Origin of the sequence: Streptomyces sp. AK010 (assembly GCF_014207295.1) — a bacterium.
Lineage (GTDB): Bacteria > Actinomycetota > Actinomycetes > Streptomycetales > Streptomycetaceae > Streptomyces > Streptomyces massasporeus.
On the sequence record NZ_JACHCX010000018.1, the window covers coordinates 1 to 112,080 of the forward strand.

Genomic DNA, 112,080 nt, shown 5'->3' on the forward strand with positions numbered 1-112,080 from the left:
AAGTACCAGCTCACGCGCCGCGACTGGGCCGCCGCCGAACGCGAGGGCCGCACCATCGCCCCGCTGCTCACCCGCCTCAACACCGTCCGGCGGGAACACCGGGCACTGCACCAGCTCAGAAACCTCCGCTTCCACCACACCGACAACGACGCGCTCATCGCGTACAGCAAGCGCAGCGGATCCGATGTCGTGCTGGTGGTGGCCAACCTCGACCCGCATCACGCCCAGGAGGGCACGGTCTCGCTCGACATGCCGCACCTCGGCCTGGACCGGCACGAGTCGGTGCCGGTGCGCGACGAGCTCACCGGCGAGACCTACCACTGGGGCAGGAACAACTACGTGCGCCTCGAGCCGGGGCGGGCTCCCGCGCACGTCTTTCACGTCCAGTCCCCGCCCGCCGCGCACGCGACCCCAGGGGCAGGAACGTCATGACCGTGAACGAGCCCGTGCCGGACACCTTCGAGGACACCCCCGCGAGGGACCGTGACCCGGAGTGGTTCAAGCGCGCCGTCTTCTACGAGGTGCTCGTCCGCTCCTTCCAGGACAGCAACGGCGACGGCGTCGGCGACCTCAAGGGCCTGACCGCGAAGCTGGACTACCTCCAGTGGCTCGGCGTGGACTGCCTGTGGCTGCCGCCGTTCTTCAAGTCCCCCCTGCGCGACGGCGGCTACGACGTCTCCGACTACACGGCCGTGCTGCCGGAGTTCGGCGACCTCGCGGACTTCGTGGAGTTCGTCGACGCCGCCCACCAGCGCGGCATGCGCGTGATCATCGACTTCGTCATGAACCACACCAGCGACCAGCACCCCTGGTTCCAGGAGTCGCGCAAGGACCCCGACGGGCCCTATGGCGACTACTACATGTGGGCCGACGACGACAAGGGCTACCCGGACGCGCGGATCATCTTCGTCGACACCGAGACCTCGAACTGGACCTTCGACCCGGTGCGCGGCCAGTACTTCTTCCACCGGTTCTTCTCCCACCAGCCGGACCTCAACTACGAGAACCCGCGCGTCCAGGAGGAGATCCTGGCCGCGCTGAAGTTCTGGCTGGACCTGGGCATCGACGGATTCCGGCTGGACGCGGTGCCCTATCTCTACGCGGCCGAGGACACCAACTGCGAGAACCTGCCCGCCTCGCACGCGTTCCTCAAGCGCGTCCGCCGCGAGATCGACGCCCTGTACCCGGACACCGTGCTGCTGGCCGAGGCCAACCAGTGGCCCGAGGACGTCGTCGACTACTTCGGCGACTACGCGAGCGGCGGCGACGAGTGCCACATGGCGTTCCACTTCCCGGTCATGCCACGCATCTTCATGGCGGTGCGCCGCGAGTCCCGCTACCCCGTCTCGGAAATCCTGGCCAAGACCCCGGCCATCCCCTCGGGCTGCCAGTGGGGGATGTTCCTGCGCAACCACGACGAGCTCACGCTCGAGATGGTCACGGACGAAGAGCGCGACTACATGTGGGCCGAGTACGCCAAGGACCCCCGCATGCGCGCCAACATCGGCATCCGCAGGCGACTGGCCCCGCTGCTGGACAACGACCGGCACACCATCGAGCTGTTCACGGCCCTGCTGCTGTCGCTGCCGGGTTCGCCGATCCTGTACTACGGCGACGAGATCGGCATGGGCGACAACATCTGGCTCGGCGACCGCGACGCCGTCCGGACCCCCATGCAGTGGACGCCGGACCGCAACGCCGGCTTCTCCACTTGTGACCCGGGCCGCCTCTACCTCCCGGCGATCATGGACCCGGTCTACGGCCACCAGGTCACCAACGTCGAGGCGTCGATGGCCTCGCCGTCCTCGCTGCTGCACTGGACCCGCCGCATGATCGAGATCCGCAAGCAGAACCCGGCCTTCGGACTCGGCTCGTACACCGAACTGCCCTCCTCCAACCCGGCGGTGCTGGCGTTCCTGCGCGAGGCCCCCGTTTCCGGGGACGGAGGGGACGACCTGGTGCTGTGCGTGAACAACTTCGCGCGGTTCGCGCAGCCCACCGAGCTGGACCTGCGCGAGTTCGCGGGGCGGCACCCGGTGGAGCTGTTCGGCGGGGTCCGCTTCCCCGCCATCGGCGAGCTGCCGTACCTGCTGACCCTCGGGGGCCACGGCTTCTACTGGTTCCGGCTCACTCGAGTCGCATCCCGCATCGGCCGGCGACTGTGAGCCTGCGCCGAGACAAGGAGGCGTGACCATGCCGAAGACCGCATCCCTGCGCCCGGACCTCGCGCGCCTGGCCGAGCCCATGGAGTCGCTCGGCGGGCTGCTGCGCGACTGGCTGCCCCGGCAGCGCTGGTTCGCGGGCAAGGACCGGCCGGTCACCGAGCTCGGCCTGCTGTCGATGACCGAGCTCTTCCCGGGCTGTCTGCATCTGCTGGTCCACGCCGGTCACGCCGGCCACACGGGCGTGCCCTCGCCCGGCGGGGCTCCTGCGGCCGGCGACTGCTATCAGCTGCTGCTAGGCGTGCGCGAGCACCCCTCGCCGCGGCTGGGACGGGCGCTGATCGGGCGGGTGCAGGACGGGCCCCTGGCCGGCCTGACCGTCTACGACGCGCTGCACGACCCCCGTTCGGCCCAGCTGCTGCTGGACCTGCTGCGGCATCCGGGCACCGCGGGCCCCCTGCGCTTCGACTGCGACCCGGACCAGCCGGTGCCCGCCGGACTGGTGCCGCGGCTGCTGGACGCCGAGCAGTCCAACTCCTCGCTGGTCTACGGCGACGAGTACATCCTGAAGGTCTTCCGGCGCATCCAGCCGGGCGTCAACCCGGACCTGGAGGTGCCGGGCGCGCTGGCCCGACAGGGCTGTCACCGGGTGCCCGCGCCCGTGGCCTGGTTCCAGACGAACCATCCGTTCAAGGCCACCCTCGGCGTGCTCCAGCCGTATCTGCGGGACGCCTCCGACGGCTGGACGCTGGGGCTGAACGCGCTGGCCGCCGGGGACGACTTCACGGCCCAGGCCCGGGCGCTGGGCGCGGCCACGGCGGAGGTGCACCTCGCGCTGGCGTCGGCGTTCCCCGTCGGCGGGCCCGGGGAGAACGGGCAGACGGCGGCGGCGATGATCGAGCGGCTGGACGCCGCCGCGCACTGCGTGCCCGCGCTGCAGCCGTTCGTGCCGGGTCTGCGGACCGCGTTCGCGGCCCTCACAAGCTGCGATCCCGGGCCGCCCGCCCAGCGCATCCACGGTGACCTGCACCTGGGTCAGGTGCTGCGGGCGGGGCGCGACTGGTTCGTCATCGACTTCGAGGGCGAGCCGTCCCGGCCGCTCTCCGAACGGCGCAGCGCCCACTCCCCCGTGCGGGACATCGCCGGGATGCTGCGTTCCTTCGACTACGCCGCCCGGCAGCGCCGCCCCTGGCGCCCGGAGTGGGCCCGCCGCTGCCGCGAGGCCTACTGCGCGGGCTACGCGGCCCGCGCCGGCTGGGACCCACGCAAGAAACACGGACTGCTCCGCGCCTATGAGACGGACCGGGCCGTGTACGAGGTGCTGTACGAGGCACGGCACCGCCCCGACTGGCTGCCTGTACCCATGGCGGCGATCGAGCGCCTCGCCGTGAGAGGAGACTGAGCCGTGGCCCTGCGCGACACCTCAATCCCGGAGCCGTCCGGCCCGGTCCCGAGCACGACCGCCCCCGCCCTGAGTCCCGAGGACCGCGGGCGCCTGCTGGCGGGTGCCCATCACGATCCGCACGCGCTGCTGGGTGCCCACCCGGCGCCCGGCGGGATCGTGTTCCGGGCGCTGCGCCCCTTCGCCCGCGCGGTGAGCGTGGTGATCGACGGCCGGCGCACTGCCCTCGTCTCGGAGGGCGACGGCCTCTTCTCGGGCGTGCTGCCGCTGGACGCGATCCCCGAGTACACACTGCACGTGGCGTACGAGGCCGGTGAGCAGGAGACGCCCGACCCGTACCGCTTCCTGCCCGCGCTCGGCGAGCTCGACCTGCACCTGATCCGCGAGGGCCGCCACGAGGAGCTGTGGACGGCGCTCGGCGCGCAGCCCATGACCCACGAGGGCGTGACCGGCACCCGGTTCACGGTGTGGGCGCCGAACGCGCAGGGCGTGCGGGTCGCCACCGACTTCACCCACTGGGACGGCACGCAGTTCCCGATGCGGTCCCTGGGCGCCTCGGGCGTGTGGGAGCTGTTCCTGCCGGGTGTCGGCGAGGGCACGGCGTACAAGTTCGAGATCCACTCCCGGTACGGGCACCGCTTCCTCAAGGCCGACCCGATGGCCCGGCGCTGCGAGGAGCCGCCCAACACCGCGTCGATCGTGACGGTATCGCACTACGAGTGGGGCGACACCGAGTGGATGAGGCACCGCGCCGACACGCCCGTGCACGAGGCGCCGTTCTCGGTGTACGAGGTGCACCTGGCGTCGTGGCGGCCGGGGCTGACCTACCGGCAGCTCGCCGAGGAACTCCCTGCGTACGTCAAGGACCTGGGCTTCACGCACGTGGAGCTGATGCCCGTCGCCGAGCACCCCTTCCACGGCTCCTGGGGTTACCAGGTCACGGGGTTCTACGCGCCGACGTCCCGGCTGGGCACGCCGGACGACTTCCGGTTCTTCGTCGACGCCTGCCACCGGGCCGGCATCGGCGTGATCATGGACTGGGTGCCGGCGCACTTCCCGAAGGACGACTGGGCACTGGCCCGGTTCGACGGTGAGCCGCTGTACGAGCCCGGTGACGACCGGCGTGCGGAGCACCCGGACTGGGGCACGTACGAGTTCGACTTCGGCCGCACCGAGGTGCGCAACTTCCTCGTCGCGAACGCCGTGTACTGGTGCGAGGAGTTCCACATCGACGGGCTGCGCGTGGACGCCGTCGCCTCGATGCTCTACCTGGACTACTCGCGCGAGGACGGCCGGTGGGAGCCCAACGCCTACGGCGGCCGTGAGGACCTGGCGGCGATGGGGTTCCTCCAGGAGATGAACGCGACCGTGTGCCGGCGGGCGCCGGGCGTGGTCACCATTGCGGAGGAGTCCACCGCCTGGGGCGGCGTGACCCGGCCGACCGACACCGGCGGGCTCGGGTTCGGGCTGAAGTGGAACATGGGCTGGATGCACGACTCGCTGGAGTACATCGCCCACGAGCCGGTGCACCGCAAGTACCACCACCACGAGATGACGTTCTCGATGGTGTACGCCTACAGCGAGAACTACGTGCTGCCGATCTCCCACGACGAGGTCGTGCACGGCAAGCAGGCGCTGGTGTCGAAGATGCCCGGCGACTGGTGGCAGCGGCGCGCCACCCACCGTGCCTACCTCGGCTTCATGTGGGGCCACCCCGGCAAGCAACTGCTGTTCATGGGGCAGGAGTTCGCGCAGGGGGCCGAGTGGTCGGTGGAGCAGGGCCCGGAGTGGTGGCTGCTCGACGACGGCTACCACTCGGCGGGTGACCACCGGGGCGTGCGCGACCTGGTCCGCGACCTGAACACCGCCTACCGGGGGACGCCGGCGCTGTGGCAGTGCGACACCCGCCCGGAGGGCTTCCGGTGGGTGGCGGTGGACTCGGCCGACGACAACGTCTTCGCGTTCCTGCGCTACGACGCCGAGGGCCGTCCGCTGCTGGCGGTGTCGAACTTCTCCCCCGTCGTGCGGCAGGACTACGGCCTGTGGGTGCCGGGTGACGTCGTCGCCTGGGAGGAACGTCTCAACACCGACGCCACGCGCTACGGCGGCAGCGGCGTCACCAACCCGGATCCGGTCAAGCCGGAGGACGGCCGTGTCCACATCACGCTGCCTCCGCTCGCCACGGTGTGGCTGACGCCGTTCGCCCTGTGAAGTCCTGTCGCCCCGGCAGGTGTCCCACCCCCCTGTGAGGGGCACTGGGGGTCGTACCACCGGGAGCACCCGGTGGTACGACGCGGCAGGGCACAGAAGGGCGGGCATCAGGTGCGCACCGTGGGTGTGGAGGAGGAACTACTCCTGGTCGATCCGGAGACCGGGGAACCGCGGGCGCTGTCCGCGGCGGTGCTCGCCCGGGCGGAGAAGGACGACGCGGGTCAGGACGTCTTCGAGAAGGAACTCCACGAGCAGATGCTGGAGTTCGCCACGCATCCGCAGTCGTCCATGGAGAGCCTGCGCGCGGAGATCGTCCGGTGCCGCAAGGAGGCCGCCCGGCACGCGGGGGAGATCGGCTGCACCGTGGCGGCGCTCGCCACCTCACCGCTGCCCGTCAGCCCGGCCATCGGCGTCAACCGGCGCTACCAATGGATGGAGGAGCAGTACGGCATCGCCACCCGGGAGCAGCTCGTCATGGGCTGCCATGTGCACGTGTCGGTGGAGTCCGACGAGGAGGGCGTCGCGGTCGTCGACCGGCTGCGGCCGTGGCTGCCGGTGTTGCGGGCGCTCAGCGCGAACTCGCCGTTCTGGCAGGGCAAGGACACGGGGTACAGCAGTTACCGCAGCAGGGTGTGGGGGCGCTGGCCGTCGGCCGGCCCGGCCGAGATCTTCGGCTCGGCGGAGCGGTACCACCGTCTGATCTCCGACATGGTGGCGACCGGCGTCATCCTCGACGACGGGATGATCTACTTCGACGCGCGGCTGTCCCAGCAGTACCCGACGGTGGAGATCCGGGTCTCGGACGTCTGCCTGCACGCCGACACGGCCGCGTTGATCGCCACCCTCGTCCGCGGGCTGGTCGAGACGGCGGCGCGGGAGTGGCGGGCCGGCCGGGAGCCGCTCGGGCACGGTGTCAGCCTGCTTCGGCTGGCCGACTGGCAGGCCGCCCGCTCCGGCGTTTCGGGCGCGCTGCTGCACCCCGAGACCATGCGGCGCACGTCCGCCGAGGCCGTGGTCGGTGCCCTGCTGGACCATGTCGAGGAGGCCCTCGCGGGCACCGGGGACCTGGAGCGGACCCGGGCCGCCTGCGAGGAACTGCTGAGGAGGGGCAACGGCGCTCAGGTGCAGCGCGCGCTGATGGAGCGCACGGGGAATCTGCGGGACGTCGTCACCGAGTGCGTCCGCCAGACGCAGGCGTGAGGCGTTCCGTTCTGCTCGGGCACGGGGTTCAGAGGATCAGGACGAAGACGTAGGCCAGGAAGAACGCCGCGATCAGCACCGCGATGACGATGATCACGGTCAGCGGCGCCCCGGCCCATCCCCTGGTCGGGTTGTGCGTCTCCCGGGGCAGCGTTTCCGGCATGCTGCCCTCCGCGGGCGGGGTCTCGCCCGGCGGTACTCCGCCGCCGGGTTCCCGACCGGTGGTGCGTTCGGGTTCCGGATCGGGCTGATGTGAGTCATGTCCCCCGGGTCCCCTCATCACGCCCAGATCATCGGCGGGTCCACTTCCGTATTTTCCGACCCCGAAGGGTCCTGACTCGACTACATTCGAGCACCGCCGATGACGGTACCCGTCGGCAATGTCACACCCCGTACACGTCAGGAGCAGTGCATGCGCGACCTCGCCCTCGCTCCCCCGGCCGTGGCGCCCCTGACCGGCGGGCTCGCCGACAGCGTCTTCGAGACGGCGGACCGCGAACCGACCCGGCCGATGCTCGCCCGCCGGGCCGATCCCGCCTCCACGACCTGGGAGGAGGTGACGGCGATCGAGCTGCGCGACCAGGTGGTGAACGTGGCCAAGGGACTGATCGCCTCCGGGATCGCGCCGGGCCACCGCGTGGCGATCATGGCGCGCACCCGGTTCGAGTGGACGGTCCTGTGCTACGCGCTGTGGGCCGTGGGCGCCGAGGTCGTCCCGGTCTACCCGACGTCCTCGCGCGACCAGGTGGAGTGGATCCTGCGGGACGCCGGCTGCGTGGCCGTGGTCGTCGAGGACGAGCAGGGCGTCATGACCGTCGGCTCGGTGTGCGCGTCGCTGCCGCTGCTGCGCCACGTCTGGCAGCTGGACGCGGGCGCCCTGGAGGAGCTGACGGACCGCGGGGAGTTCATCCCGATCGCCACGGTCGACTCGATGCGGCGCATCGTGCTGCCGGACTCCACGGCCGTCATCGCCTACACCTCCGGCACCTGCGGACACGCCATGGGCTGCGCCCTCAGCCACCGCAACCTGGCCGGCCCCTGCGACACGCTGCTGGCGGGCTGGGGGCACACGGCGGCGCCGCGCGGGGAGCAGGGCTCCGTGCTGGCGTTCCTGCCCTTCTCCCATGTGTACGGCCTGATGATCCAGGGGCTGTGCGTGCGTGGCGGGCTGCTGATGGGGCACCAGGGCGATCTGAGCGGTGAGGCGCTGTCGTCGGCGCTGCTCACCTTCCGGCCGACGTACCTCTACGCCGTCCCGTCGGTCCTCGAGAAGATCTACAAGAACTTCCTGCGCACGGCGCAGCAGGGGGGCCACGGCGGACTGTTCGAGCGGGCCGCGGAGACGGCCCGGGACTTCGCTGCGGCCCTGGAACGCCAGCGGCTGGACCGCGGCCGTGGGCCCGGCTTCGACCTGCGGCTCCAGCACGCCCTGTACGAGCGCACGGTGTACCGCAGGCTGCGGGCGGCGCTGGGCGGGCGGGTGCAGCGAGCGACGTCCGGCGGCTCCCCCCTCAGCCGTGATCTGTCCCTGTTCTACGAGGGCATCGGCATCTATGTGCACGACGGGTACGGCCTGACGGAGACCGCCGGCGGGGTGACCATGCAGCCGCTCGGCCGGGAGAAGTCGGGGACGGTCGGGCAGGCCCTGCCCGGCATGGAGATCCAGGTGGCCGAGGACGGGGAGATCCTGGTGCGCGGCCCGTCGGTGTTCCAGGGGTACGTGGGCGACCAGGCCGCCACCCGGGCCGCGCTGCGTGGCGGGTGGCTCGCCACCGGGGATCTCGGGCGGCTGGACGCGGAGGGCTATCTGACGATCACCGGCCGCAAGAAGGACATCATCATCACCAGCAGCGGCAAGAGCGTCGCCCCGCTGGCCCTGGAGCAGCGGCTGCGGATGCACCCGCTCGTCCACCAGGCCGTGGTCGTGGGGGACAACCGGCCCTGTGTCGGCGCCCTGATCACGTTGGATCCGGAGTTCCTGGCGCACTGGCGGGCCGGGCTGGCGCTGCAGGGCGAGATGCGGGAGGCCCGGGAGGAGAACGCGCTGCGGGAGGAGGTCGCGCGGGCCGTGGCCGCCGCCAACAGTGTCGTGTCGCCGTCGGAGTCGATCCGGGTGTTCCGGGTTCTGCCGGAGTCGTTCGACGTGACCAACGGGCTGCTCACGCCGTCGATGAAGCTGCGCCGGGACGAGATCGTGCGGCACTACGCCTCCGAGATCGACGCGATGTACCGGTCACGCAGGCGTCCGGGGCGGCCGAGCGCCCCGGACGAACCTTCGAACTGGGACGATTCCGACAATGTGTTCCGCTGAGCGTGCGGCCGGACGCGTAGGCCACGCCCACTCGGGAACACGCAACAGTGGCGACGCAAGAGAAAGGACGACAGCCCTGACGACAGCTCTCGCTGACGCCCGGGCCGGAAAGGCGATATGTCAACCGAGCCGCGTGGGGACGACGCCCTGACCTCCGAGGAGATCCCGAGCCGCACGAACAGTTTCGTGGGCGAGCCGCACGACGTGACAGGTGCGCGGCTGGCCGCGGAGGAGTTCTTGCGTGATCTGGCACGCTCCGCCCCGCCCTCTGCCCCCGAGTACTGGGACGACATCCTGCTGGTGGTGACGGAACTGGCCGCCAACGCGGTCCAGTACGCCCCGGGTCCGTTCGCGTTGCGGATGCGCCGGACCTTCGACGGGGTGCATGTGGTCCTGCACGACACCAGCACGACGGAGCCCGCCCCTCGCCCCTTCGATCCGCGCAGCGGCGGCGGGGGCATCGGCTGGCACCTGATCCACACGCTCTGCGACCAGGTGAGCGTGGTGGCCGACGACCGCGGCAAGGACGTGCACGTGTTCTTGCCCTGGTGAGACTTGCCGTGACGCGTCTTGCCTTGCTGGTCTTCTCACCCTGACGAGCCGGGAGCGTCACGGGCGCCGTGCGCCCGTGACCGGCTCAGACCGAGGCCGTCTCGCGCGGCGGCAGCCGGTCGTAGTAGTCCCCCACCGCCCGCAGGTACTCCTGGTCCCTCGTCTCGCTGTCGGTCTGGAAGCGGGGCGCCGCCTTGGCGTCTGCCCTGCTGCAGGCCAGTGTGACCTTCCTCCCCTGTGTGTCGATGCCGGTGACCACTCCGGCCGGCACCAGGACGCTGCGGCCGAACACCCAGACGCCGGTGTCGACGACCAGGTGCCGCATGTCGTGCGGGGCTGCCTCCCGGTCCACGTGCCCGATCGTGCCGTCGGTCGCGGCGACGGCGTACCCGGTCAGGTCCTGCCCCTCGGTGTGACCGCTGTCCGGCGCGTACGACCAGATTCTGTCGATGGCCACGCTGCCCCATCCTCCCTGGCGATGCGCTGATCGCGATTGCTGCGGCGGACGCCTCGCGTCCGACCCGTTCCACAGCAGCAATTACCCTGCTGCCGCAAGCGCATTCGGCGCGCACACCTGCGACCGCGGGCGACTTCCGGCGGGCCGGTCCCGACGATGCTTCCGGGGACGGGGCATGGAGGGTGGATTCCGGGGTAAGCGCGGGGGCGCGGTGACATCCGAAGCCCGTCCGTGAAGGGAGGCGCATGAGAATCGGCATTCGAGTCCGGAGAACGACCCGGATCCCCTCGCACCGCGGTCATCCCCAGAGGTGACCAGCCCAGGCCGTAGCACTTGTTGGAGGTATCCGTGCCCCTCGCCCAGAACCCGCTGTCCGTGGAAGTCGAACTGCCCCGGGAGGACGTGGCCCTGATCACGGTCGACGGCTACCTGGACGTCGACACCGCGACCGAGTTCCAGGCCCATCTGGCCAACCAACTCCACCACGGCCGACGGCATTTCCTCATCGACCTCTCGTCCGTGCCCTTCATGGACTCGTCCGGGATGAACATCATTCTCCGGGTGTACCAGGAGACCCGTAAGACCGAGGGCAGCATGCACGTCATCAGCCCGACGCCGGCCGTGCGGCGCATCCTCGATCTGACCGGCGTCAGCATCACGGTGCCGATATCGGAGAGCGTCGACGAGGCCTTGGCCCGTGTCGACGCGGGGCCTGACCTCCCGGAGGAGCCGAGCGTCTGACGGTCCGGGTCCCCTCGGGTACGGCGCCGGCGAAGACCGGTGGTCCGGTGCCCTCGCTCCGCCGTGCCCGGACGGCGGCTCACCCCTTCGCAGGCCGGAAACGGCGGGCGCCGACCGCCGTTTCCCCGGACCGGATCGGTTGCCCCGGAGCAGGTGTCGTGCGAGGTCGGCGCACGGTTAGAGTTGTCGCCCGGCAAGTGTCACATCGCCGTCTCGTTGCCAGAAGCGGGCTCGGTCGACGCAACGCGGATGAGGAGAGAACCAGGTGCCGGAGCACGAAGCGGACGGACAGCTCGCCACGCCCACCGACGAGGTCAGGGACTTCCTGCACCGCCGGCGTGAGCAGATCGCCCAGCGGTGGGCGGACGAGCCCCTGTTCCGCACCGTGTTCACCGTCTCGCGCGACGAGGCGGTGGAAGCGGGCAAGGCCGTCGTGGACGCGCTGGCCCAGGTGGCCGACTCGGGCCAGGTGGAGAACCCGGACGCCGCCGGTTTCAGCGCCGTGCGCGAGCAGCTGGGCCGGATGGGAGCGGCTCGCTCCCGTGCCGGGCTGAGCAACACCCAGGTCTCCAGCGAACTGGCCGCCCTGCGGCCGCCCGTGGAGAACCTGCTGGCCGCCGATCTCGAGCAGGCACCGCCCGAGCACCTGCGGGCCTGTTCGACCGCGCTGACGGTGCTGACGGGCACCCTGCGGCTGGTGGCCATGCAGACCGCGCTGAGCGAATGGCAGGCGCTCAGCGACCGGCAGCGGATGCAGCTGATGGAGGTGGCCACGCCCGTCATCCGGCTGTGGGACGGCATCGTGGCCGTGCCGCTCATCGGGACGCTCGACAGCGCCCGCAGCCAGATCGTGATGGAGACGCTGCTGAACGCCGTCGTCGACCAGCACGCGCGGTTCGCGATCCTCGACATCACCGGGGTGCCGACGGTCGACTCGCTGGTGGCGCAGCACCTGATGAAGACGGTCGCCGCGGCGCGCCTCATGGGCGCCGAGTGCATCGTCTCGGGCATCCGCCCCGCCATCGCGCAGACCATCGTGCATCTCGGCCTGGACCTGGACGTGATCACCCGTGCGAGCCTCGCCGACGCGCTGGGGTACGCGCTGCACCAGCTCGGCGCGGACATCGTGAACTCGGGTGCGGGTCTGCGGTGAACGACGCCCACCCCCGTCCCGTGGCCGGCCATGTGCCGGTCCTCCGGCTCGGCGACGTCCTGCTGGTCACGCTCCAGGGGGACCTGCACGACAGCACGGCGCAGCAGCTCCAGCAGGACCTCGCCGAGACGATCTCCCGCACCGGGGTGCGCGGGGTCCTCATCGACATCTCCGGTGTGGAGATCGTCGACTCCTTCCTCGGCCGGGTGCTGGCCGAGATCGCCGCGCAGGCCGGGCTGCTGGCCGCGCGCACCGTGGTGGCCGGCATGCGCCCGGCGGTCGCCATCACCCTGGTCGAGCTGGGTCTGACGCTCCCGGGGCTGAGCACCGCGCTCAGTGCCGAGGCCGGCATGGAGCTCCTCTCTCGGCAGGCCCCGGTGACCCGCCCCGGCAGCCCGCGTCAGGAGAGTCCGTGATGCACACCGCCGCGGGCGTCGAGGCCTGCCTGCCCATCCGGTCGGACATGGACCTGGTGTGGGTGCGCCAGCACGTACGGCAGGCCGCTGCCCGGCTCGGCTTCGGCCTGGTGGACCAGACCAAGCTCGTCACCGCGGCCAGCGAGCTGGCCCGCAACACCCTGGTGCACGGCGGTGGCGGACAGATGGAGGCGACGCAGGTCGGCAGGGCGGGCGCGCAGGGGCTGCGGCTGGCCTTCACCGACGAGGGGCCGGGCATCGCCGACCTCGGCCTGGCCCTGAGCGACGGCTACACCTCCGGCGGCGGTCTGGGGATGGGGCTGAGCGGTGCGCGGCGGCTGGTGCACGACTTCGACATCGACACCACGCCGGGCTCGGGCACCACGGTGCGGGTGACCTGCTGGGTGGGCCGGCCGCCGCGCCCGCGCGAGGAGGTCTGAATGCCGCGCGTGTGGGACGTGCCGGTGCGCGACTCGACCCGGGTGCGCGACGCGCGGGTCGCGGCGGAGCACGCCGCCGCGCTGGCCGGGCTGGACGAGCGGCGCACCGCGGCGGCCGCGCTGGTCGCGACCGAGCTCGCCACGAATCTGCTGAAGCACGCCGAGGGTGGCCGGGTGCTCATCGACGTCGTGACTCCGCCGGTGCCGTGGGAGGGCCGGGAGGGGTCCCGGGCGGTGCAGATCGCCGCGATCGACCACGGCCCGGGCATCGCGGACGTGCCCGCGGCGCTGCGCGACGGCTTCTCCACGAGCCGCTCGCTCGGCGCGGGCCTCGGCACGTGCCAGCGCCTCTCCGACGGCTTCGCCCTGCACAGTGCCCCCGGCCGCGGCACGGTCGCGGTGGCCCGCGTGAGCACGACGCCCCGGGGCGGTGAGACGTCGGTGCACCCCGAGGACGGGGTCGCCGCCGGCGGGCGGTGGACCGACGGCGAGCCGCCGTTCGGCACGGCGGCCTGCGGCGGCCTGACGGGCCACGCGGCGGTGTCCGGCAGAGTGCCGGGCTTCGCCGGACAGGCTCAGGGCACCACGGGCGGTCCCGCGCCGGCGGCGGGCCGTGCGCAGGCGGCAGCGCGGGGGCCGTACGAAGCGCCAGGTCGAGCCCACCGGGGTACGGGCGCGCCGGTCCCTCCGACAGCACCGGGCCTCGCCCTCCGGCACACCGGTACGCCGATCCCTCAGGCGTCGGCTCACGGGCTCGCGGACGCAGGCACTCCGCCCCCTCGAGCGACACCGGCTCACGGGCCGGCGGATGCGGGAACCCCGGGGACCGACCGGGCTTCCCGGACGGCACGGGCCCACGGTCTCGCGGACGCCGGTGCCGACCCGGCCCGCCGTACGGCACCGGTCGGCGGCTCCCCGGATCCCAAAAGCGCCCCGCAGACCCGTTCCTTGCCGGTCACAGGAGTACAGGCCGGTGGGGTCAACATCCCCTACGGCGGAGCCGAGTACTCGGGGGACGCCTGGGCGTGGGTCCGGGCCGGGGACCGGGTGACGTTGATGCTGGCGGACGGGCTGGGGCACGGGCCCGAGGCCGCACACGCCTCGTCGGCCGCGGTCGCGGCGCTGTACCGCTGGGCCCACCTCTCCCCCGCCGAGTCGCTGGGGCGCCTGCACGACGCGCTGAAGGGCACGCGGGGCGCGGCCGTCGCCATGGCCCAGCTCGACCTGGCGGCCGGGCGGCTGCGCTTCGCCGGAATCGGCAACGTGGGGGCGCGACTGCGCACCGGCGGTACCTGGCACCACCTGCTGTCGCGGCCCGGCATCGTCGGGGTGCACCGGCCCGCCACCCTCCGCGAGGAGGAGGCCGACTGGACGGACGACCCGCTGCTGATCCTGCACACCGACGGCCTGCCCAGCCGCTGGACGCCGCCGTCCGGGCCGGGGCTGCCCGCGGCCGACCCGGCCGTGACGGCCGCCGTGACGATACGTGACACCAGCAGTCCCGCCCGGCCGGTGCGGGACGACACCGCCGTGGCCGTGCTGGCCTCGACCCCGCCGGAACGCCCATGACGCGCACTTGGCAGATCACCACCGTCACCGACGCGGCCCGCGCCCGCATCTCGCTCGCGCGCCTGGCCGCCGCCTACGGTGTGCCCACCGTCGAGCGGACCCGGCTCGCCGCCGCCCTCAGCGCCCACCTGCGCCAGTGCCTCACCAAGGGCGGCACCTGGCGGCTCACCATGGACCTGGCGGGCTCCCCCGCCGAGGAGGGGCTGCTGCACGTCGAGGTGACCCCGTCGCCGGAGGCGTGCGCCGCCGGGGAGCCGCTCTGGGAGGTCACCGTCCCCTGCCCCGAGACGGCCGAGGCCGCCGAGGACGGCACCGTGGCCGCCGACCCCGCCGCCCTGTCGGAGGCGCTGCTCGGCGCCGACGAGGACACGGCCGTGGTGCTGGACAAGCTCACCGAGCAGGAGGATCTGGTCCTCTTCCACCGTGAGGAGCTGCACCAGACCAACCAGGGCGTCCTTGCCCTGCACGCCGAGCTGGACGCGGCCGGCCGGGCCCAGCGCGAGGCCTTCGCCGCCGAGCGCACCGCCCGCAACGAGGCGGAGAGCGCCCGGCGCCGGCTGATGTTCCTCGCGGACGCGAGCGCCGTGCTGACGGCGTCGCTCAACCACGAGGAGATCGTGCGCCGGCTGCCGGACCTGCTGGTGCCGGAGTACGCGAGCAGCGTCGACGTCTGGCTGTTCGACCACGAGGAGGACAGACACCGCTCGGTGCCGCATCCGGCCGCGGCCGTGGTCGCGGCCCGTACCGGGCGGCCCCAGTACGCCGCCGATCACCCCGGCAACCTGCCCGGCGTGGAGGACCAGCCGCCGTCGGCGCTGGAATCCGGGCGGCCGCTGCTGTGTGTGCCGCTGCCGACGCGGCGGGCGCCTCTGGGAGTCCTGACACTGTCGCCGCCCGGCGCGCGCTGGGACCCGGACGACGCGGTGATGCTGATCGAGCTCACCCGGCGGGCCAGCATCGCGATCGACAACGCCCGGCGCTTCGAGCACAACCGCGACATCGCCGAGACGCTGCAGCGCGCCCTGCTGACGGATCTGCCGACCACCCCGGGCCTCAGCCTGGCCGCGCGGTACCTTCCGGCCACGCACGGGCTGAACATCGGCGGCGACTGGTACGACGCGTTCCCTCAGCGGGACGGCGGTCTGATCACCGTCATCGGTGACGTGACCGGCCACGGTCTGCACGCGGCGGTCATGATGAGCCAGCTGCGCACCGCGCTGCGGGCGTACGCCGTCGACGGCGACAGCCCGGGCCGGCTGCTGACCCGGCTGCACCGGTTCCTGCACCATCTCCAGCCGGACCTGTACGCCACCGCCGTCATCGCGCGGTTCCACCCGGACGAGCCCACGCTGACCTGGGCCGCCGCGGGGCATCCGCCGCCGGTGCTGAGGCTGCCCGACGGCACCGTGCGCACCCTCGACGCCAAGCCCGGCGCGATGCTCGGCATCCCGCTCACCCAGGAGATCGCCGACCACACGGAGCGGCTGGAACCCGGTTCGACGCTCGCGCTGTACACGGACGGGCTGGTGGAGCGGCGTGCGCAGGGCATAGACCCGGGAATCGAGCGGCTGGCCACGGCGCTCGGAGCGTCCAGTTCCGCGGAACTGGACGCGGATCTGGAGGGGTCGGCGGACCGGCTTCTGCATCCGTTGCTGAGCGATTCCGAGCGGGACGACGACGTGTGTCTGTTGCTCTGTCATTTCCAAGGCGGCGCCCGCTCCTGACGGCGGGTCCGACCGGCCCGGTGTGCACGCGTTCTTCACTCCCGCCTGGTGCTTTTCGGCCACGGTGCGGGCATGGTGGTGATCGACGCGTTCGTCTGCCCGCCGCGTCCGAGTGGCGCACCGGCGGGACACACGGTGGGATCGAAAGGGTGCGAACCGGCGATCCAGGGGCAGTCGGAAGGCGTTCGAGGCAGACCGCCTGGAGCCGCAGAAAGGGATGAACACCGTGACACGACCCAGGATCCTGGTGGTTGGCGCAGGCTTCGCCGGCGTGGAGTGCGTCCGCCGTCTGGAACGGAAACTCTCCCCGGACGAGGCCGACGTCACGCTGGTGACGCCGTTCGCCTACCAGCTCTACCTGCCGCTGCTCCCCCAGGTCGCCTCCGGCGTGCTGACGCCGCAGTCCATCGCCGTCTCCCTGCGCCGCAGCAAGAAGTACCGCACGCGGATCATTCCGGGCGGCGCCATCGGCGTGGACCTGAAGTCCAAGGTCTGCGTCATCCGCACCATCACCGACGAGATCGTCAACGAGCCGTACGACTACATCGTGCTGGCGCCCGGCAGCATCACCCGGACCTTCGACATCCCGGGGCTGACGGACCACGCGTTCGGGATGAAGACGCTCGCCGAGGCGGCGTACATCCGTGACCACGTCATCTCGCAGCTGGACCTGGCCGACGCGAGCCAGGACCCCGTGGAGCGGGCTTCCCGGCTGCAGTTCGTGGTGGTCGGCGGCGGTTACGCGGGCACCGAGACCGCGGCGTGCCTGCAGCGGCTGACGCATGCCGCGGTCAAGCGCTACCCGCGGCTGGACCCGGGTCTCATCAAGTGGCACCTGATCGACATCGCGCCGAAGCTGATGCCGGAGCTGGGCGACAAGCTCGGCAGCAGCGCGCAGGAGATTCTGCGGCGGCGGGGCATCGAGATCTCGCTGGGCACCTCCATCGCCAAGGCGGGGCCCGAGGAGGTCACCTTCACCGACGGGCGCGTGATCCCGACCCGCACGCTCATCTGGACCGCCGGGGTCGTCGCCAGCCCGCTCATCGCCACGCTCGGCGCGGAGACCGTCAAGGGGCGGCTCGCGGTCGCCTCCGAGATGAACCTGCCGGGCGAGGACGGGGTGTTCGCGCTCGGCGACTCGGCCGCCGTGCCCGACCTGGCCAAGGGGGACGGCGCCATGTGCCCGCCCACCGCGCAGCACGCCCTGCGGCAGGGCAGGCACGTCTCCGACAACGTCATCGCGTCCCTGCGGGGCCAGGCGATGAAGCCGTACGTCCACAAGGACCTCGGGCTCGTCGTCGACCTCGGCGGCACCGACGCGGTGTCCAAGCCGCTGGGGATCGAACTGCGCGGCCTGCCCGCCCAGGCCGTGGCCCGCGGCTACCACTGGTCGGCACTGCGCACCAACGTGGCCAAGACGCGGGTGATGACGAACTGGCTGCTCAACGCGGTCGCCGGCGACGACTTCGTACGGACCGGGTTCCAGGCCCGCAAGGCCGCGCGGCTGAAGGACTTCGAGTACACCGACGCCTATCTGACGCCGGAGCAGGTGCGGGAGCGGGTCGACGGGCCCCGGCCGGACTAGGAGCGGGCCGGGCGGGAGCTTCCGCTCGTGGCATGTCATGCTGAGATACGGATCTTGGTGTGAGTCGGAAGAGAGTGCGGCGGCGTGAGGGCAGCGGGACGCGCGGTGCGGGCACGACTGCGGGACCGGATCGCGGCGTCCGACCCGGGTCTGCTGCGTCTGACGGCCGGGTTGCGAACGGTCGGCGCGATCGCACTGACGCTGGCCGTGCTCTCCCTGCTCGGCGCCGACGTGCACATTCTGGTGGCGGGGGCCATCGCGGCGATGGTCGCCACCTTCGCCATCCGGGAGAAGCAGCTCGGAGCCCAGGCCGTGACCCTGGCTCTGGGGCTTCCGGTGGCCCTGGCCTCGGTGTCCCTGAGCGCGGTGCTCAACACGCGGGTCGTGATCGGTGACGCCTTCTTCGTCGTCCTGATCTTCTGCGCGGTCTACGGCCGCCGCTTCGGCGACCGGGGCACCGCGCTGGGGCTGATCGGCTTCCAGGTCTACTTCCTGTCGCTGTTCGTCGGCGCCACCGTCGACACGCTGCCCGAGCTGTGCGGTGCCATGGCCGTGGCGTTCTGCTCCAGTGCCCTGATGCGCTTCGCGGTCGTGCCCGCGACGCCCACGGGTGTGCTGCTGCGGCTGCGCCTGGCCTTCCGCGCCCGGCTGGCCCAGCTGGTGTCCGCGCAGCTCGAACTCCTCGACGCCCCCGCGGAGGAGATGGACAAGGCGCTTAAGGCCCTGCGCGACGGCACCGCGCGGCTGCACGAGACGGCCATGATGATCCAGGGACAGCTGGAGGAGGGCACCCCGGACGAGTCGGCGGCACGGCTCGTGCAGCGCAGGATCGCCGACGCCGAGATCGCCGCCGAGCGGCTCGGCCTGTTGCTGCTGACCGCCCGCACCGCCGAACGGGCCGACACACTGACCCTGCACCTGCCGGGCGCGCCCGCACCGACGATCGCCGGTCCGGGCATGCCGGACGAGGCCGGAGCCACGCTCCGCCGCGATCTGCTGGCGCTGCACACCCTGGTGCTGCGGGCGGGAAGCGGCGACACGGGCACCGGGCTGGCCCATGTGCGCAACCGGCTCCTCGGCTACCGGGACGAGGAGAACCTGCCGCCCGCGTCGGCGGCCCTCCAGGACGTCTTCCGCGGTATCGGCGAGTCCGCCCGCTCCGTGCTCGGACTGCGGATCGCGCTGGACGGCCCCCAGGACGAGTCGGACGACTCCCCGGCGACGGCCCGTTCCCGCGAGGAACTGGACGCCGAGGACGCCGCGATCGACGGCGGCGGCGAGGAGGCCGAGCAGGAGGAGCAGACCGGACTGCGGCGGCCCACCACCCGTGCGGCCGTGCAGGTCGCCGTCGGCTCGTCGCTGGCCATCGTGGGCGGCGAGCTGCTGTCCACGCAGCGCTGGTACTGGGCAGTGCTGACGTGCTGGATCGTCTTCATCAACACGTCGTCGACGGGCGAGATCCTGGTCAAGGGGTATCGGCGGCTGCTGGGGACGGTGTTCGGCGCCGTGGCCGGCATCGTGCTGGCGGGCCTCGTCGGCAACCACACCTGGACGGCGTTCGCCCTGGTCCTGGTGCTGATCTTCGCGATGTTCTACTCGGCGCCGCTGTCGTACACCCTGATGTCGTTCTTCGTCACCGCGATGCTCGGGCTGCTGTACACACTGCTGCACACCTACAGCCTTCAGGTGCTCGTGCTGCGCATCGAGGAGACGGCACTCGGCGCGGCCTGCGGGGTGGTGGCGGCGGCGCTGGTGCTGCCGGTGCAGACGGATCGCCGTACGAACGAGCTGCTCGGCACCGTGCTGGAGCGGCTGGCCGAGGTCACCGAGGCCGCCGTCGGCCAGCTCAGCGGCGGTCCGGCGGACGAGCTGCTGGACAAGGCGCGCGACCTGGACCAGGCGCTGGCAGATCTGCGGGCCGCGACCCAGCCGCTGACCCACCCCGTCACGCCACTGCGGACCCGGCGCAACACGGCCCGGTACGTGGTGGCGCTGCTGGAGACGTGCGCGTACCACGCGCGGACGCTGGCGGCGACCGCCGAGCTGCTGCCCACACACCCCTCGATCGCGGCGGACCCGCGACTGCGCGGGGCCGCCGGACGCACGGTGCGCAACATCGAGACCATCGCGGCCCGGGTCGCCGACGAGCACGCGGGCGCGCAGGTCGAGACCGGGCCGAGCATCGCCTCCCTGCTGGGATCCGACGCCGGCACACCGCGCTACGGCCGTATCACCGACCGCGTGCTGCGGCATCTGGAGCGGCTGGACGAGGCCGTGGTGGGTCTCGCCCGGCCCCTGGGTGTGCCGGTGGCGGCGCCCAAGGGGTGAGCGCCGCCCGCGGGTGCGGGCCGCCGCCCGTCAGAAGTCCGTGGGCAGCCCGCTCACCTCGGCGATGCCTCGCAGCTCCTCGGTCTGCTTGTGCCGGTCCCGGATGTAGTCGGCTATCTCGCCGAGGCGGACCGGGTCGGACGCGGTGGTGGCGTCCGTGACGATCCTGACCGGGCCGGTGTCGTCGACGTCGAGTTCGACCACTTCGTTGTCCAGGCGGCCGGTGACGGCGGTGGCGATGACGAGGGCCACCTCGTCACGGACCTCCTGGGGCAGTTCGTCGTTGGCGCCGGAGCCGAGCGCGAAGTCGAGGCTGGACAGGCGTTCCTCGTCGATCGCCTCCAGAACGGGTTCCACCGCGCGCATCAGAAGGCGGTAGTCCTCCGTGTCCATCCGGATGCGCAGGAGGTCCAGGTACGCGTCCACGGGCCGGCCGTCGCCATGCGGAATCTCGGAATCGCTCATTGGCATCGTGTTCCCCACGAAACGCGGCTCAGACGCGTCGCCACCGAGCCATGGCGAACGAGAACACTCCGAAGAGCACCAGCCCGGCCGCCACGCAGATGAGCAGCCAGGGGCCGAGCGGGGTGTCGGCGAAGGTGCGCAGGGTGTCGTCCAGGCCCTTGGCCTTGTCGGGTTCGTAGTCGATGGCGGCGCGGACGGCGAAGACCCCGGCCACCGCGAACACCAGCCCGCGGGCGGCGCCGCCGGCCACGCCGGTGACGTCCACCAGCTGCCGCGTCCGCCGGCTCATCTGCCCCAGCCGGAGTTTGTCGTGGTACTTGCGCAGCACCGCGCGGACGGCGATCCAGCCGCCGGCCACGACGATCCCGATGCCTGCGGCGCCGACCAGCCACTGTCCGGCGGGTATCTCCAGGACCCTGGCCGTGGCGTCCCGGGACTGCTGGTCGCTGGATCCGCCGCTCTGGTGGCGGCTGAGGGCGAACGACAGCACCGAGTAGGCGACGAAGACGTAGAAGGCGAAGCGGACCCCCGCCATCAGCCGCTTGCGTGCGCTGCGGCCGTCCTTGCCGATCGAGCCGAAGAGCGCTTCGGACAGCCGCCACAGGGCCATGCCGACGAGCCCGATGCCCAGCGCCCACAGCAGCACCGCGCCGAAGGGCTTCTGTGCCAGTTCCTGCAGGGCTCCCCCGCGGTCGGCCTGCCGCCCGGTGCCGCCGAAGGCGATCTGCAGGGCCAGCGCTCCGACGAGCAGATAGATCACGCCCCGGGCGGCGAAACCCGCCCGCGCCGCCCCCTCGGTCACCGAACCCCGCGCCATCCGCGGGGCCCGGGACCGACCGCTCTGTGCCATCGCACTCGTGTTCATGTCGACCTCCCGGCAGTGCGGATGCCCCGGGTCGGCGTTCACACACCCTCCACATCCCTCGGACCAGGCGATTCCGCTTCCAGGCGGTGCGCCGGCGGCGCCGCGGCGCCGCCTCCGTAGCCGGTCAGGACCGCCGGAACCGCGATCCGCGGCCGGCGCTGCCGAGGGCGTGCAGATGTTCCAGCGCGTCCAGGACCACGGTGTCGTCGTGCCAGGCGAGCCAGCGGCCCGCCTGGCCGCCGATGGCGTCGAGGGCCTTCGTCTGGGTCGTCGTCAGTGCGTCGAGAGGCCGGTCCAGGTGGGCCGAGACCATGCCGACGCACAGCCCGGACGCGGTCGTCAGGGGGACACTGTGGCAGGCCCTGCTGCCCGCCGCGAGGATGGCCTGCCGGGCCGGTTCGGTGAACACCGGAGCACTCTCCACGTCGTGCACGGTGACCTGGGCGAGGTCCCGTGCCGCCTGCGCGCAGGAGGTGCCGTCCTCGCCGACGTGGGCGAAGAAGTCGACGAAGTCGTCGGTGAGGCCGGTGTGCTGCTCGATGCGCAGCCCTCCCCGGGCCGGGTCGGCGAGCTGCACATTGCCCATGTCGGTGCCGACCACCGCCAGGGTGGAACGCAGCACGGCCTTCAGGACGGCACCGCGGCTGGAGGACCCGGAGCGGTGCGCCCGGGTGAAGGTGAGGTCGGGTTCCGGCCCGCGGACGCGTTCCGGGAACCACGGCCTTTCCGGCCCGTCCGGGCGCGGCACGGTCACCAGCACACCGGCCGGCGTGCGCAGCTTGACGTTGTAGCGCTGTGACGCCCGCTGCATCAGCGCGAAGGCGCTCTCGCCGTCGGGCAGCGCGTAGCGCTCCTGCACGATGCCCTGCGCCTGCGAGATCAGCGGGCGGACGCGAGCCCGGGCCCACAGGTCACGCAGCTCGGCGCGCAGGTACTCCAGCTCGCCGTCGTCGGCCACTGGCCGGCGGGTTGTGGACGTGGAACTCCAGGACTCTCGACGGGGGTGACGTGAAACGGGCCCGGCCGGGGCTTGCGCCGCCGGCCGGGCTCTCGTTCCGATTCGCCTTCCCCGTCGTGTCAGCGGCACACGCTCATCAGGCGGGCTCCGGGGTGGGCATGCGCTGTCCGCTCGCCGGCGCGGCGGGCTCGGGGGCCGGCGCGGGTGCGGTGGCGAGCCACTGGCGGGCGGCTTCCAGGGCGTGCCGGACGTCGCGGGTGCCGGTCGACACGCACAGCGTGTATGCCAGGTCGCGTGCCCTGGGATCCAGCTCCCCCGGTCCGCGGGCGCCCTCGGCGCCCGTCAGGGCCTCGTACTCGTCGACGAGTCGGCGCAGCACGGCGGGGTGGGGCCTCAGCATGGTTGTTCGCTCCTCGTGGGGTCGGATGGTCAGGCCGTCGTGGAGGGGCCGCCGCTGCCCCGGTTACCCGTCCGCTCTCCCAGTACCTCGTCGCGCACCCGGGCGCAGCTGCGGCTGATGAGGCGGGAGACATGCATCTGGGAGATGCCGAGATGGTCGGCGATGCGGCTCTGGGTCATGTCCTCGAAGAAGCGCATGTAGAGGATGGTCCGTTCGCGTTCCGGCAGACGGCGCAGGCCTTCCTTGGCGGACTCGCGGTCCACGACGACGTCGTAGGAGGAGTCGGCCGCGCCGAGGGTGTCGGCCAGGCTGTAGCCGTCGTCGTCGGCCGAGAGTTCGGCGTCCAGCGACAGGGTGCTGAAGCTGTCCAGGGCCTCGAGCCCGGCGCTGACCTCTTCCTCGGTCAGGCCGGTGTGGGTGGCGAGGTCCGCCACGGAAGGCTCGGGGCTGCCCGGGTTCTGGGTGAGTTCGCGGCGTGCCACCCGCACCTTGTTGCGCAGTTCCTGCACACGGCGGGGGACTCGCAGGGCCCACATACGGTCTCGGAAGTGCCGCTTGACCTCACCGGTGATGGTGGGGACGGCGTAACTCTCGAAGGCACCCCGGCTCGGGTCGAACCGGTCGATGGCCTTGACCAGGCCCAGCGCGGCGACCTGACGAAGATCCTCGATCGACTCCCCGCGGTCGCGGAAGCGGCCGGCGATGCGGTGGGCCATGGGCAGCCACAGGGTGACCAGTTCGTCGCGGACGGCCTCCCGCTCGGGGCCCTCTTCCAGTTCCGCCATACGGGCGAAGAGGGCGGCTGTGTCGGGGGCGTCGTCGTGACGCCGCCGGGGCGTGGTGGTCGTCGCTTCGGGCGTGCCGGGACGATGGGTGGGCGTTTCGATGAGCATGCGGATTCGCTCCTGAACGGTGGTTTCAGGGACTGACCGCGGGATGGTTGCTGCCCGGATACGCCTGGAAGCGCCTCCGGGGCAGTTGTACCGCTCCCGCTGGCGCGCCTCCGGTCCGAAGCACGAAATTGCGTCTGCCCTGGGCCTGGGGGAACAAACTCCGTTTCGCAGTGCAATTTGTTGGGCACCGCTCGCGGGTGGTCAGGACAGGGGTACGACGGCAGTGATGCACTTGCCCCCGGCAGGCAGATCCGACACACGGACGTCGCGGGAGAGCCGGCAGACGATGGGCCAGCCGTGGCCGCCGTGCCGCAGCCGTCCGTGGGGGTCGGTGCGGGGCATGGTCACGGGCAGTGCGTCACTGCCGTCGCTCACCGAGAGGCGCACACCGGGGCCGTCGACGTCCACCTGGAAGTCGGTGACGCCGCCGCCGTGCAGGATCGCGTTGGTCGTCAGTTCCGATACGACGAGCAGCGCGTCCGACAGGGCGTCCGTGTCGCACGCGGTGTCGGTGGCCCGGCAGCGTTCGGCCACGGCCCGCTCCACGGCCCGGCGCGCCTCGGCGGGCTTGCTCGGCCGGGCCCGGTGGGCGCCGGGCGGACCGAGGACGGGTTCGATCATGTGCTCGTCGCACATCTGCAGCTCCCTGACAGCGCGAACGGATACCGGGTCCGTACCGCGTTCCGGGGCCGCCCGCACGGGTCTGCCCGGGTCCACGGACCCACTGCTTGCTCCACCTGCCACGGCGTTCGGGACGCTCACCGCGCGAGCGCCGCGGTCATACTCTTCGGCTCACCTCTCCCCGCATCTGCAAACCTCGGGTGCGGCCGGAAGATCCGAAAACACCTCGAACGGTCGTGGGCCGGTGCCATCTCCGGCCGTCGGGCGGGTACGCGGTGTGCATGACCGATGTGGTGGATTCGGACGAGCTGCTGCGGCGTATCCGGCGTGCGAGGGACTGCGCGGTGCAGGAGGAGCGGACCTGGCGGACCAGGAGCGAGGAGCTGGACGCGACCGACCCGCAGGGGGCCCGGGACGCGGCCGTGCGGCAGATGTCCTACGAGGCGGTGCTGCGGGTGCTGGACGAGATCGTGACTCCGGGCAAACACGTGCCGGAGGACTGACCGGGCGGAGGCCGGTGCCCCCCGCGGGCGGGGCCGGGTGGCGGGGGCACACGCCCGGAACCCGGCGCGCAGGACTGCCGACCACACGCGAGCACCCGTTCTGGAGCCCTGGACGAGTACCGGCGCAAGGGGCATCTGTGGTCGTCAGATCCCCCGAACACGAACAGACCCAGGGGCCGGTCCGGCGGTCTGAGAGATCCTCGCGGGACCTCGCGCGTGCCGCGCCGGACCTGCCCGGGGCGCGGGTGGAGGTGCCGTCCCCGGCGGAGCTGCGGATGGAGCAGGCGGTGCTGCCCCGCCTGCTTCGCTCCGGCCGAGTCCGCGCCGGTGGCCGAGGCGGCGGGGAGGATCGCGGCCGAGATGATCACGCCGTATCCATCGGGCATCCCCGCGGTCCTCCCGGGCGAGCGCCTGACGGAGCCGGTGCCGGCGTACCTGCGGACGGGGCTCGACGCGGGCATGAACCTGGCTGACCCGGAGGACCCTGAGCTCCCGGAGGACCCTGTGCTGGAGAGGATCCGGGTGCTCGCGGAGTGCCGCGGAAGTGAAACGGGTCACGCAACCGGGTTCTGGGGGCACACATGACCCCTAGATGGTTTACCGTTCACTCATACGTGGTGACGGAGTCGACCCCTCGTCCTCCGTGCATCGCCGCAGTACGGCCCTGGCTGGTCTCCCCCGTCCAGCCAGGGCTTTTTCATGCCCGGACGGTCCGTCGCAAGAAGTCTCGTACACCGAGGTGCCCAAGGCCCCACCAGCGGCTGAAATGGGATTGGGGACAGCACCGCAGTCGACCGCCCGGCGAGGAGCTCCGCATGACCAAAGCGATCAAACTCCTGACCGCCCTGCCTCCGCCGCAACGGCAGCGCCTGATGACGCTCGCGCGGGAGGTGTCCTTCCCCGAGGACGCCCGGATCTTCGAGGCGGACGGCCCGGCCGACCGCTTCTGGGTCATCCGCTCCGGCGCCGTCTCCCTGGACCAGCAGGTGAACTCCCTGCAGCGGGTGACCGTGGCCAGCCTCGGCGCGGGCGACCTGCTCGGCTGGTCGTGGCTGTTTCCGCCGTACACCTGGGACTTCGGCGCGGTGGCCTTCAGTCCGGTGCGGGCCTACGAGTTCGACGCGCAGGCCGTGCTGAAGCTGTGCGAGGAGGAGCCGGAGCTCGGGGTGATGCTGGTGCGCAACGTCGCCGAGGTGCTCGCGCACCGGCTGGAGATGACCCGGGGCAAGCTGATGGAGCAGTACACCCTGCACCGGCGGGGCGCGCTGTGAGACGTCAGACGCGGTAGCGCCGCAGCGCCGGTACGGCGGCGGCCAGCACCAGCATCACCGCGACGACCAGGAACCCACCGCCCGCGACGGCGGTGCGGGGGCCGAAGGCGGATCCCGCGGTGCCGTGCAGCACGTCGGCGAGACGGGGGCCGCCCGCCACGACGACGGTGAACACGCCCTGCATGCGCCCGCGCATCTCGTCGGTGGCGGCGGACAGCAGGATCACCCCGCGGAAGACCATGGAGACCATGTCGGCCACCCCGGCCAGGGCGAGGAACGCCACCGCGCCCCACAGGTTGCGGCTCAGCCCGAAGCCCGCGACGGCCGCACCCCAGACGACCACCGCCCCGATCACCGTCCAGCCGTGCCGCCGGGCCCGGGAGAAGGTGCCGGAGAACAGCCCGCCCAGCACGGCGCCGATGGGGATCGCCGCGAACAGCAGACCCAGCGCGATGCCTTCGCCGTACGGGGCGTAGGTCTGGGAGGCGAGCTGCGGGAACAGCGCGCGGGGCATGCCGAGGACCATGGCGATGATGTCGGCGAGGAACGACAGCAGCAGCACCGTGTGCCCGGAGATGTAGCGAAAACCGGCGGCGATCTCCTTCACGCCCGCGCGCCGCACCGCCGTGCCGGCCAGGGGCGGCAGCCGGTACACCGCCCACACCGTCACGCACAGGGCCAGGGCGTCGATCAGATACAGCTCGGGCAGCCCGATGACGGGGATGAGGGCGCCGGCGAGCAGAGGTCCCGCCACCTGCCCGGTCTGCATCACGGTCGAGCCGAGCGCGCCGGCGGCGGGCAGTTCGTCCTCGGGGACCAGTCGGGCTATGGAGGCGGTGCGGGCCGGCGCGTTCAGGCCCCAGAAGGCCTGCTGCACGGCGAGCAGCAGCATGAGCGCACCCACCGGCTCCAGGCCCACGAAAGCCTGGAGCCAGAACAGCAGCGAGGTGACGGCGATGCCGCTGTGGTGATCAGCAGCAGCTTGCGACGGTCCATGGTGTCGGCGATCGCCCCGCCCCACAGCGCGAACACGACCAGGGGCACGAGCCCCGCCAGGCTCGCGGCGCCGACCCACGCCGAGGAGCCGGTGATGTCGTAGATCTGCTTGGGGACGGCGACGGCGGTGAGCTGGCTGCCGACGGCGGTGACGGTCGTCGAGCCCCACAACCACCGGTAGGCGGGGCGGCGCAGGGGGCGGGTGTCCATGGCCCAGCGCCGCCGGCCGCGCCGCCGGGGCGCCTGCGGATCGGGGTCCCGCTCTTCGGTGGTGGTCTCGCTCGTGTCCACGCGCCGCTTCCTCGATGCTCGCTACATCTTCCAGGCGGGGATCACTATCGCACCGGCCGGTCCGGCCATCGCGGCCGAGGTGTCAGCTTCCGACGATGAGCACGGCGCCGAGCACGAGCATCGTGGCGGCGACCACCGGAGCCCCAGGCGGATCCGCTGCTGCGCGACGGCCGGCTCGTCGGCTTCGCCCCGGGCCGCGCGGTCGACGTGCCGCTGTACTGGCAGCAGTGGAAACTCGACTCGCCGGCGCTGGCGCAGGTGGCGGACACGGTGACGGCGACGGCGGCCGGGACACTGCGGGCCTGAGGCCTCAGCCGCGGATGCCCTCCAGCCGGGCCGCCGCGCTGTCCAGCAGCATCTCCAGCGCCGTCGGGTAGGCGCTGGTGAGCATCCGGGTGGCGAGCAGGGGGGCCGCCTCGGCGATGCGGGGATGGGTGGTGGCGGGCAGACGGGCGTACGTCGAGCGCCACATGTCCTCGTCGGCGTGCAGCGAGTCGCTGGGCAGGGCCAGCGAGGCGGCGTCCAGCGCGGCGAAGGCCAGGGTCTGGTCGATGAAGGCGTGGTAGATGCGCACGGTGTCGGGCAGGGGGAAACCGGCCCTGCGCAAAACGTCCAGGACGGCCTCGTCCGCGGCCAGCTCGTGGGCCCGGCCCGTGACGCGGTTGGTGGTGAGCAGGGCGGCCTGCGGATGGGCGAGGTACGCGGCGTGGATGCGCAGCCCGAAGGACCGCAGGTCCGCCCGCCACTCCCCCGTGGACCGCCAGCCCTGAAGGGCCTGGCCGATGAGCGCGTCGCCGATGGCGAGGGTCAGGTCGTCCATGCCGCGGAAGTACCGGTAGAGCGTGCTCGGGTCGGCGTCCAGGGCGAGACCCAGCCGGCGGGCGGTGAGTCCGGCACTGCCGTGTTCGCGCAGCATGCGCAGCGCGGTCTCGACGATCAGCTCCTCGGACAGCACGGTGCCGCTCTTGGTGGGCCGGCGCCGGCGGCGTTTCTCCTCGGGCACCACGGGCTTGGGCACGACGGCTCCCTCCTTATGCCAACGCCATTGACCTTATGACACGGGGCGGCGTTTCATCTCTGCAAGGACGCGTCACGTTCTTCGCACATAGGGAGTTTCTGTCATGCGTGTACTGCTCGTGGGCGCCGGTGGTGTGGGCGGGGCGATCACCCGGATCGCGGCCCGGCGGCCGTTCTTCGAGGCGATGGTGGTGGCGGACTACGACCCGGACCGGGCCGAGGCGGCGGTCGCGGCCCTGGACGGCGACGCGCGGTTCACCACGGAGCAGGTGGACGCGGGTGACGAAGCGGCCGTGGCCCGTCTGCTGCGATGGCATCGCTGCGACGTCCTGCTCAACGCCACCGACCCCCGCTTCGTGATGCCCCTGTTCCGCGCGGCCCGCGCCGCGGGCGCCACCTATCTCGACATGGCGATGTCGCTGTCCCGCCCCCACGCCGAGCGTCCCTACGAGGAGTGCGGGGTCAAGCTCGGCGACGAGCAGTTCACGCAGGCCGCCGACTGGGAGAAGGAGGGGCTGCTGGCCCTCGTCGGGATGGGTGTGGAGCCGGGCCTGTCGGACGTCTTCGCGCGGTACGCCGCCGACGAACTCTTCGACGAGATCGAGGAGATCGGCATCCGCGACGGCGCGAACCTGACCGTCGACGGCTACGACTTCGCGCCCTCGTTCAGCATCTGGACCACCATCGAGGAGTGCCTCAACCCACCGGTCGTCTACGAGACGGGCAAGGGCTGGTTCACCACCGAACCGTTCAGCGAGCCCGAGGTCTTCGACTTCCCCGAGGGCATCGGCCCGGTCGAGTGCGTGAACGTGGAGCACGAGGAGGTGCTGCTCGTCCCGCGCTGGGTCGACGCCCGCCGGGTGACCTTCAAGTACGGCCTGGGCCGGGAGTTCGTCGAGACGCTGAAGACGCTGCATCTGCTGGGCCTTGACCGCACCGACCCGGTGGCCGTGCCCGGGCCGGGCGGGCCGGTGAAGGTCTCACCGCGGGACGTGGTCGCCGCGTGCCTGCCCGACCCGGCCACCCTCGGCGAGCGGATGCACGGCAAGACGTGTGCGGGCACCTGGGTGAAGGGCGTGAAGGACGGCGAGCCGCGTGAGGTGTACCTGTACCACGTGGTCGACAACCAGTGGTCGATGGTGGAGTACGGCTCCCAGGCGGTGGTGTGGCAGACGGCGATCAACCCCGTCGTCGCGCTCGAACTCCTCGCCACGGGCGCCTGGTCCGGTGCGGGCGTGCTCGGCCCGGAGGCCTTCCCGGCCCGGCCGTTCCTGGACCTGCTGACGGACTACGGCTCCCCCTGGGGCATGCGGGAGCAGTGAACGACTGTCCGGGAACGCCCTGTTTCAGCGCGCATCGACAGGTCACCCGAAAAGGAGTAAGCAGACGAGAGAGCACGTTTCTACTGCGATGCAGGTGACTTCGATGGACAACTGGCGAGACCACGCTGCCTGTCGGCACGAGGACCCCGAGCTCTTCTTCCCGATCGGCACCTCCGGCCCGGCTCTTTTGCAGACCGAGCAGGCCAAGGCGGTGTGCCGACGGCGCTGCCCCGTGCAGGAGCAGTGTCTGCAATGGGCCCTGGACACCGGGCAGTCCATCGGCGTCTGGGGCGGGACGAGCGAGAACGAACGGCGTGCGCTGAAGCGCCGCACGGCCGCCCGCCGCCGCTCCGGCTGACATCACGCCCGCACCCCTGGGGATGGCCCGCTGCACCGCCGCGGTCCCCAGGGGTACGGGCGTCCGGCCGGGGTCAGGCTCGCGGCACGGATCCGTGCCGCCGCGGAGAGGAGCCCAGCATGAGCGTGCGTGTGCGCCGCGTCTACGATCCCGCCGAGCCGGAGGACGGGGTGCGGGTGCTGGTCGACCGGCTGTGGCCGCGCGGGCTGGCGAAGGAGGCAGCCCGGGTGGACGAGTGGCCGAAGGCGCTCACCCCGTCGACACAGCTGCGCCGCTGGTACCACGCGGGCGAGGGATCGTACGAGGAGTTCGCCGAGCGGTACGAGGCGGAGCTCGCAGCCGACGAGGCCGCCGAGGCGCTCGACAGCGTGCGTGATCTGGTCCGCAAGGGCGACGTGACCCTGCTGACCGCGTCGAAGACGCCGGAGCAGAGCCACGCCACCGTGCTGACCCGCCTCCTCGAAGGCTGAGGAGGCGGGCCCGCGTCCGTCAGGCGGTCTGCTTCGCCGCCGCCCGGCCCGCGGCCCGGCCCGAGAAGAGGCAGCCGCCGAGGAAGGTGCCCTCCAGGGCGTTGTAGCCGTGGACGCCGCCGCCGCCGAAGCCCGCGACCTCGCCGGCCGCGTACAGCCCCTCGACCGGCTTGCCGTCGGTCCCGAGGGCGCGGGAGTCCAGGTCGGTCTGGATGCCGCCGAGGGTCTTGCGGGTGAGGATGTGCAGCTTGACACCGATCAGCGGGCCGGCCGCCGGGTCGAGGATGCGGTGCGGGGTGGCGACCCGGCCGAGGCGGTCGCCGATGTAGCGACGGGCGTTGCGGATGCCCTGCACCTGGGCGTCCTTGGCGTAGGGGTTGGCGAGCTGCAGGTCGCGGGCCTCGATCTGGCGCTTGATCCCGGCCGCGTCGAGGAGCGGCTTGTCGGTGAGGTCGTTCATCTTCGCGACGAGCTGTTCGACGGTGGACGCGGTCACGAAGTCGGCGCCCTTGCGCAGGAACGCGTCGACCGGTCCGGGCGCGCCCTTGCCGAGGATGCGTTCCCTGAGGAATCCGGCGCGGTCCTTGGCGGTGATGTCGGGGTTCTGCTCGGAGCCCGACAGGGCGAACTCCTTCTCGATGATCTTCTGCGTGAGGATGAACCAGGAGTGGTCGTACTCGGCGATGTCCTCGGTGGTGCGCAGGTGCTTCAGGGTGCCGAGGGTGTCGTAGCCGGGCAGACAGGGCCCGGGCAGGCGGCGGCCGAGGGCGTCGAACCACATCGAGGACGGTCCGGGCAGGATGCGGATGCCGTGGCCGGGCCAGATCGGGTCCCAGTTCTGCAGGCCCTCGGTGTAGTGCCACATGCGGTCGCGGTTGACCAGCCGGACGCCCGCCTCGGCGCTGATGTCGAGCATCCGCCCGTCGACGTAGGCGGGCACGCCGGTGACCATCTCGCGCGGCGGGGTGCCGAGGCGCTCGGGCCAGTAGCGGCGGACGATGTCGTGGTCGGCGCCGATGCCGCCGCTGGTGACGATGACGGCCTGGGCGGTGAGTTCGAACTCGCCGATCGCGTCGCGGCTGGAGGCGACGCCCCGGGGTGAGGGGTCCTCGGCCAGGACTGTGCCGCGCACGCCCCGGGCGGTGCCGCCCTCGACGACGAGCGCGTCGACGCGGTGACGGTGGTGGAAGGTGAGCAGCCCGTCGCGGGCGGCCTGCTTGGCGTACCGGACGAACGGTTCGACGACTCCGGTGCCGGTGCCCCAGGCGACGTGGAAGCGGGGCACGCTGTTGCCGTGTCCGTGCGCGGTGAGGTCGCCCCGCTCGGCCCAGCCGACGGTGGGCAGGAACTTGATGTGGTGCCCGTCGAGCCAGGAGCGCTTCTCCCCCGCGGCGAACTCGACGTAGGCACGGGCCCAGCGCACGGCCCAGGAGTCCTCGTCCTCGAGCCGGTCGAAGCCCGCGCTGCCCCGCCAGTCGCTCCAGGCGAGGTCGAAGGAGTCCTTGATGCCCAGACGGCGCTGCTCGGGCGAGTCGACGAGGAACAGCCCGCCGAAGGACCAGAAGGCCTGGCCGCCGAGGTTGCTCGCGTTCTCCTGGTCGACGAGGGCGACCCGCCGGCCCCTGCTGGTCAGTTCGTGCGCCGCGACCAGGCCGGCGAGGCCCGCTCCGACGACGATGACATCGGCATCCATGGCGACCGTTCCCTTCTTCAGTTCTTCGAGTGATCGAGGGTGCCGCTGCCATCGGTCAGCAGGGCCGTGAGCAGTTGCTTCAGCCAGGCGCGGGCGTGCTCCAGGTCCCGGTCCAGCAGCAGTTGCGTGGTGACGCCGTCGTACGCGGCGACCACGGCGTGGGCGGCGCCGTCCGTGTCCCCCAGTACGGCGGGCAGTGCGGTGTGCCCGCGGGCCCGGCCCAGCCGCTCGGCGATCGCCCGCCGCAGCCGCGCGCGGTGTTCGAGCAGACTGTGCGCCACCTCCGGGTCGCGGGCGGCGTGCACGAGGAAGTCCGTCTTCACCAGGAGCCAGTCACGGTCGAGCAGCAGCACGTCGGTGACACGGTCCACGGCGGCGGGCACGTCGAGGTCGGGCCCGTCGAGGGCGAGGGCGCCGGAGACCTGCTCGGCTATCAGGTCGGCCCGCTCGCGGTAGAGGGCGAAGAAGAGCTCGTCAAGGCTGGAGAAGTTGGAGTAGAAGGCGCCCCTGCTGTAGCCCGCGGCCTCGCAGACCTCCTCGATCGAGACATGCCCGAAGCCCTTGGCCGCGAACACGGAGAACGCCGCGTCCAGGAGATTGGCGCGGGTGTGGACACGACGCCTGGTCACGCGCCCGGTGCTTCCCTCGACAGCCATGCCCGGCCCTCCTTTCGATACAGGACTGTATTGGATACACCGGTGTATCGAAAGAGTCCGCCCGCTCATGGAACACGTATTCGAATACGAGGTAGGGTGACCCCATGCACCACCTCCAGGGCTCCCTCTTCGACCAGGCCGATGAGCTCCGCCTCGGCTCTCTCGACGGGATCAGCCGTACCCACCTCGGCTTCGGCGCCTGGCTCGACACGCTGCCCGGGTGGCTCGGCGGCTCGGACGAACTGTTCGAACGGCTGGCCGCCGAGGTCCCGTGGCGGGCGGAACGGCGCAAGATGTACGACAGCGTCGTCGACGTCCCCCGCCTGCTCGCGTTCTACGGCGTGGACGACCCGCTGCCGGATCCGGTGCTGGCCGAGGCACGGGACGCGTTGAGCGCCCACTACGGCGAGGAGCTGGGCGAGCCGTTCACCACCGCCGGGCTGTGCTACTACCGCGACGGCCGGGACAGCGTCGCCTGGCACGGCGACCGGATCGGACGCGGGGCGCGCGAGGACACGATGGTCGCGATCCTGTCGGTCGGAGCCCCCCGCGACCTGCTGCTCCGCCCGCTGCGAGGCGGCCGGGACACCGTGCGCCGCCCACTGGGCCACGGCGACCTCGTCGTGATGGGCGGCTCCTGCCAGCGCACCTGGGAGCACGCGATCCCCAAGAGCGCCCGGGCGACGGAACCGCGCATCAGCATCCAGTTCCGGCCGCACGGCGTGCGCTGAGGGCGGACCGAACTCCCAGCCGCACGGGGTGCGCTGAGCACATGAACGCCCCTGCCGCACGGCTCCGTTGCGGCGGACCCGGCGATTCCGTCCGCCGCGGGATCTGCTTGTCTTCTCCCGTCGGGCCGGTACCGGGACCACACGAGGCGGGCGATCATGCGGGCGGACGTACAGCGAGTCGCGGACGGCACCTACCTGGTGCACGGTTCGAACACCAACTGGGTGATCCTCACGGAGGGGGACGACGTCACGCTCGTCGACACCGGTTACCCCGGTGACCGGGAGCAGCTCCTCGCCTCGCTCGCGCAGGTGGGCAGCTCCCCGAAAGCGGTCGCGGCCGTGCTGATCACGCACGCGCACAACGACCACCTCGGCAGCGCGGAGTACCTGCGCGCCGCGTACGGCACGCCCGTGTACCTGCACGAGGCCGAAGTGCCGCACGCGCGCCGGGAGTTCCTGCACCAGGTGTCCGTCGGGACGGTACTGAGGAACGGCTGGCGGCCCGGCGTGCTGCCGTGGGCGGTGCACGCGCTGCGTTCGGGCGGCACGGCCCACGTCCCGGTGACGGCTGCGCAGGCGTTCCCGACGGCGGGCGCGCTGGACCTGCCCGGACGGCCGGTGCCGGTGCACACCCCAGGTCACACCGACGGGCACTGCGCCTACCACCTGCCCGGAATCGGGGTACTGATCTCCGGTGACGCCCTGGTCAGCGGGCACCCCACCTCGCGGGTCGAGGGGCCACAGCTGCTGCCTGACATGTTCCACCACGAGCGGCCCCGCGCCCTGGCCTCCCTGGACGTCCTGGCGGAGCTGGAGGGCGAGGTGCTGCTCCCCGGGCACGGGCCGGTGCACCGCGGGCTTGTGCGCGACGCCGCACGGCGGGCCCGGGAACGCTCCCTTTAGAGTGAGACGACGATCGGCGGCGAGACAAGGACACCGGGCGCATGGCACTGCAGATCAACGCGACCAACCCCGAACACCCCGCGCTCTTGCTGGAACTGCCCTGGCACCTGCCCCTGGAGGACTGGCCCGAGGAGTGCCTCGTCCCGCTGCCCCGCGGCATCTCCCGGCACGTGGTGCGCTACTCCCGCGCCGGTGACGAGGTGATCGCCGTGAAGGAGCTGGCCCAGCGGCCCGCGCTGCGCGAGTACGAGCTGCTGCGCGATCTCGACCGGATCGGCATCCCCGCGGTGGACCCGCTGGCCGTGGTCACCGGCCGCACCGACGACAGCGGCGCCCCGCTGGAGAGCGTCCTGGTCACCCGGCACCTGGGCGGCTCGATGCCGTACCGCTCGATGTTCGAGACGACCATGCGGCCCGCCACCATGCACCGGCTGATGGACGCGCTCGCCGTGCTCCTGGTGCGCCTGCACCTGGCCGGGTTCGCCTGGGGCGACTGCTCGCTGTCCAACACCCTCTTCCGTCGCGACGCGGGCGCCTACGCCGCGTATCTCGTGGACGCCGAGACCGGTGACCTGCACCCGCAGCTCAGCACCGGGCAGCGGGAGTACGACCTCGATCTCGCCCGCGTGAACATCAGCGGGGAGCTGCTGGACCTGGAGGCGTCCGGGGCGCTGCACCCGTCCGTGGACCCGATCGAGTTCGGCATGGAGATCTGCGCCCGCTACCGCGGCCTGTGGGAGGAGCTGACCCGGGCCTCCGTCTACCCGGCCGGCAAGTACCACTACATGGAGCGCCGGATCCGCCGCCTGAACGACCTCGGTTTCGACGTCGCCGAGATGCAGATCGAGCACGCCTCGAACGGCGACACGGTCAGCTTCGTGCCCAAGGTCGTCGACGCGGGCCACCACCAGCGCCAGCTCCTGCGCCTGACCGGTCTCGACACCGAGGAGAACCAGGCCCGGCGGCTGCTGAACGACCTGGAGAGCTGGATGGCGACCCAGGACGACTACGCGCCCGGCGACCCCCTCGGAGCCCGCCCCGAAGTGCTGGCCCACCGCTGGGTGCGGGAGGTGTTCCGGCCGACCGTGCGGGCCGTGCCGGTCGCACTGCGCGGTGCGATGGACCCGGCGGAGATCTACCACCAGCTCCTCGAACACCGCTGGTACATGTCCGAGCACGCCCAGCACGACATCGGCATCGAGACCGCGGTCGAGGACTACATCGCGAACATCCTGCCCAAGGCGAGCAAGACGCTGCAGCCGACGGCGGAGTGAGGGGCCGGAGCCCTCACGCGTGGGGCACCACCGCCACCGGGCAGTCCGCGTGGTGCAGCATTCCGTGGGCCACCGAGCCGATGCGGGCCCCGACGGCCGTGCGGTGGGCCCGGCGGCCGACCACCATCAGCTGGGCCGTCCCGGCCACCGACAGCAGCACCTGGCTCGCGCTGCCCATCTCCACGTGCTCCTCGACCGGCACGCCGGGGAAGCGCTCCCGCCACGGCCGGACCGCGGCGGCCAGGCTCTTCCTCTCGTACGGCTCCAGTCCCCCGGCCTCGTCGAGGAGTTTCAGCGAGCCCGGGCTGTAGGCGAAGACGGGCGGCAGGTTCCAGGCGCGCACGACCCGCACGGTCGCCCCGCGCGCGGCAGCCGTCTCGAAGGCGAAGCGCAGCGCGTCGGCGCTGTCCTCCGGGTCGCCCTGCTGACCCACGACGACCTCCCGCCCTGCGGCCTCGGACGAGGCCTGGTCGCCGGCCCGGACGAGCACCACGGGCCGGCTGGTCGCGGCGATCACCTGCTGGCCGACCGAGCCGAGCAGGAACCCGACGATGCGGCCGTGCCCGCGCGAGCCGAGGACCAGCATCTCGGCGTCCGCCGCGGCGGCGACAAGGGTGTCGGCCACCGGCCCCTCGACGACATCGGTGGTCACCGCGAGGCCCGGATGCCGTTCGTTGACGGTCCCGACGGCCTCGGTCACCGCGCCGTGCACCCACTCGGCCTGACTGTCCGCGTCGCCGGCGATCCCCGCCTCGATCCCCTCCTGGGAGTGGACCCGCCAGGCGTGCACCACCCGGAGCGCCAGCCCCCGCCGCACCGCCTCCCTCGCCGCCCACGCCAGGGCGGCGAGGCTCTCCTGCGATCCGTCGACCCCTGCGGTGATCGGGCGTGTCATCCGGCTGTCTCCCCTCGTCGAAATCACTACGTGCTCATGATCAGTCTTCACTACACTGCCCGCATGTCACTGGAGTGGGAGCAGGTAATGGTGGACTCGGCCGACCCCGAGTCCCTGGGCCGCTGGTGGGCCGAGGCTCTGGGCTGGGTGGTGGTGAACGACGAACCCGACGAGTTCGAGATCCGGCCCGCCCCGGACCGGATGCCCGGACTGCTCTTCACTTCGGTGCCGGAGCGTAAGACGATCAAGAACCGTCTCCACCTCGATTTCCGCCCCGACGACCAGAAGGCCGAGGTGGCGCGGCTGCTGGCGCTCGGTGCGCGGCACGCCGACATCGGGCAGGGCGAGCAGCCGTGGGTGACGCTCGCCGACCCGGAGGGCAACGAGTTCTGCGTGCTGGGGGCCTTCCACAGCTGATCCCCGTATCCGGGCGCCGCATGGCGATCGAACATACGATGGGCGGAGGTCGGCGCGGTGCTCCGGGGCGCCGTGCCGTGAGTCGGCCGCCCGGTGTGGGGGACGTATGGCACAGGCCGCCGATACGGCGCGGACCGTCATCATGACCGTGGACGACGACCCGGGTGTCTCCCGGGCCGTGGCCCGGGATCTGAGGCGGCGGTACGGCGCGTCGTACCGGATCGTGCGGGCGGAGTCCGGCGCCTTGGCGCTGGACGCGCTGCGGGAGCTGAAGCTGCGCGGCGACCTCGTGGCGGTGATCCTCGCCGACTACCGGATGCCGCAGATGAACGGCATCGAGTTCCTCGAACAGGCCCTGGACGTCTATCCGGGCGCGCCGCGCGTGCTGCTGACCGCGTACGCGGACACCAACGCCGCGATCGACGCGATCAACGTCGTCGACCTCGACCACTACCTCCTCAAGCCGTGGGACCCGCCCGAGGAGAAGCTGTACCCGGTCCTCGACGATCTGCTCCAGGCCTGGCGGACCAGTGACTTCCGGCCCGTGCCCAGCACCAAGGTCGTGGGGCACCGGTGGTCGTCGCGCTCCTCGGACGTGCGGGAGTTCCTGGCCCGCAACCAGGTGCCGTACCGCTGGTACTCCGCCGACGAGCCGGAGGGGCGGCGGCTGCTGGCCGCGGCCGGCGAGGACGGGATGCGGCTGCCGGTGGTGATCACGCCGGACGGGACCCCGCTGGTCGAGCCGGAGGCCGTGGACCTCGCCGCCCGGGTCGGTCTGGCGACGACCCCGACGGCCGACTTCTACGACCTGGTCGTCATCGGCGGCGGACCGGCCGGACTCGGCGCGGCGGTCTACGGTGCCTCCGAGGGGCTGCGGACCGTGCTGGTGGAGCGGTCGGCGACCGGCGGGCAGGCGGGGCAGAGCTCGCGCATCGAGAACTACCTGGGCTTCCCCGACGGCGTGTCGGGGGCGCAGCTCACCGACCGGGCCCGGCGGCAGGCGTCGAAGTTCGGCGCCGAGATCCTCACCGCGCGCGAGGTGACGGCCCTGGAGGTCAACGGCGCCGCGCGGATCGTGCGGTTCTCCGACGGCTCGGCGGTCGCCGCGCACAGCGTGATCCTGGCGACCGGCGTGTCCTACCGGCAGCTGGCGGCGCCCGGCTGCGACGACCTGACCGGCTGCGGCCTGTACTACGGGTCCGCCCTGACGGAGGCCCCGTCCTGCCAGGACCAGGACGTGTTCATCGTCGGCGGCGCCAACTCCGCCGGGCAGGCGGCCATGTACCTGTCCCGGAGCGCCAAGTCGGTGACCCTGCTGGTGCGCGGCGAGTCGCTGTCGGCGTCGATGTCGCACTACCTGATCCAGCAGATCGAGGAGTCCCCCAACATCAAGGTCCGGTCCCGTACGGTCGTCGAGGCCGCGCACGGCGACGGCCACCTGGAGCGGCTGACCCTGCGGGACGTGGACAGCGGGCAGACCGAAGAGGCGTGAGCCGTGGGCGGGCAGGGATGGGGTGATCCGGCTCTTGTGGGTGCCGAGGTTCCGGTGTTTCCACAGGTCGCGGACCGCAGCCTTGCCGGTGAAGCCGAGGGAGGCCCAGTGGGCGGTGACGGCCGCGGGCCGGTCGGCGAGGTTGAACAGGGCGACGGTGTAACCGCCGTCGGGGTTCTTCGCGGCCCACACCTGCTGCGGGTCGGACGGGGTGACGGGGCGTGCGGGCGGGGTGGCGCCCTGGTTGACGGCGATGACCTCGCGGGGCGTCTGCGTCTACCAGCGTGTCATCGGTTCCGGGTTCGCGTATCTCACCGTCGGCGAGCACCTGGTGTCCGGACCGCGCACGGCCGCCGAGTTCGTCGCGTACTGCCTGCGTACGGACGGGCCCCGGCGCAGGCAGTACGACCCGGCGTTCACCCACGCCGGACTGGCCCATGTGCACGACGGCCCCTCCGGTGACGTCTACTGGACGGCACTGTGGGCCAGGCCCTTCACCCCGGACGGGCTGGCCGGCACGACGGCGGCCGTCATCGACCTCACCAACCGGGAGCGCACCCGGCACGGGCTCCCGCCCCTGTCCGCCGACCCGCCGCTCACCACGGCCGCCCAGGCGCACAGCGCGGACAGGGTGGCCCGCGGCTTCTACGCGCACACCGCACCGGACGGCAGCCGGCCCTGGGGCCGGGCCGCCGCGGGTTCCACCCGGCGTTCCATCGGCGAGAACCTCGCCTGCGGCCAGCGCTCCCCCGCCGACGTCGTGGAGGGCTGGATGAACAGCCCCGGCCACCGGGCCACCATCCTCAAACCCGGCTTCACCCACATCGGCGTCGGGTTCGCCGGCGGCGGGCGGGCCGGCATGTACTGGACGCAGCTCTTCGGCGGTTGACGGCCGGCCGCTTCACGACCGGGCCTCCTGCGCGATCCTGGCGGAGGGAATCGCTCCGGGCGAGGATGCCGGTATGAAGGGTGACCTGTTTTCCAATGAGCACATGGTGCAGCCGGCCGTGGCGCCGGGCATGGCGGTCGAGAACGCCAAGTGCATCCGGTACACGGTGAGCGGCGAGATGCTCGCCCGGCAGGGCGCGATGATCTCCTACCGCGGCAACCTCCAGTTCGAGCGCAAGGGTCAGGGCGTGGGCGGCATGCTCAAGCGCGCCGTCACCGGTGAGGGGCTGCCGCTGATGGCGGTGCGTGGGCAGGGTGAGGCCTGGTTCGCGCACGAGGCGCAGAACTGTTTCGTCGTCGATGTCGAGCCCGGCGACGAGTTCACGGTCAACGGCCGCAACGTCCTGTGTTTCGACGCCACGTTGTCGTATCGCATCGCGACCGTGAAGGGCGCGGGCATGACCGGCGGCGGTCTCTTCAACAGCGTCTTCACGGGGCACGGCAAGCTGGGATTGGTGTGCGAGGGCAATCCACTCGTCATCCCGGTCTCGCCGCACTACCCGGTGTACGCCGACACCGACGCGATCGTCGGCTGGACCGCGGGGCTGCAGACCTCCCTGCACCGTTCCCAGTCCATCGGGTCGATGCTGCGCGGCGGCTCCGGCGAGGCGGTGCAACTGCTGCTCCAGGGCGAGGGGTACGTCGTCGTCCGGCCGAGCGAGGCGACACCGCACAAAGCCGGCCAGCACTGAACACCCATCAGGTGATCTGCGCCTCACAGGCAACCCGGTCCGCCCCGCCGACGTCTTGATCGGCAACAGGTGCTGCCCCGGCCCTTGCGGCCGGGGCAGGTTTTCACCCCTCTATGCACACCATGTATACGCGCCATGTAGAGATGGGGTGCATACGGACCGAAAGGCATCGATGTACGGCAAGGCATTCGCCCCGGAGTACCAGGGCGCGCTCACCACTCTGTCCGTCAACTCCTCCCTGACCGACGTCCTGGCCGCCGGTACCGAGCAGTTGAGAGCGGCCGAGCGCGCCGGACAGCCCGGGGAGGCGGCGCGTTCCGGACTCGCGGTGGCCGAGGCGCACCGCCGGCTGGGCCGGGTCGAGGACGCGGACCGGGCCTGGAAGGCGAGCTACCGCGCGGCCCGGCAGGCCGGGGACGTCGGGGCGATGGCCTGGGCGCTGTGGAGCGGCGGCACCCTGGCCCGGCAGCGCGGTGCGCTCCGGCTGGCCCGCAGGCTGCTCCAGCTGGCCGCCGACCTCGGCGAACGCGGCGGGGACATCGTCGTGCGCGGCTACTCGCTGGCCGGCCTGGCCGAGACCGGCCGCATCCAGGGCGACTACGAGGCCGTCGGCCGGCTGCACGAACAGTTGCTCGCCGAGGCCCGGCGGCGCGGGGAGGCGCGGCACACGGTGTGGGCGCTGGAGGGCATCGCCCAGATGCACCGCAACACCGGGCGCTACGACACGGCGTACGCGCTGTTCGAGGAGGCCGCCGAGATCTCCGCCCGGGCCGACGACCGGCGCGGCCACGCCTGGGCGCTGCGCGGGCTGGCCGACGTGGTGTCGGTGCGCGACGGGGACCCCGAGCGGGCCCTGGAGCTGCTGAGCGAGGCGGAGACGGCGTGCCGCGCGATGCGGCTGTCCAGCGCGCTGGCCTACAACCACAAGATGCGCGGCAACGTCCTGTACCGGGCGGGGCGTTACGCCGAGGCACAGGAGCTGTACGAGCAGGCGCTCGCGGAGTTCCGTGAGATGAGCGAGCCGCGCGGAGAGGCCCTGTCGCGCCTGGGACTCGCCAAGTCCCTGGCCCGCCTGGGCCGCGACCGGGCCCTGACGGCGGCCGAACTGGCCGACCTCGCCGTCCTGCTGGAGCGCATCGGCCTCCAGCACGCCCGCCGGATGGTGGCCCGGGCCCACGAGGAACTCGGCATACCGGCCGCCGAGCAGGCGGCGACGGAGGCGGCACGGTGACGGCGCCGCCCACGACGATGGAGACGGCACGACGGGTCGCCACGACGGCATCGCCCCCGGCGGCCGACCGGGCACAGCGGCAGGACGCGGCGCACGAGGCTCCGGCCACGGCACGGCCCACGCGGCAGGACTCGGCCAACGAGGCTTCCGCTGCGGCACGGCCGACGCCGCAGGGCACGGCGCACGAGGCACTCCGTACGGCACGGCCGGGTGAGCCCCGCTCTCTCGCAGCCGGCGCTCTCACGGCCGGCGTCGACGACGTCCCCCAGGTCCTCGAGCGCTGCCGCGCCCTGGTCAGGCCCGCCCTGGAAGAGGCCGTCGGGCGGTTGCACCCCTGGGTCGGGGAGATGGCCGCCTACTCCTTCGGCTGGTGCGAGGTCGGCGGCGCGCCGGCCGTCGCCTCCGGCGGCAAGGGCGTGCGGCAGGCGCTCGCGGTGCTCGGGGCCGAGGCGGCCGGTGCGCCGGAGCGGGCCGGGGTGGCAGCGGCCGTCGCGGTGGAGCTGGTGCACACCTTCTCCCTGCTGCATGACGACATCATGGACGGCGACGGGGACCGGCGAGGTCGCCCGACCGTGTGGAAGGCCTACGGCACGGGGCCCGCGGTGCTCGCGGGCGACGCCCTGTTCGCCCTGGCCGTCGAGACGCTGGCCGCGGAGCCGGGTGGCGCGGGAGCCGTGCGGACCCTGTCCGTGGCGCTGGGCGACCTGGTGCGCGGGCAGGCGGACGACCTGCTGTTCGCCGACCGCCCGTGGACCGGACCGGAACGGGTGCGGCCCGACGAGTACCGGGCGATGGCGGAGCACAAGACGGGCGCGTTGCTGGGCTGCGCGGCCGCCCTGGGCGCCGTGCTCGGAGGTGCCGGCCCCGAGAGGGTCGCCGCGCTCGACCGGGCGGGCCGGCATCTCGGGGTCGCGTTCCAGATCGTCGACGACGTGCTGGGTATCTGGGGGGATCCCCGCGTGACCGGCAAGCCGGTCCACGGCGATCTGCGTGAGGGGAAGAAGACGTTCCCCGTGCTGCTGGCACTCGGTTCCCCGATGGGCGGCCGGATCGCAGGCCTCCTGGAGTCGGGTGACGCGCCGGAGACGGCGGCGACCCTGATCGAGGAGGCGGGCGGCCGCTCGGCGGCCCTGGCGGAGGCCCGGCGGCACCTCACCGCCGTCGAGACGGCCCTCGCCGACGTGCCGTCGACCGCCCGGGCCGCCGGCACACTGCGTTCGCTGCTGGGCTACCTGGTGCGGCGCGACGTCTGAGCGACCCCAGCGGGTGCCCGACGCCGACGCCGTCGCCCCCACACCGCGTTGACCCGGGCCCCCTGTGCACGTCAGGGTTCGACACGGCGCGTTTCACGACCCCGCGCCGGAAGGATGGCTGCCATGATCGGCATCTCGGAGATCGAAGCCGCGGCGGAGCAGATCGCCGGGCACGTCGTGCGTACCCCGACGGTGGACAGCCCGGGGCTGTCGGCGTTGCTCGGCGCTCCGGTCACCGCGAAGCTCGAACTGCTGCAGCGCACCGGTTCGTTCAAGTCGCGGGGGGCCACGGCGAAGCTGCTGTCGCTGAGCGAGGCGGAACGGGCCGCGGGCGTGGTGGCGGTCAGCGGCGGCAACCACGGGATCGCCCTCTCGGTCATGGCCGCGGCTCTCGATGTGAAGGCCACGGTGGTGATGCCGCGCTCGGCGCCCGGACGTGCCGTGGAGATCGCGGAGGCGGCCGGCGCGTCGGTGCGGCTGACCGATGACATGGACGGCGCGTTCGCGCTCATGACGCGGCTCCAGCAGGAGGGGCTGACCCTGGTCCATCCCTTCGACGACCCGGTGGTGATCGCCGGACAGGGCACGGTCGGGCTGGAGTTCGCCGCCGACGCCGGTGAGCTCACGGACGTCCTCGTGAGCATCGGGGGCGGCGGCCTGATCGCCGGCGTCGCCGCCGCGCTACGTGCCCGCCGGCCCGGGGTGCGGGTGTGGGGCGTGGAGACCGAGGGCGCGCAGGCCATGTCCGAGGCGCTGGCGGCGGGTGGTCCGCTGCCGGTCGCCCTGTCGTCGATCGTCTCCACCCTCAGCGCGCCGTCCGTGTCGCAGCTGACGTACGACCATGTCTCCGCCCTGGTCACCGAGGTTCTCGTGGTTCCGGACCGGGAGGCCGTGCAGGGTTCGCTGGATCTGGCCGACCACGCCAAGGTGTGGGCCGAACCGGCGGCCGGCTGCCTGCTGCCCGCCGCCCGGCAGGTGCTGGAGCGGATCGGCGACGGGGCCCGGCTCGGCCTGGTGGTGTGCGGGGGCAACGCGACGACGGGCGATCTGTTCGCCTGGTCGCGTCGCTTCGGTCTGCGCTGACGTTCCGGTGGCTCCCGGGGAATCCCTGGCGAAATTCATCGGAGGGCTCCGAGTTCGGACGTTGTACACGTCCGCATTTACCAACGGTTACCCCAAGGCCAGGCGGGAATTTGCGAATCCGCGGGCGGCGGCGGGCGAATTCTCCGCGCCCGCCGCGGCCCCGGCGACCGAGGTGAACCGCGCGAGGCGACGAAAGGCCGCTTTTGCTCGCACAGTTGCTCCCATCAGTTGCTCCCATCTCTTGAACAAAAGACAGGAATGAACACGGAGTTGCGATCCATTTGAACGCAGGGTGCCTCATCCCCCGTACCTCTGGAAAAGGTCAGAGCCAGGTTTCCAGCGAGGGATGGCCATGGGCAGGGCGCACGTCTCCACACACCAGTTGGTCGCCGGCCGGTACCGGCTGCTAGAGATCATCCAGCGCGAGACCAACCGCATCTGCTGGTATGCCGAGGACACCGGGGCCGGTGAGATCTCCCGCCCGTGCCTCGTGACCCAGGTCGGGCTTTTGGAGGACCCGGGCGGGGCCGAGCGCCGGGCCTCCGCCCGCCTGCTGCGCACCACCGAGAACATGGCACTGCTGTGCCCGGGCCGGATCGCCACGGTCGTCGACGCCGTCGAGGAGGCCGGTGCCCTGTGGACCGTGAACGAGTGGATCGACGGCACCCCGCTGGGCGAACTCCTCTCGGAACAAGGCACGTTCAACTACGTGCGGGCGGCGCGGATCGGCCTGGAGCTGCTCGACGTGCTGGACGCCGCGCACGCCGCGGGCATCACGCACGGCGAGCTCAGTCCCGGTCAGGTGTTCGTGCGCGAGGACCACTCGGTCGTCGTCACCGGCTTCGGCCTGGCCGGTGCGACCCTCGCGCCCCGGCTCACGGCACCCGCGTACGCCTCCCCGGAGCAGGCCCGCGACCAGCGCATCGGCCCCGCGGCCGACCTGTGGGCGCTGGGCTCGATCCTGTACACGATGGTCGAGGGGCGCCCGCCGTTCCGGGACCGGGGACGCCCGGAGAACACCCTGAAGGGCGTAGACCGGCTGCCGCTGCGCACGCCGGTGCGCGCCGGGCCGCTCACCCAGGTCGTGCAGGGGCTGCTCCGCAAGGACTCACGCGAGCGGCTGACCCGCCAGGTGGTGCGTGAGGCGCTGACCCGGGCACTGAGCGAGGATCCCGAGGCGACCCTGGCCGCGGCACCGGTCCCGCGGCTGCGCGGCGCCTACGCCGCGATGCGCCCGGGGAGCCCGGGGTGGAGCAGACGGACCATGGTGGCGGGAACGGCCCTGGCCGTCGTCACCGTCGCGGTCGCCGTGCTCGCCGCGACCCAGGGGCTGCCCGGCACGGACAGCGGCAGCGACGCGGCCGAATCACCGGTACGGCCGCCGGCCTCCGCCGCCACGCCGGGCGAGGGCACGGGCGGCGACAGCGCCGATCCGTCCGGGCCGCCCAGCCGGCCCGAGTCCCCCTCCCCCTCCCCCACGCCGTCGTCCCCGTCCCCGACTCCCACGCCCACACCGTCCGCCCCGGCCACGACCCTGCCACCCGGCTTCCAGCGCTATCGCGCGGCGGAGGGCTTCTCGGTCGCGCTGCCCGAGGGCTGGAAGCGGCTGGACACCGACCGCGACGGCGAGGCGTACCGGGTCGTCTTCGGCGCCCAGGGGGACGAGCGCACGCTGGCCGTCACCTTCAGCGATCAGGCCGGCCCGGACCCCGTGGCCGTGTGGCGGGACGACGTCGAACCCAACCTCGAACAGGCGGACGACTACGACCGGATCGGCGCCATCCGCGCGACGACGTACCAGGGCCGCAAAGCCGCCGACATGGAATGGACCGCCGACGTCGACGGCACCCGGGTGCATACCCTCGGCCGCGGCTTCCTGCTGGGTGAGGGCCGCAGCTTCTCGCTGCGCTGGACGACCCCGGACGCCGACTGGGAGGACGCCGCCAACCAGGAGGCGCTGCACACGTTCTTCAAGACCTTCCGGCCGGGCTCGGTCTGAGCAAGACCTTCGGGGCCGGACCGAGCAAGACCTCCCGGCAGAGGCCAGACCGAGCAAGGCCTTTAGGCCCGGCTCAGACTGAGCGGCGCGGGGCGCGCAGGGTGGTGAGCCGGCCGCCGTGCAGCGGCTGGGTGCGCCAGTGCGCGGTGAGCGTCCGGTCCGCGAGGGAGCAGGTCAGCGCCAGGCGGTGCGGGGTCTCCAGGAACACCACCTCCACCGCGAGCGTGCAGGCATCGGTCCAGCCGCCGCTCACCGCGGTCGGGACGGGTTCCTCGGCGACCGTCCAGCCCTCCCCCGCAACACACAGGGCGAGCCGGTCCGGGTGGTCCGGACGGTCCCCGTCTCCGGTGAGGATGAGCGTCCAGCCGTCCGCGTCCCGGGTGAGCCCGGCCGCCCGGACCGGCCCGGTCCCTGCGGAGGGCGTGAACACGGCGGCCGCCCAGTCCTGCTCCCGCTCCGGGGCCGCGGGACGGCCCGGGGCGGGCGGCAGCGCGAGCCGGGCGAGGCGCTCCCGCAGCTCCGTGTCGGCGGCCTCGCGGCCGGTCAGCGGCTCGGGGCCGAAAGCGGGCAAGAGGTGCTCCCACACCAGATTGAGGTACTCCTGCATCCGCTCGGTTGCCGAGGTCGCCGCGATCACCACGTCGTGCTCCGGCAGCACCAGACAGAACTGGCCGTAGGCGCCGTCCCCCCGGTAGCCGTGCCGGGACGTCCAGAACTGATAGCCGTAGCCCCGGTCCCAGTCCTGCCGGTCCACGTCCCCCATGGCCCCCGCGGTCGGTATGTGGGTCAGCGAGGCCCGGGCCGCCCATCCCTGAGGCAGCAGACGCCTGCCCTCCCACAGCCCGTCGCGCAGATACAGCCCGCCCAGCCGGGCGACGGCGTCGGTGGTGGCGTGCAGGCCGCTGAAGCCGAGCTCGCGGCCGGCGCGGTCACGGCGCCAGGCCACCTCTCCGATGCCCAGCGGATCCAGCAGCCGGGGCCGCAGGTAGTCGCTGAGCGACTGCCCGGTGACCCGCTGGACGATCGCGGCGAGCGTGTAGGTGGCGGGCTGGTTGTAGGCGAAGACCGTGCCCGGGTCCTCGTCGGGCGGCAGCCGCAGGAACCCCCGTACGGGCTCGGCGGGGTCCCGCCCGAAGGCCTCGTCGACGGTGTCCCGCCGGTGGCCGCTCGCCATGGACGCCACATGCCGGACGAGCATGGCCCGGCTACGCGGGTCGGTGATGGCGGCCTCGAACTCGGGGAAGTACGAGATCACCGGCGCGTCGAAGTCGAGCAGTCCCTCGGCCTCGGCCAGGGCCGCCGCGGTCCCGGTGAAGCTCTTGCTGAGCGAGTACAGCAGGTGGAGGCGGTCGGGGGTGTAGGGCGCCCACCAGCCGGAGGCCACCAGGTGCCCGTGCCGCATGATCATCAGGCTGTGCGGCTCGATCTCGGGGGCGGCTTCGAGGGCGTCGAGGAAGGCGTGGACGCCGGAGGCGTCGACACCCTGGGCGGCCGGACCGGAAGTCGGCAGGGGGAAAGCACTCATGGATGCATCCTGCACCCGTCGGCGACCTTGATCGAGCCGTTTCCGGGCCCGCTGTCAGGGGACTCGCTGGTCATGGTGCAAATCGGATACACGATGATGACCGAGCAGGCCGGCCCCCGAGAGCTCGTCGACCACGTGGTGCGGGCCGAGGAGGCGGGCTTCGACTTCTCGGTGACCTCCGACCACTACTTCCCGTGGCTGCGCTCGCAGGGTCATTCGCCGTACGCCTGGGCCGTGCTCGGCGCGGCCGCCCAGGCCACGTCACGCATCCCGCTGATGACGTACGTGACGTGCCCGACGTTCCGCTACCACCCGGCGGTGGTGGCGCAGAAGGCGGCGACGCTGCAGCTGCTGTCCGAGGGCCGGTTCCGGCTGGGGCTGGGTTCGGGCGAGAACCTCAACGAGCACGTGGTGGGCGGCGGCTGGCCGTCCGTCGATGTGCGGCACGAGATGTTCGAGGAGGCCGTGGAGATCATCCGCGCGCTCTTCGAGGGCGGCCACGTCAACCACCGCGGCACGCACTTCGACGTGGAGTCGGCCCGGTTGTGGGACCTGCCGGACGAGGCGCCGCCCATCGGCATCGCCGTCTCCGGGGAGCGGTCGTGCGAACTCGCGGGCCGGCTCGGCGACCTGGTGATCGCCACGGAGCCCAAGGCCGGGCTGCTGGAGGCCTTCGACCGCCACGGCGGCCGGGGCAAGCCCCGCATCGGCCAGCTGCCGGTCTGCTACGACCCCGACCGGGACGCGGCCGTCGAGCGGGCGCATTCCCAGTTCCGCTGGTTCGGCAGCGGCTGGAAGGTCAACTCGGAGCTGCCGCATCCCGACTCCTTCGACGCGGCCACCCAGTTCGTCACCCAGGACGACGTCGCCGACGCGATCCCGTGCGGTGACGACCCGGACGCGTTCGTCGAGGCCGTCCGCCCGTACGCCGAGGCCGGGTTCACCGAGATCGCCCTCGTCCAGATCGGCGGCGAGTCGCAGCCGGCGTACCTGGACTGGTCGGAGAAGACCCTGCTGCCCGCGCTGCGCGACGCGTTCGGCTGACGTCCACGGCCGGCGCCTCCACGGCCCGCTCGACCAGATGAGCCCTCCGTTCCGGGGGGCTCATCCTCGCGGCAGGCGGCACAGGCGGGGGCACCGTCGTACGACGCGTAGCCGCCGCACTCCGCACGGCGGCGTAGCGACATGTCCGCTCCCTGCCGCACCATGCCCGGCCTCCTCCCGCACCCGCGTCCGCCCGGGACAACGGTTTTCGGACGGGCCGCGCGGGCGGTGAACGGCGAGGTCAGCGGGTGCCGCTAGGCTTCCGTGCGCACCTCGCGCAGTCCGATCTGCCCCGCCTCAGGAGAGTCGTCCGTGACCGTTGCCATCACCCCGCCCGAGACCCCCGTCGCCCCGGCGCCCCTGTCCGACCTGGTCGCGCGGGACGCGCGGGAGTTCGGGGCGTACGCCCGGACCGGAGGGTGGGCCTTCGGGCTGAAGGTGGCGCGCAGTGTGCGGCCCGGCGGTCAGGGCGCGGACGAGACGCCGAAGGTGTCCGCGAAGGAGTTCGCCGAACTCGCCGGCTGCTCCCCGGAGCGGGTCATGCGCTACTACAAGGCGTGGGACCGGGCGGCGGACGACGGCATGGTTCCGCACTTCGAGGCGCTGACGCCGGGTCAGGAGGTGGACCTGCCGGACGCCGACGTGTGGCTGAGCTACTACGTCTCCCGCAACAGCGCCACGTCCGAGCGCGGCACCGCCATCTCCGAGGCCGCCGAGGCGGAGGGTATCCGGCCCACCAAGGCCCTTGAGGTGGCGGAGAACCCCACCGCGCTGCGCGCCGCGATCCTCGCCGACCCCTCCACCGCGCGTGCCGCCCGCCAGGCCCTGCTGGACCGGGTGCGCGAGGACCCGGACCTGCAGTCGGAGCTGGCCCGTGACGTGGTGCGCACCGACGAGCTGAAGAAGGCCGTCGCCGGGGAGAGCAGGGCGGCCGACCGGATCGGCTACGTGCGCCAGATCGCCGAGTCGGGGCAGATCAAGACGCCCGCCGGGCAGACCGTCGACGCCCCCGCCGACCTGCGCCAGGAGGCCGAGCGGCACCTGTCGCTCATCGACGAGCTCGACGAGGGCGAGGACGCCGGCGAGTGGGCCGCCGAGGCGTACGACACGATGAAGTCCCTCGTCGTCGAGGTCGTGGAGACGGACCCGGGGCTGCGGGTGCAGGAGCGGCGCACGAAGTTCTACAGCAGCCTCCAAAGGGCGACAAAGGTGTTCGAGGAGCTGACCTTCGACGACGCCGGGGAGTTCTACGAGGACGACATGGTGCAGCGTCTGGAGGATCTGCAGCGGGCCGTCGCGGTGTGCATCGAGTCGCTGCGCGGCGCTCGCGGGAATCCCCCGGTCGGCTGAGCATTCCGGCGAAATCGGGGGTACTAGAGGGCTCTACGTCGGTTCTTCCCGGAGGCCCCCTCGTGAACTCGTTCGTCCACAAGACCCTGGTGGTGCAGCTCCAGGCGGGCGACACGGACCGTTTCTCCGTGCTCGCCCACCTGAGCTACGACGCCGCGGACCCGTTCGCCGTCACCGTGGTCTTCAGCCATGACGGCCGCGTTCTCGCCCGGTGGCAGCTGGACCGGGAGATGCTCGGTGACGCGCTGCGGCGTCCGGTCGGGGTGGGCGACGTGCGGATACGCCCTCAGGCGCGGGGGATGTGGCAGGAGCTGCGCCTGGAGTTCCTCGGCGACGCCCGCGCCGACGGCGGCCGCCACCACGCCGTGGTGTTCGCCTGGGCGCCGGGGTTCGCGGCGTTCCTGCGCGAGACCTACGAGGTGGTGCGGCCGGGCTGCGAGGAGGTCCATGTCGACGACTTCCTGGCGGGCGTGCTGGCCGGGGGCTGAACCGCGGCCGGTCTGAGTAGGCGTACTCATGCCGAGGGCCCGCCCCCGACTGGACGATGGGCTGCCTCGAGAGGAGCCCGCCATGTCCGCTGTGTCCGACGTACGTCCGGGTCCCCGGCCGTTGCTGCCCGCCGCCCTCGCCTGGGGTGTGCTCGCGGTGCTGGCCCTGTCCGGGTGGAACCCGCACGACCGCATGACCTGGTTCCTGGAGGTCGTGTGGGTCGTCGTGGGTCTGCCGCTGCTGGTGCTGACCCGGCGGCGCTTCCCGCTCACCGGTCTGTTGTGCTGCCTGCTGGCCGCCCACGCCGTGGTGCTGATGGTGGGCGGCCACTACACCTACGCCGAGGTGCCGCTCGGCGACCGGGTCCGGGACGTCTTCGGTCTGGATCGCAATCCCTATGACCGGTTCGGCCATCTGATGCAGGGCTTCGTACCGGCCGTGCTGGTGCGCGAGCTGCTGGTGCGCACCTCGCCGCTGCGCGGCAGCCGCTGGCTCGCTCCGCTGACCGTGTGCGCGTGTCTGGCCTTCAGTGCCGTCTTCGAGATGCTCGAGTGGGCGGCCGCCGTGGCCGGAGGGCACGCCGCCGACGCCTTCCTGGCCACCCAGGGCGACGTGTGGGACACGCAGTGGGACATGTTCTGCGCGCTGATCGGGGCCACCGCCTCGTTGCTGCTGCTCAGCCGGGTGCACGACCGGCAGCTGGCGGCGATGCCGTCACTTCGAGGTATAGCGGTGCCGGGTCCACAGCGGCAGGACGACCCAGCACAGCAGGTACCAGCCGACCACACCGGCGACCAGGTAGGCCACGAAGCCGTCGTGCGTGGCCACGCGCAGGATGAGCAGCAGTGAGGCGGTGGTCGTGGCGAGCAGCAGCGCGAGGCCGAGCAGGGTGAACCGGGAGGCCAGCTGGACCGCCTGGGGTTTGACGCGCCGCCCGGCGACGAGGCGGTGCAGGGCCACCGGCCCGATGAGCGCCCCGGTCGCGCAGGCACCGAGGACGACCGTCACGAGATAGATCGTCTGGTCGGTGCCGGAGAGGTCGTCGTACTTCTCGGTGAACACCACCGTGAGGAGGAAGCCGAAGAGGATCTGGACACCCATCTGCGCCACGCGGACCTCCTGGATGAGCTCCTGCCACATCCGGTCCGCTCTCTCCTCCTCCGTCTCGTTGCGCCCCCGGCGCAAGGCCCCGCCCTCTGCCGCGTCCGCCACTGTTCCTCCCGGTGTCAGACCTGAGCCCTCCGGTTTCCCGGGTTCCCCGGAACGAGTCGTCGTCCCGCGGGCCCCCGGAAGCGGTTTGAGCGATCAGGGGACGGTTACACGGACGGCGCGAATGACGCAGAACCGAGGAGGTCGTGGACTCATGTCCGGAACGCAGCTCACCGTGACGCTCAGCGGCGGAGGCGCCGACGACGCGCGAGCGGTCGTCCGGGCCCTGGAAGGCACGTTCGGGTCGCCCGACGAGCGTCCCGCCGACGAGAACGCGACGGTCCACACGGCGACCTTCGACGGGGAGACGGACGCGGGTCCCGAAGGCGGCGACGGAGCGGGTTCCGGGCGGCTGTCCGCACCGGTGACCGTCACCGTGCAGGGCAGCCCGGAGGCCGTGCGGCGGGCGAGCGACACGCTCACCCGCGCCTTCACGGCACGCGACGACGGCGCCGCCTCCGGCGACCAGGAGCAGGAGAGGCAGCTGCTCCTGGAGCCGTGAGAGGCGGCTTCACCAGCGGGACTCGACCTGGTCCCTGATGCGCCGGTCGTACAGCTCGCGGATCGCCGTCAGCGTCTCGCCGGGCAGCTGCGGGAGGCGGGCGGCGTCGGCGTTGGCCCGGGCCTGTTCGGGTGAGCGCGCGCCGGGGATGACGGTCGTGACGCCGGGCTGCTCGACGATCCAGCGCAGGGCCAGCTGGGCCGGGGTGTACCCCTCGGGGGCGAGCGCCGCGAACTCGGCGGCCGCCTCGACGCCGGTGGCGTAGTCGACGCCGGAGAAGGTCTCGCCCTGGTCGAAGGCCTCGCCGTGCCGGTTGTAGGTGCGGTGGTCGTTCTCCGGGAAGACGGTGTCCCTGGTGTACTTGCCCGACAGCAGGCCGGAGGCCAGCGGCACCCGGGCGATGATGCCCACGCCCGCCTCGCGCGCGGCCGGGAGCACTTCGCGCAGGGGCTTCATGCGGAACGGGTTCAGGATGATCTGCACGCTGGCGACGTTGGGACGGGCGATGGCGGTCAGCGCCTCCTCGCAGGTCTCGACGCTGACGCCGTAGGCGGCGACGCGCTCCTCCTCGACGAGGGTGTCGAGCGCGTCGAACACCTCGTCCATGGAGTAGACGGGCGTCGGCGGGCAGTGCAGCTGCACCAGGTCGATGCGGTCGACGCCGAGGTTGCGCCGGGAGCGGTCGTTCCAGGCGCGGAAGTTGTCGAGCACGTAGTTCCCGGGGATCTGCTCGACCCGGCGGCCCATCTTCGTGGCGACCATGACGTGCAGGTCCGGGCGGCCGCTGAGGAACGCGGCGATGGTCTGCTCGCTGCGGCCGTCGCCGTAGACGTCGGCGGTGTCGAAGAAGGTCACTCCGGCTTCGGCCGCCGTCTCCAGTACCGCGAGGGCTTCCTTGTCGTCGACGTCTCCCCAGTCGGCCCCCAGCTGCCAGGTGCCCAGACCGATGACGGAGGCGTGCTGGTTCGACCTGTCGAATGTGCGCTCGTCCATGGGCGTCAGTCTGTCATCCGTCACGGTGTCGCGCGGAACGTGTCGATCCGGCTCGTCGAGACCGCTCGATTCACTCGCACGATTGAATCGATGCGACAGGAACGCGTCACGTGTCAACCAGACCCTGGCGTGACCCCACGTGACCACTGGTGCAACGAACAACTACCCGTCGGCCGCCTCCCCTTGGACCCGCAGAGGCGTACTTCAGGCGTACGCCGAGGTCGCGGGCCCGGGCGGCGAGGATCTCCAGCAGCCGGTGGCGGCCGATGCCGTGGCCCTGGTCGCCGCTGTTCCGGGTCGTCAGGTCCCGGACGTGGGCGAGGCCTTCGCTCCACCGGACCGAATCGGCGTCGAGGACGTCCGCCGACTCGGGGTCCTGCTCGTGGAGCCGGTCGAGCAGATGGCGCCAGTACGTCCCGCCCCAGCCGTAGGTGGAACCCTCCGGATCGCGTTCGTAGACGGTGACGTCGTGGGACGGGTCCTGCCGCTTGAGCAGGATCGAGAGATACAGACCGGCGGGCCCGCCGCCGACACAGGCGGCCTTCACGAACACCCCTGAGAATCACCGAGAGCTGTCGGTTGGGGACGCAGAGCAGCAGGAGCCGGGCACCTCCGACCGGACCGCCGGATCGCGCCAGTTTCACGGCGTGACGCGTACCACGGTCCTCGGACCGCACGGGCAGAAACATCCGCCACAGCACCCCTCGCGGGTGGAATTTCCCCTTCCGTACGGGCGCGCAGCCCCCTCAGGGCAAGATCATCTTCGTTCAACCTTGCACGACATAAGGGGAATTGCCCGGATCGCAGCCAACCGGCTCGCGGGGATTTCTCCCGGTAGCGGGCGGGCCGATAGGCATGCGGGGTCATCAACCCGATCCACCCAGGAGGTCCGCATGCCGGAACTCAGCCGTCGCAGCGCGCTCACCGCCGCCGTTCTCGCCACCGGCGCGGGGACGTTGTCAGCCGTCATCCCGGCCTCGGCCGCCGGCCACCACGACTCCCCCGGAAGCTTCGACGAGGTCTACAGGGGCCGCCGGATACAGGGCCGTCCGGCCACCGGGTCCGGTCACCACGGGCACCACGGCGGGGGTTACGCGGTGTTCGTCGACGGGGTCGAGCTGCACGTGATGCGCAACGCCGACGGCAGCTGGATCAGTGTCGTCAGCCACTACGACCCGGTGGCCACCCCGCGCGCCGCCGCCCGCGCCGCGGTGGACGAGCTGCAGGGCGCGCCACTGCTGCCCTTCCCCGCCAACTGACCCGCACCGCAAGGCATCTGGAGCACCCGCACATGGCTGTCCGCAAGAACCAGTCCACCCTGACCGCCGACGAGAAGCGGCGTTTCGTCGCCGCGCTGCTGGAACTGAAGCGCAGCGGCCGCTACGACGAGTTCGTCACGACGCACAACGCGTTCATCGTCTCCGACACCGACAACGGCGAGCGAACCGGGCACCGCTCACCGTCCTTCCTTCCCTGGCACCGAAGATTCCTCCTGGAGTTCGAGCGGGCACTGCAGTCGGTGGACGCGTCGGTGTCGCTGCCGTACTGGGACTGGACCGTCGACCGTACGCCGCGCGCCTCGCTGTGGGCGCCCGACTTCCTCGGCGGCACCGGGCGGGAGCGGGACGGCCGGGTGACGGACGGCGCGTTCTCCGCCTCCGGCGGAAACTGGCCGATCAACGTGCGGGTCGACAGCCGTACGTTCCTGCGGCGCTCCCTCGGTTCCGGGACGCGCGAGCTGCCGACGCGGGCCGACGTCGAGTCGGTGCTGTCGATGTCCACGTACGACATGGCGCCCTGGAACAGCGGCTCGGACGGCTTCCGCAACCACCTCGAAGGGTGGCGGGGCGTCAATCTGCACAACCGCGTCCATGTCTGGGTCGGCGGGCAGATGGCCACCGGGGTGTCCCCCAACGACCCGGTCTTCTGGCTGCACCACGCCTACATAGACAAGCTGTGGGCCGAGTGGCAGCGCAGGCACCCCGGCTCCGGCTATCTGCCGGCCGCGGGCACGCCGAACGTGATCGACCTCAACGAGACGATGCGGCCGTGGCACGACATGAGCCCGGCGGACCTGCTGGACCACACACGGCACTACACGTTCGACGTCTGATCAGACGGTCGCACCCGTGCGGCACTCCGGGTGGCCCCAGCCGCTGTCGTTCTTGGCGATGGGCTCGCCGGCCGCGTAGGAGCGGCCGCAGAGGCACCGGCCGGGGAACTTCGCCTTGATGGTGCGCGTGGAGCCCTTCCCGCCCGCGGTCTTGGCGCCGCGGGCGGCGCCGCCGCGCGGGCGGGATCGCGGGGCCTTGGCCGGGGTGTCCGGGGAGGGCGGCGGCTCGGGGGAGCCGAGGCCGCTGCCCGCGGCCTCCTGGACCGTGGCGGCCTGGCTGGCGGCCCGGTCTGCGAAGTCGTTGAGCCGGTCCCCGTCGACCTGGTGGGCGGGGACGTAGCGGAACTCGACCGAGCGGCCGTCGAGGAGTTCGTCGATGCGCACGACGAGGTCCTGGTTGGCGACCGGCTTGCCGGCGGAGGTCTTCCAGCCGTTGCGCTTCCAGCCGGGCAGCCAGGTGGTGACGGCCTTCATGGCGTACTGCGAGTCCATCCGGATCTCGAGCGGCACGTCCGGCGAGGTCGCCGCCAGCAGGCGCTCCAGCGCGGTGAGTTCGGCGACGTTGTTGGTGGCCTTGCCGAGCGGCCCCGCCTCCCACCGCTGCGGTGTCTCGGAAGCGTCGGCGACGACCCAGGCCCAGCCGGCGGGTCCGGGATTTCCCTTCGAAGCCCCGTCACACGCGGCCACTACACGTTCACGCATGTGCTCGATCATGCCATGACCGGGGGAACCGTCCGCCGGGAGGTTCCGGGTGCCCGGGCGGACGGCGTCCTCAGGCCACGTCGGTCAGCTTCGGCATATCGCCCTCGGTCGTCGTGGTGTCGATCACCGAGAAGTTCGCGCCCTGCGGGTCGCTGATCGCCGCGAACCGGCCGAAGGGAGTGGTCATGGGACCGAACCGCAGCACGCCGCCGAGCTTGGTGGCCCTCGCCACGGCCTCGTCGCAGTCCTCGACCCCGAAATAGACGTTGATGTACGGCCGCATCTCGGGCGGGAACTCCTCGCCCATCTTCATCCGGCCCAGCACGGAGCGCTCGCGCAGGTCGTAGAGCCGGAAGTCCATCTCGCCGTCCTGCATGTCCCGCTGCCGGTAGGAGAAGACGGCGGGGAAGAACGCGTCGGACTTGTCCGGCTCGCGGGTGAAGACCTCCGCCCAGGTGTAGGCGCCGGGCTCTCCCATCGCCTGGAAGCCCTCGTGGGTGCCCGCCTGCCAGACGCCGAAGACGACGCCACCGGGGTCGCGGGCCAGGCACATGGTGCCGAAGTCGGCGACCTGCATCGGCTCCATCAGCACCTCGCCGCCGTGGTCACGGATCCTGGCCGCGGTGGCGGCGGCATCCTGGGACGCGAAGTAGAGGCACCACTGCGACTGGCCCTCCTGGCCGGACATGGGCGGGACGACGGCGGCGACCGCCTTTCCGTTCGCGGAGGCCTCCGTGTAGTTGCCGAACTCCGCGGACGACTCGGCGAAGGTCCAGCCGAGGACCTCGCCGTAGAAGCTCTTGGCCCCTTCGAGGTCACCGAACATCGCGTCGGCCCAGCACGGGCTTCCTTCAGGTTGCACGGCCATGACTGCGGCCCTCTCCGAACGAGTGGATCTGAGTGAGGTCTGAGTGGGATCGTCCGCTTCCTCACGCTAGTCACCCGGGGGCCTTCTCGCGCGTCGAGCAGCCGTCACACGGCGGTCGTCTTCCCTCCGGCGCCCGGCTGTGCTTGCCTGAGTGCCCTTTGGGTGGCCGGGGCGGGAGTTGCCGTATGCGCAAGCCGTGGGTCGTGGGGGTACTGCTGGCCGGGATGCTCCTGGGCGGGTGCGGGGATCCCGCGTCCGCACCCGAGGAGCCGGCACCGGCCGCACCGCGCGCGTCGACGACCACCCACCAGCGCGCCCCCGCCTCCCCCGGCCCTGCACCGCGTAAGGCGCCCACGGTGCTGTACCTCGGGGACTCGCTGGCGATGGAGGGCCAGAAGGTCCTGGGCCAGGAGTTACGCCGGGACCTGAGGGCGAAGTACACCGCCGCCCCGTACTCCGGCACCACCCTGTGCGACTACCTGGAGGACACGGCCGACCGTTCCCTGGTGCCGGCCGCGGACAAGGCCGCCGCGCTGGTGCGCAGGCTGCGGCCCGACTTCGTGGTCCTGCAGTTCTGGGGGAACTCCTGGGGCTACACGCCGTGCATGGACGGCATCACCCACGACAAGTCCCCGGCCCGGTACTTCAGCCGCTACGCCGCCGACGCGCTGCGGCTCACCGAGCAGATCGCCGCGGCCGGGGGCGGCGTCCGCCCGAGGATCGTCTGGGTGTCGCAGGGCCCCGATCCGATCACTCCCGACCGGGTCCGGCGGGTCAACACGCTCTACGAGAAGCGGGCCGCCGCCTCGGGGGGCCTCGTGGCGGACGCCGGGAAGACGGTGAGCCCGGCCGGCGGCCGTTACACCTGGACGCAGTCCCTGCCGTGCACGGCGTACGAGCGTGCCCACCGCGGCCTGTGCACTCAGCCCGGCCGCGACCGCACCGCCCTGCACCGCGACGACGACTATCTGCACTTCTGTCTGGCGCCCACCACCAGCAGGCCGAAGCCCTGCCCGGTCCGCTCCCCCGGGATCCTGCGCCTCGCCCGGGAGGTCACCAAAACCATTCGACAGGCGGTGCGTTGACCGCTCGAATGGGCGCCATGTGTGAGGTGCGCATGCATGAGGACGAGGTGGCCCTCGACGTCCCGCTGGTCGGCCGGCTGATCGCGGAGCAGTTCCCGCAGTGGGCCGGACTGCCCCTGCGGCGCCTGGAGTCCTCCGGGACGGAGAACGCCATGTTCCGCCTCGGTGCGGACAAGGTCGTACGGCTCCCCCGCCACCCTCGCGCCGTGGAGGCCATCACCCACGAACTGCGCTGGCTGCCCAGGCTGGCCCCCGCGCTTCCCGCCGCCTCCCCCGAGCCCCTCGGGCGGGGCGAGCCCGACGGCCGCTTCCCCTGGCCCTGGTCGGTGTACGGCTGGCTGGACGGCCGCAACCCGGTGCCCGGCGCGCTCGAGGAACCCGTGCCGCTCGCCGAGGACCTGGCGGCGTACGTCACGGCCCTGCGCGGGATCGACGCGTCCGAGGGCCCGCCGGGTTACCGGGGAGTGCCGCTGGCGGCACGGGACCCGTTCCTGCGCGAGGCGCTGGCGCAGCTCGCGGGGCGGGTCGACACCGCCGCGGTGACGAAGGCGTGGGAGGCGGCCCTGCGCGCCCCGGAGCACACGGGGCCGCCGGTGTGGGCCCACGGCGATCTGATGGCCGGGAACCTCCTGGTCAGGGGCGGACGGCTCAGCGCCGTGATCGACTTCGGCACGGTGGGGGTCGGCGATCCCGCCGTCGATCTCATCGGGGCCTGGTGTCTCCTGCCCGCCGGGGCCCGCGGCGTCCTCCGCGAGACCGTGGGAGCCTCCGATGCCGAGTGGGCACGGGCCCGGGGCTGGGCCCTGTCGATCGCGGTCATCGCCCTGCCGTACTACTGGGACACGAACCCGCCGGTCGCGGAGAACTCCCGGCATGCGATCGGGGAGATTTCGGCCGAGACGGCATAGGGGGCGAAGACGGCTCCGCCCCCGTGGGAGGCACTTCCGCCCCTAGGAGGGCAAGCTCCGCCCCTGTGGATGACACGTCACTCGCCCGCGTACGCCTTCTCCAGGGCCGCGATGTCGAACTTGCTCATCGCCATGAACGCCTGGGTGACGCGGGCCGCCTTCGCGGGGTCCGGGTCGGTGATCATCGCGTCGAGCCGGTCCGGGACGACCTGCCAGGACACGCCGAACCGGTCCTTCAGCCAGCCGCAGGGGCCGGGCTCGCCGCCGTTCTCGGTGAGCTTCGTCCAGTAGTGGTCGATCTCCTCCTGGTTCTCGCAGAAGAGCATGAAGGAGGTGGCCTCGGTGAACGTGAACTGGGGGCCGCCGTTGAGCCCGAGGAAGCGGTGCCCGTTGGCCGTGAACTCGACGGTCATCACGGTGCCGGCGGCCTGGGGCGCTCCCTCGGGGTAGCGCGCGATCTTGCCGACGCTGGAGTTCTTGAAGACCGAGACGTAGAAATGGGCGGCCTCCTCGGCCTGGCCGTCGAACCAGAGACACGTGGTGAAACCGTCGGTGGTCATGAGTCCTCCCGGAGGCGTGGAACGCTGTCACCACTGTCGACCGGCCGGGGCCCCGGAACTCATCGGTCGGTCGGCCCGCAGATTCAGGTGGCCGCTACACCGTTCGGAACTAGGCTCGCGGCCATGACGTCCACGCCCGCCGACAGCGGCATCCGTCCCTTCCGCATCGACATACCGCAGAGCGACCTCGACGACCTGCACGACCGACTCGACCGGGCGCGGTGGCCCGACGAGCTGCCCGGCGTGGGCTGGACCTACGGCATTCCGTCGGGCTATCTGCGCGAGCTGGTGCGGTACTGGCGGCACGCGTACGACTGGCGGGCCGCCGAGGCGCGGCTGAACGGCTGGCCGCAGTTCACCACCGAGATCGACGGCGCGCGGGTGCACTTCGCGCACATCCGCTCCCCCGAGCCCGACGCCACCCCGCTGATCGTCACGCACGGGTGGCCGGGTTCGATCGTCGAGTTCACCGACATCGTGGGGCCGCTCACCGACCCGGCCGCCCACGGCGGTGATCCGGCCGACGCCTTCCACGTGGTGCTGCCGAGCATTCCCGGCTTCGGGTTCTCCGGTCACACCCGGGAGACCGGCTGGGAGGCGCGCCGGATCGCCGACGCCTGGGCCGAGCTGATGACACGCCTCGGCTACGAGAGGTTCGGCGCCCAGGGCGGTGACTGGGGTGCGGCCATCTCCCGCGAACTGGGCCGCGTCCACCCCGACCGGGTCGTCGGCGTCCACCTCAATCTGCTGCCCGGCGCACAGGCGGCCACCGAGCCGACCGCCGAGGAACTGGAGGCGCTGAGCCCCGCGGAGCGCGAGCGTGCGCTCACCTCGTGGCGACGGTGGCGGGAATGGTCCCGCGACGGCACGGGCTACTTCCACGTGCAGTCCACCCGGCCGCAGACCCTGTCCTACGCGCTCACGGACTCCCCGGTGGGGCAACTCGCCTGGATCGTCGAGAAGTTCCAGGAGTGGACGGACTCCGGGGAGGTGCCCGAGGAGGCTGTCGACCGGGACCTGATGCTCACGAACGTGATGCTGTACTGGCTGACGGGCACGGCGGGTTCGTGCGCGCGGCTCTACTACGAGCGCGCCCACGCCCGGGGCGAGAGGATCGCCGCACCGCAGGAGCCCTCCACCGCGCCGACCGCGGTGGCGTCCTTCTGCGGCGACCCCCAGATCCCGCTGCGCCACAAGGCCGAGCGGACGGAGAACATCGTCCGCTGGACGGAGTTCGACCGCGGCGGGCACTTCGCGGCGATGGAGCAGCCGGACCTGCTGGTGGGTGATGTGCGGGCGTTCTTCCGCCAGTTGCGCGAGAAGGGCTGAGCGTTCGGGCTCTGCCGGTAGCGGATCTGCCGAGGGCAGAGAAACCGTTCGCGGGCATCGCCCGAGGTCAAGAGTGGAGTCGACGGCACATCCCCGACACGTCCGCGGCACCTGTCGCCGCGACGAGGAGAACCGATGACTCCACTCACGACACTCGCCCCGCGGGCGGAGGAGGGCGACACCCCTCCGACCCGGTTCGACGACCATCTGGCCGCCCAACTGCTGGCGCAGCGCATCGTGCTGCTGGGCACCCAGGTCGACGAGGTCTCCGCCAACCGGGTCTGCTCCCAGTTGCTCATCCTGTCCGCGGAGGACGCCCACACCGACATCAGTCTGTACATCAACAGCCCGGGCGGTGCGGTGCACGCGGGTCTCGCCATCTACGACACGATGCGGCTGATCCCGAACGACGTCTCCACGCTGGCCATGGGCTTCGCGGCCAGCATGGGCCAGTTCCTGCTGAGCGTCGGCACACCGGGCAAGCGCTACGCCCTGCCGAACGCGCGGATCATGATGCACCAGCCGTCGGCGGGCATCGGCGGCACCACCGCCGACATCGAGATCCAGGCGGAGAACCTGGAGTTCACCAAGCGGACCATCGAGCGGATCACCGCCGATCACACCGGTCAGAGCCCGGAGACCATCTCCCGGGACGGTGACCGCGACCGCTGGTTCACGGCCGAGGAGGCCAGGGAGTACGGCATGGTGGACCGGGTCGTGGAGTCCCTCGCGGACGTCCGCCCGGCGGCCACCCGGCGCAGGATGGGGCTGCAGTGATGGGGACCTACACGATTCCGAACGTCGTCGAGCGCACCCCGCAGGGCGAGCGGTCCTACGACGTGTTCAGCCGGCTGCTGTCCGAGCGGATCATCTTCCTCGGCACCGAGATCGACGACGGCGTCGCCAACGTCGTCATCGCCCAACTCCTCCACCTGGAGTCCTCCTCCCCGGAGAGCGAGATCGCGATCTACATCAACTCACCGGGCGGCTCGTTCACCTCGCTCATGGCGATCTACGACACCATGACGTTCGTGCAGGCGCCGATCTCCACGTTCTGCGTCGGGCAGGCGGCCTCCACGGCGGCCGTGCTGCTGGCCGGCGGGGATCCCGGGCGGCGGTTCGTGCTGGAGCACTCGCGGGTGCTGCTCGGACAGCCGGCCGCGGGCGGGCAGCGCGGCATGGTGTCCGACCTGGCGCTCCAGGCCAAGGAGATGGTGCGGATCCGCTCCCAGGTGGAGGAGGTGCTGGCGCGGCACACCCACCACGACGTGACGGCGCTGCGGGCCGACATGGACCGCGACAAGGTGTTCACCGCCCAGGAGGCGGTGGGCTACGGGCTGGCCGATGAGGTGCTCAGCCGACGCCTCGTCACGGTCTGAGGCGCCGGCCGGCGAAACGGCTCAGGCGGCCAGGCACATGCCGTCGCGCGACGGGGTGGTGACCCCGCGGCGGCTGCCGGCCGTGTAGCGCGAGGTGACGCGGGTCAGTTCGCCCTGCGCCCTCGTGAGCAGGTCGCCGAGACCCAGTCCGAGGGCGTGGGCGGCGGCCGCGAGGACCTCCGAGGAGGCCTCCTTGCGGCCGCGCTCCACCTCCGAGAGGTAGGGCATGGAGATCCGTGCCTCGTCGGCGACGTCCTTCAGCGTGCGCTCCTGCTCGAGGCGTGCACGGCGCAGGACGTCACCCACGAGGTCCCGCCACAGCGGCTCCTTCGCGGCGGGGGCCGGCGGCGTCTGGCGCGGCCGTGCACCGGCGGGGCCCGCACCGTGTGGGCGCAGGGGGATGACTCGGGCTTCGTACGGCAGGTGGTTGCTCACTTCTCCAGCCTAGGAATCCCGGCCGCCGGGGGAAGGGTCCGGCGTTCCGCCCTGGGTGGAATCGCCCCGCGCACGAGAGGGAAGGGAACATTCCGCCCGATTTCACCCATGGCAGAATCGGAGGGCATGGTGCGCGTCAACCCGGGTACCCGCAACTCGGGAGTACCTATGCAGATGTCCGCCGTGACGTTCGTGGGAGAGGTAATGGAGACCGCCGTGATCCGGTCGAAGGCACAGGTCGTCGAGAAGAACACCGAGGCCGGCGCGGGTGACGGAGCACTGCCGGGCATCGTGGACCCGCGGTCCGTGGCCCCGCGGGACGCGAGGCAGCTGTCCCGCCAGTTCTTCCAGCGCCTGACGGAACTCGAAGAGGGAACGCACGAGTACCAGTACGCGCGCAACACCCTGATCGAGATGAACATGTCGCTCGTGCGTTTCGCGGCCGGCCGCTTCCGGGGCCGTGGCGACGACATGGAGGACATCGTCCAGACCGGCATGATCGGCCTGATCAAGGCCATCGACCGGTTCGAGCTCTCGCGCGAGGTCGAGTTCACCTCCTTCGCGCTGCCGTACATCGTCGGCGAGATCAAGCGGTTCTTCCGGGACACGACGTGGGCGGTGCACGTGCCGCGGCGGCTCCAGGAGCTGCGCGTGGAGCTGGCCAAGGCCCGCGAGGAGCTCGCCAGCCGTCTGGACCGCGAGCCGACGGTCGCCGAGCTGGCGACGCTGATGAACATCTCCGAGCGCGAGGTCGTGGAGGGGCAGATCGCGGCGAACGGGTACAACTCGTCGTCGCTGGACGCCGCGCTCACCGGCGACGGCCCGGAGGGCGGTGAGGCGGTTCTGGCCGACTTCATCGGCGTGGAGGAGGACGGGCTGCGGCTCGTCGAGGACTTCCACTCGCTGGCGCCGCTCATGGCGGAGCTGAGCGAGCGCGACCGGCAGATCATCCACATGCGGTTCGTCGAGGAGGCCACCCAGGCGGAGATCGGTGAGCAGCTCGGCTGCTCCCAGATGCACGTCTCCCGCCTGATCAAGCGGATCATCACGCGACTGCGCGAGGGCATGCTGGGCGAGCTGGGCTGCGCCTGACCCCTCGTCCGACCTGCGGGTGCCGTCCCCGATGCGGGAGCGGGGCGGCACCCGCGATCGTGTGTCACCCCTGCTTTCCGTCGGCCCGCGACCTTCCGTGGGCCCGCGCGGTGTCTCAACCCTGGGCTGCGTCCGAGAGCGGCAGCACGGCGCGCACTCGCTTGCCCACCGGCACCCGTTCCACGCTGACCTGCTCCGCGAGCGCGTGGACGATCTCCAGACCGTGCCGGCCGATGCGCTCGGGGTTGCGGGGGAAGATGCGGGGCAGTGCGGAGCTGCTGTCGTAGACCGACACCGTCACCGCGGCGTCGGTGCCGACGAGCTCCAGGATGTAGGGCCCGTTGCTGTGCCGGTCGGCGTTGGTGATCAGCTCGCTCACCACCAGCAGCACGGCGCCGTCGACACGCTCGTCGATCCGCGCGCACCACTCGGTCCTGAGCTGGTCGAGAAAGAGCGCGGCGAAGGACCGCGCCTCGGCGATGCAGCCCTGCTCGCCGGTGTAGTGTGCCGCCCGCCGCAGCGGTTCCACAGGCACGTCGAAACCAGTCGGTATCACTGCCCCGTCCAGGTGGTCGATCATTCTCTTCTCTCTGGGAAGGCCGGACTGGCCGGACGCTCTGCACCAGTGCTCGTACCCCGGGCCCGGCTTCACAGTCCTGACAGATTCTCCACCATTCGATGCCCCGGGCATTGTCCCCCCCTTCGCGGGGCACCCGGAAGGAATCAGGGCCGGCCGAGGGAGGCCGGGCCGGATCACCGGAGGTGCGCGGTGGCCTGGTGGACATGGCCGGTCGTGGTGATCGCGGCGCTCGTCGCCGTCGCGGCCGTGACGCTCGCCGTGCAGGCGGGCCGGCGGTCGGGGACCGTCATCGCGGTCCGTCGCCGTCCCGGCGGAAAGGGCCCGCGATGAACGAGCTGCTGGCCGCACGCAGTCTGACGACCCTGCCGGTGGTCACCCTGGGCGGCGACGCCGTCGCCCAGCTCAAGGACACCGTCTTCGACGCCGCCGCCGGGCGGATCACCGGATTCACGCTCAGCGGCCGGGGTCTGCTGTCGGGGCCCCCCGACGCGGTGCTGGTCCGCACGACCGCCGAACCGGCCGAAGTGCCGCCGCACCACGAGCTGCCGGGCCTGAGGATCCTCACCGAGACGGGCGACACGCTCGGCGCGGTCCAGGACGTCGCGTTCGAGCCGGGGACGGGCCGGGTCGAGGCGGTCGTCACCGCCCACGGCGACCTCCCGGCCGACCACCTGCTCGGGCTCGGCGACTATGCCCTGGTGGTCCGCGCCGCCTGAGTCGTGCCGCTCACGCCGGCCGGGGTCAGCGTGAGTCGTGCCGCTCGGGCCGGCCGGGTCAGGAGGCCGGCGCCTGTTCCGTCGTGCCGCCGCCGGTGTCGCTCCCGGTGTTGCCGGTGTTGCTGTCGGGCGGCGGCTGCTGGGTGTCGGACGACGGTGGCTCGTCCGTCGTCGGCCCCGAGGGGTCCGTGTCCGAGGTCGGCGGTTCGCTCGTGGGCGGTTGCGACGACGTCGCGTCGGTCGGTGCGGTGGGCGTGGTGACGCTGGCCGACGGGGACGGCTTGTCGGGCTTCTTCGTCTTGTGGTCCTTGGTGCCGGTGTCCCCCGCCTCGCGCTTGAACCACTCGCCGTCGGGTTCGCACATCACGAATTCGTCGACGGGCTGCGGAGCCGGCGTCACCATGACGACGTTCGACGACTTGTACCCCGGCCATCCTTTGCCGGTCGTCTTCGGCGCGCTCTGCTGGGCGACGGGCGGGGAGAGCGGGTTGCCGCACGCGCAGCGCACCCGGGGCACGCCGCGATCGTCGACCAGGACGGCCGTGCCGGCCTGGAGGACGGCCTGGTAGCTGGTGGGGGCGCCGTTCTTGTATCCGTGATTGGTGACGCGGGTGTCCATGCGCAGCTGCACGGGAGTGAGCGAGCGCAGATAGGCGGGGACCTCGGACGGCTGGATCCGGACGACCGAGGCGAACGCGCGCTCCTTGTCCGGGGCGTCCTCGAAGTACTTGATCTGCTTCTCCACGTCACAGCTGGCGACGTTGCGAGTGCCGCCGTACAGGCCGGGCGCGTCGCCGTTCACGCCCCGCACGGCGTTCTGCGGGGCCGACTCGGTGTCCCCCGAGGGCGTGACCGGGGAGGCGGAGCTGTCCTCCTGGGCCGTCGACTCGGTGAACTCGTCCGGTCCGGTGTCGGCCGCGGGCTGGAGGAAGACCTCGCCGCTGGACGTGCTGGTGCCGCCGTCGGACGCGCCGGTGCCGCCGTTGTCGGGCCGGGAGAGCACCACGGCCAGGACCACGGCGGCCACCACGGCGGTGGCGATGATCGCCACACGCGGCACGGACCCCCACCAGGGTCGGCGGGGCTCCGGCTCGTTGCCGCCGCCGCTCGGCGGCTCGGAGGGCGGGCCGCCGCCCGAGGGAGGCTGGGAAGGACCCGACAGCGGGCCCGAGGGAGGTCCTGTGGGGCGGCCGGACGACGGTGGATCGACACTCACGACTTCTTCTCCCGTGTGGGTTCTCTGCTGCCTTCACACAGCCGGGATGATTCATGCCGGTGTATTCCGCTTTTTCCACTACGGGTTCATTGTGTGCCCCGGTCCCGTACGCCCCGCAAGCCGACGCGGACGGTCCCCTCCGGCGGGCGTCCGGCCCGGGGGCTGCTTAGCGTGGCACCGTGAGTTCGCGCACCCCCTCCGGCCGGGCACGTGCCTCCGGCGAGCGGGCCGTCGCCCGGCACGGCTGGGCGCACGCCCTCGTCACGGTGCTCGGCGGGCTGCTCGCCATGGCGCTGGTGTCCGCCCTGGGTCTGTGGGCGGCCGGGGCCGCGGACCTTCCGGACGGTTCCTTCGCCCCCGTCGTCGCGGCCACCATGGTCACCGCCGTCGGCGGCACGGTGAAAATCGCCGGAGGCGCCGGCGACCTCGCCGAGACACGGGCGGGCCTGACGGTGATTCCCTTGTCCGTCACCCTCACCGGGGCGCTGGTGATCGCCTGGGGGTTCCTGCGTCCGCTGCGGCACCGCGCGGTGGCCGGTGCCACGGAGCTGGCCGGCTGGGCCGGGCGGGTGGCGGCCCTGTGGCTGCTCGCGCTGATCGGCCTGACGCTCGCCGCCCGCCACACCTTCGAGATCTCCCTCGGGGACAACACGCTCGGTGACCTCGGCGACCTGTTCGGTGCATCGCCGCAGATCGGCTTCACCACCGACGTCGCGCTGTCCGTGTTCGTCGGCGTGGTGTGGCTGGCCGGTGTGCTGGTGCTGGCGCTGCTGGTGTCGCGCGGGGCTCCGCTGCCCGCGAGGCTGCTGCGCTTCCAGGCGTCGGTGCGGCCGGCCGCGTACGCGATGGTCGCGCTGCTGCTGGCCTGCGTCGTCATCGGCGTGGTCGTCGCCCTGATCGTCGCGGCGACCAAGGGGCAGGCGCGGGAGACGTTCGCGGTGATCCTGCTGGGCATCCCCAACCTGGTGTGGCTGGCGCTGACGATCGGGCTCGGCGCCACCTGGAACGGGCGGGTCGAGGGGCCGTTCGGGCTGCCCATGCCGCACGTGCTCGATGAGGTGCTGCGCACCCCGGACGTCTCAGAAGTGAACCTGCGGACCCTCGCCGAGAACGACGGCCGGGCGTGGTTGCTGCTGGTCGTCGACGTCGTACTGCTGCTGGCCGCCGCGTTCGTGATGGCGGCCCGGTCTCCGGCCCGGGTGCGGGCCTGGCAGCACGCGGTGCACATGGCGGTCGCCCTCGGGCTCACGGTGTTCATGATCTGCCTCGTGGGGCGCATCTCCACGCACTTCGGCCTGTCCGTGCTGGGCATCGGTGATCTGGGCGGCGGTCTCGGGGGCGAGCTGTTCCTGAGGCCCAAGTTGTGGGGTGCCGTCGGTCTGGCCGTCCCCTGGGGGCTGGTGACCGGGTTCGCCGGGGCGCTGCTGGCGCGGCACGTGCGGCGGCGCGGTGAGGTGCGCCCCGACAGCGAGGGCTGACGCCCCGTTTCTGCGGCCCCCCCATCACATCCGCTGCACGAAGACCGGTTCGGCCCAGCGCGGCGGCGGCTTGGGCCGCTCCTCCCCCGCACCCGGCAGTTGCCGGTCGACCCGCGTGGACGTCCTCGTGCCCTCGGCCCCGCCGCCGGTCGTCGCGGCACGCAGGGCGGCGACGAAGGCGAGGCAGGACGGGTACCGGTCGTCGGGGCTCTTGGCGAGGGCCTGGGCGAAGACGGCGTCGACCCGCGGGTCGAGGTCGGGCCGTTCCCCGGTCAGCGGCGGCGGTTCGTCGTACTGGTGGGCCCAGAGCAGGGCCATGTCGTCGTCGCGGATGAAGGGCGGGTGCCCGGCCAGGGTCTCGAAGACGACGCAGGCGAAGCCGTACACGTCGCAGCGGGCGTCGACCGGCTTGCCGGAGATCTGCTCGGGGGCGACGTAGTCGAGCGTGCCGACGAACTGGCCGACCGTGGTGAAGCCGGTCAGGGACAGCGACTTCTTCGTCAGGCCGAAGTCGGTGAGGTAGACGTGCTCGGGGTGGTCGCTGTCGGTGCCGCGGGACACCAGGATGTTGCCGGGCTTGACGTCCCGGTGGACCAGTCCGTGGTCGTGGGCCGCGTCGAGCGCGGAGGCGAGCTGGGCGGCGACGCGCAGGGCGGTGGCGAGCGGCATCGGGCCCTCGCGGTCGAGGACGTGCCGCAGGTCGCTGCCGGCGACGTACCGCATCGCGATGTACAGCACGCCGTCCGTCTCGCCGGCCTCGAACACCGGCACGATGTGGGGGTGGTCGATCGCCGCGGCGGCCCGTGACTCGTGGGTGAAGCGGCGGCGGAAGGTGTCGTTGCGGGCGAGTTCCGGGGCGAGCAGCTTCAGGGCGACGGTGCGTTCCAGGCGCAGGTCCCGGGCCCGATAGACGACGGCCATGCCGCCGCGTCCGATCTCCTGCTCGATCCGGTACCCGGCGATCTGCTGCCCGACCAGCTCGGAGGGCCGCCCGGAGAACAGGCTCGTCTCGCGGTTCAACGGCCGTCACCCTCGGGCGGGACGACCCGGGTGGGCGGCGCCGCAGCCGGCCGATCCGCTTCCCCCTCGGCCTTGCCCTCCCGGTCCTCGGGGGACACGACGCGGGTGGGGTCGAGGGCGTCGGGTGACACGACCCGGGTCGGTTCGGGGGCGTCGGGTGACACGACCCGGGTCGGTTCGGGGGCGTCGGGTGACACGACCCGGGTCGGTTCGGGGGCATCGGGCGCCACCACACGAGTGGGCTCAGGAGCCTCGGGAGGCGACCCCCGGTCGGGTTCGGGGGCGTCCGGAGACACCACCCGGGTCGGTTCGGGGGCGTCAGCGGACACGACCCTCGTCGGTTCGGGGGCGTCGGGCGCCACGACTGGTGTGGGCTCAGGAGCATCGGGCGCCACCGCACGGGTGGGCTCAGGAGCGTCCGGAGACACCACCCGGGTCGGCTCAGGAGCGTCGGGTGACACACCCGCCGGCGGCTCGCGCGTTTCCGGAGACACCACCCGGGTCGGCTCAGGAGCGTCCGGAGACACCACCCGGGTCGGCTCAGGAGCGTCGCGTGACACACCCGCCGGCGGCTCGCGCGTTTCCGGAGACACCACCCTGGTCGGCTCAGGAGGCCCCGGAGCGACCACTCGGGTCGGCTCCGGGGCGCCAGGCACGATCACCTCCGGTCCGGGCGCCTCGGACGGGGCCACCCTCGTCGGCTCCGGCGCCTCGGGCGGGGCCACCCCCGACGGCCCGGAGGCCTCCGGTGGCACCACCCTCGTCGGTCCGGCCGGTGCGCTTTGGGCGGGTGGGGGCGTCTCGGCGGGGCCCTCAGGCGGCACCACTCGGGTGGGCGGATGCGCGGGCGTCTCGGCGGGGCGTGACTCCGGTTCGGCGGCCGGCGTCTCGTCCGTCGCGTACGTGGTCGTCCGGCTGCCGTCGGCGTACACCCAGTGCCCGTGGGCGGAGTCGTAGAGCCACACGGACTCACCGTCGATGACGACACCGATCCGCATGCCGTGGGTGCGGGTGCGGAAGGACTCCCGGTCGAGGCCGCCCGCGAGGTCCTCCACCGCGGAGCGGTAGCGCGCCAGGGCTTCCTGCGCCCGCCCCAGCAGCGGCCGCGGATCGGCGGCGCGGGTGAGGGGCCCGTCCGCGGCGGGCGGATCCAGCGGCACGGCGACCAGGCGACGGCCGTCGACCCAGGCCGACCAGCCGTTGAAGCACAGCACGTGCCCCCAGTCGCCCTGCCGCTCCAGGAGCTGCACCGGCAGCAGGGGGTCGAGGTCCACGGTGGGCCGGGCCGGGTCGGGGGCCTCCCAGGCGGGCATCCCGTGCTGCGGGACGACGTGCGTGGGCCGGAAGCCAGGGGTCGTCATAGGCGCTCCCTACTTCCGCATGACGGCCGGTTCGTGCCGGCGCAGCATGCGGGACACCAGGAACCCGAAGAGCACCGACAGCACGACCAGCATCCCCACGTCCAGCAGCCATGTGCCCGCCGAGTGCTCGAACAGCGGGTCCTTCGTCAGGTCGTCGGGCACGATCCGGCCCAGTCCGACGGTGCCGGCCATCGCGGCCAGCGCCCAGCGCGCCGGCACCAGCCAGCCCAGCTGCTCGAGTCCGGGGGTGTCGGCCAGCTTCAGCAACGCCCCGCAGAACACGACCTGGACGATGGCGATGAGCACGAGCAGCGGCATCGTCACCTCTTCCTTGCGCACCAGCGCGGAGACGAGCAGGCCGAGCATCATCGCCGTGAACGCGAGCAGGGCGACGGCGACCGTGATCTCCACCAGCGGCGGCATCAGCACGCCTTCGCCGCCCGGTGCGTTGAGATCCACGCCGAACAGGGCGACCAGGGTCAGCACCACCGCCTGGAGCACGGTGATGACGCCCAGGACGATGACCTTGGACATCAGATACGCGGATCTGGACAGGCCCACCGCCCGTTCTCGCTGGTAGATCACGCGTTCCTTGACGAGTTCACGGACGGCGTTGGCGGCGCCGGTGAGCACCGCGCCGACGCACAGGATGAGCAGCGCGTTCATCGCCGTGTCCTGCGTCAGCTTGCCGCCCGCCAGGGCGCGGGCCATCGCACCCATCACGAACGGCAGGGCGATCATGATGATCAGGAAGGTGCGGTCGGCGCTGAGCGCGGCCGCGTACCGGCGCACCAGCGTGCCGAGTTGGGCACCCCTGCTGCGTGGCCGGGGCGGGGCGGTGATGACGACGGGCTCGGACCGGGGCTGCCGGGGCTGCGCGGAGGCGTCGGTCACGTACCGGCCGTGGAAGGGCGAGGCGAGGTACTCCCCCGCCCAGTCCCGGTCCGTGTCCCGGTCGAAGGCCTCGAAGGCCTCCGGCCACTCCTCGAAGCCGAAGAACGCCAGGGCTTCCTCGGGGGGCCCGTAGTAGGCGATCTTCCCGCCGGGCGCGAGCACGAGGAGCCGGTCGCACACGTCGAGGCTGAGCACGCTGTGGGTGACGACGATGACGGTCCGGCCGTCGTCGGCGAGGCCGCGCAGCATGTGCATCACCGAGCGGTCCATGCCGGGGTCGAGGCCGGAGGTCGGCTCGTCGAGGAACAGCAGCGACGGTTTCGTCAGCAGCTCCAGGGCCACGCTGACCCGCTTGCGCTGGCCGCCGGACAGGCTGTGCACGTGCTGGTCCGCGCGCTGTTCCAGGCCCAGTTCGCGGATGACCTCGTCGACCCTGGCGCGCCGCTCGGCCTTGGCCGTGTCCTGCGGGAAGCGCAGTTCGGCGGCGTAGGAGAGGGCTTTGCGGACGGTCAGCTGCGCGTGCAGGATGTCGTCCTGCGGGACCAGTCCGATGCGCTGGCGCAGCTCGGCGTAGTCGCGGTAGAGGTCACGGCCGTCGTAGAGGACGGTGCCGTGGCCCGCGGGCCGCTGGCCGGTGAGGGCGTTGAGGAGCGTGGACTTGCCGGCGCCGCTCGGGCCGACGACGGCGAGCAGGCACTTCTCCCCCACCGGGAACGACACGTGGTCGAGGAGCGTCTTGCGGCCGCGGTCGACGGAGACGGTGAGGTCCTGTACGTCGAGGGAGACCTCACCGGTGTCGACGTACTCCTGGAGTTGGTCGCCGACGAGGCAGAACGCCGAGTGGCCGATGCCGACGATGTCGCCCTGGCCGACCGGGGCGCTGGTGACGGAGCTGCCGTTGAGGTAGGTGCCGTTGTGGCTGCCCAGGTCGACGATCTCGTAGGTTCCGTCGGCCAGGGCGCGCAGTTCGGCGTGCCGCCGGGAGACCTGGAGGTCGTCGATGACCAGGTCGTTGTCGGTGGCGCGGCCGATGCGGACGGTGCGGGAGGGCAGCGGCCGTACGGTCGTGGGCTGCCGGTAGGTGCCGGTGTGGGCCGGCATGGAGACGGCGGAGGGGCGTTCGGGGGCGCGGGCGCGGGGTGCGGGGCGGCCGGTGAGGGTCATGCGCGGCCCGTCGGCCGGGTTGCCGAAGCGGATGACGCTGCCGGGTCCGATGTCCCACTCGTGGATGCGCCGGCCGTCGGCGTAGGTGCCGTTGGTGCTGTCCTCGTCCTCGATGATCCAGTGACCGTCCTCGGGTTTCAGCACCGCGTGGTGCCAGGAGACCCGGTCGTCGTCGATGACGATCTCGCACGTCGGGTCGCGCCCCACGTGGTAGTCGCGGCCCGGAGTCATCACGGTGGTGCCCGTCTCTGTCTCCAGCACGAGCTCTGGTGCTACCGAGGGTTGCGCCATGGTCAGGATTCTACCGATGTGCCCTGTTGTGCGCCTGGGCGAGGGAGCGGGTCGAGCGGTCAGCGGGCCCGCGGGTCAGCCGACGGTGATGCCGACGAAGGGAGCGGCGCGCTGCATCCGCAGGGCGTCCACGGACTCGGCGAGCAGTTCGTATTCGGTGGTGTCGTCACTGGTGGCGATGCGTACCAGGCGTCCGGCCGCCAACTCCTCGGCGACCCGCTCCTGCTGGGCGGGATCGGCGCACCAGGCGCGCAGCAGCCCGGGCACGTCGGGCGCGGTGTGGGCGACCGGCACGAGCGCGCCCGGCGGTAAGTGCTCGGCGTCGGGCTGGGGATCGAGACGCTGGGCGATCCAGGAGGCACGGTCGCGTAACCACCAGAGGGCGAGGGCGAGGGTGGGCGCCCGGTAGGTTCCGAGGGGCACTCCGATACGGCGGCCGTCGCAGACTCCGTACGCCGTGACGTGGCACAGAAACTCGTCGTGCACGTGACCCTCCCCCGTTGCCCTGCCCGCCTGCCGGCCCGGCCTCGCTTCTGCTGCGGCTCGCGTGCTGTGCGTGAGGGCGCCGTCGCTCGATGTGAAAAGCGCTCTCGCAGGTCAGTATGTTCACTACTGAATCACTGTCACCACGACTTTCCGGCCACTCTCCTGGCATATTCACACCCCGAGTTGGCCGAAATCCGGCGAGGGGTCGCAACGGCCCATGACTTGGGACGCAATCGACGCTCCCGGCGGGTGCGGGCAAGGTGGTCACACCGGGTTCACCGCGAGGGGAGTCCAGGCCCTGACCAGCAGGTATGACTCCCTGGAGGCTGATCGCCCATGTCCGCAACCGCCCGCCGTCACGAGGACGCAGTCGCCCGCTACTTCGAGGCCTGGAACGCCGAGGACCCGGCGGCACGCGCCGAAGCGGTCGCCGCCGCCTGGACCGAGGACGGCGGATACACCGACCCTCTGGCCGACGCCCGCGGTCACGAGGGGATTGGGCGACACGGTGACCGTGCACATCGAGGAGCGGATCGGCTCGTGTGCCGATCCGCCCGTGGCCCGGGTGCGTCAGCCCGGGGGCGAACCCCCTGCGGGCGGACCCCGCTACTGCTTGACGATGGCGTCGATGCGGGCCAGCTCGTCCGCGTCGAAGTCCAGGTTCTGGATGGCGCCGACGCTGTCCTCGATCTGCCGCGCGCTGCTCGCGCCGACCAGCGCCGAGGTGACCCGGCCACCGCGCAGCACCCACGCCAGTGCCATCTGGGCGAGGGTCTGGCCGCGGGACTTCGCGATGCCGTTCAGGTCGCGCAGCCGGCCCACCAGGTCCTCGGTGAGCGCGTCGGAGTTCAGGAAGGGGCTGTCGCTCGCGGCCCGGGAGCCCTCGGGGATGCCGTCGAGGTAGCGGGCCGAGAGCACTCCCTGCTCCAGCGGGGAGAAGACGATGGAGCCGACCTGGAGCTCGTCGAGCGCGTCGAGCAGGCCCTCGTCCTCGGGACGGCGGTCCAGCATCGAGTAGCGCGGCTGGTGGATGAGGAGCGGGGTGCCCAGCTCGCCCAGGATGCGGGCCGCCTCGCGGGTCTGCTCCGCGGAGTAGTTCGAGACGCCGACGTAGAGCGCCTTGCCCTGCTGCACCGCCGAGTGCAGGGCCCCCATCGTCTCCTCGAGCGGGGTGTCCGGGTCGGGGCGGTGCGAGTAGAAGATGTCGACGTGGTCCAGGCCCATCCGCTTCAGGCTCTGGTCCAGCGAGGACAGCACGTACTTGCGGGAGCCCCACTCACCGTACGGGCCGGGCCACATCAGGTAGCCGGCCTTGGTGGAGATCACCAGCTCGTCGCGGTACGGCGCGAAGTCCGCCTTCAGGAACTCGCCGAGCGCGGACTCGGCGGCGCCGGGCGGCGGGCCGTAGTTGTTGGCCAGGTCGAAGTGGGTGACACCGAGGTCGAAGGCGCGGCGCAGGATGGCGCGCTGCGTCTCGACAGACCGGTCCGGGCCGAAGTTGTGCCACAGGCCGAGCGAGAGCGCGGGGAGCTTCAGGCCGCTGCGTCCGGTGCGCCGGTAGGGCATGTCCGCGTAGCGGTCGGGGTGTGCGGTGTACAACGCGACTCCAGAGGGGTTGGCACGGCCGGGATGAAACCGGTCTCCACTCTGGCGTGACCTGCGCCCATGCGTCCAACAGAAGAATCCGATGGAATTCAGCGGCTACGCTTCTCAGTCATGGAACTGCGCCACTTGCAGCACTTCGTCGCGGTCGCCGAGGACCAGCACTTCACCCGGGCGGCGGAACGCCTCCTGGTGTCCCAGTCGGGCCTGTCGGCGTCCATCCGGGCGCTGGAGCGGGAGCTGCAGACGCCGCTGTTCGTGCGCACGACCCGCCGGGTGACGCTCACCCCGGCCGGGCGGGCGCTGCTGGGCGAGGCGGAGCGGATCCTGGCGCAGGTCCGCTCGGCCCACGAGGCGGTGGCCGCGGTGCAAGGTGTGCTGCGGGGGATGCTCGCGCTCGGGTCCGAGCAGTGCATCGCCGGGGTGCACGTGGCGGGGCTGCTGGCGGCGTTCCGGCGGCGCCACCCGGACGTGGAGATCTGTCTGCGCCAGGCGGGCTCGGGGGCCCTGGCGGAGGAGGTCGCGGCCGGGCGCCTGGACCTGGCGTTCGCCGTGCGCACGGCCCAGGAGGACACCGACCAGCTGCGGGCGGTGCCGCTGACGAGCGAGCCGATGATCGTGCTGTGCCATCCGAGTCACCGGCTCGCGGCGGCCGGGGTGGCGGTGACGCCGGAGGATCTCGGCGGTGAGGTCTTCGTCGACTTCCATCCGGACTGGGGGCCGCGGCGCACCACCGACGCGGCGTTCGCGGCGGCGGGCGTCCGCCGGAGCGTCGCCCTGGAGGTCAACGACGTGCACAGCCTTCTCGACCTCGTGGACGAGGATCTCGGCATCGCCGTCGTGCCGCGTCACTTCCGGCACAAGCGTGCCTCGCTGACCGCCCTGCCGGTGAAGGGGGCCGGAGACGCCGTGTACGAGACGGTGGCGCTGCTGCCGCCCGCGCAGGCGACCAGTCCGGCGGCCCGGGCGCTGATGGGCCTGCTGGAAACAGGGGGTCCGGCACCACCCCAGGAGGGTGTCCACCCCTCCTGACCCGGTCCGCCGCGCACAGCGGACTCGTGACCGTTCCCGCAGGCAACGACGGTCAGGAGCAACCGCAGGCAACGACGGTCAGGAGCAGTGCAGATGACGGATCCCACACGGCGGAGCGTGCCGCGCGGCGCGGCCGCGGTCACGGCGGCCGGCGCGCTCGTCGGCACCGGCGCCGCAGCCGCTCCGGCCCTGGCGGCGCCCACCGGTGGCGGACGCGCCGATCCTTGTCGCCGGCAACGGCTCGGGCAGCCCCCACACGACGGGCCCCCCGGCTCGACCGCTGCACGATCGACCTGCGGCGCAGGCAGGTGCGGACCAGGAACCTCGACGACCGCCCCCAGGAGTTCCCGCGGGTCAACGAGGCGCTGGTGTCCCGCAGACACCGGTACGGCTACTCGACCGCGGCCTCGGAGATGTCGCGCGCCTGCCAGGCGGTCGACGGCACCCCGCCCCGACGGGGCCTTCGCCAACGCGCTCATCATCAAGCACGACCTGCTGCGCGGGACCTCGCAGGTGCACCGGGTGCCCGTGGGCGCGGCGGCGAGCGAGGCCGTGTCCGTGCCGTCCGACCCGTGCGACGGCCGGGCGGCGGCGGACGACGGGATATGCGATCGCGTACGTGCACAACCGTGACCGCGGGGCGTCGGACCTGGTGATCCTCGCGGCCCAGGACTTCACCGGGGAGCCGATGGCCCGGATCCACTTCCCGGGCCGGGTGCCGCCGGGCCTCCACGGGAGCTGGGTTCCCGACGCGTGATCCCCGGTGATGCGCGATGGTGGATCCATGCATGCGAAGGACATCCTCATCGACGGTTTCAGCCGCATCCGCGAAGAAGTCCACGCCACCGTGGAGGGTCTCGGGTCCGACGAGCTGAGCGCCCGCCCCTCTCCCGAGGCCAACTCGATCGTCTGGCTGGTCTGGCACCTCACCCGCGTCCAGGACGACCACATGGCCGACGCCTTCGGCCTGGAACAGGTGTGGCTGTCCCAGGACTGGGAGAAGCGCTTCGGGCTGGACCTGCCGCGCCGCGACACGGGCTACGGTCACAGCCCCGCCAAGGTCGCCCGGGTCCGGGTCGACTCGGGCGAGCTGCTGACCGGCTACTACGACGCGGTGCACGAGCAGAGCCTGGACGCCCTGCGGGGCCTCGCCGCCAAGGACCTGGAACGTGTCGTCGACGAGCGCTGGGACCCACCGGTCACCCTGGGCGTCCGGCTGGTCAGCGTCCTGTCCGACGATCTCCAGCACATCGGACAGGCCGCCTACCTGCGGGGGTTGCTTCAGAGCGCGGCGGCGTAACCGGGCAGCACCACGTCACGGATGAGGGCGTTGCGCTCGTCGAACGGGATGAACGCGCTCTTCAGGGCGTTGACGGTGACCGTGCGCAGGTCCTCGACGGTCCAGCCCGCCTGCTCGACCAGCAGGGACATCTCACGGGTCATCGTGGTGCCCGAGACCAGCCGGTTGTCGGTGTTGAGGGTGACGCGGAAGCCGAGGTCCTTGAGCGCGGTGATCGGGTGCTCGGCGATGGAGGTGGCGGCGCCCGTCTGGAGGTTGGACGTCGGGCACATCTCCAGCGCGATGCGCCGGTCGCGCACCCAGCCCGCGAGCCGGCCGAGCTTGCCGGACGCAAGGTCCGGGATGTCGTCGGTGATGCGCACGCCGTGCCCGATGCGCTGGGCGCCGCACACCTGGAGGGCCTGGTGGATGCTGGGCAGGCCGTGCGCCTCCCCGGCGTGGATGGTGAAGGGCACGTTCTCGCGGCGCAGGTGCTCGAAGGCCGCGAGGTGGTCGGCGGGCGGGAAGCCGTCCTCGGCACCGGCGATGTCGAAGCCGACGACACCGGCGTCACGGAACGCCACGGCCAGGTCGGCCGCCTCGCGCACCCGGTCGAACATCCTCATCCCGCACAGCAGGGTGCCGACCCGCACGGGCGTGCCCGCGGCGGCGGCCTTCGCCATGCCCGCCGCGAGGCCCTCCTGGACCGTCTCCACGACCTCGGCCATGGTCAGCTCGCCGTTGGTGTTCAGCTCGGGGGCGTAGCGCACCTCGCCGTACACGACACCGTCGGCGGCCAGGTCGAGCACGTACTCCTCGGCCGTGCGCAGCAGGCCCTCACGGGTCTGCATCACGGCGAGAGTGTGCTCGAAGGTGGCTATGTAGCGCACCAGGTCACCGGAGTTGGCGGCCTCGTAGTACCAGGCGGCGAGCTCGCCCGGGTCGGTGGTGGGCAGGGTGTGACCGACCGTCTCCGCCAGCTCCACCACGGTGGCGGGGCGCAGGCCGCCGTCGAGGTGGTCGTGCAGCACGGCCTTGGGGAGGAGGCGGATCAGGTCGGTGTCTACGCGCGTAGCAGTCATGGCGGGGCTTTCCTCGGGCGGGTCGTTCGAAGCGGTGGGGCGGGGTCAGCCGGCGGGCTGGAGCAGGTCCCAGCGGTTGCCGTACAGGTCCTGGAAGACGGCGACGGTGCCGTACGGCTCGTGCCGCGGGTCCTCCAGGAAGGTCACGCCCGCGGCGGTCATGCGGGCGTGGTCGCGGGCGAAGTCGTCGGTGTGCAGGAAGAAGCCGACGCGGCCGCCCGTCTGGTCCCCGACCCGGGCGGCCTGGGCCTCTCCCCTGGCACGGGCCAGCAGCAGACCGGTGCCGGTTCCCGGGGCGCCCGGTTCGACGACGACCCAGCGGGATCCGTCGGGCCGGGGCGCGTCCTCGGCGAGCCGGAACCCGAGGGCGTCGGTGTAGAAGCGGATCGCCTCGTCGTAGTCGTCGACGACGAGGGTGACCAGGGCGATACGTCTCATCGAGGCCTCTCGGAGCGGGCGGTTGACCGGAGAGGTTATACGTAAAACTCCGGGGATGCCAACTACTTGGCCGACGTCCGGGACCGCGACTGTAACTACTAGTATGTACACTCACGGTCATCGACCTCCGGAGGCCCCATGCCCTTCGTCCGCATCGACACGCTCCGGGCCGGTCCCGAGCGCCTCGCCGCCCTCGGCCGGGCCGTGCACGACGCCTTGACGGAGACCATCGGCATTCCGCCGACGACCGGCTCCAGGTGCTGACGGACCACGACGGCACGAGCGGCACCCTGCACCACGACGACTACCTCGGCGTGCACCGCGACGACGGCATCGCCTACGTCGCGATCACACTGCGGTCCGGCCGCACGCCCGCGCAGAAGCAGGCGCTCCACCAGAGGATCGCCGAGCTGGCCCACGCGTACGCGGGCACGGAGCCGCGGAACGTGTTCGTCGTCCTGACGGAGAACGAGTCGGCGGACTGGTCGCCCGGAGAGGGGGTGGCGCCGTACCTCGACCAGAGGTACTAGGTCGTGTCCGGCCCGTCGTTCGCGCGGCGGCAGGCGGGACTTTGCGGACACGGCCCAGCTGGGAGCATCCTGAAGATCTTGGAATTGCGTCCGGCTTGCACCGGTTCGTGGTGATTGATGTTTACTGGCAATCCGGGGCGACCCCGGCGGCCGGAGCAAGATCTTCATCGGTCTTCTAGTCTAGTGCCGCGGCAGGCAACGTTTGCCCGTCAAGGAGCGGCGTCCGGTGCGTGCTCTCGGCGTGCCGGGTGCATGCCCTCGTACTGGATGTACTTGGGTTTGTGCCCGGTGCGGCGAGAGTGCGTGCCGGGCGTCGCGACGGGGCGAACGTTGCCTGCCGCGGCACTAGGCCCCGGGCCTAGGGCTGCGGCCGGAGGCGCCCCGCCCCCTCCGGCCGCTAGCGTCCCCTCCATGGAGATCACTGAGCCGCCCCGCAGCCCCGAGCAGCGCAAGGCGGACCTGCTGGGCCGGCTGGAGCGGGAGATGGACATCCGGGTCGCGACGGCGGATGCCGAAGGGACGCCGTGTCTGGTCCCGCTGTGGTTCGTGTGGCACGACGAGGCGGTGTGGCTGTGCACCCGGCTGACCAATCCCACCGGCCGCAATCTGCGGGACGGCGGGCGGGCCCGGCTGGCCTTGGGCGACACCCGGGACGTCGTGCTCGTCGACGGTGAGGTGCGGACCCACCCGATGCGGGAGGTTCCGTCCGCGGCGGCCGAGGCGTTCCGTGTGAAGACCGGCTGGGATCCGCGCGAGGACCACGCGTCGTACGCGTTCTTCCAGGTGCGGCCGCGCGCGGTGCAGGCGTGGTGCGAAGTGCGGGAACTGCCCCGCAGGCATCTCATGCGGGAGGGTGTCTGGGCCGTGTAGACGCCGTCAGCAGGCCTTGTGGTGCGCCCTGCCGAGCCGGTCCAGCTCCTCGCCCGCGAGGCGGATCGCGCCCGCCGCCACGTTCTCCGTGAGATGGTCGGGGTTTCCGGTGCCGGGAATGGCCAGCACGTGAGGACCTTGGTGCAGGGTCCAGGTGATGCGGATCTGGGCGGGGCTCGCGCCACGGGCCCGGGCCACGGCGCGCACGTCCTCGTCGTGGGCCGTGGTGGCGCCCTGCTCGGCGGCCTCGCCCGCGACGGCGTAGAACGGCACGAAGGCGATGCCCTGCTCGCCGCAGACGCGGAGAAGTTCGTCGCTGCCGGGGTCGGGGCGGTCGAGGGCGTACCGGTTCTGGACGCAGACCACGGGGGCGATGGCCTGTGCCTCGGCGAGATGGCGGGGTGTGACGTTGGAGATGCCGAGGTGGCGGATCAGGCCCGCTTCGCGCAGCTCCGCGAGGGCGCCGAAGTGCTCGGCGATGGAGTCGTACTTCGGCATCCGGCGCAGGTTGACCACGTCCAGGTGGTCGCGGCCGAGCTGACGCAGGTTCTCCTCGACGTGGCCGCGCAGGTCCTCGGGGCGGGCCGAGGTGCCCCACTCCCCGTCGTAGGCACGGTACGGGCCCACCTTGGTGACGATGACCAGGTCGTCGGGGTAGGGCGCGAGGGCGCTGTTGATGAGTTCGTTGGCGGAGCGCAGTGACGAGAAGTAGAAGGCCGCCGTGTCGATGTGGTTGACACCGAGGTCGATCGCCTTGCGCAGGACGGCGATCGACCGGTCGCGGTCGCTCGGTGTGCCGTGGTGGAAGGCGGCGCTGCCCGTCAGCCGCATCGCGCCGAAGCCGAGGCGGTGGACGGGCAGCTCGCCACCGAGTTTCCAGGTGCCCGCGGCGTCCGCGGTGATCGTCTGTGAGCTCATCGGCGGAGTCTCACACACGGCGCGCGGGCCGGCGAAGCCGGTTTACGGATACGTGTACGCGTTGAGGGTGGTGACGGCGGAGGCCGGGTTGCCGCGGTCGTAGTGGTCCACGGCGAGGAAGTTGGGCTTCTTGCGGGCGGCCGGCTGGCAGAACCTCTGGGCGCGGTCGGCGAGTTTGGTGTTGTCCGTGCCTGCCGTGCCGGTGAGCGGGACGTCACGGAAGTGGTTCATGACGAACAGCGGGCGGAATCCCGGTTCGGTGCGGGTCAGCGGGATGTTGATGTCGGCCCCGTACCAGCGGCTGTAGCAGGACCAGTCGGAGGTGCCGAGGCCCGAGCCCATCGACCAGTGGTTCTCGACGGTCCACTCGGGCTGGTACATGACCCCGAAGCTGTCCCGGGTCAGGCCCGCGGCCTGGTCGGCGGAGCGGCTGTGGTCGGTGAAGATCAGCAGCCGGTCGCCGGCGGTGGCCAGATCCGACATCGTCGGCCAGCCGTTGTGCCGCACGCCGGTGAGATCGGGCCGGTAGAGCACGTCCGACAGGCCGTTGACACGGGCGAGTTCGGCGCGCAGGACGCCCGGATCGACGTAGTCCTCCAGGAAGACGGTGACGAACTGGTCGGGGTGGGCCTTCAGGAAGTCGACCATGCGCTGGAGGTCGACCCACAGGGCGACGGGCCTGCTGACGAGGGTGCAGCTGTTGTGGCAGAGGATCGCGCCGTCGGGGGTCTGGTGGATGTCCAGCATGAATCCCCGGACCCCGTCGGCGAGTTGGCGTTCGATGCCGCGGGTCTGGTTGGGCACGAGGTTGACGAAGGGCGGGGCGAAGCCGCCGTCGACGCCGTTGGCGTACGCGTTGTGCGTGGTGAGGAACGTGACCTGGTCCAGGGTGCGCCGGTCCTGCGGCGGCATGGGTCGGGTGGCGGGCGTGACCGGGGTGAGGTACCAGGCCGCGAGGTCGCCGGATCCGCCGAGGACGAGCCGGGCGGGGTAGGTGGCGCCGGGCGGCTTGGGCGCGACCGTGAGGTGGCGGGTGGTTCCCGGGACCTTGAGTGTGTAGCGGTCGGCTCCGATCGAGTCGATCTCCCACCCGGCGTCGGCACTCGCGCAGGCGACGGTCGCGGCCTGGTCGCCACCGCGGCCGAGGCAGCTGCCGGGCGCGACGGTGTTCTCCAGGAGGTAGGAGGACCCGCTCGGCTTCAACTGCCACTGCTGGCGGTCCTCGTTGCCGCGGGGTCTGTGCTGCTCGACCGCGCCACCGTTGTCGGCCGCGTTGAGCCCGGTCGTGGCGCTCTGGACGTAGTACGGGCCCGGAGCCGGAACGGCGGCGGCGGGCTGGGGGGCGACGACCGCGGCGGCCAGTGCCGCGGCCGTGGCGAGCAGGGCGTGGGGGGTGCGTAGGCGCATGAGGGATGCCCTTCGGTCAACCGTCAGGTTCATGACATCCCGCATGACACCACGCCGCACGGTCCCGCGTCAGCAGTACAGGTTGCCTCCGGGGGACGTCCCGAGGATCTGTGCGAACCGCTGGTAGTTGTTCACACGGCTCTGCACCTGCGCCGGGTTCTTGCCGTCGCACTCCAGGGAGCCGTTGATGCTGCGGATCGTCTGACCGAACCCGGCGCCGTTCACCATGGCGTTGTGCGGGGTCATGCTGCCGGGGCCGGTCTGGGTGTTCCAGTACCACAGGGCCGTCTTCCAGGCGACGGCCGAGTCGTTCTGCACCAGCCAGGGGTTGTTCAGCAGGTCGATGCCGAGCGCGTCGCCCGCGGCCTTGTAGTTGAAGTTCCAGCTCAGCTGGATCGGACCGCGCCCGTAGTAGGCGGACTGCCCGGCCGGACAGCCGTAGGGCTGCCCCCAGTCGCAGTAGTGCGGATAGTTGGCGGTGTTCTGCTCCACCACGTACACCAGGCCGCCGGTCTCGTGGCTGACGTTGGCCAGGAAGGCGGCGGCCTCCTGCTTCTTCACCGTGTCGCTGCCGGTGTTGGCGAAGCCGGGGTAGGCGCTCAGGGCCGCGGTGAGACCGCTGTAGCTGTAGAACGAATTCCGGTTCGGGAACATCTGGTTGAACTGCGCCTCGCTCACGACGAAGCGCGCGTTGGGCGTGCCCGGACCGCTGTCGCAGGCGTACGGCTCCCAGTACCAGGTGCTGATGACCGGGTCGTAGCCCGGGTTGGCGTGCTCGGCGATGTACGCCTTGCCGTCGGTGTAGCGGACGATGTCGCCGGCGGCGTACGACTTCCCGGCCGTCCAGTTCGGGTAGCTGGAGCAGGCGGCGGCCGAGGCGTTCAAGGCGGGCAGGAGCACCGGCGCGGTGCCGGCGAGGGCGAGGGTGGCCAGGACTGCGGAGATACGGCGTCTCGACACGGGTTCAACTCCTTCGCGGAGCACGGCCGCACCCCGACGAGGGCAGGGCGGAGCGGGCCCTCGACCGCACGCACCGGGGGTCCGGTCACGGCGTGGGGGCGGCCGTGGTGGGGGGCTGTGGAACCACACTCAACCGCGTTGGTCTGTACCAGTCAAGGGTGTAGACCAGTCAGGTATAGACCTGTTGGCGTCCGTGTTGGTTGACGGCCCGTCATTCCCCGATCGGCTCGGCGCGGTCGGCGACCCGTCCGTGCCCTCCGGCGTCTTGCAGCGCTCAGACGTGCGCCGGGTCCTCCAGCGTCGCCGCCAGCCGGTCCAGCAGGGACCGCAGCAGGTCGTCCTCACCTTCGCCGAGCGAGGGCCGGGCGGCGCGGACCGCCTGGTCGACGCGCTGCCAGTACTCATGGCCGCGCGGGGTGAGATGGGCGAGGATGCGGCGGCGGTCGAACGGATCGACCCTGCGGTGCACGAGGTTCTGGTCGACGAGCTGGTCGACCAGCTTGGTCAGCGTCGGAGGCGGCAGGAAGGCGGCCTCCGCGAGCCCGGTCATGTGGTGCCCCTCGCCGTCCGACAGCGAGGCCAGCACCCGCCACGCGTCCAGCGAGCAGCCCTCCCCCTCCAGCACGCCCTGCAACCGGCGCGCCGCGAGTCGTTCGGCCCGCGTCAGCAGCTGCACGAGGTCGTCTGGCCGACGCGGCGGGGTGGTGCTGGGCATCCCTGCTCTCCTAGGTGCCGAGGGGTGTCCATCGTAGGAGACGCACTGGAGTTCGTCCCCCGGAGCCGGAATCATGACGCCATGTTCCGGTGCGACCTTCCCGGGCCCGAGTGGTTCACGGCCGACGACTCCGTGTTCGGCGTGGCCCTCGTCTTTCCCCTGCAGGGGCCGGCCGGGATCTTCGGGCCCACGTGTGAGCTGTGTGCGCGGCTGGCCGCCGAAGAGGTCAACCGGGACGGCGGCGTGCTCGGCAGGCAGCTCCGGCTGGTGCCCGTCGACGGCTCGGGCGCGCCGCACGACATCGCCGACGAGGTCGAGGCGCTGGTGGATCTGGGTGCCGTGCAGGGCGTCACGGGCTGGCACATCTCGTCCGTGCGGCGGGCGCTCGCACCACGGATCGCGCACCGCGTCCCCTACGTGTACACCGCGCTGTACGAGGGCGGGGAGGACACGGCGGGGGTGTTCCTGACCAGCGAGACCCCGCGCAACCAGCTCCGGCCGGCGATGGATCTGCTGGCACACGAGCGCGGGGTGCGGCGCTGGTTCGTGGTGGGCAACGACTACGTGTGGCCGCGGCACACGGCCCGCTCGGCCCGCGGCTACGCCCGGGACCGCGGCGGGTGCGTCGCCGGTGAGGCGTATCTGCCGCTCGGCACCCACGACTTCGAGCCGGTGCTGCGCCGCGTCGAGCGCTCGGACGCCGACGCGGTGCTGATGCTGCTCGTCGGCAGCGACGCGGTGCGCTTCAACCGGGCGTTCGCGGCGTACGGCCTGCACGAGCGCTGTCTGCGGCTGAGCACGCTGATGGATGAGAACATGCTGGTGGCGAGCGGCCCGGAGGCCACCGAGGACCTCTACAGCACGGCCGGGTTCTTCGCCTCGCTGGCCAATCGCGACACCCTCGACTTCCATGGCCAGTACGCCGCCCGCTACGGCGTCCAGGCACCCGCGCTCGGCAGCCTCGGCGAGTCCTGCTACGAGGGTGTGCTGCTGCTGGCCGCACTGCTGAAGGGGGCCGGCACGCTGGACGTCTCGGCGATCGGCGCGGCCGCCGGGGCGGGGGCGGTGTCGTACGAGGGGCCGCGCGGGCTGCTGCACCTGCGCGACGCCCATGTGCGCCAGCGGATCTACCTGGCTCGGGCGGACGGGCTCGACTTCGACGTGCTCACGGAACTGGAAGCGCGCCCCTAGGTGCCGGGCCGGCCGACGACACGCCCCCGGATCAGCGCCCCGCCCGGCTCGGCCGCGAGAATTCCTCCCATGACCACCACACCCCATCCCCTCGTCACCGGCGCACAGCGGCTGGCGCACGATCTCCTCGTCCCGCAGGCCGAGCTCGTCGACCAGGAGTCAGTGCCCGCGAGCCATGTCGAGGCGGTGAAGCGGGCAGGGCTGCTGGGGGTGGTCGCGCCGCGGGAGTACGGCGGGGCGGACGCGCCCGTCGCCGTGGCGCGGGAGACCGCGGAGATCCTGGCCGGGGCGTGCTGCTCCACATGGTTCGTGCAGACACAGCACCACACACCGGTGAAGCTGCTCACCACCTACGACTCCCCCGTCCGGGAGAAGCTGCTGCGCCCGTTGGCGACGGGCGAGCTGATGGCCGGCATCGCGTTCGCCCACGTCCGTGCCTTCCCCCGGGTGCCCGTGCGGGCCGTCGCCGAGAGGGGCGGCTGGCGGTTCGAGGGCCGGGTGCCCTGGTACACCGGCTGGGGGTTGAACGACGTGATGCTGCTGGCCGGGGTGACGGACTCGGCCGAGGTGGTGTTCGTGTTCGCCGAGGCCCGCGCGCAGCCGGGGCTGACGCCGTCGGCGCCGATGCGGCTCGCGGCCCTCACCGCCGCGCGTACGGTGTCCCTGGAACTGGACGGCCTGTGGGTTCCGGACGAGTCCGTGGTGCTGCGCACCTCGCAGGAGGAATTCGCCCTGGTCGACCTCCCCCGGGCCGCCAACGCCAGTCCAGCCGTGTTCGGGGTGGCGGACGCGGCGCTGGACCTGGTGGCGCAGGCCCCGGAGGGCCGGGAGACGGCCCGGTCGCTGCGGGCCCGGCTCGACGAGGTACGGCAGGAGGCCTACGCCCTGGCCGACCGGCCCGCCCCGCAGGACTCCGTGCCGGAACGGCTGGCCGTGAAGACACGGGCGTACGAGCTCCTGCGCGCGGCCACGACCGCGGCGATCGTGGCCGGGGGCGGCCGCTCCATGGCCCTGGACAACCGGGCGCAACGGCTGGCGCGCGAGGGGATGTTCCTGCTGGTGCAGGGCCAGACGGCCGAGGCACGCCGGACGCACCTCGGCTCGCTGGCGTCGGACCAGCCGAGGCGGGGCGCGGCCCGCGCCCGTTCCGTCCGGGACGGGACCTTCCCGCAGAACTCGGCTTCGAGGACGTCGACATAGAGCGAGGAGTCCGGAAGCCAGTCGCCGTTGATGTTGAAGGTGAGCTGGTGTTCGCCGTCCCGGGTGCCGACCATCGCGGACAGGGAGCCGTTGGTGCGGCCGCTCTTGCCGACGACCGTCACACCGCACGGCAACCGCGCGAACTCGACTCCGAGTCCGTGTCCGATGCCGTGCCCGGCCGGGACCTCGTCGAACATCTCCTTCGTCTGCCGCGGGGGCAGCAGGTCGCCCTTGACCAGGGCCCGTTGGAGGCGGTTGAGGTCGCCGCCGCCGGTGGAGATGACGTCACCGGCCGCGCCCAGCCAGGTCATGTTCTGTTCGGTGGCGTCGTGGATCTCGGTGTCGGGTGATCTCCTGCGCGTGGGAGCGTCCCGTCACCTGGGGTGTCAGCCCGCCACGGCCGGCAGCGGGATGCGGCCGAGCGCCGCGGAGAACTGGTCGACCACCTGGCTCAGCGCCTCGGTGGCGGCCGGCGCGACGGTCAGGCAACCGTCGTCCTGCACGGTGACGTCCTTGTCGAGGGTGAACCAGCCCTGGACGATGTGGGCCGCGCCCATGGAGTTGAGCACCGGGCGCAGGGCGTAGTCGATGGCCAGCACATGGGCGACGCTGCCGCCGGTGGCGAGCGGCAGGACGGTCTTGCCGGTCAGGGCGTACTGCGGGAGCAGGTCCAGCAGGGCCTTCAGGACACCGGAGTGGGACGCCTTGTAGACGGGTGTGCCGACGACGACGCCGTCGGCCCGCGCGAACAGTTCGGTGGCCTCGACGATCGCGGGATGGCGGAAGTCGGCGCCGAGCAGGGCCTCGGCGGGGATGGTGCGAACGTCGAGCGGGATCACGTCATGTCCCTGGGCCGCCAGCCGCTTGTCCAGGTGGCGCAGCAGTCGGCTGGTGCGGGAGGAGGCGGACGGGCTGCCGGAGACGGACAGGACGGTGGCCATGGGCGCTCTTTTCCGGGATGAGGCGCGTCTGCGCGGGCATCGCCGAATTCGGGGGCACGCAGGTGAAAGGGCATGCCGAAGCGCCGAATTCAGGCGTGAGGGGAATTCACCGCACAGCGCATCCCGTCGGCACGGCAATGGCCGACGGACGGCGGAAACGGCGGTGTGAGGAAGCGGCGAGCCGAAGGACTCAGGCTGCGGCGCGACAGGAAGCGCTGGAGACGCGTGCGAGGTCGACGTGGCGTCGCCGCGTGAGGTCCAGTCGCATGGTCATGCCATGGATCGTGACAGTGGATGTCGAGGGCCGTCAAGGAATCCGCGGCTCATCTCGTATCCCGGACCGGCCATTTCACGAAAGGCGGCCCGGAATGGCTTGCGTGCGCCCCCGGTTCGGCCGGCTCGGTTCGGCACGGCCCGAGGGCTGGCACGGTCCGAGGGCGGGCACGGTCCGAGGGCGCGGATCTCTGTGCGGTGCGGGCGGGCGCCGCCTCAGTCGCCGTCCGCCGGAACGACCACGAGGAAGGCGTCCGACTCCAGGTCCATCACGACGGTGGCGGGTTCACCCTCGGCTCGGCGGCGTGCCGCGTACTCCTCCGCGGGCCACGATCCGCGCGGAGACCCCGCCGGGAACCGCTCCAACACCTTCGCACTGATGGCCGCAGTCACGTCCGCTGCCCTCCCCTGTCCCGCGCCGCCCGCCGGGGCGACGCCGATCGGTCGCTGTCGTACACCTGCGGATGCCCCCGATCTGCCCGGACATGTACTGCCGGGTAGATCCCGGTAACCTCCGCAGACCTCTACACATAAAGGGAAGATAAGCGCAGAATGATGCTTACGCGGCGTTTACCGCATACCCCACCAGACGCGGTCGCCCTGCACCATGAAGGAGACGAATCATGGCCAACGTCTCGCCCACCAGAGGGGATATCACCAGCCACCCGGATGCCTCCGAGATGCGGGACCGGTACGCCCGCGTGCTCGGCGGCCGCGATGTGGCGCTCGTGGACGGACCGGTGTTCCTGCTCGGTCTGTACTGCGCCGCCTCCCCGTGGATCGTCCACTACACGACCAGCCAGCCGGCCCTCGTGACCCACAACCTGATCATGGGCATCGCGATCGGCCTGCTGGCGCTCGGGTTCACTCGCGCTCCGGAGCGTATGTACGGCCTGAGCTGGGCCATGTGCGCGCTCGGGGTGTGGATGATCATCTCACCGTGGGTCGTCGGCGAAAACCCGGACGCCGGTGTCGTGTGGAACAACATCATCATCGGTGCACTGGCCGTGGTCCTCGGGCTGGTGTGCGCCGGAACGGCGGCGAAGGCCTCGCCCAGGCCGTAGCGCCCGCCGGATGGGAGCCGAAGGCCGGTCCGCGTCCCGGACCGGCCCGTTCAGGTCGGGCACGCCGATCGGCCCCTGACACGTCCGCCGCGCCTGCTCGCCCACACACGACGCGACCGCGGGCCCCGTGACGGGCCGCCGGCCGCGCGGGGCTCACATGCGGCTCGCCGACCGCATCGCGGCGAGCCCCTCGCCGCTCGACGCGTGAAGCGGTCGCCAGCCGAGTTCGCTCTCCGCCATGGCGGTGGACACGCGGAGCCGGGACGCCATCACGGTGTGCGCGTACGACATGGGCGTCATCAGCCACAGCGGCACGGTCATCGGCTTGGGCAGCCCGAAGGTCCGGGCCACGGCCTCGACGTGGGAGCGGAACCCCATCGGGGTGTCGTCCGCGATGTTGTAGGCCTGCCCCGGCCGGCCGCGCTCCACGGCGGCGACCACCGCGCGGGCGGCGTCGGTGAGCTCCACCCACGGCAGCACGCGGTCCCGGTCGCCGGGCACGGGGAGTTGCCGCTTGCGCAGCAGGGGCAACAAGGCGTCGGTGCCGCCGGGGCCGTAGAAGCAGCCGAAGCGGAGCGCGATGCCCTCCAGCCCCTCCGCGCCGAACGCGAGCCGCTCCTTGGTCCGCATCCCCGCGAGGTGCCGTTCCAGCCGTGGTGTGCGGCCGGGCGGCCCGAAGGGGGCGTCCTCGGTGAGCGGGCGGTCGCCGTGGTCGCCGTAGCCGTATCCGAAGACCATCGACTCCACGACGAAGCGGCGGGCACCGCAGGCGCGGGCGGCCTCCACCAGGTGGGCGGTGCCCTCGATGCGCAGCGCGTCGGTGGCGTACATGTCGCTGTCGCGCATGGGTGGCTTGCGCAGGGCGGTCGCGGCGTGGATCACGGTGTCGAAGCGGTGACCGTCGACCGCGCGCAGCAGCGCATCGCGGTCCATGAGGTCGGCTCGGATCCCGTTCCCCCCGCTCCGGCCGAGGCCGGTGACCTTGTGGCCCGCGTCGGTCAGGGCATGGACGATGTGCCTGCCGAGGACGCCGCTCGCGCCGGCGAGGAGGATGCTCTGGCTCTCGTGGTTCGTCGTCATGACGATGCGACGGATCGGGTGGGCGCGGATGTGACATCACCACCGCACAGAGGTGAGCTCCGCGTCCTCAGCTCGGCCGGGCCGCGTACTCGTACGGCGTCGTGGTCGTCAGCGTCAGGAAGCCGAGCCGTTCCAGGACCGGCCGGCTCTGGCTGGAGGCGTCGACCTGGAGGTAGCGGTAGCCGCGGGTCGCCGCGGCGTGAGCTCGGTGGGCCACCAGGGTGCGGTAGATGCCGCGACCGCGCCAGCCGGGGACGGTGCCGCCTCCCCACAGACCGGCGAAGGGCGTGCCCGGCACGAGCTCCATGCGCGCCGCGCTCACCGGCTCGTCGCCGGCCATCGCCACGACGGCGACCACGCTGTCCGGGTCGGAGAGCCGGGCGAGGAGCTGGTGGCGCAGCCAGGAGCTGTCGGCGCCGAACGCCTTCTCGTGCACGTCGGCCACGAGATCGACGCCCGCCGGGTCGGTGACCTGCACGACGCGCACGCCCTCGGGCGGTGCGGCGTCTCCTGCCAGACCGGCGGCCTCGCCGATCATCAGCGTCTCCTCGGGCCCGGGGCTGAACCCGGCCGCGCGCAGCCGCCGCCCGAGGTCCACCGGCCGGTCGTGCCCGTACAGCTTCCACTCGAAGTCGAGGCCGCGCCCGGTGTAGTGGCCGATCTGCCCGGCGATCGCCGCGTCCGCTCCGGCCTCGTCCAGGGCGGACCACAGCACGCCGTTCCAACCCGGCGCCGGGGTGACCTGGCGGACGACGCCGCCGGTCCGCTCGACACGGGCGTCGGGACCGTCCGGCCGCGCTCCCTCGCGCAGGTCGCGGTCGAACAGGGCGAGCAGCTCGGCATGATCCATGGGCAGACCTCAGCAGCCGCCCGCCCGTACGGCAAGGGGTTTTCCGGCCCGGCGGCCCTCCCCCGGCCCGCAGCCCCGTTCCTTTGCCCGGGTGTCTCGGCACCATAGGCTCCTGGTGATCATGTCGTCACGGGAAAGGCCGGCCCCCTGGTCGTGAAGGACACGGAACTGCCGCATCTGCGCCGCTGCGTGGAACTCGCCGCCGAGGCCCTGGAGTCCGGGGACGAGCCGTTCGGGTCGGTCCTGGTGGGCGGGGACGGCACCGTCCTCGCAGAGAACCACAACCGCGTGACCTCGGGCGACCGCACCCGGCACCCCGAGTTCGAGCTGGCGCGCTGATCCGCGGCGCACCTCACGCCCGGGGAGCGGGCGGCCGCCACGGTCCACACCTGCGGCGAGCACTGCCCGATGTGTGCGGCCGCGCACGCCTGGGTCGGCCTCGGCCGCCTCGTCTACGTCGCCTCGTCCGAGCAACTCGGCTCGTGGCTGTCCGAGTTGGGGGTCCCCGCCCCGCCGGCGCGGACACTCCCCGTACATGAGGTCGCACCCGGGGTGATCGTGGACGGTCCGGTGCCCGAACTGACCGAGCAGATCAGCAGGTTGTACGTCAGGTTCCACCGCGGTCGCGGCTGAGACGCCTGTCGGGAGGGGTGGTTCCGCGCTGACGGGCACACGCCCGAGATGCAGGGCCGCTCGGACGAACCTACGATCGATTCCAATCGGACCAGGTGTAAGACCAGGCGTACGCCCCGGTCCCCCCCGACGGGGGGAGGCACATGCCCTCGCTGCCGGCACATCGGCTCATGGCCGTCTACATCACCCTGGTCGCGGTCGTCACCGCCGTGTACATGACCGTCCCGGTGATGGTTCCCGTGATGTGGGCCGTGATGGGGCTGGCCGGAGTCGCCGCGATCCTGATCGGCACCCGCCTGTACCGGCCCGCCCACCAGTGGCCGTGGTGGGTCCTGGCGGCGGGCTTGCTCGTCTTCATCGCGGGCGACACGTACTACTTCGTGCTGGAGCAGTACCTCGGAGCCTCCAACCCGTTCCCCTCCCCGGCCGACGCCTGCTACCTGGCCATGTACCCGCTCATCGCGATCGGCCTGTCAGGGCTGGTGCGCCACCGGTGGGCCGACCGCGACCTGCCGAGCCTGCTCGACGCGCTGATCGTCACCGCCGGCCTCGCGCTGCCCGTGTGGGTCTACCTGGTGCAACCGCTGACCGTGGTGCAGGGCATGACCTGGCAGCAGAGGGCCATCAGCATCGCCTACCCCCTCGGCGACATCCTCGTACTGGCCCTGCTGGTCCGGCTGCTCACCCCCAGCCCGCTCGACGGGTCCAATCGCGCCGTACGCCTGCTGGTCGCCGGCACGGTCACCCTGCTGGTCACCGACATCGCCTACGGGATCCTGCAGTTGTACGACGTGTGGGAGACCGGCAGCTTCCTGGATCTCGGCTGGGTCGCCTTCTACACCGCCTGGGGCCTGGCGGCGCTGCATCCGTCCATGGTCGAGCTGACGGCCTCCGTGCCCCAGCGGGAGTCCCTGCTACCGCCGCCGCGCCGGCTGGTCATGCTCACCGTGGCCACCCTCATCGCGCCGGGGATCCTGCTCTGGGAGGGGCTGAGCGGTCACACCCGGGACGCCGCCGTGATCGCGGTCTTCTCGGGCGTGCTGTTCCTCCTGGTGATCCTGCGGCTGGCGGGGATGGTCGTGGCACACCGCCACGCGGTCACGCGCGAACTGGCCCTGCGGGAAGCGGCCGCGTCGCTGGTCTCCGCCTTCCGGCAGGAGGAGGTCCACCAGTCCTGCCGCCAGGCGGTCGACCGGCTGATGGGCCCGGACATCCCGCACCAAACCATGCTGCTGCCGACGGAGCAGGCGGCCGATCTGGGCGCCAGCGGCACCCGGCTGGTGAGCCGGGCCGCCCTCGACCCCGCAATCGCCGCCGGGCTGGACGGCCTGCCCTCGGTCCTGGCGTGTCCTATGACCCAGCCGGACCGGCCGGCCGGCGACGTGCCGGGCATCCTGCTGGTCGCCGCCCCCGAACGGCAGCTCAACGAGACCTGGGGCTCCCTGGAGATCCTGGCCTCCCACGCGGGCCTGGCCATGGAACGCGTCGCACTGCGCCAGGAGGTGGTCCGGCAGGAGAACGAGGCGTACTTCCGCACACTCGTCCGCAACGCCGCCGACGTCATCCTGATCCTGGAGGACGACGACACCGTCCGGTACGCCAGCCCGTCCGCGCGGACGGTGTTCGGCACCGACGAGCTCCTCGGCGTGTCGCTGCCGGACCTGGTGGATCCGAGTGACCGGCAGCGGGCCGCTCGGCAGCTGACGGCCGTACGGGAGCTAGGCGCGCGGGGCGGGCACGATCACTGGTGGGTCCGGCGCCAGGAGGGGCGCGTCGAGGTGGAGGTCCGGTTCAGCGACTTCCGGGACGAGCGGACCGTGTCCGGGCTGGTGGTGACGCTGCGGGACGTGACCGAGCAGCGGCGGCTGGAGCAGGAGCTGACACAGCGGGCCTTCCACGACTCCCTGACCGGGCTGCCCAACCGGACGCTGTTGCTGGAGCGGATCGAGCGCGCCCTGCTGCGCGGCCGCCGCGAGTCGACCCTGACCTGTCTGCTCTTCATCGACCTCGACGACTTCAAGCTGGTCAACGACACCATGGGGCACCGGGCGGGCGATCATCTGCTGGTCGCCGTCGCCAACCGGCTGTCCCGGGCGCTGCGGCGTACCGACACCGCCTCCCGGCTCGGCGGCGACGAGTTCGCCGTACTGATGGAGGACGCCAAGCAGCCCCTGGACGCCGAACTGCTGGCGGCGCAGGTCATCCAGACGCTGGGACGGCCGTTCGATCTGGCCGACGAGTCGGTGACGGTGTCGGCCAGCGTGGGCGTGGCCACGGCACGTGACAGCACGGACGCGGAGCAGCTGCTGGGCCATGCCGATCTGGCGCTGTACGCGGCGAAGGCGGCGGGCAAGAGGCAGTGGCGCCGCTTCAAGCCCCTGCTGCGCAGCCGCATGGTCGAACGGCACGATCTGCAGACCCAGCTCGCCCAGGCGGTCGCCGACAAGGCGTTCGGGCTGCGCTACCAGCCGGTCGTGGACATCACCGGGGGCGAGGTCGTCGGGTTCGAGGCGCTGGTGCGCTGGCCGGACGAGCGCCGGCCTGCCGTCGCCCCGCACCAGTTCATCAGCCTCGCCGAGGAGACCGGGCACATCGCCGCGCTGGGCTCGTGGGTGATGGAGAACGCGGTCAACGACATCGTGGGACTGCAACGGCTGCCGGGCCCCGCCCGGCCGCCGTACGTCAGTGTGAACGTCTCCGCCCGTCAGTTCCGCGACGCCGGGTTCATCGAGCAGGTCGGTGAGGCACTGAGCACACCGGGCCTCGAACCGGGATCGCTGCAACTGGAGCTGACGGAGACGGTGCTGCTGCAGCGCGACGACCGGCTCCAGACGGTGCTGACCACGCTGAAGGAACTCGGGGTGCACATCGCGGTCGACGACTTCGGCACCGGCTTCTCCTCGCTGCGCTACCTGCAGGACTTCCCCATCGACGTGCTGAAGATCGACAAGTCGTTCATCGACAACATCGCGCGTGACGCCCAGCAGGTCGCCCTGGTCGAGGGCATCGTGCGGATCGCGGACACGCTGGGCCTGCAGGTCATCGCGGAGGGGATCGAGGACACCGCGCAGCGGGATCTGCTGGTCGGGATGGGGTGCCGGTTCGGGCAGGGGTACCTCTTCGCCCAGCCGATGACGGTGGAGCAGAGTGCGCAGGTGCTGCGGGAGCCGACCGTCCGTCCGTTCGCGCCGGCCCGCACCCCGCGGCCCCGGATCGAGGCCGCCCGGGGACGCCGGGAGGCGCGCTGGGCGGACCTGGAGCATCTGCGGCGCACCAGCCCGATGAGCGACGCCGTCCTGGACGAGGTCCGCGGCCGGCACATCCGCAGCGGCGACCACTGGCTGATCGACTTCGCGTCGTGCAACTACCTGGGCTTCGACTGGGACCCGGAGATCATGGATGCGGTCGATCCGGCTGTGCGCCAGTGGGGCACGCACCCCAGCTGGTCGCGGCTGCTGGGCAGCCCGCGCCTGTACCCCGACATCGAGGAGCGGCTCGCCGCACTGCTGGGCGCGCCGGACACGCTGCTGCTGCCGACACTGACGCTGGTCCACTCCTCGGTGATCCCGGCCATCGTCGAGGACGGCCATGTCTTCGTGGAGGCGACCGCGCACCGCACGGTGTACGACGGCTGTGTGGTCGCCCGGGCCCAGGGCGCGACCCTGCACCGCTTCCACGCCGAACGGCTCGACGAGCTGCGCACACAGCTGGCCGGCGTGCCGCCGGGGACACCGCGGCTGGTGTGCCTGGACGGCGTCAACAGCATGAGCGGCAACATCCCCGACCTGCCCTCCCTGGCGGCGGTGTGCCGCTCCGAGGGCGCGACGCTGTACGTGGACGACGCGCACGGCTTCGGGGTGATCGGGGAGCGCCACCCGGCCGAGACGTGCCCGTACGGCATGCGCGGCAACTGCGTGGTGCGGCACACCGGAGAGTCGTACGACGGGATCGTGCTGGTCGGCGGCTTCTCCAAGGCGTACTCGTCCTTGCTGGCGTTCCTCGCGCTGCCGTCGGAGCTGAAGAACCGGCTGAAGACCGCGGCGGCGCCCTACCTCTACTCGGGGCCGTCACCGACGGCGTCCCTGGCGACCGCGCTCGCCGGCCTGGACGTCAACGAGCGCCGGGGTGACGTGATCCGGGCCGACCTGTACCGCAAGACGGTCCGGGTGCTCGACCACCTGGAGGGCATGGGGGTGAGCACCCTCAACTCGGACCGGCTGCCGATCGTGGAGGTGCCGCTGGCGAACCCGGCCGACCTGGACGCGGTCGCCGCGTTCCTGTGGCAGGAGGGCGTCTACGTGACGCTGGCCTCCTACCCCCTGGTCCCGCGTGACCGGGTGGGGTTCCGCGTCCAGCTCACCACCCTCAACTCCGACGAGGACATCGACCACCTGAACGGGACCCTCGACCGGTTGTCCGAGCGTTTCCCGCTGCGGCTGATGGGCTAGCCGGCCATGACGACGCACAACGACGACGTGGACTGGGACCGCTGGCCGGTCGCCGACTACCTCGCGGAGAACTACCGCGAGGTGCACCCCTCGGACGCGGCGGTCATCGCGCACCACTCCGCGTTCTACCGGGGCTTGCCACCCGGCGGGATCGCCCGCTCGGTGGAGTTCGGCGCGGGCCCCAACCTGTACCCGCTGATGCTCGCGTCCGCCGCGTGCCGCAGGATCGACGCCGTGGAGGCCGGAGCGGGCAACGTCTCCTACCTCGAGGACCAGATCTGTCACCGGCTGGACGCGAGCTGGCTGCCCTTCCACGAGCTGTGCCGGCGGCTCAACCCCGGAGTGCCCGCGACGCTGGCCGGTGCGCTGGCCCCGGTGCACATCGTGCACGCCGACGTCCGGGCGCTGCCGCCGGGCACGTACGAACTGGCCTCCATGCACTTCGTCGCCGAGAGCGTGACGGAGGACTTCGCCGAGTTCGCCGACCTCTGCCGCACCTTCGTCCGCACCGCCCGGCCGGGCGGCTACCTGGTCGCCGCGTTCATGGAGAACATGCCGACGTACCGCATCGGACCCGTCTCCCGCTGGCCGGGCTGTCCGGTGAGCCCGGCGACCGTCACGGAGGTCTTCACGCCCCTGACCCGGGACCTGGACGTCACCCACATCGACATGGACCCGACGCTGCCGGACTACGGGGACTCGGGGATGGTGCTGCTCACAGGGGTGGCGGAGGCGGTGTAGTCCGTGCGGGTCAGCCGTCCGACCCCGGACGGAACCTCCGGCGCAGCACCACTCCCCCGGCCACCAGCGCCGCGCTCGCCGCGATGACCTGGAGGGTGTGGTCCGTGCCCGTGTGCGCCAAGGCACCCCTGGCGTGCGGGACGGTGCGCGGGGCGGGTTCGGGGGCCGGGTTCGGCCGGGGCGGCGGGGTCGGCTTCGGGACCGGCTTCGGGACCGGCTTCGGCGGGTGCTGGGGGCGCACGGGGCGCTGGCCGCCGGGCGTGTTCGAGGAGGCGTTGCCGGTGGACGCGTTGCCGATGCCGACCACGTTCACCGAGTTGCCCGTGACGTTGGCCGGGAGGTCGACCGGCAGCTGCACGCCGTTGCCGGAGATCACGCCCGGTGAATCCGTTCCGCCGCTCTCGGCGACCGCGCCGCCGGACCGGCCCGGCCGTCCGCCCCGTCCGTCGTCCTGGTTCGCACAGCGGTTGCCGGCGGCGGGGTTCAGAAGCCCCACCACGTTCACGGTGTTGCCGCACACGTTCAGCGGAGCGTGCACCGGCAGCTGGACGGTGTTGCCGGAGACCGCCCCGGGCGAACCGGCCGTCGCGCCGTCCGCACCGGAATGGGCGTACGCGGGGACGGTCACGGCCATCGCGCCCGAGGCGGCGGCGACGGCGATCACTCCGTTTCGGGTAACCCGTCTCATGGGACCCCTGCCTTCCAGACATCGTCGCGGGCACTCACCCGCACCGGATAGAACGCGGGGGATCCGGTGCGAGTTATGGCTTATCCGTCTTTCACCCCATCGAGCGGCCCGGTTGTCGAACTAGCGGTAAAGCCCTTCGTATGCGGGCCCCAGGACCCCGCCCGCCCGGAGGCGCGGCTTCCGGGGCCCGCTTATGGTGAGCGAGGGCGCCGATCCCGGTCCGCTGCGGGGCGCCCCGCGTCCCTGGAGGCACCGATGCTGGCCAAGCTGTCCACGCGCCCCTCGATACGGCGCTGCGCGGTCACCGGCACGGCCGGGCTGGCCCTGCTGGGCACGGCACTGCCGGCCGCCGACGACCCGCCGCCCGGCCTCACCCGCTTCTACGAGCAGAAGGTCACCTGGTCGAGATGCTCGGGCATGGACATGCCCAAGGACCTCCAGTGCGGGAAGGTCACCGTCCCGCTCGACTACGCCAAGCCGGGCAAGGGGACCCTCGACATCGCCGTCGCCCGCTACCGGGCCACCGGCAAGTCCCGGGGCTCGCTCCTGCTGAACTTCGGCGGCCCCGGCGGCCAGGGGGTGGCCCAACTCGCCATGGGCGGCAAGGACTTCATGGGCCTGACGAACGGCTACGACGTCGTCTCCTTCGACCCCCGCGGCGTCGGCCGCTCCTCGCCCGTCAGCTGCGGAAACGCCTCGGAGGGCGCCCTGGACGCGACGGACGGCAACGCCGACGTGACCGACCCCCAGGCCGTGCTCGAAGAGCTGCGGGCGGCGGCCACCGAGTGCACCGAGCACTCGGGCCCGGTCCTGCCCCACATCGGCACGGTCAACGCCGCCCGCGACCTGGATGTCATGCGGGACGCGCTCGGCGACGACAAGCTCAACTACCTCGGCTTCTCCTACGGGAGCCGGCTCGGCGCGGTGTACGCGGCCCAGTACCCCGAGAACGTCGGCAGGATGGTGCTGGACGGCGTCGACACGCTGACCGAGCCGCTGGCCGACCAGGGCGTGGTGAGCGCCCGGGGGCAGCAAACCGCCCTGGAGAGCTTCCTGACCTGGTGCACCGAGGACATCGCCTGCCCCTTCGGGCGGAATCCGCGGGAAGCCCGGGAACACGTCGTCGAGGTGGTGGAGTCGCTCGACAGGGACCCGCTGCCGACCGACTTCGGCGAGGCGTTCACCGGCCAGGACTTCGCGGGCGCCCTCGGGCAGGGCCTCTACAGCAGGGAGCTGTGGCCCTCGCTGCAGCGGGCCATCGGCCAGCTGCTCGAGGACGGTGACACGCGCGGCCTGGAGACGTTCCTGTCCGGGGGCTTCACCCTCCCGTCGCGGCGCGGCCCGCACGCCGGACTCACCGACCCGGCCGACGTACCCCTCGACAACCTGCCCGCGGCGCTGATGGCGGTCAACTGTGCGGACGATCCCGACCGCCCCGCCGCCGCGCAGGTCACCGAGGACCTCGGCCGGCTGCGCGCCCGCTACGAGCAGGCGTCACCGGTCTTCGGCCGCTACCGGCTCACCCAGGTGCTGATGTGCTACGGCCGCCCCAAGGGCACCGACTACATCCGCCACGACGTCAAGGACGTCGACTCGCCGAGGATGCTGCTCGTCGGCACCCGGGGCGACCCGGCCACGCCGTACCGCTGGACGGTGGAGACCGCCAAGCGGCTCGGCTCGTCGGCCGTGGTGCTCGACAACCGGGGCGAGGGCCACACCGGCTACGGCTCGTCCAAGTGCGTGCACAGCAAGGTCGACGCGTTCCTGTTGTACGGAACGCTTCCGCCGGACGGCAGTTCCTGCGGCTCCGACCGCGACGACGAGTGAGATCGATTGCCCCAAATGCCCTCATGGCGAATTCGCTCTATCGTTCTGTCATGGAGAGCGTTCTGAGTCCCGCGACCCTTGCCGAGCTGCGGCGCCCGCGCCCCTACCCCGCGGTCTCCGTGCTGACGCCGACACACCGGCGCGATCCCCACAACGCCCAGGACCAGGTCCGGCTGCGCCACGTGGTGGCCGAGGCCAAGAGGCAGCTGGAGGCCGATCCGGCCGTCACCCGCGAGCGACGCGCCGAGGTCGCCGGACACCTCGACCGGGCCCTGTCCGAGGTCGACCTGGCCCACACCGAGGACGGCCTGGCGATCTTCGCCGCCCCCGGCGAGCACCAGGTGTGGTCACTGGCCAGGCCCGTACCCGAACGCGTGGTGCTCTCGGACACCTTCCTCACCCGCAACCTGGTGTCCGCACAGACGGCCGGGCGCCCCATCTGGGTCCTGTCCCTCGCCGCGGACCGCGCCACCCTGTGGAACGGCGGCGTCGACCGGGTCACCGAGGCCCGCATCGGCGGCTTCCCGCTGACCCGGCGCGTGGAGAACTTCGACCCCGAGCGGCAACAGCGGATCGGCGACACCCCGAGCGCGTTCCGTGAGGAACGCACCCGCCAGTTCCTCCGCGAGGCAGACACCGCGATGAACGCCGTACTGCGCGACCACCCCAGAAAGCTGTACGTCACCGGTGAACCGGCCGCCCTGTCCCTGCTGGACGAGGTCGGCGGCACCGCCCGCAGCGCCGTGCACATCCCGCACGGCGGACTCGCGCACGGGACCCCCGAGGTCGTGTGGCAGGCCGTGCGCCCGGTCGTCGAGGCGGAGGCCCGCAGAAGCACGGACGCCGTGACCCACGCCCTCGAAACGGCCCGCGGGCGACGGGAGTTCGCCGCCGGTGTCGACGAGCTGTGGCAGAGCGCCCGGGACGGCCGCGTCCGGCTGCTGGCCGTCGAGGAGAACTACCGCGTGACGGTCCGCGACGCCGGGGACCATCTGATCCTCGCCGAGAGCGGCGACCTCGACTCCCGCGAGGACATCGTGGACGAGATCGTCGAGCAGTGCCTGGAGACCGGCGCCGACGTCCGCTTCGTACCGGACGGCACCCTCGGGGAGGCGGCCGGCATGGCCGGGGTGCTGCGGTACTGACCGGAGCTCCGGCCGGTACCCCCGGCCGGCACACGACGGCCCTGGAGCCGCCTGCGCAACGGGGCTCGAACGCAGGGACGTCGAACACCCGGATCGGCCCGGCGCCATCGCCCCGACGAATCGTCAAATGCCCTGTGTAATCTACGACTTGGATCTCCGGGTGGCGCGCTCCGCGGCTACCTCGGAGTAACTCCGCGAGACTGTGGCATATGCCAGAAGCACCACCGTATCGTGTGTCGCCGAATCCCTTACAGGGCGTCGCGGGCTGTGCAACAGTCGTAGCGGTCCCTCCCTCCGCCTTGGTCGTACCGTCCCCGCATCGGAGTGCGTCATGCCGTCCCACCTCTCCGCGGACCGTCCAGCCGCCCAGCCGCCAGGACGGGGCTCGGTCGACGCGCTCATATCGCAGACTCGGCGGCTCAAGGGCGACGTGGACGCGGTGCGCCGCGACGCCGCGGGAGAAGAATCGGACCACCCGCGCGAACGCTGGCAGCGCGCCCTGTACGACCTCGCGCTGCACCAGCTCAGCGACCTCGACGAGCACCTGGCCCAGCTGCGGGACGGCCCCCTGCCCACGGCGGCCCCGGAACCTCCCGCCCCCTCACAGGGCTCCCTGCTCAGCCGGGTCGGCAGCGCCGAGTGGAACCTGCTGACGGACGAGGCCAGTTGGTCCGGGGAGCTCTACCAGATCCTGGGCCGCGACCCGGCCGCTCCCCCGCTCACCCTCGACGAACTGCCGTCGCTGGTGGTGGACGAGGACCGGCCGACGTTGACGGCCATGGTCACCGACTGCCTCGTAGACGCCCGCCCCATCGACGGCGAGTTCCGCATCGCCCGTCGGGGCGGCGACGTACGGACCGTGCACATGATGGGCGAACCGGTGCTCGACACCGACGGCAGCACCGCCTCGATGTGGGCCGTGCTGCGCGACGTCAGCGAACTGCGCCGCAGCCAGCGGGTGGTGAGCGAGACCCGTGACTCGCTGCACCACCGGCAGGAGGCCGCGCGCAGCGAGCACCGGCTCGCGGTCGAGCTGCAGGAGGCCGTGCTGCCCCCGTGGCGCGGCTCCCTGCGACTCCCGCACCGAGGCCCCAGGACCCTCGACCTCGCGTCCCGGCACCTGCCGGCCTCCGCACACACGATGATCGGCGGCGACTGGTACGACGCGCTCGAACTGGCCGACGGCGAAACGCTCCTCAGCGTCGGTGATCTCACCGGCCAGGGGGTCGGCGTCACGTCGAACATGACCATGCTGCTCGGTGCCGTACGCGGCATGGCCATGGCCGGTGCCCAGCCGGGGCCCTTGATGGCCTGGCTGAACCAGTTACTCGACGCCACCGTGCAACCCGCCCTGGGCAGCGCCGTCTGCTGCCGCTACCGGCCCGCCACCCGCGCCCTGGTGTGGGCGCAGGCCGGACACCCCGCCCCGCTGCTGTTCCGCGACGGGACGGGGCGCTCGCTGAACGCCCCGGACGGCGTCCTGCTCGGCGCCACCTCGGGCGCCGTCTACGGGCAGGCCGAAGAGACACTCCAGGTGGGCGACCTGCTGCTCCTGCACACCGACGGGCTGGTACCCGGGCACACCGGGTCGGCGGCCGCGAACCTCCTCCTCGGCCTGGCGCCACGCCTGGCCGGGAACCGCACCGCGGAGGACTGCGTACGGACCGTGGTCGAGGAGTTCGGCGCGAGCGAGCGCGAGGACAACGCCTGTGTGCTCGCCGCCAGGGTCATGTCTTAGGAATCTCAGGCCTGTGCGCGGCTGCCGCCCCTGCCCTTCGTCTTCGGCAGGGCGAGCTTGATCTCCTCCCTCAGCTCCTGGATCTTCGGGTAGCCGGAGTACTCCGCGGTGAGCCGGTACATCTGGCGGAGCCGGTCCCAGGTGCGGTGGGAGGAGTTGGATCCCATCGACACCAGAGCCAGTCGCGCGTACCGGTCCGCCTGTTCGGGGTCGTCGGCGATGAAGCAGGCCGACGCCATCGACAGGTAGTCGAAGATCTTCGACCGCTGCCGGCCGTCGACCCGCAGGGCGAGCGCCTTTTCCGCGTAGTGCTGGGCATGGGCGGCCGCGCCCGGCTCGAACTCGGCGAGCGTGCGGTACGCCAGGGCCTGCATGCCGTAGAGGTCCTCCTCCTTGAAGGTCTGCATCCAGTCCGGCGGCGGCACGTCGGCCTTGTCGGAGACGAACAGGTCCTCCGCCCGCCCGAGCGTGCGGCGCATCGCCTGGCCCTTGCCCATGGATGCCTGGGCCCAGGCCTCGATGGTGTAGAGCATCGCCCGGGTACGGGGCAGCACCTCGTCACCGGAGCCGGAGGTGGCCAGCTTCATCAGGTCCAGGGCGTCGTCCGGCCGGCCCAGGTGCACCATCTGACGGGCCGCGCGGGACAGTGCCTCGCCCGCGCGGGGCCGGTCCCCGCCCTCTCTGGCCGCGTGCGCTGCGATGACGAAGTACTTCTGGGCCGTGGGCTCCAGGCCGACGTCGTGCGACATCCAGCCCGCGAGGACGGCGAGGTTGGCGGCGACGCCCCACAGGCGGCGCTGGAGATGGGGTGGGTGACGGTAGGCGAGCATGCCGCCCACCTCGTTGAGCTGGCCCACCACGGCCTTGCGCTGGAGCCCGCCGCCGCGGGCCGCGTCCCAGGCACGGAACACCTCGACCGAGCGCTCCAGTTCCTCGATCTCCTGCGACCCGATGGGGGCGGCCTCGTAACGGTCGAACCCAGCGGGGTCGGCGTGCAGGGGGTGGTCGAGGTCGGGGGCGTCGGCAGCCAGGGAAGGGTCGGAGTGCAGCCAGTCGTACATGGCGTTGCTGAGTGCGGATCCCGCGGCGAGCGCGGCGCCCGCGCCCACCAAGCCGCGTCGGTTGAGCATGAGGTCCATTCCCGTGAATTCGGTGAGGACCGCAGCAGTCCGCTCGGGCGCCCACGGCACACCGTCGGGAGCATCGGCGCTCCCGCCGCCCTGCCGTTTCCCCGCACGCCCGTGCCGGACCAGACCGAGGTCCTCGATGGTCACGACACGGCCGAGACGCTCGGTGAACAGAGCCGCCAGCACCCGCGGCACCGGATCGCGCGGGATCTCTCCCGTGTCGATCCACCGCCGCACCCGGGAGGTGTCGGTCGACAGCTGGGGATGGCCCATGGCCGCCGCCTGCCGGTTGACCAGCCTCGCGAGTTCGCCCTTGGACCAGCCGGCCAGGCCGAACAGGTCCGCGAGCCGGGTGTTGGGTTGTCCGCTCACGTCAAGCCCCCAGGTTCTCGGCTGAGTTGACAGTAGCCCGGGGAGACTTGCCGGGCGACTATTCGCCAGGGTTCGCCAGGGTGCGCCAGATGGTGTGCCACGGGACAGACGGTGTCAGGTAGGAAAGCGCCACCCCGACCCGGTCGCCGGGGACACTCCCCAGGGTTTCCCCCGGGCGCCCGGGCCGGGTGGTGCGCTGTCGTCGCAGGCACACGAAGGGATCTGTTTCGCCCATGTACGCAGCATCGTCCTCCGTGTCCGCACCGCCCCGGTCGCTGCACCCTCGTCCCACGGACAGCGGCCCCTACCTCGCCCCCGCGCGGCCGGCGGCCCCCGTGCTCGGTGCGGGCAGGGCTCGGCGCGGCGCGGTCCTCGGCACCCAACCGCTCAGCGGAAGACTCGACTTGTCCGGCCCCCAGGGCGCGCAGCTGCGCACGGCGATCGCGTCCGTGCACCGCATCTGCCCGGAGTTCGCCCCGGTGCAGGTCCTGCGCCGCAACGGACGGTCCGTGCTCCTGGTCGGCACGACCGGTCGCAGCACGGCTGTCGCCAAGTGTTTACTGGACCGCTCCCCCGCCTGGTCCGAGCGGATCCGCCACGAGATAGCGGCATACCGCTCGTTCGTCCGGCACCGCCCACCCGTGCGGGCTCCGAGACTGATCGCGGCGGACCCGGACAACTGCACCCTGGTGATCGAGCGGATGCCCGGCCGCGTGGCGGCGCTCCAGCGGCACCCGGCCGAGGCGCCGCCCCGGGCGGACATCAGAGCGGCGCTCGGCGCGATCTGCCGGCTCAACGCCTGGCGGCCGCCGGCGGGCACGTTCGACGCCCCGCTCGACTACGCGGCCCGCATCTCCCGGTACCACGAGCTGGGCCTGCTCACCGACCGGGACCTGGGCGACCTGCAGAAACTGCTGCACGGCATCGCACAGGCGGCCGGGCGGCAGGGCATGGGCCAGTTCTGCCACGGCGACGCGCTGTTGTCGAACATGCTCCTGTCACCGGCCGGTCCAGTGCTGGTGGATTGGGAGCATGCGGGCTGGTACCTGCCGGGTTACGACCTGGCGACGCTGTGGTCGGTGCTCGGGGACGCACCGGTCGCCCGTCGTCAGATCAGCCAGATCGCGCAGTCGGCGGGGCCGGCGTCCAGGGATGCCTTCCTGGTGAACCTGATGCTGGTGCTGACCCGTGAGATCCGTACCTACGAGACGGCCGTGCAGCGTTCGATGCACGACGCGACCCCGGCGGCACCGGGCACGGTCCACCCGGGTGCTGCGCCGACCGGCGAGGAGCAGAGGCTGCTGCTGCGGCGGCTGCACGACGACTGCCAGTTGGCCCGGCGCGCCGTGCGCGCGGCGGTCGGCACTCGCTGACGGGGACGGAAGGGCCGCTGGACACCTGACCTGGTGTCCAGCGGCCCTTCCGTGTGTGATCGGTTCCGGCTCAGCCCTGCTGGAAGAGTTCCGCCGGGAGCGGTTTGAGGAGGGCGTAGAGGTCGTCCGTGATGGGACGGTCCCAGGCGGCGATGGTCACCAGGACGTTGTCGCTGCGGTCGAACTGGACGCAGGAGATCCGGCTCTCGGAGAGCTTGACGCGGCGCACGATCAGAAGGTTGTCCCCTTGCATCACCGGTACGTCCTCGGTGCTGACGACGGTGACCTCCTCGTCGTTCTCCAGCGCCAGCAGCAGCTGGGCCACCTCGAAGGGGACCTGGCCCTCTTCGACCTCGCGGGCCGGGGAGCCCTCCGGCAGATTGCCGATGATCATCGCAGGGCCTCGGCCGCCGAACAGGTCGTAGCGCAGGAAGACGCCCTGGCAGGTGCCGTCGGGCGCGGGCAGCAGTCCCGCACCGAGGTTGCCGGGCCAGTCGCCCGGGTCCATGGCCAGTACGTCGAAGTCGGGCCCGGCGGGAGTGGCGCTGCGGCGGCGGAGGAACGACATGTCGCCCATGGTACGTGGCCCGGCCTGCGAAGCGCGGGGCGGGCGGCGGACCGGGCGGGCCGGGTTGCCGTCTGGTGCCGGGGTGGTGTCGGCCACCCGGACGGTACCGGCCGGGACTGCGCCGTCGCCTTGTGCCGCTGGTGGTGGCGGGCCACCCGGGCGCGGTTGCCGCAGGAGGGCTTGCACCACTCCTGGCGCGGGTGCTCCTTGAGGAAGTACCGCACGCAGCGCGGCGCGTGGCAGGCCCGCAGCCGGTCACGGTCGGGACCGGCCAGGAACGCGATCACGGCGTGGGCGAGGGCCGCGGTCAGGTCGTCGGCGGTGCGGACGGGTTTGTGGTGGACGAGCGGGGTGGCACCGTCGGGCCAGTCCAGGACCGGCACGATCGGGGTGCGGGCCGCCGCCCCGTTCAGGTGCCGCACCGCTTCCTCAAAGGGCATGAGCCGGGCCGCGTCCGCGGAGCTCGGTTCGCCGGGACGGACGGCCCGGGCGAAGAGCGCGCGGACGGCGGCCCGCAGCGCGCGGACGGCGGCGAGATGCGCGGCGTCGGCGGTGGATCCGTCACCGGCGCCGTCGGCCGACCGCGGTGCGGTGCCGGCGGCGGTGTCCTGGCGGTGATCGTCGGCCCGGTCGGTCGCGGTGCCCGGCAGGAGGTCGGCGTGTGCCCTGACCCACTCGGTCAGGCCTGCCGGGTCGGTCAGGTCGTCGGTGACGCCACCGTTGCCGTCGTGGCGGATGGTGAGGGCCAGGTCCAGGGCGAGCCGGACGTCCCTGCTGATCGGTTCCCGCATGCGGCTGATGATAGGCCCGACCGTATCCATCACGGCCGGGTCAGTCCTCCGCGGGCGACGGCGGGATCACGGCGACGGGGCCGGCGGCGTGCAGCAGTACGGCGTGGGTGACCGAGCCCATCATGCGGACGGGTGAGAGCAGACGCCGCCGGTGCCGGCCCACCACGACGAGATCGGCGTCCCGGGAGGCCGCGACGAGATGACCGGCCGCGTCACCCGCCGCCGGGACCAGCTCGACCGGGACGTCCGGGTGCCGCTCGCGGTACGGGGCGAGGAAGCCGTCGGCGAGGACGCGGGTCTCGTCCTCGATGACGTCCTGGTCGACGATCACCGGAGGCATCTCCCCGGGCATCATCCAGGGCTGCGCGGGCCACGGGTAGGCGGCGACCGCCTGGAGCCGGGCGCCACGCCGGGTGGCCTCGGCGAAGGCGAACTCGAGCGTGGCCTCGTCGGGGCCGTCCACCTTCAGGCCGACGACCACGCGTGAGCCGGGGCCGCCCGGTGCCTCGCCGTGGACCTCGCGTCCGGGCCGGGGCACCACGACGACCGGGCACTCGGCGTCGCGGGCGGCGGCCATGCTGTTCGAGCCGAGCACCAGGCTGGCGAAGCCGCCACGGCCCCGGGAGCCGAGCACCAGCAACTGGGCGCCGGAGCCCAGCTCGGGCAGGACCGCACCGGCCGCGCCCACCAGGCCCACGTACTCGGTGTCCGGCTGGTCGGGGCGGCCCTCCAGATGGGCGCGGACCTGGTCGAGCACGGAGTCGTCCTGCGGGTCCGCGGACCCGGCGGCGAGCACCTCGGGCTGTACCCAGTGGGCGTACTGGCGTACGTGCGCCACGCGCAGGGGTGCCGTGCGCCGGCGAGCGGCGTCGACGGCCCACTCCAGGGCGCGCAGGCTGTCGTCCGAACCGTCGACCGCCGCGACGACAGGCAGGGTGCTCATGGGGGTCCTCACCTCCGGGATTCGACCGTCCCCTCCCGGGGGCCAGCCTGACTCAGGCGGTGGCTCCGGGAAGATGCCTCAGGTCGCGTGTCCGGAGATGCGGGCGGAACACCCCCGGATCGGCCGTCGGATCCCGGCCGTCCGGAACGGGTCGTCGCCGCCCTCAGGTGAGGTCGAACTCTCCTTCCCGCGCTCCCGACACGAACGCGCCCCACTCGGCGGGCGTGAAGATCAGCGAAGGGCTCTGGGGGCGGGCACTGTTCCGCATGGCGATGAAGCCTTCCACGAAGGCGATCTGGACATCCCCCCGCCCTCGGCTGCTGGACTGCCACTGTGCGTTGGTGAGGTCCAGCTCCGGCTTGTCCCAGCCCGTGAGCGGGCGCTGCTGGGTGGTGGTCTCGGCCACGTCCGTGCTCCTCCCGGTTCGTCGTCCGCGGCCAGCCTAGCGATCGTGTCCCACAGCCAACAGGGCACGTGAGGCGGACCTTTCAGGAGTCCGGGGGCCGGTCGCCCACCAGCCACATGGAGAAGAACTGCGATCCGCCGCCGTAGGCGTGTCCGAGGACCCTGCGAGCCCCGTCCACCTGGTGTTCTCCGGCCTGCCCGCGCACCTGGAGGGCGGCTTCCGCGAAGCGGATCATGCCGGAGGCGCCGATGGGGTTGGTGGACAGCACGCCGCCCGACATGTTCACGGGCAGGTCCCCGTCCAGTTCGGTCACGCCGGCCTCGGTGAGTTTCCAGCCCTCGCCCTCGTCGGCGAAGCCGAGGTTCTCCAGCCACATGGGCTCGTACCAGGAGAACGGCACGTAGATCTCGGCGCCGTCGATCTCGCGGCGGGGGTCGGTGATCCCGGCCTGCCGGTAGACGTCGGCGGCGCAGTCCTGCCCGGCCCGCGGGGAGACGAAGTCCTTGCCGGCGAAGAGGGTCGGTTCGCTGCGCATCGCGCCGCCGAGCATCCAGGCGGGCGGGCGCGGAGCCCGGGCGGCTCCGGCGCGGTCGGTGAGGATCATGGCGCAGGCGCCGTCGGAGGAGGGGCAGGTCTCCGAGTAGCGGATCGGGTCCCACAGCATGGGCGAGGCCATGACCCTGTCGAGGGTGATGTCGTGTTCGTGCAGGTGGGCGTAGGGGTTCTTGAGAGCGTTGCGGCGGTCCTTGTAGGCGACGAGGGCGCCGATCGTCCCGGGCGCTCCGCTGCGGCGCAGGTAGGCACGGATGTGCGGTGCGAAGAATCCGCCGGCCCCGGCGAGCAGCGGCTGCTGGAAGGGGATCGGCAGGGACAGGCCCCACATGGCGTTGGACTCGGACTGCTTTTCGAAGGCGAGGGTGAGAACCGTGGTGTGGACGCGGGCCGCGACGAGGTTCGCCGCGACGAGTGCGGTGGAGCCGCCGACCGAGCCGGCGGTGTGCACGCGGAGCATGGGTTTGCCGACGGCGCCGAGGGCGTCGGCGAGGTAGAGCTCCGGCATCATGACGCCCTCGAAGAAGTCGGGGGCCTTGCCGATCACGACGGCGTCGATGTCGGCCCAGGTCAGCTCGGCGTCCCGGAGCGCCCGCCGGGCCGCTTCCCGGACCAGTCCGGCGAGGGAGACGTCCCGGCGTGCGGCGACGTGCCTGGTCTGGCCGATGCCGACGACGGCCACGGGCTCCTTGCTCATCGGGGTTCCCCTTCGAGTACGGCGACCAGGTTCTGCTGGAGGCAGGGGCCGGAGGTGGCGTGGGCGAGGGCGCGGTCGGACGCGCCGCGGTGGATGCGGGCGGCGGCCTCGCCGATGCGGATCAGGCCGGTGGCCATGATCGGGTTGGCGGCGAGGGCCCCGCCGGACGGGTTCACGTCCACGTCCTCGCCCAGCCGGAGGGCCTTGCGCAGGACGATCTCCTGCGCGGTGAAGGGTGCGTGCAGTTCGGCGGTGTCGACGGGCCGTTCGAAGGCTCCGGCCCGTTCGGCGGCCAGGCGGGTGGACGGCGAGTCGGTCAGGTCGCGCACGCCGAGGCCGTGGGCCTCGATGCGGTGGTCGATGCCGCGGATCCAGGCGGGGCGTGCGCACAGTTCACGGGCCCGGTCCCCCGCCGCGAGGATGACGGCGGCGGCGCCGTCTCCGATGGGCGGGCAGTCGCCGGTGCGCAGGGGCTGTACGAGGTGGTCGCCCTGCGGCACGGGGCCGCGCAGTTGTGCGTGGGGGTTGGTGGTCGCCGCCGCGCGGTTGCGGGAGGCGACGGCGGCGAGGGCGGGTTCGTCGGTGTCGCCGGCGTCGATGAGGGCCTGTGCCTGGAGGGCGGCGAGTGCCACGGAGTCGGGCCAGAGGGGCGCCACGTAGTAGGGGTCGAGCTGGCGGGTCAGGACGTCGCGGACGGAGCCGGGCGAGGACTTGCCGTACGCGTAGACCAGAGCGGTGTCGGCGTCGCCGGTGAGGAGTTTCGTCCAGGCCTCGTACAGGGCCCAGGCGCCGTCCATCTCGACGTGCGACTCGGAGATCGGGGGCCAGGCGCCGACGCCGTCGAGGGCGAGGGTGAAGGAGAAGGCGCGGCCGGCGAGGTAGTCGCTGGAGCCGGAGCAGGTGAAGTCGATGTCGGCGGTCTTCAGGCCGGTCCGGTCGAGGACCTCGTGCAGCACCGGCATCAGCATCTCCACCTCGGAGAGTTCGTCGCTGGTGCGCCGGTGGACGGTCTGGGCGAAGGCGACGACGGCGATCTCGCGGTCCCGCGGTGCGCTTGTCACAGCAGCTCCTTGTAGGTGTCGTAGTCCGCGTCGGGTTCGCCGGTGGGCCGGTAGTGGTCGGGGTAGCGGGCGCCGTCGGTCCATACGGGCTCGACGCGCAGGCCCATGCGGACCTCGTCGTAGGGGATGCCGCCGATCCGGCCGTGCAGCGCCAGGCCGGCGCCGTCGAGGGCGATGTGGGCGTAGACGTAGGGCACCTCGATGTCGAGGTTCTTCGCCTTGATGTTGACGATGCAGAACGTGGTCACGGTGCCGCGCGGGCCGACCTCGACCTGTTCGCATGTCGCCACCCCGCAGGTGGGGCAGGCGCCCCTCGGCGGGACGTACACCTTGCGGCAGGAGGGGCAGCGCTCGCCCATGGTGCGCCGGCCGGAGAGGGCGTTGATGTAGGCGGTCTGGGCACGGCCGGGCGAGTAGGTGTAGTCGAGGCGGGCGGGGGCGACGATGCCGGTGACGGGGTCCTCGAACTCTCCGGTGTGGCCTGCCGGTTCGGCCCGGCGGCCGTCGTAGGGCTCGAAGCAGGCGATGTCGGTGATGGCGCCGGTGCGTTCGCCGGCCCAGCGGACGCGGACCGGCATGCCGGTGTGCACGGCGGCGGGGCCGGGGGCGTCGAGGGCGTGCAGGAGGGCGGTGTCGGCGCCGTCGAGGCGGACCAGGACCCAGGCGAAGGGGGTGGTGAGGGGCTGGCCGCGGCGGGGGGCGGGGTTCCACGCCCAGGTGGTGACCGTGCCGGTCGGGGCGACTTCGACCAGGTCGTGGAGTTCCTCGGCGGTGACGGGGTCGTACTCGACGGGCGGGACGAGGGTGCGGCCGTCGCCGGTGCGGACGCCGAGGACGACACGTTCGCGCAGGCCGGTCAGGAACGCGCTCTGAACGGGCCCGAGGGAGCGGGTGAAGGGAAATTCCACGACAAGCGGCGCCTTGAGAACTGCGGACATCGAGGGCCTGCCTCCTTCGTGATCGGCGTGCACGGGACGCCCCTCAGGGGCGCGGGGAACTGCGCGCTCGGCCACCGACGACCCGCAGCCCGGAACCGGGCACCTCCGGCGCAGCGCCACGCACGCTTGCGGACCGGCGGTCGCGCGACGCCTACGCGCGCTTGTAGACGGGAGGTCGCTTCTCCGCGAAGGCGCGGGCTCCCTCCTTGGCGTCGGCGGTGTCGAAGACCGGTTGGCCGCGGATGAGTTCGGCGGCGAGGCCGTCCTGTTCGGTCATCTCGGCGGTCTCGTGGACCGAGGCCTTGACGGCTTCCACGGCCAGTGGACCGCAGGCGTTGATCCGCTCGGCGATCTCCAGCGCTTTGTCCAGTGCGGTGCCGTCGGGGACGACGTGGCCGACCAGGCCGATGGCGGCGGCCTCGCGGGCGCTGTAGGGGCGGCCGGTGAGGAGCATCTCCAGGGCGTGGGTGCGCGGGATCTGCCGTTGCAGGCGGACGGTGGAGCCGCCGATGGGGAACAGGCCGCGCTTCACCTCGAAGAGGCCGAAGATCGCGGACTCCGCCGCGACGCGGATGTCGGTGCCCTGGAGCATCTCGGTGCCGCCCGCGACGCAGTACCCCTCGACGGCGGCGATCACCGGCTTGCGCGGGCGGTGATGGCGCAGCATCGCCTTCCAGTGCAGGTCGGGGTCGGCCTTGAGCCGGTCGCGGTACTCCTCTCCGGCCATGCCGTTCCCGGCGAGGGCCTTGAGGTCCATGCCGGAGCAGAACGAGCCGCCCGCGCCGGTGAAGACGACCGAGCGGACGGAGTCGTCCGCGTCGGCCTCCAGCCATCCGTCGTAGAGGCCGACGAGCATCGGCAGTGAGAGCGCGTTCCTGGCTTCCGGCCGGTTGAGCGTGAGCACCAGTGTGGCGCCTTCGCGCTGCACGGTGAGGTGTTCCGTCCCACCCATGGTGAACTCCCCTCTCATGGAACGAGAACAGGTTGCAGTAGGGCGGATGGCACTTCAAGGGTTTTCTGACAGACAGTCAGATTCTTTCGCGCGGGCCCTTCACAGTTGGAGCGCCCTTTGCTCTGATGACCGGCGAACCGTCCGATACCAGGCACGCCCGGGTCAGGAGGAGCGGTGGAGTACAACCTTGCCGACCTGTTCGAGTCGGTCGTCGACGTCGTGCCCGGCCGTGAGGCGCTGGTGTACGCCGACCACCCGGGCACGGGCGCGGAGCGCCGCCTGACGTACGCGGAGCTCGACGCGGCGGCCGACCGCGTCGGCCACCATCTGCTCGACAGCGGGATACGGCCCGGCGAGCACCTCGGACTCCACCTCTACAACGGTGTGGAGTATCTGCAGACGGTGCTGGGCTGCCTGAAGGCACGGATCGTCCCCGTCAACGTCAACTACCGCTACGTCGAAGAGGAGTTGGTGTACCTCTACCGGGACGCGGACCTGGCGGCGCTGGTCTTCGACGCGGAGTTCACCGACCGGGTGGCGGCGGCGCGTCCCCGGGCGGAGACGCTGCGGCATCTGATCCGGGTGGGTGATCCGGCGCCGGGGACGGCGGAGGTCGCCTGTGTGGAGTTCGCACAGGTGGAGGCCCTGGGGGCACCCGGGCGGGGTTTCCCGGCCCGCTCGGCCGACGACCAGTTCATCATCTACACCGGGGGCACGACCGGCATGCCCAAGGGGGTGATGTGGCGGCAGGAGGACCTGTTCTTCGCGGGCCTCGGCGGCGGTGCCCCGACCGGCGAACCGGTGAAGAAGGCGGAGGAGCTGGCGGAGCGGGTCGCGGCCGGCGGTGCGGGGATCACTTTCTTCCCGACCGCTCCGCTGATGCACGGCACCTCCACCCTCACCGCGTTCAT

101 protein-coding genes and 17 pseudogenes (1 of these 118 only partly in view) are annotated in these 112,080 nt (G+C 72.1%); 67 read left to right on the forward strand and 51 right to left on the reverse strand.

Translation table 11 applies throughout. The features are described 5' to 3' along the window. The 5 genes and pseudogenes from HDC93_RS28700 to HDC93_RS28720 form a co-directional block, all read left to right on the forward strand. Window positions 1-432: pseudogene (locus HDC93_RS28700) on the forward strand (alpha-1,4-glucan--maltose-1-phosphate maltosyltransferase); the annotation flags it as partial. Continuing rightward, window positions 429-2,165, forward strand: coding sequence for a maltose alpha-D-glucosyltransferase (treS, locus tag HDC93_RS28705; protein WP_185013762.1), 1,737 nt, complete (start codon window positions 429-431; stop codon window positions 2,163-2,165). The pseudogene HDC93_RS28700 and the gene treS, both read left to right, overlap by 4 nt. A gap of 28 nt (window positions 2,166-2,193) precedes the next feature. Further along, window positions 2,194-3,564 (forward strand): maltokinase N-terminal cap-like domain-containing protein, encoded by a 1,371-nt coding sequence (locus HDC93_RS28710; RefSeq protein WP_185013763.1) that lies wholly within the window; start codon window positions 2,194-2,196, stop codon window positions 3,562-3,564. Between the two features lie 3 nt (window positions 3,565-3,567). Beyond that, window positions 3,568-5,775 carry a 1,4-alpha-glucan branching enzyme gene (gene glgB / locus HDC93_RS28715; protein WP_185013764.1) on the forward strand — a complete coding sequence of 736 codons (2,208 nt, stop codon included), beginning with the start codon at window positions 3,568-3,570 and terminating at the stop codon, window positions 5,773-5,775. 111 nt (window positions 5,776-5,886) lie between these two features. Further along, window positions 5,887-6,975: a glutamate--cysteine ligase gene (locus HDC93_RS28720; protein WP_185013765.1), complete on the forward strand. Its 1,089-nt coding sequence runs from the start codon at window positions 5,887-5,889 to the stop codon at window positions 6,973-6,975. A gap of 28 nt (window positions 6,976-7,003) precedes the next feature. Here the strand turns inward: HDC93_RS28720 and HDC93_RS28725 are convergent, their stop codons facing one another. Further along, window positions 7,004-7,255, reverse strand: coding sequence for a DUF6480 family protein (locus HDC93_RS28725; RefSeq protein ID WP_185013888.1), 252 nt, complete (start codon window positions 7,253-7,255; stop codon window positions 7,004-7,006). Between the two features lie 132 nt (window positions 7,256-7,387). On the opposite strand from HDC93_RS28725, the gene HDC93_RS28730 reads away from it, so the two are divergent. Together HDC93_RS28730 and HDC93_RS28735 are read left to right on the forward strand one after the other, a co-directional pair. Further along, entirely contained in the window at window positions 7,388-9,286 is a 1,899-nt protein-coding gene (locus HDC93_RS28730; RefSeq protein ID WP_185013766.1) for a long-chain fatty acid--CoA ligase, read from the forward strand. A gap of 117 nt (window positions 9,287-9,403) precedes the next feature. Continuing rightward, window positions 9,404-9,838: an ATP-binding protein gene (locus tag HDC93_RS28735; protein WP_030844024.1), complete on the forward strand. Its 435-nt coding sequence runs from the start codon at window positions 9,404-9,406 to the stop codon at window positions 9,836-9,838. A gap of 85 nt (window positions 9,839-9,923) precedes the next feature. Here HDC93_RS28735 and HDC93_RS28740 read toward each other — a convergent pair whose 3' ends face one another. Then, window positions 9,924-10,295, reverse strand: a complete 372-nt coding sequence (locus tag HDC93_RS28740) for a PRC-barrel domain containing protein (RefSeq protein WP_185013767.1) — start codon at window positions 10,293-10,295, stop codon at window positions 9,924-9,926. 348 nt (window positions 10,296-10,643) lie between these two features. Here HDC93_RS28740 and HDC93_RS28745 point away from each other — a divergent pair, with 348 nt between their 5' ends. The 9 genes and pseudogenes from HDC93_RS28745 to HDC93_RS28785 all read left to right on the forward strand — a co-directional run bounded on the left by HDC93_RS28745 (window position 10,644) and on the right by HDC93_RS28785 (window position 20,251). Then, window positions 10,644-11,036, forward strand: coding sequence for an STAS domain-containing protein (locus HDC93_RS28745; RefSeq protein WP_185013768.1), 393 nt, complete (start codon window positions 10,644-10,646; stop codon window positions 11,034-11,036). 265 nt (window positions 11,037-11,301) lie between these two features. Further along, the gene (locus HDC93_RS28750; RefSeq protein WP_185013769.1) at window positions 11,302-12,189 is read left to right on the forward strand and encodes an STAS domain-containing protein; all 888 of its coding nucleotides are present in this window, start codon (window positions 11,302-11,304) and stop codon (window positions 12,187-12,189) included. After that, the gene (locus HDC93_RS28755) at window positions 12,186-12,605 is read left to right on the forward strand and encodes an STAS domain-containing protein (protein WP_185013770.1); all 420 of its coding nucleotides are present in this window, start codon (window positions 12,186-12,188) and stop codon (window positions 12,603-12,605) included. The genes HDC93_RS28750 and HDC93_RS28755 overlap by 4 nt, the downstream gene beginning before the upstream one ends. Continuing rightward, entirely contained in the window at window positions 12,605-13,045 is a 441-nt protein-coding gene (locus tag HDC93_RS28760; RefSeq protein ID WP_185013771.1) for an anti-sigma regulatory factor, read from the forward strand. Before HDC93_RS28755 ends, HDC93_RS28760 begins: the two co-directional genes overlap by 1 nt. Beyond that, window positions 13,046-13,429 (forward strand): annotated as a pseudogene (locus HDC93_RS28765) (ATP-binding protein); the annotation flags it as partial. A 585-nt stretch (window positions 13,430-14,014) separates the two neighbouring features. Next, window positions 14,015-14,614, forward strand: a pseudogene (locus HDC93_RS38805) (SpoIIE family protein phosphatase); the annotation flags it as partial. Further along, entirely contained in the window at window positions 14,611-16,338 is a 1,728-nt protein-coding gene (locus HDC93_RS28775; protein ID WP_185013772.1) for a PP2C family protein-serine/threonine phosphatase, read from the forward strand. The pseudogene HDC93_RS38805 and the gene HDC93_RS28775, both read left to right, overlap by 4 nt. 217 nt (window positions 16,339-16,555) lie before the next feature. Beyond that, window positions 16,556-17,923: an NAD(P)/FAD-dependent oxidoreductase gene (locus HDC93_RS28780; RefSeq protein WP_185013773.1), complete on the forward strand. Its 1,368-nt coding sequence runs from the start codon at window positions 16,556-16,558 to the stop codon at window positions 17,921-17,923. An 84-nt stretch (window positions 17,924-18,007) separates the two neighbouring features. Further along, window positions 18,008-20,251, forward strand: a complete 2,244-nt coding sequence (locus HDC93_RS28785) for an FUSC family protein (RefSeq protein ID WP_185013774.1) — start codon at window positions 18,008-18,010, stop codon at window positions 20,249-20,251. A gap of 30 nt (window positions 20,252-20,281) precedes the next feature. Here the strand turns inward: HDC93_RS28785 and HDC93_RS28790 are convergent, their stop codons facing one another. The 6 genes from HDC93_RS28790 to HDC93_RS28815 form a co-directional block, all read right to left on the reverse strand. Further along, window positions 20,282-20,716: a hypothetical protein gene (locus HDC93_RS28790; RefSeq protein ID WP_185013775.1), complete on the reverse strand. Its 435-nt coding sequence runs from the start codon at window positions 20,714-20,716 to the stop codon at window positions 20,282-20,284. Between the two features lie 28 nt (window positions 20,717-20,744). Beyond that, window positions 20,745-21,581 carry a DUF1206 domain-containing protein gene (locus HDC93_RS28795; protein ID WP_185013776.1) on the reverse strand — a complete coding sequence of 279 codons (837 nt, stop codon included), beginning with the start codon at window positions 21,579-21,581 and terminating at the stop codon, window positions 20,745-20,747. Window positions 21,582-21,705: 124 nt separating this feature from the next. Next, window positions 21,706-22,539, reverse strand: coding sequence for an ANTAR domain-containing protein (locus HDC93_RS28800; protein ID WP_185013777.1), 834 nt, complete (start codon window positions 22,537-22,539; stop codon window positions 21,706-21,708). Between the two features lie 136 nt (window positions 22,540-22,675). Then, window positions 22,676-22,939, reverse strand: a complete 264-nt coding sequence (locus HDC93_RS28805; RefSeq protein ID WP_185013778.1) for a DUF5133 domain-containing protein — start codon at window positions 22,937-22,939, stop codon at window positions 22,676-22,678. A gap of 29 nt (window positions 22,940-22,968) precedes the next feature. After that, window positions 22,969-23,832, reverse strand: coding sequence for a SigB/SigF/SigG family RNA polymerase sigma factor (locus HDC93_RS28810; protein WP_185013779.1), 864 nt, complete (start codon window positions 23,830-23,832; stop codon window positions 22,969-22,971). 201 nt (window positions 23,833-24,033) lie between these two features. Further along, window positions 24,034-24,468 carry an ATP-binding protein gene (locus tag HDC93_RS28815; protein WP_185013780.1) on the reverse strand — a complete coding sequence of 145 codons (435 nt, stop codon included), beginning with the start codon at window positions 24,466-24,468 and terminating at the stop codon, window positions 24,034-24,036. Window positions 24,469-24,734: 266 nt separating this feature from the next. On the opposite strand from HDC93_RS28815, the gene HDC93_RS28820 reads away from it, so the two are divergent. The 3 genes and pseudogenes from HDC93_RS28820 (at window position 24,735) to HDC93_RS28830 (ending at window position 26,227) form a co-directional block, all read left to right on the forward strand. Beyond that, a complete protein-coding gene (locus HDC93_RS28820; protein ID WP_142166087.1) occupies window positions 24,735-24,956 on the forward strand; it encodes a hypothetical protein in 222 nt (73 codons plus the stop codon). A gap of 203 nt (window positions 24,957-25,159) precedes the next feature. Then, window positions 25,160-25,541 (forward strand): annotated as a pseudogene (locus HDC93_RS28825) (hypothetical protein); the annotation flags it as partial. 230 nt (window positions 25,542-25,771) lie between these two features. After that, window positions 25,772-26,227 carry a cyclic nucleotide-binding domain-containing protein gene (locus HDC93_RS28830; protein ID WP_185013781.1) on the forward strand — a complete coding sequence of 152 codons (456 nt, stop codon included), beginning with the start codon at window positions 25,772-25,774 and terminating at the stop codon, window positions 26,225-26,227. A gap of 4 nt (window positions 26,228-26,231) precedes the next feature. Here the strand turns inward: HDC93_RS28830 and HDC93_RS28835 are convergent. Then, a pseudogene (locus tag HDC93_RS28835) lies at window positions 26,232-27,514 on the reverse strand (MFS transporter). 129 nt (window positions 27,515-27,643) lie between these two features. On the opposite strand from HDC93_RS28835, the pseudogene HDC93_RS28840 reads away from it, so the two are divergent. Continuing rightward, window positions 27,644-27,820, forward strand: a pseudogene (locus HDC93_RS28840) (ArgP/LysG family DNA-binding transcriptional regulator); the annotation flags it as partial. A 4-nt stretch (window positions 27,821-27,824) separates the two neighbouring features. Here HDC93_RS28840 and HDC93_RS28845 read toward each other — a convergent pair. Next, window positions 27,825-28,532: a TetR/AcrR family transcriptional regulator C-terminal domain-containing protein gene (locus HDC93_RS28845; protein WP_185013782.1), complete on the reverse strand. Its 708-nt coding sequence runs from the start codon at window positions 28,530-28,532 to the stop codon at window positions 27,825-27,827. Between the two features lie 103 nt (window positions 28,533-28,635). On the opposite strand from HDC93_RS28845, the gene HDC93_RS28850 reads away from it, so the two are divergent. From HDC93_RS28850 to HDC93_RS28860, 3 genes are all read left to right on the forward strand, one after another. After that, the gene (locus HDC93_RS28850) at window positions 28,636-29,853 is read left to right on the forward strand and encodes a saccharopine dehydrogenase family protein (RefSeq protein ID WP_185013783.1); all 1,218 of its coding nucleotides are present in this window, start codon (window positions 28,636-28,638) and stop codon (window positions 29,851-29,853) included. A 103-nt stretch (window positions 29,854-29,956) separates the two neighbouring features. Further along, entirely contained in the window at window positions 29,957-30,211 is a 255-nt protein-coding gene (locus tag HDC93_RS28855) for a WhiB family transcriptional regulator (RefSeq protein ID WP_030844076.1), read from the forward strand. A 119-nt stretch (window positions 30,212-30,330) separates the two neighbouring features. After that, window positions 30,331-30,681 carry a DUF488 domain-containing protein gene (locus HDC93_RS28860; protein WP_185013784.1) on the forward strand — a complete coding sequence of 117 codons (351 nt, stop codon included), beginning with the start codon at window positions 30,331-30,333 and terminating at the stop codon, window positions 30,679-30,681. Window positions 30,682-30,700: 19 nt separating this feature from the next. On the opposite strand, the gene HDC93_RS28865 is transcribed toward HDC93_RS28860, so the two are convergent. Both HDC93_RS28865 and HDC93_RS28870 read right to left on the reverse strand, forming a co-directional pair. Further along, window positions 30,701-32,374 carry an FAD-binding dehydrogenase gene (locus HDC93_RS28865; protein WP_185013785.1) on the reverse strand — a complete coding sequence of 558 codons (1,674 nt, stop codon included), beginning with the start codon at window positions 32,372-32,374 and terminating at the stop codon, window positions 30,701-30,703. A gap of 17 nt (window positions 32,375-32,391) precedes the next feature. Continuing rightward, window positions 32,392-33,030, reverse strand: a complete 639-nt coding sequence (locus HDC93_RS28870; protein WP_185013786.1) for a TetR/AcrR family transcriptional regulator — start codon at window positions 33,028-33,030, stop codon at window positions 32,392-32,394. A 104-nt stretch (window positions 33,031-33,134) separates the two neighbouring features. On the opposite strand from HDC93_RS28870, the gene HDC93_RS28875 reads away from it, so the two are divergent. The 3 genes from HDC93_RS28875 to HDC93_RS28885 all read left to right on the forward strand — a co-directional run bounded on the left by HDC93_RS28875 (window position 33,135) and on the right by HDC93_RS28885 (window position 35,938). Next, complete coding sequence (locus tag HDC93_RS28875) at window positions 33,135-33,761, forward strand: alpha-ketoglutarate-dependent dioxygenase AlkB (RefSeq protein ID WP_185013787.1); 627 nt, start codon at window positions 33,135-33,137, stop codon at window positions 33,759-33,761. Window positions 33,762-33,917: 156 nt separating this feature from the next. Next, window positions 33,918-34,664, forward strand: coding sequence for an MBL fold metallo-hydrolase (locus HDC93_RS28880; protein WP_185013788.1), 747 nt, complete (start codon window positions 33,918-33,920; stop codon window positions 34,662-34,664). A 41-nt stretch (window positions 34,665-34,705) separates the two neighbouring features. Next, entirely contained in the window at window positions 34,706-35,938 is a 1,233-nt protein-coding gene (locus HDC93_RS28885; protein ID WP_185013789.1) for a DUF4032 domain-containing protein, read from the forward strand. 13 nt (window positions 35,939-35,951) lie between these two features. Here the strand turns inward: HDC93_RS28885 and HDC93_RS28890 are convergent, their stop codons facing one another. Further along, the gene (locus HDC93_RS28890) at window positions 35,952-36,833 is read right to left on the reverse strand and encodes a universal stress protein (protein ID WP_185013790.1); all 882 of its coding nucleotides are present in this window, start codon (window positions 36,831-36,833) and stop codon (window positions 35,952-35,954) included. 63 nt (window positions 36,834-36,896) lie between these two features. Here HDC93_RS28890 and HDC93_RS28895 point away from each other — a divergent pair, with 63 nt between their 5' ends. Beyond that, on the forward strand, window positions 36,897-37,250 hold the full coding sequence (locus tag HDC93_RS28895; protein WP_185013791.1) for a VOC family protein: 354 nt from the start codon (window positions 36,897-36,899) through the stop codon (window positions 37,248-37,250). A gap of 106 nt (window positions 37,251-37,356) precedes the next feature. Beyond that, window positions 37,357-38,736, forward strand: a pseudogene (locus HDC93_RS28900) (FAD-dependent oxidoreductase); the annotation flags it as partial. Here the strand turns inward: HDC93_RS28900 and HDC93_RS28905 are convergent. Further along, window positions 38,731-39,012, reverse strand: a pseudogene (locus HDC93_RS28905) (carbohydrate-binding protein); the annotation flags it as partial. The pseudogenes HDC93_RS28900 and HDC93_RS28905 overlap by 6 nt on opposite strands. Here HDC93_RS28905 and HDC93_RS28910 point away from each other — a divergent pair. The 6 genes and pseudogenes from HDC93_RS28910 to HDC93_RS28935 all read left to right on the forward strand — a co-directional run. Beyond that, window positions 39,008-39,631, forward strand: a pseudogene (locus tag HDC93_RS28910) (CAP domain-containing protein); the annotation flags it as partial. The pseudogenes HDC93_RS28905 and HDC93_RS28910 overlap by 5 nt on opposite strands. A gap of 73 nt (window positions 39,632-39,704) precedes the next feature. After that, window positions 39,705-40,382 (forward strand): AIM24 family protein, encoded by a 678-nt coding sequence (locus HDC93_RS28915; protein WP_185013792.1) that lies wholly within the window; start codon window positions 39,705-39,707, stop codon window positions 40,380-40,382. Between the two features lie 172 nt (window positions 40,383-40,554). After that, on the forward strand, window positions 40,555-41,613 hold the full coding sequence (locus HDC93_RS28920) for a tetratricopeptide repeat protein (protein ID WP_185013793.1): 1,059 nt from the start codon (window positions 40,555-40,557) through the stop codon (window positions 41,611-41,613). Further along, on the forward strand, window positions 41,610-42,866 hold the full coding sequence (locus tag HDC93_RS28925; protein WP_311774641.1) for a polyprenyl synthetase family protein: 1,257 nt from the start codon (window positions 41,610-41,612) through the stop codon (window positions 42,864-42,866). Before HDC93_RS28920 ends, HDC93_RS28925 begins: the two co-directional genes overlap by 4 nt. A gap of 123 nt (window positions 42,867-42,989) precedes the next feature. Then, complete coding sequence (locus HDC93_RS28930) at window positions 42,990-43,949, forward strand: threonine/serine dehydratase (RefSeq protein WP_185013794.1); 960 nt, start codon at window positions 42,990-42,992, stop codon at window positions 43,947-43,949. 352 nt (window positions 43,950-44,301) lie between these two features. Beyond that, complete coding sequence (locus tag HDC93_RS28935) at window positions 44,302-45,948, forward strand: serine/threonine-protein kinase (RefSeq protein WP_185013795.1); 1,647 nt, start codon at window positions 44,302-44,304, stop codon at window positions 45,946-45,948. Window positions 45,949-46,021: 73 nt separating this feature from the next. Here HDC93_RS28935 and HDC93_RS28940 read toward each other — a convergent pair whose 3' ends face one another. Continuing rightward, entirely contained in the window at window positions 46,022-47,473 is a 1,452-nt protein-coding gene (locus HDC93_RS28940) for a serine hydrolase (RefSeq protein WP_185013796.1), read from the reverse strand. Window positions 47,474-47,545: 72 nt separating this feature from the next. Here HDC93_RS28940 and HDC93_RS28945 point away from each other — a divergent pair, with 72 nt between their 5' ends. The 4 genes and pseudogenes from HDC93_RS28945 to HDC93_RS28960 all read left to right on the forward strand — a co-directional run. After that, window positions 47,546-48,517, forward strand: coding sequence for an LLM class F420-dependent oxidoreductase (locus HDC93_RS28945; protein WP_185013797.1), 972 nt, complete (start codon window positions 47,546-47,548; stop codon window positions 48,515-48,517). Window positions 48,518-48,829: 312 nt separating this feature from the next. Then, entirely contained in the window at window positions 48,830-49,867 is a 1,038-nt protein-coding gene (locus tag HDC93_RS28950) for a hypothetical protein (protein ID WP_185013798.1), read from the forward strand. Between the two features lie 62 nt (window positions 49,868-49,929). Further along, window positions 49,930-50,355 (forward strand): SsgA family sporulation/cell division regulator, encoded by a 426-nt coding sequence (locus HDC93_RS28955; RefSeq protein ID WP_185013799.1) that lies wholly within the window; start codon window positions 49,930-49,932, stop codon window positions 50,353-50,355. A gap of 82 nt (window positions 50,356-50,437) precedes the next feature. Next, window positions 50,438-51,150: pseudogene (locus HDC93_RS28960) on the forward strand (DUF2238 domain-containing protein); the annotation flags it as partial. On the opposite strand, the gene HDC93_RS37885 reads toward HDC93_RS28960, so the two are convergent. After that, window positions 51,071-51,568 carry a DUF6328 family protein gene (locus HDC93_RS37885; RefSeq protein ID WP_311774642.1) on the reverse strand — a complete coding sequence of 166 codons (498 nt, stop codon included), beginning with the start codon at window positions 51,566-51,568 and terminating at the stop codon, window positions 51,071-51,073. The pseudogene HDC93_RS28960 and the gene HDC93_RS37885 sit on opposite strands and share 80 nt — an antisense overlap. A gap of 151 nt (window positions 51,569-51,719) precedes the next feature. Between HDC93_RS37885 and HDC93_RS28965 the strand changes: the two genes are divergently transcribed. Beyond that, the gene (locus tag HDC93_RS28965; protein ID WP_185013801.1) at window positions 51,720-52,067 is read left to right on the forward strand and encodes a hypothetical protein; all 348 of its coding nucleotides are present in this window, start codon (window positions 51,720-51,722) and stop codon (window positions 52,065-52,067) included. Between the two features lie 9 nt (window positions 52,068-52,076). Here the strand turns inward: HDC93_RS28965 and HDC93_RS28970 are convergent, their stop codons facing one another. Then, window positions 52,077-53,060, reverse strand: a complete 984-nt coding sequence (locus HDC93_RS28970; protein WP_185013802.1) for an aldo/keto reductase — start codon at window positions 53,058-53,060, stop codon at window positions 52,077-52,079. A 199-nt stretch (window positions 53,061-53,259) separates the two neighbouring features. Next, window positions 53,260-53,613: pseudogene (locus tag HDC93_RS28975) on the reverse strand (NAD(P)-binding protein); the annotation flags it as partial. 340 nt (window positions 53,614-53,953) lie between these two features. Here HDC93_RS28975 and HDC93_RS28980 point away from each other — a divergent pair. Beyond that, the gene (locus tag HDC93_RS28980) at window positions 53,954-54,319 is read left to right on the forward strand and encodes an apotyrosinase chaperone MelC1 (protein ID WP_185013803.1); all 366 of its coding nucleotides are present in this window, start codon (window positions 53,954-53,956) and stop codon (window positions 54,317-54,319) included. A 32-nt stretch (window positions 54,320-54,351) separates the two neighbouring features. Next, complete coding sequence (locus tag HDC93_RS28985) at window positions 54,352-55,173, forward strand: tyrosinase MelC2 (RefSeq protein WP_185013804.1); 822 nt, start codon at window positions 54,352-54,354, stop codon at window positions 55,171-55,173. Here the strand turns inward: HDC93_RS28985 and HDC93_RS28990 are convergent, their stop codons facing one another. Together HDC93_RS28990 and HDC93_RS28995 are read right to left on the reverse strand one after the other, a co-directional pair. Further along, entirely contained in the window at window positions 55,174-55,887 is a 714-nt protein-coding gene (locus HDC93_RS28990) for a ribonuclease H (RefSeq protein ID WP_185013805.1), read from the reverse strand. A gap of 58 nt (window positions 55,888-55,945) precedes the next feature. Next, window positions 55,946-56,743: a VOC family protein gene (locus tag HDC93_RS28995; RefSeq protein ID WP_185013806.1), complete on the reverse strand. Its 798-nt coding sequence runs from the start codon at window positions 56,741-56,743 to the stop codon at window positions 55,946-55,948. Window positions 56,744-56,928: 185 nt separating this feature from the next. Between HDC93_RS28995 and HDC93_RS29000 the strand changes: the two genes are divergently transcribed. Together HDC93_RS29000 and HDC93_RS29005 are read left to right on the forward strand one after the other, a co-directional pair. Next, entirely contained in the window at window positions 56,929-57,828 is a 900-nt protein-coding gene (locus HDC93_RS29000) for an SGNH/GDSL hydrolase family protein (RefSeq protein WP_185013807.1), read from the forward strand. 32 nt (window positions 57,829-57,860) lie between these two features. After that, a complete protein-coding gene (locus tag HDC93_RS29005; RefSeq protein WP_260419819.1) occupies window positions 57,861-58,736 on the forward strand; it encodes an aminoglycoside phosphotransferase family protein in 876 nt (291 codons plus the stop codon). Window positions 58,737-58,813: 77 nt separating this feature from the next. On the opposite strand, the gene HDC93_RS29010 is transcribed toward HDC93_RS29005, so the two are convergent. Then, a complete protein-coding gene (locus HDC93_RS29010; protein WP_185013809.1) occupies window positions 58,814-59,296 on the reverse strand; it encodes a VOC family protein in 483 nt (160 codons plus the stop codon). Between the two features lie 123 nt (window positions 59,297-59,419). On the opposite strand from HDC93_RS29010, the gene HDC93_RS29015 reads away from it, so the two are divergent. The 3 genes from HDC93_RS29015 to HDC93_RS29025 all read left to right on the forward strand — a co-directional run bounded on the left by HDC93_RS29015 (window position 59,420) and on the right by HDC93_RS29025 (window position 62,004). Beyond that, complete coding sequence (locus HDC93_RS29015; RefSeq protein WP_185013810.1) at window positions 59,420-60,625, forward strand: epoxide hydrolase family protein; 1,206 nt, start codon at window positions 59,420-59,422, stop codon at window positions 60,623-60,625. Between the two features lie 135 nt (window positions 60,626-60,760). Then, complete coding sequence (locus HDC93_RS29020; protein ID WP_185013811.1) at window positions 60,761-61,402, forward strand: ATP-dependent Clp protease proteolytic subunit; 642 nt, start codon at window positions 60,761-60,763, stop codon at window positions 61,400-61,402. Then, a complete protein-coding gene (locus HDC93_RS29025; RefSeq protein ID WP_185013812.1) occupies window positions 61,402-62,004 on the forward strand; it encodes a ClpP family protease in 603 nt (200 codons plus the stop codon). The genes HDC93_RS29020 and HDC93_RS29025 overlap by 1 nt, the downstream gene beginning before the upstream one ends. Window positions 62,005-62,025: 21 nt before the next feature. On the opposite strand, the gene HDC93_RS29030 is transcribed toward HDC93_RS29025, so the two are convergent. After that, window positions 62,026-62,439 (reverse strand): RodZ family helix-turn-helix domain-containing protein, encoded by a 414-nt coding sequence (locus HDC93_RS29030; protein WP_185013813.1) that lies wholly within the window; start codon window positions 62,437-62,439, stop codon window positions 62,026-62,028. Window positions 62,440-62,643: 204 nt separating this feature from the next. Between HDC93_RS29030 and HDC93_RS29035 the strand changes: the two genes are divergently transcribed. Continuing rightward, window positions 62,644-63,531: an RNA polymerase sigma factor SigF gene (locus tag HDC93_RS29035; RefSeq protein ID WP_185013891.1), complete on the forward strand. Its 888-nt coding sequence runs from the start codon at window positions 62,644-62,646 to the stop codon at window positions 63,529-63,531. A gap of 115 nt (window positions 63,532-63,646) precedes the next feature. Here the strand turns inward: HDC93_RS29035 and HDC93_RS29040 are convergent, their stop codons facing one another. Next, a complete protein-coding gene (locus HDC93_RS29040) occupies window positions 63,647-64,111 on the reverse strand; it encodes an ATP-binding protein (protein ID WP_185013814.1) in 465 nt (154 codons plus the stop codon). 326 nt (window positions 64,112-64,437) lie between these two features. Here HDC93_RS29040 and HDC93_RS29045 point away from each other — a divergent pair, with 326 nt between their 5' ends. After that, window positions 64,438-64,827 carry a PRC-barrel domain-containing protein gene (locus HDC93_RS29045; RefSeq protein ID WP_185013815.1) on the forward strand — a complete coding sequence of 130 codons (390 nt, stop codon included), beginning with the start codon at window positions 64,438-64,440 and terminating at the stop codon, window positions 64,825-64,827. A gap of 58 nt (window positions 64,828-64,885) precedes the next feature. On the opposite strand, the gene HDC93_RS29050 is transcribed toward HDC93_RS29045, so the two are convergent. After that, on the reverse strand, window positions 64,886-66,043 hold the full coding sequence (locus HDC93_RS29050; protein WP_311774643.1) for a DUF6777 domain-containing protein: 1,158 nt from the start codon (window positions 66,041-66,043) through the stop codon (window positions 64,886-64,888). A 179-nt stretch (window positions 66,044-66,222) separates the two neighbouring features. Between HDC93_RS29050 and HDC93_RS29055 the strand changes: the two genes are divergently transcribed. Then, window positions 66,223-67,521, forward strand: a complete 1,299-nt coding sequence (locus HDC93_RS29055; protein WP_185013816.1) for a streptophobe family protein — start codon at window positions 66,223-66,225, stop codon at window positions 67,519-67,521. 24 nt (window positions 67,522-67,545) lie between these two features. Here the strand turns inward: HDC93_RS29055 and HDC93_RS29060 are convergent, their stop codons facing one another. The 4 genes and pseudogenes from HDC93_RS29060 to HDC93_RS29075 all read right to left on the reverse strand — a co-directional run bounded on the left by HDC93_RS29060 (window position 67,546) and on the right by HDC93_RS29075 (window position 72,737). Next, window positions 67,546-68,541, reverse strand: coding sequence for a serine/threonine-protein kinase (locus tag HDC93_RS29060; RefSeq protein WP_185013817.1), 996 nt, complete (start codon window positions 68,539-68,541; stop codon window positions 67,546-67,548). Between the two features lie 806 nt (window positions 68,542-69,347). Then, window positions 69,348-69,902 (reverse strand): annotated as a pseudogene (locus HDC93_RS29065) (hypothetical protein); the annotation flags it as partial. A gap of 9 nt (window positions 69,903-69,911) precedes the next feature. Further along, window positions 69,912-72,251 (reverse strand): FHA domain-containing protein, encoded by a 2,340-nt coding sequence (locus HDC93_RS29070; RefSeq protein ID WP_185013818.1) that lies wholly within the window; start codon window positions 72,249-72,251, stop codon window positions 69,912-69,914. A 75-nt stretch (window positions 72,252-72,326) separates the two neighbouring features. Beyond that, complete coding sequence (locus HDC93_RS29075; protein WP_184907087.1) at window positions 72,327-72,737, reverse strand: hypothetical protein; 411 nt, start codon at window positions 72,735-72,737, stop codon at window positions 72,327-72,329. Window positions 72,738-73,073: 336 nt separating this feature from the next. Here HDC93_RS29075 and HDC93_RS38810 point away from each other — a divergent pair. Then, window positions 73,074-73,235: pseudogene (locus HDC93_RS38810) on the forward strand (nuclear transport factor 2 family protein); the annotation flags it as partial. Window positions 73,236-73,343: 108 nt separating this feature from the next. On the opposite strand, the gene mgrA reads toward HDC93_RS38810, so the two are convergent. Next, window positions 73,344-74,336, reverse strand: coding sequence for an L-glyceraldehyde 3-phosphate reductase (mgrA, locus tag HDC93_RS29080; RefSeq protein WP_185013819.1), 993 nt, complete (start codon window positions 74,334-74,336; stop codon window positions 73,344-73,346). Between the two features lie 117 nt (window positions 74,337-74,453). Between mgrA and HDC93_RS29085 the strand changes: the two genes are divergently transcribed. From HDC93_RS29085 to HDC93_RS29095, 4 genes are all read left to right on the forward strand, one after another. Next, entirely contained in the window at window positions 74,454-75,371 is a 918-nt protein-coding gene (locus HDC93_RS29085) for a LysR substrate-binding domain-containing protein (protein WP_185013820.1), read from the forward strand. Window positions 75,372-75,679: 308 nt separating this feature from the next. After that, window positions 75,680-76,027, forward strand: coding sequence for a hypothetical protein (locus tag HDC93_RS39795; RefSeq protein ID WP_398986846.1), 348 nt, complete (start codon window positions 75,680-75,682; stop codon window positions 76,025-76,027). Next, on the forward strand, window positions 75,982-76,128 hold the full coding sequence (locus HDC93_RS39425; protein ID WP_311774650.1) for a carotenoid oxygenase family protein: 147 nt from the start codon (window positions 75,982-75,984) through the stop codon (window positions 76,126-76,128). The genes HDC93_RS39795 and HDC93_RS39425 overlap by 46 nt, the downstream gene beginning before the upstream one ends. Before the next feature lie 27 nt (window positions 76,129-76,155). After that, a complete protein-coding gene (locus HDC93_RS29095; RefSeq protein ID WP_185013821.1) occupies window positions 76,156-76,671 on the forward strand; it encodes a mycothiol transferase in 516 nt (171 codons plus the stop codon). Here the strand turns inward: HDC93_RS29095 and HDC93_RS29100 are convergent. Both HDC93_RS29100 and HDC93_RS29105 read right to left on the reverse strand, forming a co-directional pair. Continuing rightward, a complete protein-coding gene (locus HDC93_RS29100; protein WP_185013822.1) occupies window positions 76,653-77,732 on the reverse strand; it encodes an adenosine deaminase in 1,080 nt (359 codons plus the stop codon). The genes HDC93_RS29095 and HDC93_RS29100 overlap by 19 nt on opposite strands. Before the next feature lie 45 nt (window positions 77,733-77,777). Then, window positions 77,778-78,170: a VOC family protein gene (locus tag HDC93_RS29105; RefSeq protein WP_185013823.1), complete on the reverse strand. Its 393-nt coding sequence runs from the start codon at window positions 78,168-78,170 to the stop codon at window positions 77,778-77,780. Between the two features lie 138 nt (window positions 78,171-78,308). On the opposite strand from HDC93_RS29105, the pseudogene HDC93_RS29110 reads away from it, so the two are divergent. Both HDC93_RS29110 and HDC93_RS29115 read left to right on the forward strand, forming a co-directional pair. Continuing rightward, window positions 78,309-78,700, forward strand: a pseudogene (locus tag HDC93_RS29110) (tautomerase family protein). A gap of 411 nt (window positions 78,701-79,111) precedes the next feature. Continuing rightward, the gene (locus tag HDC93_RS29115; protein WP_185013824.1) at window positions 79,112-79,570 is read left to right on the forward strand and encodes a pyridoxamine 5'-phosphate oxidase family protein; all 459 of its coding nucleotides are present in this window, start codon (window positions 79,112-79,114) and stop codon (window positions 79,568-79,570) included. 6 nt (window positions 79,571-79,576) lie between these two features. Here the strand turns inward: HDC93_RS29115 and HDC93_RS29120 are convergent, their stop codons facing one another. The 4 genes from HDC93_RS29120 to HDC93_RS29135 form a co-directional block, all read right to left on the reverse strand. Further along, a complete protein-coding gene (locus tag HDC93_RS29120; protein WP_185013825.1) occupies window positions 79,577-80,488 on the reverse strand; it encodes an oxidoreductase in 912 nt (303 codons plus the stop codon). 42 nt (window positions 80,489-80,530) lie between these two features. Next, a complete protein-coding gene (locus HDC93_RS29125; RefSeq protein ID WP_185013826.1) occupies window positions 80,531-81,895 on the reverse strand; it encodes a PI-PLC domain-containing protein in 1,365 nt (454 codons plus the stop codon). 69 nt (window positions 81,896-81,964) lie between these two features. Beyond that, window positions 81,965-82,855 (reverse strand): glycoside hydrolase family 19 protein, encoded by an 891-nt coding sequence (locus tag HDC93_RS29130; RefSeq protein ID WP_185013827.1) that lies wholly within the window; start codon window positions 82,853-82,855, stop codon window positions 81,965-81,967. 274 nt (window positions 82,856-83,129) lie between these two features. Continuing rightward, entirely contained in the window at window positions 83,130-83,570 is a 441-nt protein-coding gene (locus HDC93_RS29135; RefSeq protein WP_185013828.1) for a MarR family winged helix-turn-helix transcriptional regulator, read from the reverse strand. 81 nt (window positions 83,571-83,651) lie between these two features. Between HDC93_RS29135 and HDC93_RS29140 the strand changes: the two genes are divergently transcribed. Both HDC93_RS29140 and HDC93_RS29145 read left to right on the forward strand, forming a co-directional pair. After that, window positions 83,652-84,761 (forward strand): substrate-binding domain-containing protein, encoded by a 1,110-nt coding sequence (locus HDC93_RS29140; protein ID WP_185013829.1) that lies wholly within the window; start codon window positions 83,652-83,654, stop codon window positions 84,759-84,761. 69 nt (window positions 84,762-84,830) lie between these two features. After that, the gene (locus HDC93_RS29145) at window positions 84,831-85,961 is read left to right on the forward strand and encodes an acyl-CoA dehydrogenase family protein (RefSeq protein WP_185013830.1); all 1,131 of its coding nucleotides are present in this window, start codon (window positions 84,831-84,833) and stop codon (window positions 85,959-85,961) included. Here HDC93_RS29145 and HDC93_RS38815 read toward each other — a convergent pair. The 4 genes and pseudogenes from HDC93_RS38815 to HDC93_RS29160 all read right to left on the reverse strand — a co-directional run. Continuing rightward, a pseudogene (locus HDC93_RS38815) lies at window positions 85,889-86,308 on the reverse strand (peptidase); the annotation flags it as partial. The gene HDC93_RS29145 and the pseudogene HDC93_RS38815 overlap by 73 nt on opposite strands. Before the next feature lie 39 nt (window positions 86,309-86,347). Next, window positions 86,348-86,902 carry an NADPH-dependent FMN reductase gene (ssuE, locus tag HDC93_RS29155; protein WP_185013834.1) on the reverse strand — a complete coding sequence of 185 codons (555 nt, stop codon included), beginning with the start codon at window positions 86,900-86,902 and terminating at the stop codon, window positions 86,348-86,350. 190 nt (window positions 86,903-87,092) lie between these two features. After that, entirely contained in the window at window positions 87,093-87,176 is an 84-nt protein-coding gene (locus HDC93_RS39800; RefSeq protein ID WP_350710819.1) for a putative leader peptide, read from the reverse strand. A gap of 215 nt (window positions 87,177-87,391) precedes the next feature. Further along, window positions 87,392-87,568 carry a hypothetical protein gene (locus HDC93_RS29160; protein ID WP_179878739.1) on the reverse strand — a complete coding sequence of 59 codons (177 nt, stop codon included), beginning with the start codon at window positions 87,566-87,568 and terminating at the stop codon, window positions 87,392-87,394. A gap of 230 nt (window positions 87,569-87,798) precedes the next feature. Between HDC93_RS29160 and HDC93_RS29165 the strand changes: the two genes are divergently transcribed. Continuing rightward, window positions 87,799-88,239 (forward strand): SPW repeat protein, encoded by a 441-nt coding sequence (locus HDC93_RS29165; RefSeq protein WP_185013835.1) that lies wholly within the window; start codon window positions 87,799-87,801, stop codon window positions 88,237-88,239. Between the two features lie 153 nt (window positions 88,240-88,392). Here HDC93_RS29165 and HDC93_RS29170 read toward each other — a convergent pair whose 3' ends face one another. Next, complete coding sequence (locus HDC93_RS29170) at window positions 88,393-89,319, reverse strand: NAD(P)-dependent oxidoreductase (RefSeq protein WP_185013836.1); 927 nt, start codon at window positions 89,317-89,319, stop codon at window positions 88,393-88,395. A gap of 67 nt (window positions 89,320-89,386) precedes the next feature. Next, a complete protein-coding gene (locus HDC93_RS29175) occupies window positions 89,387-90,169 on the reverse strand; it encodes a GNAT family N-acetyltransferase (protein ID WP_185013837.1) in 783 nt (260 codons plus the stop codon). 147 nt (window positions 90,170-90,316) lie between these two features. Here HDC93_RS29175 and HDC93_RS29180 point away from each other — a divergent pair. From HDC93_RS29180 to HDC93_RS29190, 3 genes and pseudogenes are all read left to right on the forward strand, one after another. After that, window positions 90,317-90,802: pseudogene (locus HDC93_RS29180) on the forward strand (nucleoside deaminase). A 170-nt stretch (window positions 90,803-90,972) separates the two neighbouring features. Continuing rightward, window positions 90,973-95,250, forward strand: a complete 4,278-nt coding sequence (locus HDC93_RS29185; protein ID WP_185013893.1) for an aminotransferase class I/II-fold pyridoxal phosphate-dependent enzyme — start codon at window positions 90,973-90,975, stop codon at window positions 95,248-95,250. A 6-nt stretch (window positions 95,251-95,256) separates the two neighbouring features. Next, entirely contained in the window at window positions 95,257-95,991 is a 735-nt protein-coding gene (locus HDC93_RS29190) for a class I SAM-dependent methyltransferase (RefSeq protein WP_185013838.1), read from the forward strand. A gap of 10 nt (window positions 95,992-96,001) precedes the next feature. On the opposite strand, the gene HDC93_RS29195 is transcribed toward HDC93_RS29190, so the two are convergent. Further along, window positions 96,002-96,679 (reverse strand): chaplin, encoded by a 678-nt coding sequence (locus HDC93_RS29195; protein WP_185013839.1) that lies wholly within the window; start codon window positions 96,677-96,679, stop codon window positions 96,002-96,004. A gap of 255 nt (window positions 96,680-96,934) precedes the next feature. Here HDC93_RS29195 and HDC93_RS29200 point away from each other — a divergent pair, with 255 nt between their 5' ends. From HDC93_RS29200 to HDC93_RS29210, 3 genes are all read left to right on the forward strand, one after another. Continuing rightward, window positions 96,935-98,506, forward strand: a complete 1,572-nt coding sequence (locus HDC93_RS29200) for an alpha/beta hydrolase (RefSeq protein ID WP_185013840.1) — start codon at window positions 96,935-96,937, stop codon at window positions 98,504-98,506. Window positions 98,507-98,556: 50 nt separating this feature from the next. Beyond that, complete coding sequence (locus HDC93_RS29205) at window positions 98,557-99,651, forward strand: chemotaxis protein (protein ID WP_185013841.1); 1,095 nt, start codon at window positions 98,557-98,559, stop codon at window positions 99,649-99,651. Window positions 99,652-99,982: 331 nt separating this feature from the next. Next, entirely contained in the window at window positions 99,983-101,389 is a 1,407-nt protein-coding gene (locus tag HDC93_RS29210) for a PP2C family protein-serine/threonine phosphatase (protein WP_185013842.1), read from the forward strand. Window positions 101,390-101,394: 5 nt separating this feature from the next. Here HDC93_RS29210 and HDC93_RS29215 read toward each other — a convergent pair whose 3' ends face one another. Then, window positions 101,395-102,888, reverse strand: a complete 1,494-nt coding sequence (locus HDC93_RS29215; RefSeq protein ID WP_185013843.1) for a hypothetical protein — start codon at window positions 102,886-102,888, stop codon at window positions 101,395-101,397. 233 nt (window positions 102,889-103,121) lie between these two features. Between HDC93_RS29215 and HDC93_RS29220 the strand changes: the two genes are divergently transcribed. Beyond that, window positions 103,122-104,261, forward strand: coding sequence for an aminoglycoside phosphotransferase family protein (locus HDC93_RS29220; protein WP_185013844.1), 1,140 nt, complete (start codon window positions 103,122-103,124; stop codon window positions 104,259-104,261). Window positions 104,262-104,331: 70 nt separating this feature from the next. Here HDC93_RS29220 and HDC93_RS29225 read toward each other — a convergent pair whose 3' ends face one another. The 8 genes and pseudogenes from HDC93_RS29225 to HDC93_RS29260 all read right to left on the reverse strand — a co-directional run bounded on the left by HDC93_RS29225 (window position 104,332) and on the right by HDC93_RS29260 (window position 111,169). Then, window positions 104,332-104,829: a hypothetical protein gene (locus HDC93_RS29225; protein WP_142166004.1), complete on the reverse strand. Its 498-nt coding sequence runs from the start codon at window positions 104,827-104,829 to the stop codon at window positions 104,332-104,334. A gap of 122 nt (window positions 104,830-104,951) precedes the next feature. Next, window positions 104,952-105,620: pseudogene (locus HDC93_RS29230) on the reverse strand (CGNR zinc finger domain-containing protein); the annotation flags it as partial. 40 nt (window positions 105,621-105,660) lie between these two features. Further along, a complete protein-coding gene (locus HDC93_RS29235) occupies window positions 105,661-106,563 on the reverse strand; it encodes a universal stress protein (protein ID WP_185013845.1) in 903 nt (300 codons plus the stop codon). A 163-nt stretch (window positions 106,564-106,726) separates the two neighbouring features. After that, on the reverse strand, window positions 106,727-106,969 hold the full coding sequence (locus tag HDC93_RS29240) for a DUF397 domain-containing protein (protein WP_185013846.1): 243 nt from the start codon (window positions 106,967-106,969) through the stop codon (window positions 106,727-106,729). 82 nt (window positions 106,970-107,051) lie between these two features. Beyond that, complete coding sequence (locus HDC93_RS29245) at window positions 107,052-108,218, reverse strand: thiolase domain-containing protein (protein ID WP_185013847.1); 1,167 nt, start codon at window positions 108,216-108,218, stop codon at window positions 107,052-107,054. Further along, window positions 108,215-109,279: a thiolase domain-containing protein gene (locus HDC93_RS29250; RefSeq protein WP_185013848.1), complete on the reverse strand. Its 1,065-nt coding sequence runs from the start codon at window positions 109,277-109,279 to the stop codon at window positions 108,215-108,217. Before HDC93_RS29250 ends, HDC93_RS29245 begins: the two co-directional genes overlap by 4 nt. Further along, window positions 109,276-110,217: a Zn-ribbon domain-containing OB-fold protein gene (locus HDC93_RS29255; RefSeq protein ID WP_185013849.1), complete on the reverse strand. Its 942-nt coding sequence runs from the start codon at window positions 110,215-110,217 to the stop codon at window positions 109,276-109,278. Before HDC93_RS29255 ends, HDC93_RS29250 begins: the two co-directional genes overlap by 4 nt. Before the next feature lie 151 nt (window positions 110,218-110,368). Continuing rightward, complete coding sequence (locus HDC93_RS29260; RefSeq protein WP_185013850.1) at window positions 110,369-111,169, reverse strand: crotonase/enoyl-CoA hydratase family protein; 801 nt, start codon at window positions 111,167-111,169, stop codon at window positions 110,369-110,371. A 174-nt stretch (window positions 111,170-111,343) separates the two neighbouring features. Here HDC93_RS29260 and HDC93_RS29265 point away from each other — a divergent pair, with 174 nt between their 5' ends. Continuing rightward, window positions 111,344-112,080, forward strand: the start of a protein-coding gene (locus HDC93_RS29265) for an acyl-CoA synthetase (RefSeq protein ID WP_185013851.1). Its footprint extends 883 nt past the window's final position; 737 of the gene's 1,620 nt are visible here — the first part of the coding sequence; its start codon is at window positions 111,344-111,346; its stop codon lies beyond the right edge, outside the window.

Bases quoted from the DNA above. Each gene is read 5' to 3' on its own strand.
- treS (WP_185013762.1), top strand. From the start codon at position 429: ATGACCGTGAACGAGCCCGTGCCGGACACCTTCGAGGACACCCCCGCG.
- HDC93_RS28710 (WP_185013763.1), top strand. From the start codon at position 2,194: ATGCCGAAGACCGCATCCCTGCGCCCGGACCTCGCGCGCCTGGCCGAG.
- HDC93_RS28725 (WP_185013888.1), bottom strand. From the start codon at position 7,255: ATGAGGGGACCCGGGGGACATGACTCACATCAGCCCGATCCGGAACCC.
- HDC93_RS28730 (WP_185013766.1), top strand. From the start codon at position 7,388: ATGCGCGACCTCGCCCTCGCTCCCCCGGCCGTGGCGCCCCTGACCGGC.
- HDC93_RS28735 (WP_030844024.1), top strand. From the start codon at position 9,404: ATGTCAACCGAGCCGCGTGGGGACGACGCCCTGACCTCCGAGGAGATC.
- HDC93_RS28760 (WP_185013771.1), top strand. From the start codon at position 12,605: ATGCACACCGCCGCGGGCGTCGAGGCCTGCCTGCCCATCCGGTCGGAC.
- HDC93_RS28775 (WP_185013772.1), top strand. From the start codon at position 14,611: ATGACGCGCACTTGGCAGATCACCACCGTCACCGACGCGGCCCGCGCC.
- HDC93_RS28780 (WP_185013773.1), top strand. From the start codon at position 16,556: ATGAACACCGTGACACGACCCAGGATCCTGGTGGTTGGCGCAGGCTTC.
- HDC93_RS28790 (WP_185013775.1), bottom strand. From the start codon at position 20,716: ATGAGCGATTCCGAGATTCCGCATGGCGACGGCCGGCCCGTGGACGCG.
- HDC93_RS28795 (WP_185013776.1), bottom strand. From the start codon at position 21,581: ATGAACACGAGTGCGATGGCACAGAGCGGTCGGTCCCGGGCCCCGCGG.
- HDC93_RS28805 (WP_185013778.1), bottom strand. From the start codon at position 22,939: ATGCTGAGGCCCCACCCCGCCGTGCTGCGCCGACTCGTCGACGAGTAC.
- HDC93_RS28810 (WP_185013779.1), bottom strand. From the start codon at position 23,832: ATGCTCATCGAAACGCCCACCCATCGTCCCGGCACGCCCGAAGCGACG.
- HDC93_RS28815 (WP_185013780.1), bottom strand. From the start codon at position 24,468: ATGTGCGACGAGCACATGATCGAACCCGTCCTCGGTCCGCCCGGCGCC.
- HDC93_RS28820 (WP_142166087.1), top strand. From the start codon at position 24,735: ATGACCGATGTGGTGGATTCGGACGAGCTGCTGCGGCGTATCCGGCGT.
- HDC93_RS28830 (WP_185013781.1), top strand. From the start codon at position 25,772: ATGACCAAAGCGATCAAACTCCTGACCGCCCTGCCTCCGCCGCAACGG.
- HDC93_RS28850 (WP_185013783.1), top strand. From the start codon at position 28,636: ATGCGTGTACTGCTCGTGGGCGCCGGTGGTGTGGGCGGGGCGATCACC.
- HDC93_RS28855 (WP_030844076.1), top strand. From the start codon at position 29,957: ATGGACAACTGGCGAGACCACGCTGCCTGTCGGCACGAGGACCCCGAG.
- HDC93_RS28860 (WP_185013784.1), top strand. From the start codon at position 30,331: ATGAGCGTGCGTGTGCGCCGCGTCTACGATCCCGCCGAGCCGGAGGAC.
- HDC93_RS28865 (WP_185013785.1), bottom strand. From the start codon at position 32,374: ATGGATGCCGATGTCATCGTCGTCGGAGCGGGCCTCGCCGGCCTGGTC.
- HDC93_RS28870 (WP_185013786.1), bottom strand. From the start codon at position 33,030: ATGGCTGTCGAGGGAAGCACCGGGCGCGTGACCAGGCGTCGTGTCCAC.
- HDC93_RS28875 (WP_185013787.1), top strand. From the start codon at position 33,135: ATGCACCACCTCCAGGGCTCCCTCTTCGACCAGGCCGATGAGCTCCGC.
- HDC93_RS28880 (WP_185013788.1), top strand. From the start codon at position 33,918: ATGCGGGCGGACGTACAGCGAGTCGCGGACGGCACCTACCTGGTGCAC.
- HDC93_RS28885 (WP_185013789.1), top strand. From the start codon at position 34,706: ATGGCACTGCAGATCAACGCGACCAACCCCGAACACCCCGCGCTCTTG.
- HDC93_RS28890 (WP_185013790.1), bottom strand. From the start codon at position 36,833: ATGACACGCCCGATCACCGCAGGGGTCGACGGATCGCAGGAGAGCCTC.
- HDC93_RS28895 (WP_185013791.1), top strand. From the start codon at position 36,897: ATGTCACTGGAGTGGGAGCAGGTAATGGTGGACTCGGCCGACCCCGAG.
- HDC93_RS28915 (WP_185013792.1), top strand. From the start codon at position 39,705: ATGAAGGGTGACCTGTTTTCCAATGAGCACATGGTGCAGCCGGCCGTG.
- HDC93_RS28920 (WP_185013793.1), top strand. From the start codon at position 40,555: ATGTACGGCAAGGCATTCGCCCCGGAGTACCAGGGCGCGCTCACCACT.
- HDC93_RS28930 (WP_185013794.1), top strand. From the start codon at position 42,990: ATGATCGGCATCTCGGAGATCGAAGCCGCGGCGGAGCAGATCGCCGGG.
- HDC93_RS28935 (WP_185013795.1), top strand. From the start codon at position 44,302: ATGGGCAGGGCGCACGTCTCCACACACCAGTTGGTCGCCGGCCGGTAC.
- HDC93_RS28940 (WP_185013796.1), bottom strand. From the start codon at position 47,473: ATGAGTGCTTTCCCCCTGCCGACTTCCGGTCCGGCCGCCCAGGGTGTC.
- HDC93_RS28945 (WP_185013797.1), top strand. From the start codon at position 47,546: ATGGTGCAAATCGGATACACGATGATGACCGAGCAGGCCGGCCCCCGA.
- HDC93_RS28965 (WP_185013801.1), top strand. From the start codon at position 51,720: ATGTCCGGAACGCAGCTCACCGTGACGCTCAGCGGCGGAGGCGCCGAC.
- HDC93_RS28970 (WP_185013802.1), bottom strand. From the start codon at position 53,060: ATGGACGAGCGCACATTCGACAGGTCGAACCAGCACGCCTCCGTCATC.
- HDC93_RS28980 (WP_185013803.1), top strand. From the start codon at position 53,954: ATGCCGGAACTCAGCCGTCGCAGCGCGCTCACCGCCGCCGTTCTCGCC.
- HDC93_RS28985 (WP_185013804.1), top strand. From the start codon at position 54,352: ATGGCTGTCCGCAAGAACCAGTCCACCCTGACCGCCGACGAGAAGCGG.
- HDC93_RS28990 (WP_185013805.1), bottom strand. From the start codon at position 55,887: ATGATCGAGCACATGCGTGAACGTGTAGTGGCCGCGTGTGACGGGGCT.
- HDC93_RS28995 (WP_185013806.1), bottom strand. From the start codon at position 56,743: ATGGCCGTGCAACCTGAAGGAAGCCCGTGCTGGGCCGACGCGATGTTC.
- HDC93_RS29000 (WP_185013807.1), top strand. From the start codon at position 56,929: ATGCGCAAGCCGTGGGTCGTGGGGGTACTGCTGGCCGGGATGCTCCTG.
- HDC93_RS29005 (WP_260419819.1), top strand. From the start codon at position 57,861: ATGCATGAGGACGAGGTGGCCCTCGACGTCCCGCTGGTCGGCCGGCTG.
- HDC93_RS29010 (WP_185013809.1), bottom strand. From the start codon at position 59,296: ATGACCACCGACGGTTTCACCACGTGTCTCTGGTTCGACGGCCAGGCC.
- HDC93_RS29015 (WP_185013810.1), top strand. From the start codon at position 59,420: ATGACGTCCACGCCCGCCGACAGCGGCATCCGTCCCTTCCGCATCGAC.
- HDC93_RS29020 (WP_185013811.1), top strand. From the start codon at position 60,761: ATGACTCCACTCACGACACTCGCCCCGCGGGCGGAGGAGGGCGACACC.
- HDC93_RS29025 (WP_185013812.1), top strand. From the start codon at position 61,402: ATGGGGACCTACACGATTCCGAACGTCGTCGAGCGCACCCCGCAGGGC.
- HDC93_RS29035 (WP_185013891.1), top strand. From the start codon at position 62,644: ATGGAGACCGCCGTGATCCGGTCGAAGGCACAGGTCGTCGAGAAGAAC.
- HDC93_RS29040 (WP_185013814.1), bottom strand. From the start codon at position 64,111: ATGATCGACCACCTGGACGGGGCAGTGATACCGACTGGTTTCGACGTG.
- HDC93_RS29045 (WP_185013815.1), top strand. From the start codon at position 64,438: ATGAACGAGCTGCTGGCCGCACGCAGTCTGACGACCCTGCCGGTGGTC.
- HDC93_RS29070 (WP_185013818.1), bottom strand. From the start codon at position 72,251: ATGGCGCAACCCTCGGTAGCACCAGAGCTCGTGCTGGAGACAGAGACG.
- HDC93_RS29085 (WP_185013820.1), top strand. From the start codon at position 74,454: ATGGAACTGCGCCACTTGCAGCACTTCGTCGCGGTCGCCGAGGACCAG.
- HDC93_RS29095 (WP_185013821.1), top strand. From the start codon at position 76,156: ATGCATGCGAAGGACATCCTCATCGACGGTTTCAGCCGCATCCGCGAA.
- HDC93_RS29100 (WP_185013822.1), bottom strand. From the start codon at position 77,732: ATGACTGCTACGCGCGTAGACACCGACCTGATCCGCCTCCTCCCCAAG.
- HDC93_RS29105 (WP_185013823.1), bottom strand. From the start codon at position 78,170: ATGAGACGTATCGCCCTGGTCACCCTCGTCGTCGACGACTACGACGAG.
- HDC93_RS29115 (WP_185013824.1), top strand. From the start codon at position 79,112: ATGGAGATCACTGAGCCGCCCCGCAGCCCCGAGCAGCGCAAGGCGGAC.
- HDC93_RS29120 (WP_185013825.1), bottom strand. From the start codon at position 80,488: ATGAGCTCACAGACGATCACCGCGGACGCCGCGGGCACCTGGAAACTC.
- HDC93_RS29125 (WP_185013826.1), bottom strand. From the start codon at position 81,895: ATGCGCCTACGCACCCCCCACGCCCTGCTCGCCACGGCCGCGGCACTG.
- HDC93_RS29135 (WP_185013828.1), bottom strand. From the start codon at position 83,570: ATGCCCAGCACCACCCCGCCGCGTCGGCCAGACGACCTCGTGCAGCTG.
- HDC93_RS29140 (WP_185013829.1), top strand. From the start codon at position 83,652: ATGTTCCGGTGCGACCTTCCCGGGCCCGAGTGGTTCACGGCCGACGAC.
- HDC93_RS29145 (WP_185013830.1), top strand. From the start codon at position 84,831: ATGACCACCACACCCCATCCCCTCGTCACCGGCGCACAGCGGCTGGCG.
- ssuE (WP_185013834.1), bottom strand. From the start codon at position 86,902: ATGGCCACCGTCCTGTCCGTCTCCGGCAGCCCGTCCGCCTCCTCCCGC.
- HDC93_RS39800 (WP_350710819.1), bottom strand. From the start codon at position 87,176: ATGACCATGCGACTGGACCTCACGCGGCGACGCCACGTCGACCTCGCA.
- HDC93_RS29165 (WP_185013835.1), top strand. From the start codon at position 87,799: ATGGCCAACGTCTCGCCCACCAGAGGGGATATCACCAGCCACCCGGAT.
- HDC93_RS29170 (WP_185013836.1), bottom strand. From the start codon at position 89,319: ATGACGACGAACCACGAGAGCCAGAGCATCCTCCTCGCCGGCGCGAGC.
- HDC93_RS29175 (WP_185013837.1), bottom strand. From the start codon at position 90,169: ATGGATCATGCCGAGCTGCTCGCCCTGTTCGACCGCGACCTGCGCGAG.
- HDC93_RS29185 (WP_185013893.1), top strand. From the start codon at position 90,973: ATGGCCGTCTACATCACCCTGGTCGCGGTCGTCACCGCCGTGTACATG.
- HDC93_RS29190 (WP_185013838.1), top strand. From the start codon at position 95,257: ATGACGACGCACAACGACGACGTGGACTGGGACCGCTGGCCGGTCGCC.
- HDC93_RS29195 (WP_185013839.1), bottom strand. From the start codon at position 96,679: ATGAGACGGGTTACCCGAAACGGAGTGATCGCCGTCGCCGCCGCCTCG.
- HDC93_RS29200 (WP_185013840.1), top strand. From the start codon at position 96,935: ATGCTGGCCAAGCTGTCCACGCGCCCCTCGATACGGCGCTGCGCGGTC.
- HDC93_RS29205 (WP_185013841.1), top strand. From the start codon at position 98,557: ATGGAGAGCGTTCTGAGTCCCGCGACCCTTGCCGAGCTGCGGCGCCCG.
- HDC93_RS29210 (WP_185013842.1), top strand. From the start codon at position 99,983: ATGCCGTCCCACCTCTCCGCGGACCGTCCAGCCGCCCAGCCGCCAGGA.
- HDC93_RS29220 (WP_185013844.1), top strand. From the start codon at position 103,122: ATGTACGCAGCATCGTCCTCCGTGTCCGCACCGCCCCGGTCGCTGCAC.
- HDC93_RS29225 (WP_142166004.1), bottom strand. From the start codon at position 104,829: ATGTCGTTCCTCCGCCGCCGCAGCGCCACTCCCGCCGGGCCCGACTTC.
- HDC93_RS29235 (WP_185013845.1), bottom strand. From the start codon at position 106,563: ATGAGCACCCTGCCTGTCGTCGCGGCGGTCGACGGTTCGGACGACAGC.
- HDC93_RS29245 (WP_185013847.1), bottom strand. From the start codon at position 108,218: ATGAGCAAGGAGCCCGTGGCCGTCGTCGGCATCGGCCAGACCAGGCAC.
- HDC93_RS29255 (WP_185013849.1), bottom strand. From the start codon at position 110,217: ATGTCCGCAGTTCTCAAGGCGCCGCTTGTCGTGGAATTTCCCTTCACC.
- HDC93_RS29260 (WP_185013850.1), bottom strand. From the start codon at position 111,169: ATGGGTGGGACGGAACACCTCACCGTGCAGCGCGAAGGCGCCACACTG.